The organism is Streptomyces sp. NPDC028314 (assembly GCF_055565795.1).
Window position 1 is genome coordinate 1 of record NZ_JBVHTP010000017.1, and the last position, 112,895, is coordinate 112,895.

Consider the following 112,895-nt stretch of genomic DNA (forward strand, 5'->3'; position numbering starts at 1 on the left):
AAGGTCGGCGTCCTCGCCCTCGCACCCGAAGAAGGCCTCGGCGTCCGCGACCACGAGATGCGCGCCACGCACCTCGACGCCATCAACCGATTCCGAAGCCCGCGGCCGGAGCGGACGACCGCCGAACACGACCAGGACAGCAGGAGGGGTGAGTGCGCATGACGGAGAATCCGTCCGTGGTGGGCGTCGTCGGGCTGGGAGCGATCGGGGAACCCCTGCTCCGGCTGCTGCGCGACCGCGGCTACGAAGTCATCGGCGTGGACAGCGATCCCGACGTACTGGCCCGCGTGAACCGGCGGCTGAAGACCGCCGAGGCGGCCGCCGGGGGCGGCCCGCACTGGGTGCTGACCGGCGATCTCACCGCAGTGCACGGGGCGGACGTGGTCTTCGAGGCGCTGCCGGAGGACCTCGCGCTCAAGAGCGGGGTGCTGCGCTCGGTCGACGCGCTCTGCGGTGCCTCCACGGTCCTCGTCAGCACCACCGCCTCGCTCCCCCTCCCCCGCCTCGCCGCCGCGTCCGGGCGGCCCGCGCGCACCCTGGGGCTGCGGTGCCTGAAGCCGCCGGCGGCCGGGGTCGGCGTCGAGCCGGTGCGTACCGCGATGAGCTGCGGTTCCGCGGCCGCCGTTCTGGACGGGCTGGTCGCCTCGCTGGGGCTCACGTCCGGAGCCATCGGCGCGCGGGCGGGCAGCGACGCGGGGGCGCTGGTGTACGCCTACCTCAACCGGGCCGTCGCCATGATCGAGGACGGCTACGCCGCCCGGGAGGACATCGACACGGCCATGCGCCTGGGCTGCGGACTGCCGCTCGGGCCGCTCCAACTGCTCGACGTGCTGGGCCTGGACACCGTCCACGCGGCGCTCTGCGCCTGGTACGCGAGCACCGGGGACGAGGCGTTCCGTCCGGCCCCGCTGCTCGCCGCGATGGTGCGCACCGGGACCGTGGGCCGCAAGAGCGGCCAGGGGTTCTACGCGTACGGGGACACGGGCGCGCCGGCCGGCCCGGCCGAGCGCACCACCGGGGTGGCACCGGTCGGCACGCCGGCCGGGGTCGCACTGGTCGGGGTCGTGGGTTCGGGGACGATGGCCCGCGGCATCGCCGAGGTCACCGCGACGGCGGGTGTGCGCACGGTCCTGGTCGCCCGCAGCCGCGCCAAGGCGGACGCGGCGCTGGAGGCGGTTTCCGCCTCGCTGACCCGCGCCGTGCGCCGGGGCAGGATCACGCCCGACGTCAAGGCCAGGGCGCTGGGGCTGCTCTCCGGCGCCGAGAGCCTCTCGGAGCTGGGCGACAGCGACCTGGTGATCGAGGCGACGGCGGAGGATCTCGGCCTGAAGCGGGCGGTGTTCGAACAGCTCGGCTCGGCGTGCGGGCCCGGCGCGCTGCTCGCGACCACGACCTCCAGCCTCTCCGTCGCCGCCTGCGCCGAGGCGTCGGGGCGGCCCGGGCAGGTGCTGGGGCTGCACTTCTTCAACCCGGCGCCGGCGATGCGGCTGGTCGAGCTGTCCCGTACGGCGACGACCGGCGAGGAAGCCGTGGCGCTGGCCCGGGACTTCTGTGCGCTGCTCGGCAAGACCGCCGTCGAGTGCGGGGACCGGGCGGGGTTCATCGTGAACCACCTGCTCTTCCCCTACCTGGGCGACGCCGTGCGGCTGCTGGACCGCCATGACGTCGGTATCGCGGAGACGGACGCGGCCGTACAGCACGGCTTCGGCCATCCGATGGGCCCGTTCACCCTGCTGGACGGCATCGGCCTGGACGTCTCGCTGGCCATCATGCGGCGCCTGCACGCCGAGTTCGGCGGTCGGCGGTTCGCACCGCCGCCGCTGCTCGTGGAGCTGGTCCGCCGGGGCTTCCTGGGCCGCAAGAGCGGCCAGGGCTTCAACTGCTGGCCGTGAAACGCCCCTTGGGCATCCCCGCCCTGTGCGGGTATCCCCGCCTCCGCCCGCGGACCGGACCGGACCGGTGCGCGGGCGGAGGGCGGGATCCTCTAACAGCGGGTCGATTCCTGGCCCAGGGCCGAGGGGAGGTCCGACCTGCCGCGCACCCCGAGCTTCTGGTAGGTCCGGGTCAGGTGCTGTTCGACCGTGCTCATCGTCACGAACAGCTCTTCCGCGATCTGCCGGTTGGTGCAGCCCCGAGACGCCAGCGCGGCGACCCGCTGCTCGGCCCTGCTGAGCTTGTCCGCCAGCTGGTCGCCGAACCGCTCCAGGGTCTGGGTCCGGGCTGCTCCGTCCGGGACCGGCTCGGTGATCCGCTCGTTCGACAGCCGGCTCCGCTGGGTCGGCACACCGAAGTCGCCGCCGCGCTGGAGCAGTTGCCTCGCGTGCTCCAGCGGGTGCCCGCTCCCGGCCGGCCGCGCCGGCTGCTCGACGAGGAGCTCCCGGGCCCTGGCCGGTTCACCGAGCGCGACCAGCGCCTCCGCCGCGTGGACCTGCCAGGGCAGCGACCCGGAGATCTCCAGGTCCCACGCGGCGATCAGGTCCCGACAGGCGTAGAAGTCGCCGAGCGCCGCGTGGTAGCGGCCCCCCGCGAGGTGGTAGCGGCCCCGCGCCTGGAGGTGGTGCAGCCCCGGTACCGTCTGGAACATCGCCTCCGGCACCGGTACCCGCAGGCACTCCGTCGCGGCCTCCTGGTCCCCCTGGCCGGTGCACGCCAGCACCTTCGCCGCCAGCGGCACCCCGATGGCGATGCCCCACGCCTCCGGGGTGATCAGGCTCAGGGCCTCGTCGGCACGCCGCCTGGCGGTGTCGAAGTTGCCGAGTCCGGCCTCTACCCAGGCTCCGGCGGCCGCGAGGATCGCCCGTACGACGGGTGTGCGCCGCTCGGCGTCGCGGAACAGCAGGTCGCACCACTCGGCCGCCTTGTCGAGCCGGGCCGCGTGGACCAGTGAGGTGAGGGCTGCGCCCATGGCGGCCACCGGGGCGTTCTGCGAGAGCATGCCCTGCAGCAGCCGTTCGGCCTTCTCCACCACGTCCCCCGGCGGCCCCTCGCCCCGCAGGGCGCACAGCAGCCTCGCCCCGTCCGACAACGGATCCACCAGTGCGGCCCGCCCCAGGGGTGCCCGCCCGGCCGGTGCGCCGCCGCGGCCGTGGCGCGCGCCGAGTGCGGGATACGTGTGGGCGAACCAGCTGCGCATGGTCTCCAGCAGCGTCCGGGACTCGGCCGCGAGCCGGTTCTCGCGGGCGTCGGCGTCGAGGTCCGTGAACACCTCGTCGGCCTCCTCGGGCCGGCCGTGCCAGAGCAGGTGCGCGATGAGCCGCATGCTGTGCCGGGGCTCCAGGCTGCCGCCGCGGTGGTCGGCCAGCAGCCGGTCCAGGTGCCGGCGGACCATGGCGGGGTCCACCTCCCATTCCGCCTGGGCGAGATCGGAACGGACACAGGCCCGTTGACGTTCGTCCTTGCAAAGGTCGTGAGCGGCCCGCAGGCAGGTCAGTGCCCAGGCGGCATCGTTGTCACGCAGGGCCCCGTCGGCCGTGTGCAGCAGTTCCGGAACGGCCCAGCTGTCGTCCAGCGGCCCGCCCGCGACCAGGTGGCCGGCCAGCACGGCGGGCGCGGCCCCGTCCCGGTACAGCAGCCGCGCGGCCCGGCGGTGCAGTCCTTCCCGGTACTCGGGCGGCATGTGCTCCAGGACCGTGGTCCGGGCCGCCTCGCTGGTGAACCTGCCGTGGGCGGTCAGCCCGAGGGTGTCAAGTACCCCTACCGTCGCCCGGGCGCTGCCGCCCGGCAGGTTCAGGAGCTGTTCGACGAGCCCGTGGGTGGCCGCGTCGCCGAGCAGGGCGAGCCCGCAGGCCGTGGCCCGTACGGATTCGCTGAGCTGGTCGAGCAGGTAGCGGATCGTCAGCTGGAAGGCCCGGCCCGCGTGCGGGACCTGGTCCCCGGCCCCCGCGGCCGTCCGGTCCGTCAGCAGGGCGCGCAGGAGCAGCGGATTGCCGCCCGACGCGCGCTGCCAGGCGCGCAGGGTGTCCGCGTCGGCATCGGGAGCCACCCGGCGGGTGACCTCGGCGGCGACGAGGTCCGTGGAGAGCGGGGTCAGATGGATCAGCGCGGACTGGAGGTTGCGTACGAACTCCGACGTCAGGGCGGAGGCGGAATGCAGGACTTCGGCCCGTTCGCCGAGGACCACCAGGATGCGCGACAGGCCGACCTGGCGCACTCCGTAGAGCAGGCACTGGAGGGAGGCGGGGTCGAGCTCATGGGTGTCGTCGACGGTGATGACCATGGGGCCGCGGCCGGAGAGCCGGCGCAGCAGCCGGTGGATGCCGTCGATCACCGCGATCTGGCGGGATTGCGGCAGGCAGGAGGGGTCCCAGCGGCCCGCCGAGAACCGGCGGGCCTGCTCCAGCAGTGCGGACAGTTCGTGGGCCTCGTGCGGCGTCAGATCGGCGGCGACGAACAGGTGGCCGATCGCGCTCATGGGGACGTCGCGCTCCGCCCGGGAGGCGGTGGCCCCGAGAACGGTCGCGCCGGCCGCCTCCGAGTGCGCCTGAATGCGGTGGATCAGTGAGGTCTTGCCCATGCCCGGGGCGCCGATGATGAGTGCGGCCCGCCCGTTGCCGTCACACGCTTGAGAGAACAGGTCCTTCAGGACCTGTTCCGCGCCCTCTCGCTCAACTAGCTCCATACAGTTCCCCCGTGTCTTTCCGAACCTCGAAAGAGTGTTTCAACCTACCTGTCACGGCTGCAAATGAGCGGGGTGACAGGCCGGTTTCCGCCGGAGCACGACCATGCCAAAAGACCCTGCGAACGGCCCCGGCCCGCCGTCCGCCGGGGCGGACGGCGGGGTCCGGAGGGACTCTCCCGGCCCGGCGACCTGCGCTCCCGCGCCGCCTCGGCCTCACTACGGGACCCAGGATCGGCGGGCGTCCGGGGCTCGATCGAACGCCGCAGGTCAGAGCTGACCGTTGATCAGCATCTGGCCACAGCATGACTGAAACCCGCCCCTTCCCACCTCCGCGCAGCGGACTCGGGCGACGAGCACCCGGTCGGCAGGTCGCCCCCGGCTCCAGGTCGGCCCTGCGGAGCCGGAGCGGGCGCAAGCGTCACGCCCGCCAGTCGCAAACACTTCGGAGACCGCCCGCCGGGGGCGTCGACGCCGAACGGGTCCGCAATCCCGCGGCGGCCGGCCATGGAGCAAGGATCGGTGCGATTGCGAAGAGAGCGCTCTGCGGACCGGGCGCGGGGCTCGTCGGAAAGGCCGCCGGGGCGACCCGGCCCCGACCACCAGCGGCATCGACTTTCGGCCGAGTTTGCCGCTCCCCCGGCGTACAGGGCCGCGCCGGATGCGCCCCCGGGCGCTGCGGGCGGCCCGGGAAGATCCGGGCCGCACCGCAGGTTGGGTGAACCGTGAACGAATTTTCGGCGCGGGACGCGGCAGAGGTGGACGTGGTGGTCGTCGGCGCCGGACAGGCGGGCCTGTCCGGCGCCTATCACCTGGCGAGGGCGGGGATCGGCCATGTGGTGCTGGACCACGCCCCCCGCCCGGGCGGAGCCTGGCAGTTCCGCTGGCCCTCGCTGACCTACGGCAAGGTGCACGGCATGCACGCGCTGCCCGGCATGGAGCTCACCGGCGCCGACCCGCTGCGACCCTCGTCCGAGGTGATCGGGGAGTACTTCGCGGCGTACGAGGACCGCTTCGGCCTGCGCGTGCGCCGCCCCGTGGACGTCACGGCGGTACGCGAGGGGACGGGTGGCCGGCTGCTGGTGGAGTCCTCCTCCGGCACCTGGTCGGCGCGGGCCCTGATCAACGCCACCGGCACCTGGGACAGGCCGTTCTGGCCCCGGTATCCGGGCCAGGAGACCTTCCGCGGCCGGCAGCTGCACACCGCGAACTATCCCGGCCCGCAGGAGTTCGCCGGAGCCCGGGTCGTGGTCGTGGGCGGCGGCACCTCGGCGGTACAGCACCTGCTGGAGATCTCCGAGGTGGCGGCGGAGACCACGTGGGTCACCCGTCGCCCCCCGGTGTTCCGCGAGAGCGACTTCGGCGAGGCCGCGGGCCGGGCTGCGGTGGCCCTGGTCGAGGAGCGGGTACGCCGGGGCCTGCCCCCGCAGAGCGTGGTCAGCGTGACCGGGCTGGCCCTGACCGAGGCCGTGCGCGCGGGGCTGGACTCGGGGGTGCTGGAGCGCCGGGTGATGTTCGACCGGATCACCCCGACCGGGGTCGCCTGGGGCGACGGCCGGCTGATGGACGCCGACGTGATCCTGTGGGCCACCGGATTCCGGGCCGCCGTCGACCACCTGGCCCCGCTCCGCCTGCGCGAGCCGGGCGGCGGGATCCGGGTCGAGGGGACCAGGGCGGTCCGGGACGACCGGGTCCACCTGGTCGGCTACGGCCCGTCGGCCTCGACCATCGGGGCCAACCGGGCCGGTGGCGCGGCGGTCCGGGAGATCCGCCGCCTGCTGGCCCGCGAACCCGCGCGGACGGGCGCGCTCTGACCGTGCCCGGAACCCCGCTCCGGGCACGGCGGGGCAGTGGTTTCAGCGGCCGGGCGGGCCCGCCTGCGCGGTCCCGGCGGGCGGCCGGGCGTCGGCGCGGTACCTGTTGAACTCCGCGACGTGTTTCTTGTGCTCCTCGTACGTCGCCGAGAAGCGGGTGTCCCCCGGTTTGACGGTGACGAAGAACAGCCAGTCGCCCGGGGTCGGCGCAACCGCCGCCGCCATGGCCTCGAGCCCGGGGCTGTCGATGGGTGTGGGCGGCAGGCCCTGGCGTTCGTAGGAGTTGAAGGGGCTGTCGATCCTCGTCTCGCTCAGCTTCGTGTCCACCGTGCTGCGGTTCAGCGCGTAGTTGATGGTGGAGTCCATCTGGAGCGGCATCGACTTCGCCAGCCGGTTGTGCACCACCCGCGCGACCTTGCCCATGTCGCCGCGGCTGTCGGCCTCCGCCTGGATGATGCTCGCGAGCGTGGCCGTCTGGTACGGGGTCATCCCGTGGGCCTTGGCGCCGTCCGCCACCGCCGTGGTGGCCAGTTTCAGGTTCGCCGTCCGCACCATGTACGCCAGCACCGAGGCCGGGGTGGACTTGGAGGTCACCGGGTACGTCGCCGGGAAAAGGTAGCCCTCCGGGTTGCCCTTCGCCTCCGGCGGCAGGGCCAGTCCGGCCGTGGCGACCGCCGACTTCGTGGATCCCGCGGCGAGTTTCAGCTCGCGGTCCACGGCGGCGTAGACCTGTGGGGCCCGCCAGCCTTCGGGGATTACCAGCGGACGGGGCTTCTCGGGCGCCTCCTCGCCGGGCAGCAGCGGCATCAGGACCGCGGTCCCGAGCCCGAGGCCGAGGAGCGTGCCGAGGAAGAGCGCCAGTCGGCCCCGGCGGGTGAGCCGGTGGCGGCGCTGTGGCGGCCGGTACTCATCGCGCATACCGGCACGCTAACCCGCAGAGCGTGAGATTCCCGGCATCTCACCCAGGAGCGGTCATACGATCACACGTTTACCGGTGTCGGCACGGCGTCCCCGGCCGCCCCGGCCGTCGCCTTCCCGTTCAGCGTCTTCCCGTCCAGGGCCTTCCCGTCCAGCGCCTTCTCCGGAAGCACCGCCGCGTCCCGGTCCCGGCGGACCAGGGCCGCGTACCGCCCGTCGGCCGCCAGCAGTTCCTCGTGCGTACCGCGCTCGGCTATCCGCCCGGCGTCCAGCACGACGATCTGGTCGGCGTCGCGGACGGTGGAGAGGCGGTGCGCGATGGTGATGGTGGTGCGGCCCGCGGAGAGGTTGTCGATGGCCTGCTGCACGGCATGCTCCGTTCGGGTGTCGAGAGCGCTGGTGGCCTCGTCGAGGATCAGCACCGGCGGGTCGCGCAGGATGGTCCGGGCGATGGCCAGGCGCTGCTTCTCTCCGCCCGAGAAGCGGTAGCCCCGCTCGCCGACCAGGGTGTCGTACCCGTCGGGCAGGGACGCGATGTGGTCGTGGATCTGGGCCGCGCGGGCCGCCTCGGCGATCTCCTCGTCGGTGGCGTCGGGCTTGGCGAAGCGCAGGTTGTCGGCGACCGAGGCGTGGAAGAGGTAGGTCTCCTGGGAGACCACGCCGATGGACCGGGCCAGCGAGTCGAAGTCCAGGTCGCGTACGTCCACCCCGTCGAGGGCGACCCGCCCGCCCGTCACGTCGTAGAGCCGGGGCACCAGGTAGCTCAGGGTGCTCTTGCCGGATCCGGTGGGTCCGACCACGGCGAGGGAGCCGCCGGCCGGGACGGTGATGTCGATGCCCGTCAGCGTGGGGCCGTTCTTGGCCTCGTACGCGAAGTGCACGTCCTCCAGCCGGACCTCTCCCCTGGCCCGTTCCAGCCGCACGGCGTCCTCGCGCTCGGTGATGTCCACCGGCAGGTCGAGGTACTCGAAGATGCGGGCGAACAGTGCGAGCGAGGTCTGGATCTGCACACCGGTCGACAGCAGGCTCACGGCGGGCCGGAACAGGCCCTGCTGGAGGGTGACGAAGGCGACGAGGGTGCCGACGGAGAGCGAGGGGGCGCCGGTCTGCAGGGCGATGCCCGCGGCCCAGTAGATGAGCGCGGGCATGGCGGCCATGACGATGCCGATGGTGGACATCCGCCAGCGCCCGGCCATGCTGGAGCGCACTTCGAGCCCGACGAGCTTCTCGGACTCCTCGGAGAAGGACCGGGTGAGGGAGTCGGCCCGGCCCATGGTCCGGCCGAGCAGGATGCCGCTCACCGACAGGGACTCGGTGACGGTCGCGGCCATGGCAGCCATCTGCTTCTGCCGCTGCGTGGTGATCTTCTTGCGCTCACGGCCCACGCGCCGGCTGATCCACACGAAGACGGGGAGCAGCAGGAGCGAGACGAGGGTGAGGCGCCAGTCCAGCGCGAGCATGGCCACGACCGAGGCGATCACGGCCGTCAGGTTGGAGACGAGCGAGGTCGCCGTGGAGGTCACGGTGGCCTGCATGCCGCCGATGTCGTTGGCTATGCGGGACTGGACCTCTCCGGTGCGGGTCCGGGTGAAGAAGGCCAGCGGCATCCGCTGGAGCTGGGCGTAGACGGCGGTGCGCAGGTCGTGCATGACGCGCTGGCCGACGGTGGTGGATATCAGGGTCTGGAGCACGCCGAAGACGCTCGTGACGACGGCGGTGAGGATCATGCCGAGCGCGAGCAGGCTGAGCAGCCCGGTCCGGCCCTGGGGTATCGCGACGTCCAGGATCTCCTTCAGCAGGAACGGCGAGGCGACGCCGACCAGCGAGGAGGCGCCGACGAGCGCGCCGACGACGGCGAGGCGGCCGCGGTAGGGACGGAAGAGGCCGACGATGCGGCGCAGCTCGCGGGGCTGGTCCGCCGGGGCCGGGCGGCTGGGGTCGAGGGATTCTTTCGCCGGGGTCCACTCGGGTTCTTTGGGGCGCATGGGCCTCCTTCTGATGAGACTCGCATGAGCTTAGCTCATTGTTACCTATACTCACAATGAATTTGGTCCTGATACTCTTCCCGTCATGAGGACCGCCGTCATGAGGACCGCAGCATGAGCACCGCTTCCGAGACCGACAGCACCGACGGGGTCCTGGCCGAGCAGCTGCTCCGCCTGACCCGCCGGCTGCACCGCATCCAGAAGCGCCATCTCGAACCCCTCGGGATCACTCCCGCCCAGTCAAGGCTGCTGCGGCTGGTCTCGCATTACGACGGCGCCCAGCCGCCCCGGATGGCGGATCTCGCCGCCCGCCTGGAGGTGGTCCCCCGCGCCGTGACCACGCTGGTCGACGGGCTGGAGGCGGCCGACTGCGTACGCCGCGCCCCCGACCCCGCGAACCGGCGGGTCATCCGGATCGAGCTGACCGACACCGGCCGCGCCACGCTGCGCCGGCTGCGCAACGCGCGGACCGACGCGGCAGAGGAGATCCTGGCTCCACTGACCGCCGAACAGCGCACGGTGCTCGGCGGCCTGCTGAACGCTCTGACGGACGCCCCGGCGGAGCGCGTCTGCTGAGATCGCCGCCGAGCCGAGGGGTCGCACATGCCGCTGCTGGAACCGGAGCCGGGCGCCCTGCGGCCGCGCGGCATGAGCGGCCCCTCGCCCGACCGCGTGCCCGACCGGCAGGCCTCCGGGACCCCGGAGCGGCTGCGCGCCGACCTCTCGGAGCTGCTGGGCGCCGAGAAGGTGCTGTGGAAGGTCTCCGACCTGGTCCGCTACGCCTCCGACGCCTCCCCGTACCGGTTCGTCCCGCAGGTCGTGGTGGTCGCCGAGGACATCGACGACATCTCCGCGGTGCTCTCGTACGCGCACGGCAGGCAGCGCGAGGTGGTCTTCCGCGCCGCCGGGACCTCGCTCAACGGCCAGGCGCAGGGTGAGGACATCCTGGTCGACGTACGCCGCCACTGGTCCGGGGTCGAGGTGCTGGACGGCGGCCTCCGGGCCCGGATCCAGCCCGGCACCACCGTGGTGCGGGCCAATGCCGCGCTGGCCCGCCACGGCCGGGTCCTCGGCCCCGACCCGGCCAGTGCCATCGCCTGCACCCTGGGCGGGGTGGTGGCGAACAACGCCTCCGGCATGACCGCCGGGACCACCAGGAACTCGTACCGCACACTGTCCTCCCTCACCCTCGTCCTGCCGACGGGCACCGTCGTGGACACCGCCGACCCGCTGGCCGACGAGGAGCTGGCGCGCGCCGAACCCGCCCTGTGCCACGGGCTGATGGAGATCAAGAAGGAGATCGAGGCCGATCCCGCCCTGGTCGCCCGGATCCGCGCCAAGTACGAGATCAAGAACACCACCGGCTACCGGCTCGACGCGTACCTCGACGGCAACACCCCCGTGGAGATCCTGCGCGGGCTGGCGGTGGGCTCCGAAGGCACCCTCGGGTTCATCTCCGAGGTCGTCTTCGACACCCTGCCGCTGGAACGGGAACTCACCACCGCCCTGCTGTTCTTCCCCTCCCTGCCCGCAGCGGCGGCGGCCGTGCCGCTCTTCAACGAAGCCGGCGCGATCGCCGTCGAGGTGATGGACGGCAACACCCTGCGCGCCTCGGTCAGCGTGGCCGGCGTGCCCGCCGACTGGGCGGGGCTGCCGAAGGACACCACCGCGCTGCTGGTGGAGTTCCGGGCCGCGGACCAGGCGGGCCGGGCCGAGTGCGAGCGGCGCGCGGCCGAGGTCCTCGCCCGGCTGGAGCTGGTGGCGCCGGCGGCCTCGGTGACCAACGCCTTCACCAGCGACCCGAAGACCGTCTCCGGCTACTGGACGGCCCGCAAGGCGTTCGTCACCGCCGTCGGCGGAGCCCGCGCCCCCGGCACCACGCTGATCACCGAGGACTTCGCGGTGCCGCCCTCCCGGCTGGCCGAGGCGTGCGAAGCGCTCCTGGAACTCCAGGCGGAGCACGGGTTCGACGCGGCCGTGGCCGGTCACGCCGCCCACGGCAACCTGCACTTCCTGCTCGCCTTCGACGCCGCCGATCCGGCCGACGTACAGCGGTACGCGGCCTTCATGGACGCGTTCTGCCGGCTCACCGTGGAGCGCTTCGACGGCTCGCTCAAGGCCGAGCACTCCACCGGCCGCAACATCGCCCCCTTCCTGGAACTGGAATGGGGGCCCAGGGCCACCGAACTGATGTGGCGCACCAAGCGGGTCATCGACCCCGACGGCGTCCTGGCCCCCCGGATCCTGCTCGACCGCGACCCGCGCGGGCACCTGCGCGGCCTCAAGACGATTCCGCGGGTGGAGGCGGTCGCCGATCCCTGCATCGAGTGCGGGTTCTGCGAACCGACCTGCCCCAGCGGGGACCTGACGACCACTCCGCGGCAACGGATCGTGCTGCGCCGCGAGATGATGCGCCAGCAGCCCGGCTCCCCGGTGCTCGAAGGGCTGCTGGAGGCCTACGGCTACGACGCCGTGGACACCTGCGCGGGCGACTCCACCTGCAAGCTCGCCTGTCCCGTCGGCATCGACACGGGCGCCCTGATGAGGGACTTCCGCCACCGCCGGCACGGCCCGCGCGAGGAACGCGCCGCCGAGCTGGCCGCGCGGCGGTTCCGCAGCGTCGAGGCGGCCGCCCGGCTCGCCGTGGCCGCCGCCGACAAAATCGGCGACCGGGTCGGAGACCGGCTCCTGCACGCGGTGACGGGGGCCGCCCGCAAGGCCGTGAGTCCGGAGCTGGTGCCGCAGTGGCTGCCGCAGATCCCCGGTGCCGCGGCCCGGCGGCTGCCCGTGACCCGGCGGGTGGGAGCCTCGGCGGTGTACTACCCGGCTTGCGTCAACCGCATCTTCGGCGGCCCGGAGGGCGAGCCCGGGCCGTCCCTGCCGGAGGCCGTGGTCGCCGTGTCCGAGCGGGCCGGGAAGCCGGTGTGGATCCCGGGCGATGTGAGGGGGACCTGCTGCGCGACGATCTGGCACTCCAAGGGCTACGACGCCGGGAACCGGGTGATGGCCAACCGGATCGTGGAGTCCGCCTGGGGCTGGACGGCCGGCGGGCGGCTGCCACTGGTGGTCGACGCGTCGTCCTGCACCCTGGGCATCGCCCACGAGGTGGTCCCGTACCTCACGGACGACAACCGGGCGCTGCACGCGCAGCTGCGCGTCGTGGACTCCGTGGTCTGGGCGGCGGAGGAGCTGCTGGATCACTTGGAGATCCGGCGCACGGTCGGCTCGGCGGTGCTCCACCCCACCTGCTCGATGCGGCACCTGGGCGACGAGGCGCAGCTCTTGGCGGTGGCGGGGGCCTGCGCCGAGGAGGTGGTGGTCCCGGACGACGCGGGCTGCTGCGGCTTCGCGGGCGACCGCGGGATGCTGCACCCGGAGCTGACCGCCGCGGCTACCGCCCGCGAGGCCGCGGAGGTGACGGCGCGGTCCTTCGACGCGTACCTGTCCGCGAACCGGATGTGCGAGGTGGGCATGGAACGGGCCACCGGCCGCGGCTACCGTTCGGCCCTGCTCGAACTGGAGCGCGCCACCCGCCCCTGAGCCCCGCCGGTGAGCTGCGCGTACGTGGTCCGGCGCGGCGGCGGAGCGCACCGCGGCGAGCCCGTGCGCACGGAAAAACCGATTGCCCCGGACTGGTCCGGAAGACCAACCTTGTGTGGTTGTGAACCACTCGACCAGTCATGGGGCGTCATGCAGATCAGCGATCTTCCGTATCCGGACCCAGGGGTACCCGACGCTCGCTCCGGCCCTCGGTTCCTCGTGTGGCTGGGCCGCAATCAGCTCGGCGGACAGGCCAAAAGCCTGTGCTGGGGACTGTTGCACCACATCGGTATCGCCGGACTGCCCTTCGCGGTGGGCTTCGGCGTCGAGGCGGTCGTGGACCGCGACGGCGGTCGGCTGGTGCTCGTCGGCGCCCTGATCGCGCTGCTCGGCATCGCCATCTCCGTCGGCGACGCCATGCTGCACCGGACGGCCGTCACCAACTGGATCACCGCTGCCGCCCGCGTGCAGCAGCTGCTCGCCCGCAAGACCGCCGACCTGGGGTCCGCCCTGACCCGGCGGGTCGCGGCCGGAGAGGTCGTCGCGGTGTCCACCGGCGACGTCGAGAAGATCGGCTGGTTCGTGGAGGCGGTCTCGCGCTTCCTCGCGGCGGCCGTGGCCATCGTGCTGGTCTGCGTCGGCCTGGTGCTGTACGCGCCGGCCCTGGGCGTGGTCGTGGCCGTCGGGATGCCGCTGCTGGCCCTCGCCTCGCTGCCGTTGCTCCCCCGCGCCACCCGGCGCGCGGACTTCCAGCGCGAGAAGGCGGGCCGGGCCACCGAGCTCGCCTCCGACACCGTGGCGGGCCTGCGGGTACTGCGCGGCATCGGCGGTGAGGAACTGTTCCTCGGCCGCTACCGCGCGGCCTCCCAGGAGGTGCGCGAGGCCGCCGTGCGCAGTGCCCGGATGTGGGCGCTGATCTCGGCGATCCAGGTGTTCCTGCCGGGCCTGCTGATGATCACCGTGGTCTGGTACGGCTCCTCGCTCGTCCTGGACGGCCGGCTCGCGGTCGGCGAACTCGTCGCCGTCTTCAGCGCGGTGTCCCTGCTGCTCTACCCCCTGCGGTCCGTGGAGGAGATCGCGATGGCGTACTCGTTCTCGCGGCCCTCCGCGAAGCGGGCCGCCCGGGTGCTGACGCTGACGCGGACCGACGCCGGTGCGCCGGCGCAGGAAGCCGCGCAGCGAGCGGAGGCCGCCGTGGTCCCGCAAGCCCCGGCTCCGGGCGGGGAGCTGTACGACCCCGAGACCGGACTGCTGGTCCCGGCGGGGCAGTTCACCGCCGTGGTGTGCGGGGACCCGGACCTGGCGGGGCGGCTCGCGGAGCGGCTCGGGGGCCACCCGACGGACGCCGCCGACACCGCTGCCGGCGGGGCCTCCGTGCTGCTGGGCGGGGTCGCGCTGGACGAACTCGCGCTGGACACCGCCCGCACGCTGGTCCTCGTACAGGACAAGGATCCGGTGCTGCTGTCCGGGACGCTGCGCGAGCTGTTCGACGTACCGGCGTCCGGAGCGGTGACGCCCGCGGCGGCGCTGGACGCCGCCCAGTGCGCCGACGTCCTCGACGCGCTGCTCCAGTCGGCGCCCGACGGGGTCGAGGACCCCATGGACGCCCGGATCACCGAGCGCGGCCGGTCGCTGTCCGGCGGCCAGCGCCAGCGGCTCGCGCTGGCCCGGTCCCTGGTCACCGACCCTGAGGTGCTGGTGCTGGACGAGCCGACCTCGGCGGTCGACTCGCACACCGAGGCGCGGATCGCGGACGGCATCGCGGCTCTGCGCGCGGGGCGCACCACGGTGGTGCTGGCCTCGTCGCCGCTGCTGCTGGACCGCGCCGACCGGGTCGTCCTCGTCCACGAGGGCGCGGCCCTGCCGGCCGGTACGCACCGTGAGCTGCTGCGCGGCGACGCGCGCTACCGGGCGGTCGTCACCCGCGAGACCGAAGAGGAACAGCGGCTCGCCCGCATCGAACTGGCACGACTCGAAGAAGAACTCACAGAGATCGAGGAATCCGCATGATCGGCGTGGCGCCCCCGGACTACGATCCGGCGGCCCCCGAATCGGCCGCGACGCTGCCCGTGGGCACGTCGGCGACCGTGCGGGGATATGTGCGCGGTCTGCTCCGGCGCCACCGGCGGGCCTTCGCTGTGCTGGTGACGGTCAACGCGGTCGCGGTGATCGCCTCCATGGTCGGCCCGTACCTGCTGGGGCGGGTCGTGGACGATCTTGCGGCGGGGGCCCGCGAACTCCACCTGGGCACGGTGGCGCTGCTGTTCGCGGGAGCGCTCGTCGTGCAGACCTGCTTCGTCCGCCTCGTCCGGCTGCGCGGGGCGATGCTCGGCGAGGAGATGCTGGCCGATCTGCGCGAGGACTTCCTGGTGCGCTCGGTCGGCCTGCCGCCGGGCGTACTGGAGCGGGCGGGTACCGGTGACCTGCTGTCGCGGATCACCACCGACATCGACCGGCTCGGCAACGCGATGCGCGAGGCCGTGCCGCAGCTCGCCATCGGCGTGGTGTGGGCGGGGCTGCTGTTCGGGGCGCTGGCCGTCACCGCGCCGCCGCTGGCCCTGGCCGCGCTGGTGGCGCTGCCGGTCCTGGTGGCCGGCTGCCGCTGGTACTTCCGGCGGGCGCCCTCGGCGTACCGCTCGGAGTCGGCGGGGTACGCGGCGGTCGCGGCGGCTCTGACCGAGACGGTGGACGCGGGCCGCACCATCGAGGCACACCGCCTCGGGGAGCGCCGGATCGCCATGTCGGAGCGCCGGATCAAGGAGTGGACGGCGTGGGAGCGGTACACGCTGTTCCTGCGGACCGTCCTCTTCCCCGTCATCAACGTCACCTACGTGACGATCCTCGGCTCCGTGCTGATGATCGGCGGCTACTGCGTGCTCCGGGGCTGGATGTCGGTGGGGCAGCTGACCACGGGCGCACTGCTCGCACAGATGATGGTCGACCCGATCGGTCTGATCCTGCGCTGGTACGACGAGCTCCAGGTCGCGCAGGTGTCGCTGGCCCGGCTGGTGGGCGTGCGGGAGATCGAGCCCGACACGGGTGACGCCGCGGTGTCCCCGGCGGGGCGGGCGGTGCGCGCGGACGAGGTGCACTTCGGCTACCGGGAGGGCGTGGACGTCCTGCACCGGGTGTCGATGGCGGTCCCGCCCGGCACCCGGATGGCGCTGGTCGGCCCCTCGGGCGCGGGCAAGTCCACCCTGGGCCGGCTGCTGGCGGGCATCTACGCACCGCGGACCGGGGAGATCACCCTGGGCGGTGCGCAGCTGTCGCGGATGCCGGCGGAGCGGGTGCGCGAGCACGTGGCGCTGGTCAACCAGGAGCACCACGTGTTCGTGGGTTCGCTGCGGGACAACCTGCGCCTGGCCCGGACGGGCGCGCAGGACGCCGAACTGTGGGCTGCGCTGGGCGCGGTGGACGCGGACGGCTGGGCGCGGGCCCTGGAGTCGGGGCTGGACACCGAGGTCGGCTCCGGCGCCGCCGCGCTGACCCCGGCGCAGGCGCAGCAGATCGCGCTGGCCCGGCTGGTGCTGGCGGACCCGCACACGCTGGTGCTGGACGAGGCCACGTCGCTGCTGGATCCGCGCGCCGCCCGGCATCTGGAGCGTTCGCTGGCCCGCGTGCTGGACGGCCGGACGGTCATCGCGATCGCCCACCGGCTGCACACCGCGCACGACGCGGACGTGATCGCGGTGGTCGAGGGCGGCCGGATCAGCGAACTCGGCTCGCACGACGAGCTGGTCGCGGCCGACGGCGCGTACGCCGCGCTGTGGCGTTCCTGGCACGGGTGACCCCTGCGCCGTGGCTCCGCACCGGGGCCACGGCGGATGCCGGTTTCCGTACCGCCCGGCCTCGGGCGGTACGGAAACCGGCGGTGGCTTCGGGACGGGTCACGCCTTGCGGAGCCGGCCGATGATGCCGTTGAGGTCGTCGATCATCATGTAGTCGCGGACGAAGTGGCCGCCGGGCTCCTCGTGCCATTCGTGCGGGATGCCGGCCCGGTCGAGGGCGCCGCGGAACTCCCGCTGGCCGGCGAGTACGTGGGTCTCGTTGAAACCGTCGAACGGGTTGGTCGGGTCGGGGCTGGTGCCGGCGACGAGGAAGACCCGCTTGTTGCGGTAGCTCTCGATGCGCTCGATCGGGTTGTCGGCGGTGACCCGGGCCTGGTCCCACAGCGGCGCGCCGTAGACCGTGCCGCCGCCCAGGTCGGCGACCGCGGAGGACACGTTGGCCCAGTGCACGACCGCGCCGTTGTCGCGGCGCAGGCTCGCCGGTCCGGAGTGGGCGCTCACCGAGGCGAAGTGGCCCCAGTACTTGGCCGCGTACTTGAGGGCGCCGAAACCGCCCATCGAGAACCCGGCGACGGCGCGGCCGTCGTACTCGGCGAAGGTGCGGAAGTTCGCCTCGATCCACGGGAGCAGCTGCCCGATGTGGAAGTTCTCCCAGTTCCGGGGGCCGACGAAGGTGTTGACCGGGTTGGAGTACCAGCCCGCGTGTCCGCCGTCGGGCATTACGACGATGATCGGCTTGCCGGCGGTCCAGGCGCGGATGCCCAGCCGGTCGAAGGTGATGAAGTCCTGGTCGGTGCCGCCGCCGTGGAAGAGGTAGAGGACGGGGTAGGTGCGTCCGCTCCAGTGGTAGTCGTCGGGGAGCAGGACGTTGACTCCGGGGTTCCAGCCGATCTGGTCGGTCTCGAACCGGTAGTACCACATGCGGGAGTCGGTCTCGTTGCGGTCCTTGATGCGCAGCCCGAAGCCGTCTTCGGCAGCGCTGGCCGCCGAGGCCGTGCCGAGGACGCCGGCGCCCCCGAGGGCCATCGCCGCGGAGAGTCCGCCGACGGACTTCAGGACGTTCCTGCGGGTGGGGCGGTGCTCGCTCACGTTGAACTCCTGGTCGGGAAGTGGGGAGTGGGGGTCGGGTCAGTTGGTGGTGGTCCAGGTCCCCCTGGCCGGGTTCCAGTGGATGGTGGCGTTCTGGAAGCGCTGGGCCTTGCCGCCCGCCTCGTCCTCCTCGTCGGAGACCGGGTAGCCGAACACGCCCTCGTGGCCGCCGGCGTGGAACGCGTCGTAGATCGCCCCGTGGAGCACGTGCGTCCCGGTCTGCGGCGACCACAGGAACAGCCCGCGCTCGAAGTACTGGTAGCGGCCGCGGGTCCCGTTCGGCGCCTTGGAGGCGTCGGCCTCGTCCATCGTCGGGAAGCCCCAGCGCCGCTCGGCGTCGGTCCCCCAGAACTTGTTCAGGATCTCGCCGTGGATCGCGTAGGCCTCGTCCGGGCGCCAGATGATGATCCCGTTCTGGAACCCCTGGAAGCGCCCGCCCAGGGAGGAGTCGCGCTCGCCCGCGACCGGCCAGCCCAGCGCGCCGCCCGGGCCGCCCAGGCTGTCGTACTTCGCCGCGATCCGGCCGTACGGCATCAGGTCGTCCAGCCGGTGGTAGCGGCGGGGCGAGAAGCCCCGGAGCCCGTCGCCCCACACCCGCTCCTCCGCCACGTGCCCAAAGTCGTACTCCTCTCGGACCACCGGTTGTGTGTGGGCTCCGTCGGCCCACCGGACGAACAGGGCCACGTGGTCGGTACCGCCCGAGTCGCGCAGCAGCGCGTCACCGGGCTGCAGGTCGGCGGCCGGTATCTCGGCGGTGACGTCCCACAGGCCCCAGGTGGTCAGGGAGGTGCCCAGGTGCCAGGCCATCGACACGAAGCCCGAGCAGTCCGGGCGGTAGCAACCGAACTGGTTGTCGTGGCAGCCGCTCTGGCTGTAGGGCACCTGCTCGGCGATCCACGACCACGCCCGGTCCATCACCTCGCCCCGCCCGATCGAACCGTCCGGTTCCGACGCGCTCGCGGTCGGCGCCGCGGAGAACGTGATCGCGACGGCCGCCAGTACGGGCGTCAGCGCCCCGATCACCCTGCGAAGGATCAGCGATCTCATGGCTGTCTCCCGGTCAGTTGGTGGTGGTCCAGGTGCCCCTGGCGGGGTTCCAGTGGATCGTGGCGTTCTGGAAGCGCTGCGCCTTGCCGCCCGCCTCGTCCTCCTCGTCGGAGACCGGGTAGCCGAACTTCCGTTCGTTCCCGCCGGCGTTGAACGCGTCGTAGATCGCCCCGTGGACCGGGTGCGCGCCGGTCTGCGGCGACCACAGGAAGAGCCCGCGCTCGAAGAACTGGTAACGCCCCCGGGTCCCGTTCGGCGCCTGTCCCGCTTCGGCCTCGTCCATCGTCGGGAAGCCCCAGCGCCGCTCCGCGTCCGTCGCCCAGAACTTGTCCCGGATCTCGCCGTAGACCGCGTAGGCCACGTCCGGGTGCCAGATGACGATCCCGTTCTGGAACAGCTGGAAGCGCCCGCCCAGCGAGGCGGCCTCCTCGGCACGGACCGGCCACCCCAGGGCGCCGCCCGGGCCACCCAGGCTGTCGTACTTGGCCCCGATCGTGCCGAACGGCTGGAAGGCCTCGTCCCGTTGGGCTCGGGCGACGCCCTCCGCCTGGTCGTACCTCTCCGGGTAGGCGGAGCGCTGCACGGCCTGGGCGAGCTGCCCGGGGGTGCTGCCCTCCATGCCGGGCTCCATCTGCAGGGCCACCTCGAAGAACTTCCCCGCCGCGTAGTCCACGTCGAGGATCTGCTCGGGGCTGCCCCAGCCCTGCGAGGGCCGCTGCTGGAAGACGCCGAGCGAGTCCCGGTCCCCGCAGTCCAGGTTGTTCATCCGGGACTCGACCCAGCCCGTCTCGAAGCCGGCGAGCATCACCTTGTCGGACACGTTCATCCGCTGGCCGACCTCGTAGACCTTGCGGGTCACCGAGATGTCGCGGTCCGGCGGGATGGCGCAGTACGCCTCGGCCGGCGCGGCGTGTCCCAGGGGACCGGGCACGTCGGCCGGCCCCTGCGCCGACGCCGGGACGGCCAGGGCGGATACGGCCGACAGGGCCGACAGGGCCGTCGTGGCGAGCAGGATCACCGCTCTGGATCTCACGCGTCGTGCGGCTGTGCCACGCACGTTGCTGCTCCTTCGCTTCGGAAGTCACCTTGCGGTGGGCGGACTTGAGGGAAGGGGTCAGTTCCAGCTCTGGAACTTGGTGTCGTTGCACGCCCAGGTGCGAAAGCCCAGGTCGCTGTCGTCGATGCAGCGTCCGGTGGCCTGGTTCTGGAAGCGGACCGTGCCGTCGTTCCAGACCTTGACCCACCAGCTCTGCTCCGGGCCGGAGCCGCAGTTCACCGTGCGGAAGCCGTTGTCGGTGTCCTCGATGCAGCGGCCCGTGTTCAGGTTCCTCAGCTGGCGCGTTCCGTCGCCCCAGGCGTGCACGGTCCACAGCTGCGGATTGCTGCCGTTGCAGCTCCAGGTACGGAACCCGTTGGCCGTGTCGTCCATGCACCGGCCCGTGGCCTGGTTCCGGAAGCTCTGGATGGCGTCGTTCGCACCCGCGGGAGCCGCGAGGGCGCTGGACACCGGGGTGAGGGAGGCAAGGGCAACGGCCCCGCCGATCAGGAGAGTTCGAGTTCGCATGCTGCGCATGAGCGCTGTTCCCTTCCGCTGCGTCGCGGTCTGGCGGACCGACAGCCCGCAAGCTAGCGGCGGGGACGCACGGCAAGGCATCCGGAACGATCCGGAGTGACAGCGGTCGGCGCCCCGGGCAGGCTGGTTCCGCCCGCCGCCGGCCGAAGCGGGGAGACAGCCGGCGGCGGGGTCACGTGGATGTACGGAAAGGGGCGTACGGGCGGGGCGTGCGGACGGGCTCGGGGATGGGCGCGGGGATGGGCTCGGGGATGGGCCTGGGGACGGGGCCTACTCGCACTCGGCAAGCTCGGGGCGGTCCTTCGTACGTACGGCGGGCAGCCAGGCGGTGGCGTGCGCGGAGTCCTTCGGGAGGCGGACGCGGAACCACACGGTGGACACGGTGTCCGACTCGTCCATGACGGCCGGCCCCTGGGACAGCCGGCAGTCGACGGCCAGGACGTCGCCGTGCCACGCCCGGGTCGGTACGACGTTCTCGGCCGTGTAGGGCTTACGCGGGTCGATCGCCATGCCGAGGCTGCACTCCGGATGCCGGTCCGTACGCAGCCGGCAGCCCTGCTCGGCGTTGAACACCCGGATCCGGCCGGCGCCGCCCTCCGGCAGCGCGGACGCGGCGTCGAGAGCGGCGTACGGCCCGCTCGCCGTGGCCGCCCCGCAGACCAGGAGGGCCATGAGCGCGGCGCGTACCCCGCGCAGGCGGCGCGTGGCCGGACGGGCGGTTCGCGCCGGGCCGGCCTGCGGCTCCGCGGTGGGCTCCGGCTCCGCGCCGTGCTCCGGCTCCGCGCCCGGCCGGGCGGCGATGCGCGCGAGCAGGCTCTCGGCGGTGTGCACGGCGCGCTCGGTGTGGGTCGGGGCCAGACAGTCGGCGGCCAGTGCGCGCCAGAACGGCGGTACCGCGCCGTCCAGGCGCAACTGCGCCCGGCCGGCGGCGTACTCCTGCACCGCGGCGCCGCGCGCCATCGGCGTGGCCCCGGGGAACGGCGAGGCGCCGGACGCGAACACCTCGTGGATCATGATGCCCAGGGCCCAGATGTCGGCGCTGGGCCGGACCTGCACCCCGAGCTCGCCCAGCGGGGCCTTCCAGCGCTCGGGAGGAAGGTAGTCGAAGGTGCCCATCGGGGGCGCGTACCCGTGGGTGCCGTGGGTGCCGGTCAGTTCCGTGGCGAGCCCGAAGTCCGAGAGCCTGACCGAACCGTCCGGCATGAGCAGGACGTTGTCGGGCTTGAGGTCGCCGTGCACCCAGCCGGTGCGGTGCAGATGTGCCAGGCCCTCGCAGACCTCGGCCGACAGGCGGGCGCCTTCGGCCCGGCTCACCCCCTCTTCGAGCAGATGGCGCAGACTGCACCGGGCCCGCTCCATCACCAGCACGATCGCCCCGTCCAGGAACGGGTGGTCCGGTTCGCTGAGCACGAAGGAGTCCAGCAGGCGGATCAGCCTCGGATGGCCGGCGCGGAGGCCGAGTTCGACCTCGCGCCGGGCGGTTTCCGCGACCTTGCGGGCCTGGCGGGGTGCGAGCCCCGCGGTCGGCAGGAACTTGAGCGCGACCTCACCCCGGACGGCCCCGCCCGGGAGGTCCGGGTCGTCGGCGGCCCGCCCCGCGTAGACCGTGGCCCAGCCTCCGGCCCCGATCGGTTCGGTGACCTCCCAGCCGCCGACGCGGTAGCCGGGCGGGAGCAGTTCCGTACGGTCACTTCCCGATGTGTCGGCCGGGCCGCGCACCTTCCCCTCCTCCGATCCGCAGTAGGTCCCGGGGCGGCAGCAACGCGAGGTGCTCTTCCCGTACGAGCCCGAACCTCAGCACGAGCCCGACGAGCGCCTCCCGTTTGCCGTTGCGGCGCGCACCCCTGCCGGGTTCCTGCTCGGCCGGGTCCCTGATCCGCATCTTCTCCTCGGCGAGGTAGTCGATGTGGGAGCTGACCGCCCGGGCGGTCAGCCGGCCGCAGGAGGGGTGGCCCCTGAGCCGGTCGACGATCTGGGGAGTGGTCGGGACGGCGACCGGGGACTCGTCGCGCAGCCGCGGTTCGCAGAGCGCCACCAGCACCAGGAAGTACGTGGCCGTCTCGTCGAGGGAGTACGCCGTGACGGTGTGCCTGCCCCACTGGCCGTCCATGCCGTCCGGGTCCAGGTAGACGTGGTCGGGCGCGAACACCTGGAAGGAGAGGGTGGTGTCGCGGCGGGTGGGCAGCACGACCCGGGAGAACTCGAAGGGGATCGGCGCTCCCGCCCGGCGCGGCGGAACCCTCAGGTACTCCCCCGCTCCTTCCGGGTTCTCGACCAGATAGCTCTGGGTCATGCTGTGGTTGCTGAGCTGCCAGTGGTCGTCGGTCACCCGGATCTCGCCCGCCAGCCGGGAGATCGCGGCGTCGTCGAGACGGAGTTCGACCGGGGTCGTCGCGGAGCCCCGGCCGAAGCGCGCCGACTCTCCCGGGCCGAGCCGCAGGGTCACCGCGTCACCGGAGGGCTCCCCGCCGGCGCCGCCGCTCCCCCGCGGCAGATGGATCACTATCCCGCTCACTGTCCCTCCCCGGCCCCTCGCGTCGGCGCACGTCCACGCGCACGGGAACCTACCGACTCCCCGCCGCCCGGGATCGGCTCCGTCGCCTATCGGCCATCCGCCGATGACAAAACGGCGCGAACTGCACCGCTCCCCACCCGAATCCCGCCACTGACCAGCAGTTTTCAGTTTCCGATCAAGGTCACGGAGCCGGGTTCGGCGCGGGTTCGTAGGCCTGCTTCGACGCGCAGGTCCACACGACGGGGTGCATCACGTCCTTGGCGTCGACGGCGAAGCCGCCGACGCGGTCGTCGTCGGAGACGGTGAAGGCTCCGCTGTGGCCGGTCGCGGCGAGGCGGGGCAGGGCCAGTGTGGGGCCCGCGCCCTTCCAGAGGGTGGCCTGGTACGGCGGTGCGGTCTCCGGCGGGAAGGGGCCGACCATCGTGGAGTCGGAGGCGGTGCCGACGCTGACCCCGGTGGTCGGGCTGACGTCCTCGAACGAGCCCCGGGTGCGGTCCCCGAGGTTCGGCGCGGATCCCATCTCCGTGTAGGGGGGCGCCCAGGTGACACCGTTCGAGGTGATCAGGTGCGAGTACTCGTAGGTGCCGGAGATCCGGCCCTTCTCGTCGATGTCGCCGGGCCGGTAGCTGCTGTAGGTGTCGCCCGGATAGAACGGCTGGAGTTCCTGCGCGGGAGCCGCCGGGGCGGCCGGCCACACCAGGCCGGTCTCGTACCAGTACTCGCCGTCGGCCACTCCGGTGCCGCGCCCGACGATCCTGCCGTCGTTGTTGATGCCGGTGACGTCGGCGAGCCCGGTGATCTGCGGGGGCAGCGCCAGCTCGCGGCGGACGGCGGTGCCCACCCATTCCACGCCGACCACGTGCCAGGCGTCGTCGCGCCGGTAGCCGACGATGTGGCCCTTGTCGTTGATGTCGCTCGCCTGCTCGCCGCCGGGCAGCACGCTGACGGCCCGCGCGCCGGGTACGTACCGGAAGGCGGCCTGGGGCTTGCCGGGTCCGGTGAGGCGGCCGACCATCACGCCGAAGCGGTTGACCGCTTCCACCCCGCCCTCCGTGTACCCGGCGGGCAGCGGAACCCGGTGGACGGACTTGCCGAGCCAGTAGACGGGCCGGTTGTGGGAGCGGCCGACGGAGAGGCCGAGCGGGCCCAGGTCCTTGACCTCCGTCGTGGCCGCCCAGGGGTAGGGGGCTTCGCCCGGGCCCGGCAGCGACTCCAGCACCTGGAGGGCCGGCGCGCACCGCTTGGCCGCGTCGGCCGCGTCGGCCGCGTCCGCGGGAGCCGCCTGGGCCGGCAGGCTCACCGCCAGTGCGGCGAGCACGGCGGCGGCGACCAGCGCCGACCGGGTACGCGTTCTGGTCCCGTTCATCCCAACCCCCTGCTTCGGCCCCGTCGGCTCACATGATGTCCGTACGGGCACGCGCTGAACAGAGCGCCTCGGCACCCCCAGAGGCACCCCTAGATGAAGTCCAGGGCCGCGGCGCCGCCCACTCCGCCCAGCAGCATGAACACGGGCATGAGCACCTTGAGCTCCACCCAGCTGCCGGCCCGGAAGCGCATCATCTTCGGCGGGCCGATCGGGTACCAGCGCTTCCCGGCGATCGGGAGCGGCCACAGGATCGGGCAGCCGGAGACGGTCAGTGCGTCGCCGATGTCGTGGACCAGGGCGCCGAGCAGGATAGGCAGGCCGAGCCAGAGGTACTCCTGGCCGGGATCGGTGAAGAGCCAGCCCGCGCCGTTGCCCGGCTGGTCGAGCACACCGGCGAGGATCCAGGCGCTCGTGGCGCCCAGGAGCCAGACGAGGATGTCGCTGGACATCCGGGCCGCCCGCCACAGCAGGCCTTCGACGGCCAGCACCAGGTGGACGAAGAGCAGCGCGAGCACCCCCCAGCGGTCGGCGGTCACCGCGATCACGGAGGAGCCGCCGCCGATCAGGACGGCCCAGAGCCAGGTGTGGGTCAGGGTGCGGTGGCCCCCGCTGCGGCGGGCGTCGCGGGGGGCCCGGGTGGCCTTGTAGACGGCGTAGGAGATCTTGTCGACCACCTCGCACAGGCCCCGGGAGAGCGGGCCGAAGGCGCGCGAGATCGTCGCCGACTTGTGGTCCAGGTCGGGGGCCAGGGCCGCGCCGGCACAGATGAGCGCCCCGACGACGAGAACGGGCCACGGCATCGGGTGTCCGGCCGCCGCGGCTGCGGCGCCCACCCCCAGCCAGGCCGCCGCGCCGGACAGTGAGTGCGCCGGACCCATCATGGTCGTTCCCGCCCCGGTTCTGTGGTGATCGGGCCCCGTCGACGGTTTCGTTCGGGCCTCGTCGACGGCACAGCGTACCCTCGATGATCTTCATTCCTTCCGCCGGTTCTCTCATCCGGCGGGAAGCCAGGCAAGATGGGGGGTGTGACCCTCATTGATCAGCTCCCGCCGAACGCCGACCCCGATGCCCTCTTCGAGGCTTTCTCCTCGTGGGCGGAGGACCAGGGCATCACCCTGTACCCGGCGCAGGAGGAGGCACTGATCGAGGTCGTCTCCGGCGCGAACGTGATCCTCTCCACGCCGACCGGCTCCGGCAAGAGCCTGGTCGCGGCGGGCGCGCACTTCACCGCGCTGGCCCAGGACAAGGTCACCTTCTACACCGCTCCCATCAAGGCGCTGGTGTCGGAGAAGTTCTTCGACCTGTGCAAGCTCTTCGGCACCGAGAACGTCGGCATGCTGACCGGTGACGCCTCCGTGAACGCGGACGCCCCGGTGATCTGCTGCACCGCCGAGGTGCTGGCCTCCATCGCCCTGCGCGACGGCAAGCACGCCGATATCGGCCAGGTCGTGATGGACGAGTTCCATTTCTATGCCGAGCCGGACCGCGGGTGGGCCTGGCAGATCCCGCTGCTGGAGCTGCCGCAGGCGCAGTTCGTCCTGATGTCGGCGACCCTCGGCGACATGAAGCGGTTCGAGGAGGACCTGACCCGGCGCACCGGCCGCCCCACCTCGGTGGTCCGCTCCGCGACCCGGCCCGTCCCGCTGTCGTACGAGTACGTGACCACCCCGATCACCGACACCATCACCGAGCTGCTGGAGACCCGGCAGGCCCCGGTGTACATCGTGCACTTCACGCAGGCCCAGGCGGTCGAGCGGGCGCAGTCGCTGATGAGCATCAACATGTGCACCCGCGAGGAGAAGGACAAGATCGCGGAGCTGATCGGCAACTTCCGCTTCACCACGAAGTTCGGCCAGAACCTCTCCCGCTACGTCCGCCACGGCATCGGCGTCCACCACGCGGGCATGCTGCCCAAGTACCGGCGGCTGGTCGAGAAGCTGGCCCAGGCCGGCCTGCTGAAGGTCATCTGCGGTACCGACACCCTCGGCGTGGGCGTCAACGTCCCGATCCGCACGGTGCTGTTCACCGCGCTCACCAAGTACGACGGCAACCGGGTCCGGACGCTGCGCGCCCGCGAGTTCCACCAGATCGCCGGCCGTGCCGGACGGGCCGGCTTCGACACGGCGGGCTATGTCGTCGCGCAGGCGCCCGAGCACGTCATCGAGAACGAGAAGGCCCTGGCGAAGGCGGGCGACGACCCGAAGAAGCGCCGCAAGGTGGTCCGCAAGAAGGCCCCCGAGGGCTTCGTGGCCTGGTCGGACACCACCTTCGAGAAGCTGATCGGCGCCGACCCGGAAGCGCTGACCTCGCGCTTCAAGGTCACCAACATCATGCTGCTCTCGGTCATCGCCCGGCCCGGCGACGCGTTCAAGGCGATGCGCCACCTGCTGGAGGACAACCACGAGCCGCGCAAGGCGCAGCTGCGGCACATCCGCCGGGCCATCGCGATCTACCGCTCGCTGCTGGACGGCGGGGTCGTGGAGAAGCTCGACACCCCGGACGCGGAGGGCCGCACCATCCGTCTGACCGTCGACCTCCAGCAGGACTTCGCGCTGAACCAGCCGCTGTCGACCTTCGCGCTGGCCTCCTTCGACCTGCTGGATCCGGAGTCCCCCTCCTACGCGCTCGACATGGTCTCGGTCGTCGAGTCCACGCTGGACGACCCGCGCCAGATCCTGGCCGCCCAGCAGAACAAGGAACGCGGCATGGCCGTGGGCGCGATGAAGGCCGACGGGATCGAGTACGAGGAGCGGATGGAGCGGCTCCAGGACATCACCTACCCCAAGCCCCTCGAAGAGCTCCTCCTGCACGCCTACGACGTGTACAGCAAGAGCCACCCGTGGGTGCGCGACCACCCCGTCTCCCCGAAGTCGATCATCCGCGACATGTACGAGCGGGCGATGACCTTCACGGAGTTCACCTCCTTCTACGAGCTGGCCCGCACCGAGGGCATCGTGCTGCGCTACCTGGCGAGCGCGTACAAGGCGCTGGACCACACCATCCCGGACGACCTCAAGTCCGAGGACCTCCAGGACCTCATCGCCTGGCTGGGCGAGCTGGTCCGCCAGGTGGACTCCAGCCTGCTCGACGAGTGGGAGCAGCTGGCGAACCCGGAGGTGGAGACGGCGGAACAGGCCCAGGAGAAGGCCGACCAGGTCAAGCCGGTCACCGCGAACGCCCGCGCCTTCCGCGTCCTGGTCCGCAACGCCATGTTCCGCCGGGTCGAGCTGGCGGCCCTGGACCACGTCAACGTGCTCGGCGAGCTCGACGGGGAGTCCGGCTGGGACGCCGACGCCTGGGGCGAGGCCCTGGACGCCTACTGGGACGAGTACGACGACCTGGGCACCGGCCCCGACGCGCGCGGCCCGAAGCTGCTCCAGATCGAGGAGGACGCGGCGCACGGCCTGTGGCGCGTCCGCCAGACCTTCGCCGACCCCAACGGCGATCATGGCTGGGGCATCAGCGGCGAGGTCGACCTCGCCGCGTCCGACGAGGAGGGCCGGGCGGTCATCCGGGTCACCTCGGTCGGCGAGCTCGGTCAGCTCTGACCCTGTCCCAGACCCGGTCCGGGGGGACCCCCGGCCACCAGCCGCCGGCGCCGCCGGACCCGCCGGACCACAGAGTGGAGAACCTCTGATGACGAACCCCGCCGAGAGACTCGTCGATCTGCTCGACCTGGAGCAGATCGAGGTCAACATCTTCCGGGGCGCGAGCCCGCAGGAATCCCTCCAGCGCGTCTTCGGCGGGCAGGTCGCCGGGCAGGCGCTGGTGGCCGCGGGCCGCACCACCGAGAGCGACCGCCCGGTCCACTCGCTCCACGCGTACTTCCTGCGCCCGGGCATCCCCGGGGTGCCGATCGTGTACCAGGTGGAACGGGTGCGCGACGGGCGTTCCTTCACCACGCGCCGCGTCACCGCGGTCCAGCAGGGCAAGACCATCTTCAACCTGACCGCCTCCTTCCATCACCCGGAGGAGGGCAGCATCGAGCACCAGCTGCCCCCTCGCCTCGACTTCCCTCACCCGGACTCGCTCCCGAAGGTCGCGGACGAGATCCGCGAGCACCTGGGCGCCCTGCCCGAGGCACTGGAGCGGATGGCCCGCCGCCAGCCCTTCGACATCCGGTACGTGGACCGGCTCCGCTGGACTCCCGAGGAGCTCAAGGACGCCGACCCGCGCAGCGCGGTGTGGATGCGGGCGGTCGGCCCGCTGGGCGACGACCCGCTCGTGCACACCTGCGCACTGACCTACGCCAGTGACATGACCCTCCTCGACGCCGTGCGCATCCCCGTGGAGCCGCTGTGGGGCATGCGCGGGTTCGACATGGCCTCGCTGGACCACGCCATGTGGTTCCACCGGCCGTTCCGGGCCGACGAGTGGTTCCTGTACGACCAGGAGTCCCCCATCGCCCACGGGGGCCGGGGCCTGGCCCGTGGCCGGATCTACGACCTGGAGGGCAGGCTGCTGGTCTCCGTGGTCCAGGAAGGCCTCTTCCGCCCGTACGCCGACAAGGCCTCCAAACCCTCCGTGTCACCCCAGTAGCCCGACCCGTTCCAGAAGAGCTGAGCGCATCCATGCCCACCCAGGCCCTCCCCTGCCCCTGCGGGCTGCCCGCCGCCTACCCGGAGTGCTGCGGCCGCTTCCACTCCGGTGCGCGGCAGGCGCCCACCGCCGAGCTGCTGATGCGCTCCCGCTTCAGTGCCTTCGCGGTCGGCGACACCGCCTACCTGCTTCGTTCCTGGCACCCCTCGACCCGCCCGGGCCGGCTCGAACTGGATCCCGGGCAGCGCTGGGAGCGCCTGGAGATCCTCGCCACGGAGCGCGGCGGCATGTTCGACACGGAGGGCTCGGTGGAGTTCCGGGCGCACTACCGCGAGGGCCGGCACGCCGGGTCGCTGCACGAGCACAGCGACTTCTCCCGCGAGGGCGGGGCCTGGGTCTACGTCGGCCCCCTCTCCCCGGTCGACTTCGACTGACCTCGGGCCCCGGTCAGGGCGAAGTCCAGACTCGTGCGGTACCAGTCGATCTCATCGGGCGACTCCGCCCGCAGCAGCCGCTCGGCCACGGCGGCAGCCGCCGGGATCTGCGGGTGCCCGAACGGCGGGGGCGGGGCGAGGGCCGCCAGGACGATGCGCTCCGCCGGATCGGGCACGGCCTCCCGCACCCCCTCCTCCGGGAGGACGGAGGCGATCACGGCCGCCCGCTCCCATGGGTCGGCGGTTTGTCTCAGCAGCAGCCCCACATGCCGCTCCCGCCAGGTACGCGGGCGCAGATCCGCCTTGGCCGCCATCAGCTCCCGGTCCTCCGGGGGCGCGGCCCCGCTCAGCATCCCCGCCTCCCGGGCCGCGAACTCCCGTAGCTCGGCGGCCAGGTAGAGCCATACGACGGCCCGGTAGCGGTTGATCCGGTAGCCGACCGGGGTGACACGCCCGCAGCGCGCGAGCCGGGTGAACCGGCTCGGCCCCACTCCGAGCACCTCGGCCCCGGCATCCGCTCCGGCCACGGTCTCGATCCGCTGGAGCAGCGCTTCCGGGAAGCCCTCGGCGGCCCGCACCCGCTCCAGCTCGGCCCGGGTGAAACGCGCGGCCCCGCCCGGCGCCCGGGGTCCCGCGCGCACCAGCCCCAACTGCACGGCCCGGGCCAACTCGCCCCGCCGCAGCCCTAATTCCCCCGCGGCCCGCAGACCACCGACCGACGGCTCCGGCGGCTCGGCTTCCCGTACGTCCGCCCGCACCCCGACCCGTACACCCCCCGGCACCCCGACCCGCACCCCGACCCGCACCCCGGCCCGCACGTCCAATACGGCGCAGGCCTGCGCATCAACCTTCATCACGGTCCTCCTCCACGAGTGGCGATCACTCTGTGTAAAGACCGTAACCGAGCGCAATGACACCGCGCGAGGCCTGTGGACAACTCCGGATCCGCCCCGCCGCGGCCGGCGGCGGCGCCCGGCCCAGGCCCGGTCGGCGCCCGGGCTATGCCAGGGCTACGCCCTCACCCCCCGGTGATCCGCCGTTCCGCGACCCCCAGGTGCTCGCCGACCCGGTTCACCATCAGCGTCATCTCGTACGCGACCTGCACGATGTCCGCCTCGGCGGCACTCAGCGCGCACAGGCAACTTCCCGAGCCCGCCGCCACGACGAACAGGAACCCCTCGTCGTACTCGACCATCGTCTGCCGCACCTCACCGGCCCGGAAGTGCCGCCCGGAGCCCTTGGCCAGGCTCTGCAAACCGGCGGCCACCGCCGCTAGATGCTCCGCGTCCTCCCGGGCCAGCCCGGCGCTCGCCCCCGTCACCAGCCCGTCGTTCGACAGCACCACCGCGTGCCGGACCTGCTGAACCCTGCGCGTCAGGTCGTCGAGCAGCCAGTCGAGCTGCTTGTCCAGTGCCATTTCCGTCCCTCCCCGTCGACGCGTCCGACGTGGCCGCGTCCCACCCCGCTCGGTCGTGCCGCAAGCCTTCCCCACCAGCTGCTTTCCGGCAAGGAGGATGGCCCCATGACGAAGAAGATGACTCAAGAGGAATGGCGGGCGTTCGTCTCGCATTCCACCCGCACCGGAAAGCTCTCCACCGTCCGCGCGGACGGAAGCCCGCACATCGCTCCCATCTGGTTCGTTCTCGACGGTGACTCGTTCGTGTTCAACACGGGCCGGGACACCGTCAAGGGACGGAATCTGGCCCGCGACGGCCGGGTCGCCCTCTGCGTGGACGACGAACGGCCTCCGTTCTCGTACGTCGTCCTCCAAGGCCGGGCCGAGATCATCGAGTTCGCCGGGAACGAGCACGAGCTGGTCGCCTGGGCGACGCGCATCGGTGCCCGCTACATGGGCGAGGAGCAGGCCGAGGCCTTCGGCCGCCGCAACGGCGTGGACGGCGAACTCCTCGTCCGGGTCCCCATCGACAAGGTGATCTCGGTGGCGGGCGTCACGGACTGACTACCCGCGACCCCCGTCACCCCTCACCCCGAACCCGTCTGCGGTCCGACCGAGTCGAGCAGCCGGGCGGTGTGCACCCGCCCGGCGTACTCGACCAGCCTGATCAGCACTTCCTTCCCCGAGTCCCGGTCCCTGGCATCGCACAGCACCACCGGTGTCCCCTGGTCCAGGTCCAGCGCCCGCGCCACCTCGTTCGCCCCGTAACGCCGGGCTTCCGAGAAGCAGTTGACCGCCACCACGAAGGGGATCCGCCGGTGCTCGAAGTAGTCCACCGCCGGAAAGCAGTCCTCCAGCCGCCGCGTGTCGGCGAGCACCACCGCCCCCAGCGCACCCTGGGACAGCTCGTCCCAGAGGAACCAGAACCGGTCCTGCCCCGGCGTCCCGAACAGATACAGGGACAGCCCGGACCGGATGGTGATCCGCCCGAAGTCCATGGCCACGGTCGTCGTGGTCTTCTGGTCGACCCCACCCGTGTCGTCGACGAGTTCGCCCGCCTGGCTGAGCAGTTCTTCCGTCCGCAGCGGCCGGATCTCGCTGACCGCGCCCACCAGCGTGGTCTTGCCGACCCCGAAGCCCCCCGCCACGAGGATCTTCAGCGCGAGCGCCGCCAGCTCCTCCTCCTCGTTCTCGCCTTCCGGAGCGGACCCGCCGGGCCCGTTGTCGTGCAGTCCCATCACAGCGCTCGCAATCCTTCGATGACTTCACGCAGAATCCGCTCGTCCGGCAGCTGGGCGGGCGGTACCGGGCGGCTCACCTTGACGTGCCCGGCCTCCAGCAGGTCGCCCAGCAGTACCCGCACCACGCCCACCGGCAGGTCCGCGTCGGCCGCGAGTTCCGCCACCGACTGGGTCTCGTCGCGGCACAGGCCCAGCAGCGACCGGTGTTCGGGCCCCAGCAGGGACTCGGCCGCCGCGTCGGCGCCTGCCGGGTCCACCACGACCAGCGCGATCAGGTCGAACCGGACCCCGTGCGGCCCCGGCTTCGTGCGTCCGCCGGTCATCGCGTACGGGCGGACGAGCGGCCCCGCCTCGGCGTCGTACCACTGGCCGTTCATGATCCGGACCGCCGCCCTCAGCCCGCGGCCGGCGGGCGCCCGGCGAACCGCGGCGGTGTGTAGAGGTGCTCGCCAACCCGCTTCACCAGCCGGGCCATCTCGTAGGCGATCAGGCCGATGTCGGCGCTGGCGGAGCTGAGCACGGCCAGGCAGGAGCCGTCCCCGGCGGCAGCCACGAAGAGGAACCCTTCGTCCATCTCCACCATCGTCTGGCGCACGCCCCCGGCGTGGAAGTGCCGGCCCGCGCCCTTGGCCAGGCTGTGGAAGCCCGATGCCACGGCGGCCAGGTGCTCGGCGTCCTCCCGGCTGAGCTGGCTGGAAGAGCCCACGGCCAGGCCGTCGTTGGACAGGACCACCACGTGCCGGACCTCGCGGACCCGCACCACCAGGTCGTCCAGCAGCCAGTCCAGCTCGCCGGACCTGCGGACTCCGTCAAGATCGGTTCTCTGGTGCTCGATCATCACACTTCTCCTTCGCTGCCTGCGTGGGGGGAGTTCTCCTGGGCGCCTCTGGCCCAGCCGGCCCGGTAGGCCGCCATCCGGTCCCTGGCCTGTTCGGGGCTGCGGCCCGGCGGGTCCTCGGGCGGGCGCACACCGGTCGGGGCCTTGGGGGCGGGGGCCTCGCGCAGCTGCGGGACCAGGCTGGCCTGGCGCACCCGGCGCGGCAGTTCGGTCACCGAGGCGGCCGCCGCCGCGGGGGCCTGCGTACGGGTGACCGTGCCGCCGGGGCCGCGCGGCCGGAGCGGCGCGACCGGGGCGGAGTGCGGCGGCTCCGCCGGTTCGGGGGCCCGATCCGCGGCGGCGATGCCGGGCGCGGGCTCCCGTACGGGGTCCGGCCGGGCCGGCGTCGTGGCCTGCTCCCGCGCCCCGGCGGCCGGCGCGCCCTCCCGTACGGCGCTCACGGCGGCGGACCGCGGGGCCGGCTCCGGCCCGCTCCCCTCGGCCGGGGCAGGAGCGGCCGACGGGCCGGCCGGGATCGCCCCCTGGAGGAGAGAGTTCGGCAGCAGCACCACCGCGGTGGTGCCCCCGTACGGCGAGGTGCGCAGGTGCACCCGCACCCCGTGGCGGGCCGAGAGGCGGCTGACCACGAAGAGGCCGAGGCGGTCGCTGTCGAAGAGGTCGAGGGCCTCGGACTGCTCGATGCGGCGGTTGGCCTCGTGCAGGGCTTCGCGGCCCATGCCGAGTCCGCGGTCCTCGACCTCCAGGACGTATCCGGCACCGACGGGCTCGCCGCTGACCCGGACCTTGGTGTGCGGTGGGGAGAACTGGGCGGCGTTCTCGATGAGTTCGGCCAGCAGGTGGGTGAGGTCGGCCACCGCCCCGCCGACGACGGCGGCCTCCGCGAGCTGGCGGACCTCGACGCGCGGGTAGTCCTCGATCTCGGAGACGGCGGCGCGTACGACGGTCGTCAGCGGTACCGGCATGCGCCAGGCGCGGCCCGGCGCGGCTCCCGACAGGATGATCAGGCTTTCCGCGTGCCGGCGCATCCGGGTGGTGAGGTGGTCGAGGCGGAACAGGTCGCCCAGTTCGTTCGGGTCGTCGGAGCGCCGTTCCATCGAGTCGAGCAGGGTCAGCTGCTTGTGCACCAGGACCTGGCTGCGGCGGGCGAGGTTGACGAACACGCCGCTCACCCCGCTGGCGAGTTCGGCGCGCTCGACGGCGGCGCTGAGGGCGGCCCGGTGCACGGTGGACAGTGCCTCACCCACCTGGGTGATCTCGTCGTCGGCGGACGGCCCGGCCGGGGCCTCGGCCTCCACGTCGATGTCCTGCCCGGCCCGCAGCCTGTCCATGGCCTGCGGGAGCTTGCGCCGGGCGATCTCCAGGGCGGTGTTGCGCAGCGCGACCAGCTCCACGACCAGGGCGCGGCCGATGCGTACGGAGATGACGAGGGAGGCGGCGACGGCGGCCAGCCCGAGCAGCACGGCGGCGCCGGCCCCGCTCAGGGCCCCTTGGGTGAGCGGGTCGGCGCGGTCGGCGGCTTCGGCGTGCGCGGCGGCCTCGATGTCCCGCATCGAACCGCTGACGCTGCCGTACGCGGCGTCCCACCCGGCGGCCTTGCCGAGACCGGCACCCGTCGCGGACCCGCCCGCCGCGGACCCGCCCGCCCCAGAGCCACCCGACGCAGCGCCACCCGGAGCCGCCGCACCCGCGCCGCTGGCCAGCGCCCTGTCCTCGGCGGCGGTGAGTTCGGCGTACGCGGCGCTCTTGGACACCGACTCCCAGGCTCCCCGCCCCGCGGGCGGCAGGTCCCGGGCCGCGGCAGCGGTCAGCGCGCGCCGGGTCTCGACGGCGCCGGTCAGACGGCGCATCGCGTCGGCGTTGCGCGGCCCCGGCACGGCGAGCAGCGCGTCCTCCCGGGACAGCAGCTCCCCGGCCCGGCCGAACTCCAGCAGGACCCGGGCGTCCGGCCCGAGTTCGGCGTCCCGGCCGCCGGACAGGGAGCCGGCGACGGCGAGGGCGGAGTCGACGACGCGGGTGTAGGTCTCGTACGCGGCGTCGGGTGTGGCCCGCCGGCCGGTGATGTCCTTGCGCGCGGAGTCGAGCCCCTCGGCGGCGGCCACGAAGTCGCCGAGCCGGACCACCACGTCGGAGCGGTAGTCGCCGGAGTCCGCGACGGTGTTCCGGTCGCCGAGCCGTAGCCGCCGCACGGCGGCTACGGTGCGCTCGGCCTGCTGTTCCAAGGCCGCGCCCTGCTCGGCGGCGGTGGGGTCGGCCAGGAAGCGCACGGCGGCGCGGCGTTCCGCCTGGAGCTCGGTGACGGCGGCGGAGACGGGGGTGCGTATCTCACGGTCGACGCGCTGGACGCGGCTGAGCCGGGCGATGTCCTGGGCGGTGCTCACCGTCGCGAAGGCCCACAGGGCGAGCAGCGAGACCACCGGCACCATCAGCAGAGAGACGATCTTGGCGCGGACGGTCCTGGGGCGCAGCCGGATCCTGGGCCCGGCCCCGGCGGTCACCGGGGCGGCGGGGCGTGGGGGCTCTCCCGCTGCGGGTTCCTCGGCGGGCGGCCCGGCATGCGCCCGGCGGCCGCGTGCCGGGGGCGCGGGCAGTCGCGGCGCCGCCGCTTCCGGTTTTCTGCGGGGTGTGCGCATGGGCTCCTCGTTCCGGGCGTTACGGGCGTAGGGGGGGTGAAGGGTGGATGAAGGGGCCGGGGGCTGCCACTGCCGGGCGGGGGCTGCCACAGCCGGGCGGCGGGGGCTCCGGTCGCCGGCCTCCGGGGGGCCGGAGCCCGGCGGCGTACGCGCGCACGCCGCCGGGCGGCTCAGTGCGCCGGCGCGGCGCCGCCCTCCCCCAGGTTCCGGGCGGACGCCGAGGCGGCCCGCTCGTCGGCGGTCGGGGACAGCGCCACGAACGCGGAGGTGATGAACAGGTAGGAGCCGAGCCCGACGGCGAGCGGGAAGATGAACTGCATGGCGGTGACGCCGCTCAGCGCCGTGTCCGAGGGGGTGACGCGGACGGCGACGGCCATCATCCCGGTGTAGTGCATGCTGCTGACGGCGGCGCCCATCACGAGCGAGGCGACGGCCACGGCCGCCGGCGACTTGATGTTGAGCGCGGCCCACAGCGCGGCGGTGGCGGCGACGACCGCGATGGCGACGGAGAGCCCGACGGTGAGGGGCTTGTACGAGACCTCGCCGTGCAGCCGCAGGGCCGCCATCCCGAGGTAGTGCATGCTCGCGACGCCGAGGCCGGTGGTCAGTCCGCCGAGGACGAGGGAGCGGCCGCGGTCCTTGCCGTAGCCGACGGCGAAGACCCCGGCGCCGACGACGAGCATGGCGACGAGCAGGCTGAGGATCGTCAGCGGGACGTTGTAGTGGATCTCGGTGCCGGTGACGTCGAAGCCGAGCATCGCGACGAAGTGCATCGTCCAGATGCCGGTGCCGATGGCGGAGGCGGCCGTGAGGAGCCAGTTGCGGCGTGCGGATCCGGTCGCGGCGAGCGCGCGGACGGTGCAGCGCAGCCCGAGGGCGGCGCCGATCGATGCCATCACGTATGACAGCGCGGGTGTCAGCCAGCCATAGGCGGCGTGGTCCAGGTGTCCCATGGCCAACGGACGCTAGTCCGGGTGAGGGCGCGAACAAGGGGCGCATTTCGAAAGCCGCTGGAACTGCTGGAATATGACAGAGATACGTTCACGTTCGATCACCCCACGTGCCACCTTGCGCACGCACCGCACGGGCGGGCCCGTGGGGGATCATGGGCGCATGAGCGAAGACCACACACACGTGCAGGAGTTCTTCGGTGCGCGCGCCGCCGACTGGGACCGCAAGTTCCCGGCGGACGGACCCGCCTTCGCGACCGCCGTGGCCGAGTTCGGGCTGCGGCCCGGGGACCGGGTCCTCGACGCCGGCTGCGGCACCGGCCGCGCCCTGCCCGCGCTGCGGGCGGCCGTCGGGCCGTCCGGAACGGTGCTCGGCGTCGACCTCACCCCCCGGATGCTCGCCGCCGCGCGCGAGGCCGGCCGGGACGCCGAGGGCCTGCTGCTGCTCGCGGACGTGGCCCGGCTGCCGCTGCGCGACGCCGCGCTGGACGCGGTGTTCGCGGCGGGGCTGATCGCGCACCTGCCCGACCCGGAGTCGAACCTGCGCGAGCTCGCCCGCGTGGTCCGCCCCGGCGGCTCCCTCGCGCTCTTCCACCCGATCGGGCGAGCCGCCCTCGCCGCGCGCCACGGCCGCGAGCTGACCCCGGACGACCTGCGGGCCGAGCACAACATCGGCCCGCTGCTGTCCGCTTCGGGCTGGGACATGACCTCGTACGCCGACGAGGACCACCGCTACCTGGTACTCGCCGAGCGCCGCCCCTGACCGCCTTCCTTTCGTACGTCGGCCCGCGCGCCGGGGCCCCGGAGCACTCGGGGGCTACGCGGGCGGCTGGGCCTCGGCTCCGGCGGGCCGGCGTGGATGCGGCACGGGGCAGCCGCCCAGACCGGGCACCGGGAAGGTGCCGAGCTCCCCCACGTCGTAGCCGTCCGGATAGCCCTTGACCTCCGGGTTCTGGCGGGCGTAGTGCGGGGTCCCGCGCGGCGGCAACAGCCGCACCGCCCGGCCGCGCAGCCGCAGTGCCCCCTGGACCAGCCGGCGCACCCCGGGCCGCGGGGTCCCGTACCGGAAGGCCCTCAGCAGCGGTTCGTCGAGCAGCGCGATGCCGGCGCCGCGCACGGCGGGGGCCAGCGGCGCCGGGTACCAGGAGGCCATCAGGTCGAGGGTGGCGTCGGCCACCTTGCGCCCGCCCTCGTCCCAGCCGAAATGCGCCTCTTCGTAGGCGTTCAGGGTGGCCTCGAACTCCTCGAAGGAGCCCGGGATGTCCGTGATGCCCATGTGACGGCCGAGGGTGGCGTAGTAGTTCGCGGCGGCCCGGCGCTCGTGGTGGGTCATCGGGCGCCAGCCGTAAGCGTCCAGCCAGCGCGCCGGAATCACCACGAACGTGCACAGGACGTAGCGCATGTCCTCGTTCGAGATGTCGTAGCTGCGGTGCATCTGGTTGACGCGGCGGATCGCGGTGCGCGCGGTGTCGCTGTCGAAGCCGTGCTCCACGACCGCGTCGAGCAGCAGCGCGGTGTCGTCGTAGCGCTTCTGCGCGCGGTCGGTGAACTCGGCGGTCTCGGCGAGCAGGCGGCCGATGGAGGGGACCGCATAGGTCCGGAAGAGCGCGAGTTCCAGGGCGCGGGTGAAGTCCCAGGGAAACTCGTAGGTGGCGGTGAGCCGGTAGATGGCGAGGAAATCCTTGTCGGGATCGAGCCGGAGGATCTCCCTCAGCCGGTCGTAACGCTGCACCGGGGTCCCTTTCTGTGGCGGGTGCCCAACTCTACGTGCAGGTAGCGGGCTTGGAAATCGACGCCCGCGGGCCCTCGACGGACGAGTTACCCGCTGGTTAAGGTGCGCCGACGACAGAGCGACCGGAACGGGAGGAGGCCACGTGTCCGAAGAGGATGACGGGGGCTCGCTGTACGTGCTCACCGCCGTACTGCTGACCCCCACGCAGTTCCCGGGCGTCCTGGGCGACGACTTCCCGGAGGCCTGCGCCCTGCTGGGCGTGGAGCCGGTCCCGGACGGGTACGGGCTGGTGCTGGGGCAGGACGAGGAGGGGGCGCGCTGGACGGTCGTCGTGGACGACGTCTCGCTCGTGGCCGCCGCCATCGCCTCCTGGGACTGCGGCATGGAGTACGACCTGTCCCCCGACGAGCGGACGATCGTGGTGTCGCTGGCGGGCTGGCCGCTGGAGCTGACGGTGTCCACCTCGGGCATCCCGGAGCCCCACGACCCCGAGCAGGGCGCGGACGGCACCGGACGGGTCCCGCTGGCGCCTCCGTCGGCCGACGCCTGGGGGCCGGTGCAGCGGCGGATGGGCGCCGATCAGATCGCCCGGGAGTGGACGGACTGGGCGGAGCGCGTCGCCACGGACGGCGGGGCGGCGGCCGCCGCGCACCCCGGCCTGGCGCGGGCGCTCGCGGAAGCGGTGGGCTACACCGAGAAGCCGCCGCCGCCCGGCCGCGTGCGGTCCTCCTTCGCCGCCGAGGGCGCACGGACGCTCCGGGCCGACGGACCGGGCTGGTCGCTGGTCGGCCGCACCGACGGCGCGGCCTTCGTCCTGCTGGACGACGAGCCGGGCGAGGTCCTCGCGGTCCCGCGCGGCGGGGATCCGGACCGGCCCGAACTGCCTGTACTGCCGGAACTGCTGGCGGCGCTGGACCGCGTCGCGGTACGGCCGGCCTGAACACACGAGGGAGTGTGCCGAAGTGGTTGCCGCGGTGGAATCGGAGCCGGTGGGCGTGGTCGTGGGCGGTCGCGCGGAGGTGGCGGACGACGACTGGGGGCGCGAGACGGCGGTGATCCGGCTGGACGCCGCGCGGTTCGGCCCGGAGGCCCTCTACGGGCTGGCGGACTTCTCGCACCTGGAGGTGGTCTACCACTTCGACCGGGTGCCGGTGGAGCAGATCGAGACCGGCGCACGGCGCCCCCGGGGCAACCCGGACTGGCCGCTGGTCGGCATCTTCGCCCAGCGCGGCAAGAACCGGCCGAACCGGATCGGCGTCTCGCGCTGCCGGATCCTGGGCGTGGACGGGCTGGACGTGCGGGTGGAGGGCCTGGACGCGGTGGACGGCACCCCGGTGCTCGACCTCAAGCCGTACCTGGCGGAGTTCGGCCCGCGCGGGGAGCAGCACCAGCCGCGATGGGCGACGGCCCTGATGCGGGACTACTACTGAGCCGACGCCGTGGCCGGGCCGACCCACGGCGCGGGAGCGACGGGAGCTGGCGAGCCCGGGCAGCGGCGGTCGCCCCGGGTCAGACCCTGTCGAGCGCGGTGTGCGGGAGCGGCGGGAGGCTGCTGCTGACCGCCGCCACCTGTGCGGTGTCCATGGAAATCCCCCTGTACCACTGCCGCCGTCAGCGGCCGATCTGCTTTCTGGACGCACCCCGCAGCCGACGCCGCTGGGACGGGTCCAGCATGAAGTACGCGATGGTCGGCACTCCGATCAGGACCAGGAGTCCCGCCCAGAACCCGACCGTGGCGAACAGCACGATGGCCGCCACCACTCCGGCAACCGCGACCTTTCCGCCTGTGGACATCTGCGGACACCTCCTCCTGCGTCGGCCACTACCCCCTTCAACGCGCCGCCCCGGCCACTCGTTCCCCGCCGCTCCCCCGGCCGGGTCCGGTCGCGGGCGTGGCCGACGTACCGCTTGTCGGGCCGCCCGGCCGGTACGACGATGGGGGCGCTCCGGGTACCGCGGCACCACGGGAGGGTGACATGGGCGATCCGTCGGTGGCGCTGCCGGGCGGGGCCGATCCCGCCGAGCGCACGCGCGTACTGCGCCGGGCCCATGACGCCTTCACCCGGGACGGGCGGGTCGAGGCCCCGGTCCGGGCGGTGATCGCGAGGTCCTGGCGGCGGTGCGCCCGGGCGCGGCTCAGCCCGGAGTGCGCGCCGCGGGTGGAGCTGCCGGAGGCCGAGCTGCGGTCCTACCGGGAGCAGCATCCGCTGGCCCGGGTGCTGCCGGTGTTCCGGGACCTCGTGGGGGCCTTCGCGGCGCACGGGGCGCACCTGCTGGCGGTGTGCGACGCGCGGGGCAGCCTGCTCTGGGTGGAGGGCGAACCGGCCACCCTGCGGCGGGCCGAGCGGCTCGGCTTCGTGCCGGGCACGCGCTGGGCGGAGACGGCCATGGGGACCAACGCGCCCGGCACGGCGGTCGCGGTCGGCAAACCCGTCCAGGTCTTCGGAGCGGAGCACTTCAGCCGCCGCGTGCACCCGTGGACCTGCGCAGCCGCCCCCGTCCGCGATCCGCGCACCGGGCAGCTGCTCGGCGCGGTGGACATCACCGGCGGCGACGGGCTGGCCCACCCGCATTCGCTGGCCTTCGTCCAGGCCGTCGCCCGGGCGGCCGAGGCCCGGCTGTCCCTGATGGGCCCGCACCCGCCGCCCGCCGCCGGCGGCCCCGACACCGGCCCGGACACCCTCACCGCGCTCGGCCGCGACGAGGCGCTGCTGGTGAGCGGCGGCCGGGAGATCCCGCTCGGCAGGCGGCACAGCGAGATCATGGCGCTGCTCGCACACCACCCGGAGGGGCTTTCGGGCGAGGAGCTGGCGATCGCCCTGTACGAGGACGAGACGGTGTCCGCGGTGACCCTGCGCGCGGAGATCTCCCGGCTGCGCGGGCTGCTGGGGGCGGGAGGGCTGCTGTCGCGCCCCTACCGGACGGCCGCCCCGCTGGAGGCCGATTTCACCGCCGTGACCCGGCATCTGGCGGCTGGGGCGGTCTCGGCCGCCCTGACCCGGTACCCGGGCCCGCTGCTGCCCGCCTCCACGGCGCCCGGGGTGGCCCGGCTGCGCCGGCGGATCGAGGACCAGGCCCGGGCCGCGGTGATCGCCCGGGCGGACGCGGGGCTGCTCAGCGACTGGGTGTGCAGCCCGTGGGGTGCGGACGACCCGGCGGTGTGGCGGGCGCTGGCCGACGCCCTGCCTGCGGAGGGTCGGCCCGCCGCGCTGGCCCGCGTACGCTCCCTCGACCGCGAACTGGCCGCGCGGTAGGCGCGGGGCGGCCGCGCACCGCGTACGGACCACCTCGACGGGGCGTCTCAGACGGGGCTCTCCTCCCGGACGAGCCCGGCCACGTGATCGGTGATCATGTCGAGGATCTCGGCCGCGGCCCGGTCGTTGCCGAGGACGAGGTAGTTCAGGGTCACACCGTCCGTCATGGCCGCCAGATAACGGGCCAGGACGGGGTCGGGAACGCTCAGCTCGAAGGCCGTCGTCCGGCGGAGCTGTTCGATGAGCCCGCGGTAGGTCTCGGAGTAGAGCTCGTACTGGCGCCGCGCGAGGTGCTCGAACCCGGGCTGGCGCAGGGCGTACTGGGTGAGTTCGTACGTGAGCATGTGCTCCCCGGGGCTGGCCGCCACGTGGTCCCAGTAGGCCTGGAAGCCGGCCCGGACGGTCTCCCGGAGGGTGGCCCTGGGCCGGATCGCCTCCTTCACGACCGAGACGCAGTGGTCGGTGATGGTCTCGATGACGGACTCCAGCAGCGCCTGCTTGGAGTCGAAGCAGTAGTGGAAGACGCTCAGCGACACGCCCGCCTCGGCGGCGATCGACCGGGTGGTCGTCCTGGAGACGCCGTCGCGGGTCATCGCGCGGATCGCCGCCTCGGTCAGCTGCCGCCGCCGGTCGGCCAAGGGCATCCGGGCCATGGGTGCGCTCCCTTCGTTCCTCCGCGCCCCGGCGGAGCGCGGAAGGCCGGGGCGGCCGGATCGGGAACCCGACCCGGCCGCCCCGGCCGCCGGACCTCGCCGGTGAGGTCCGTCAGCTGCTGTAGACGCCCACTTCGTGGAGGGAGTAACCCCACTGGGTGCCGCGTCCCTGCCCGTGGATGCGCACGTAACGGGCCGTGACCCCGGTGAACCGGGCCGTGTCCAGCCCGCCGTCACCCGTGGAAGTGGACCACGCCGTCTGCCAGTTCGTACCGTCCGTGGACACCTCGATGCGGTACGCCCTGCCGTACGCGCGCTCCCAGTCGAGGGTGACGCGCCGGACCAGGCCCGCGGACCCCAGGTCGAGCTGGAGCCACTGGTCGTCCTTCCAGTCGCTGGCCCAGCGGGTGCCCCGGTTGCCGTCCACGGCCCGGTCGGGGGCGTAGCTGGTGAAGGGGTTCCACTCGGAGGCGCTGGCCGAGGCGGACGCTCCCGAGGCGAGGTTCACTCCCGCCTTGTGCCGCTCGGAGGCGCCCCAGGTGCGCAGGTAGGACTCGGCGCCGCGGAAGAGGTCGTCCACGACCCCCTGCCCGCCGACGTTGCGGATGTCCTCGATCCAGTCCGGGACCATGCCGTAGTGCGAGGCACCGTCCGTGTTGAGGTCCCAGGTGCGTTGGCCCGTGGTCTGCTTGTCGATGACGGAGCCGCCGTCGGTGCTGCGGAACGGGTAGCGCACCGGGTTGGGGGTGTCGGCGCCGCGCGGGCCGGGCCAGCCGCCGACGCCGTTCATGTCGGTGCCGTAGCCGTAGCCCACGCCGTACTTGTCGCGCAGCGCGTCGGTGCGCTTCGCCTCGGCGCTGAATCCCTCGGCGCCGCCCATGTACTGGGCGACGAACCCGCCGAGCTTGTAGAGCCGCTCGGTCCAGTCGAGGTCCATCCAGCTGTGCGAGGAGATCACGCCGGGGTACGACTCGGTCTCCAGGATGTCGAAGGCCCGGCCGGCGGCCTTGACGCTCATGTGGTCGACCTCGAGCATCATCTTGCGTTTCATCATGCCGCGCACCGCGTACTCGCCGAGGTCCGTGAGACCGCGGGTGTTGCACTGCGCCCCGGCGGCGTAGGCGGGAACGGTCACGCCCGCCGGAAGCTGCTTCTCCGCCGCGGCGGCGGGTGCGAGGCCGATGGGGTTGTCGTGCTGCGGGCCGGCGCACTCCTCGGTCTTCCAGAAGGTGCCGGTCGACAGGAACTGGCCGACGTTGATCGCCGTTCCCAGGGCGCCCTGGTCGAAGCGGACCCCGCAGAGGGCGTTGTCGAACTTGTGGCAGAGGAACATGCTGCGCACGCCGAGCTTGTGCAGCTCGTCGAGGCCCCGGTCGATGTCCTCCTTGCTGCACTGGGAGATGTCCAGGATCTGCTTGCAGCCGAAGGGCTCGGACGTCTCGACGCCCAGGACGACGGCGAGCTTGCCCTGCTGGACGACCTCGCGGGCCTGGGCGGAGTCGGTGACGATCCGGAACCAGCCCTTTCCGGGTCCGCCGTACATCTTGTCGATGAAGGCCTGCATGTCGTAGGTCTTCTGCGCTTCCAGGCGGATCGCGGTCATCTCGTCGCAGCCGCGGTCCTTGAAGAAGTAGACCGAGCAGATCACGCCGTTGGTGACGAGGTCGTTGACGAGGACCCGCTGGCCGCCGCGCCAGGCACGCTCGACCCAGGCGTAGTAGTTCTGCTGGTGGGTCAGCGAGTCGTGGGCGGGCCAGTCCTTGAAGGTGGGCCAGCCGTTCGGGTCGTGCTTGCCGTCGCCGCCCTTGGTGATGAAGTCGAAGATGGCGAGCGTGCCGTCGGGATAGTGCTCGGGGCAGTCCTTGAGCGCGTCCGCGACCCCGAGCTCGGAGAAGGGTTTGCCGCAGATGAGCCGTCCGCCGAAGCCCTCGTTCGACATCAGGTGGTCGTGCGCGTCGACGAAGCCCCGTACGTTGCCCTGGGCGTCGGTCCCCTTGAAGGGCTCACCGGTGACGTTGATCTCGGAGTCGGGCGCGGGGCGCGCGGTGGGGTTCCACCAGCCGGAATCGGCCGCGGCGCCCGGGGTGGGGCCGAGTGCCATGGCCAGCATGGCGAGGAGCAGTGACAGAACCGCGATCGGTTTGCGTCTGCTGTGCAGGGGTCGAGTCATGGCCACCACTCACGTCCACGGTCGGTCGGCGGAGGGCGCGGTCGAGGACGCGGACGGCCGGGGCATGACCCGATCGCCGATTGTCATGTCCCGCGCAATCAATGCCTCGAGAATCGCGACTGCGGCAACCGGAGTCAAGAGTCCGGGACAGATGACCTGATGGATCGTCACGCAGACTCGTCCCCCGGCGTCGGCGGCAACATGCCGCGTTCGGCGTAATCGAGGGTTCGGGCCCGGCCTCCTCCTCACGCTGTGACGGTCGGTCACGGTCGAGTCAGGAGGCCCGTGTGGACAGGTCCCGTCGATGGGTGGCGCCGCGGACGGCGCCCGGGGTCGGGCGGTGAGGCACGGCCGCCCGGACGGGCCCCTGGAGGTCGCCACGGACCAGGACGGCTTCCGGCAGGCCGCGCCGCCGGCGTGGATGCGGTGGTTGCCGTTCGTCTACGTGGCCTTCGTCCTCCTCCTGGAGGTCACCCTCCAGGAGGAATGGGCGGTGAGCTTCTTCCTCATCGCCCTGCCCCCCATCGCCGCCTACGCCTTCGGCCCGGTCGTCGTGGCCGCGCTCACCGTGCTCGCGATCCTCCTGGAGGTTGTCCTCGCCGCGATCTCCCACCACCTGGGGGAGAACCACCACGTCACCGCCGACATCGCCACGCTGGTCGTCGGCGTCCTCTCGACCGCGCTCGCCGCGCACCGCAGCCGCCAGGAACGCCACCTCGTCCACGCCAACTCGGTCGCCGAGGCCCTCATGCGGGCCCTGCTGCGCCCGGTGCCGCACCAGGTCGGACACGTGCTGGCGGCCAGCCTGTACCGGCCGAGCGAGGCCGGGACCATGGTGGGCGGCGACCTCTTCGACATCCGCGCCACCCATGCCGGGGAGCGCGCCATCATCGGCGACGTACGCGGCAAGGGGCTCCAGGCGGTCCGTACGGTCGCGGCGATCCTCGGAAGCTTCCGCGAAGCCGCGTACGAGGCGCAGGACCTGACCGCCCTCGCCGCCAGGCTGGAGCGGCGGCTGACCCGGGAGGCCGAGGAGATCCCGGACGAGGAACTGTTCGCGACGGCCCTGCTCATCGAGTACGACAGCCTGGCGCACCGGGTGACGTTGGCCAACCACGGGCACGTCGAGCCGGTGCTGATCTCCCGCGGCGAGGTGCGCATGCTGGAGGGCCCGCCGGCGCTGGCCCCCCTCGCCCGCGTCGGCGCGTTTGCGGGGCATCAGCCGTGTTCGCCCAGCACGATCTTCCACACTCGGGTCGCGACCTGGAGGTTGAGCCGGTCCTCGACGTTCGCGAGGTCGTTGCCGCTGATGTCGCGGATGCGCTGGAGCCGGTAGCGCAGCGTGCTGCGGTGGATCGCGAGGGATTCGGCGGTCTCGTCGTAGTTGCCGCCGCAGTCGAAGTACTGGGACAGGGTCTCCACCATCGCCGTGTGGTGCCGGGAGTCGTAGTCGATCAGCCGCCCGAGCCACTCGTGGACGAACGTCTCCAGTTCCCGGTAATCGTTGCCGGGTCCCAGGATGCGGTAGAGGCCCAGCTCGTCGAAGAACGTCGTGCCGTAGTGCTCGCGGGAGTGGCGGCGCACTTCCAGGGCGCGCTGCGCCTCCTCGTAGCGGTGGGGGATGTCGTCCAGGGAGTCGCAAGGGGAGCTCACCCCGATGGTCCCGGACCGTGTCCCGGTCTCCCGCGCGAGCGCCTCGTACAGCGCGCGGGCGTGCGGCCTCTCGTCGGCGACCAGGACCACGTGGTCGGAACGCCGGGTCAGCAGCGAGTGCATGCCCACGGCAGAGGCCGCCCGGCCCACGGTCTGTGCGAAGGAACCGTCCGCGGTCCGGTTCGACCACTGCACCGCGACGACGTAGTGGCGGCGGTGCAGGTCGTGTCCGACTGCCTCGGACCGGGCGTAGGCGCTCGCCTCGTCCGTCCCTGCCAGGAGGTCGTCGGCCAGCTCGCGGTGCAGCCTCGACTCCACTTCGGCCAGACTGCGCAGGTGCGCCAGCTCCGGGGCGAGCGACGCGGCGGCGTCCTCCAGCGCGCGCAGGGTGTGCTCGTCGGCCTCGCGGCGGACGTCGACCAGGGCCAGCACGCCCAGGATCTCGCCGTGCGGGCGGACCAGGGTGATCAGCCGGTCCTTCACCCGCACCGGCCCGCCCTGACGGGCGACGGCGTACAGCATTTCGTCCTGGCGCACGGGGTCCGGCTCGGGATAGGGGTCGGGGCGATCGGGACCGGTCCAGGACCTCAGCCGACCGAAGCGGTCCTCGGCCAGCGCGGGGAGTCCGGTGAGCCCGTGCAATGCGCGGGTGAGGGCTTCCTCGCCGCCGCCCGAGGCGGCGACGTCGGCCATGAGCGCGTGAACGGCCCGCTGGTACCCCAGCTCGGCCACGACGGAGATCAGCCGACCCTGGAGGGCTGTCCGCTCCTCCCTCAGCCGGTGCAGCTCCAGCGCGTCCTCGCGTTGGCGGCGGTGAGCGAAGGCGACCGACAGCGCAGCGGCGGTGTGCCGGACGAGCGTGGCGAGCAGGGAGCGCTCGGCCTCGGTGGGCCGGGAGCGGGACGTCACCACGAGGTAGCCGTGGAGTCCTTCAAGCCCGCGTAGCCCCACGGCCCGGCCCCAGGGCCGGCCGGGCACGGTCACAGGGCCGTCCTCCCCGGCCAGCTCCCGCACCCTCCGGTCCATGGCCAAGGCATGGACCTGCCCGTTCCTCGGGCCTGGGACCAGGTCGCCGTCGACCTCGAGGTATCCGGCCTCGGCGCTGTATGGCCCCGCGGCGGCTATGTGGTCCATGGCCAGGCTCAGGATCTCGCCTTCGTCCAGGGTGTCGAACAGGGCGCTGGACAGCACCATCAGTTCGTGCGGGACACGGTCGGCCGGGGTTGGAGCGGGTGGGCGGGGCCCTCGCCGCGCGGCCGTGGGGTGCCGCCCGCTGCCGCGGGGTGGGAGGGACCCGAGAGACCCTCTCCGCGCGGCCATGGGGCGCCGACCGCCGCTGCCCCGCGGAAGGCTGCTCTCCCGGTCGCAGCGGCGGCGGTACAGGTGGTGCGCCCGGCTGCTGGCCATGGGATCACTCCGTTCTCTTCGAGCCTACAGGCGAGCGGTGGTGCCTGCTCGGGCCGGCTCATACGAGATGTCCGGATTCTTCCCCTCGTACTCGTGGGGCGACCGGACCCGTGCGCTTCTGACTCGCCAGGCGCAGGCGTGGAGCCACTCGGCCCGCCACCCTGGGAAATGTTCGAAACCGTCCGCGCGCACCGGCGGGAAGGGCCGGGCGGTGACCGAGCAGCTCCGCAGGCCGGTTGCCTCGTACAAGACGTACCGGGAAGCCGCACGCGCCGTTGGCCACCCATCCCGTCGTCTCCGCCCTGCTCCTCGTCCTGTACGGGCTGATCTTCGAACGAGGCCGCAGGGCTGATCGGCGGGCTGCAGACCACGGGCGGAGGTCCCGCCCGTACCTGAACGAACGTGATCCGGACAGTCGGCGCAGGCGCCGTACCGGGAGGAGTTCCTCATGGCCAAGGCAGTGGGCATCGACCTGGGCACCACCAACTCGGTGATCGCCGTGTGGGAGGGCGGAGAGCCGTCCGTCGTGCCCAACAGCGAGGGCAACCGCACGACACCGTCCGTGGTGGCCTTCACCGACACCGGGGAACGTCTGGTGGGCCAGCTGGCCCGGCGCCAGGCGATCCTCAATCCCAAGGGCACCATCTACTCGGCCAAGCGGTTCATCGGCCGGCATTTCGACGAGATCTCCGACGAGGCCAGGGCGGTGGCGTACGACGTCGTCGAGGGCGACGGCGGGGCGGCCCGCTTCAAGGTGCGCGACAAGCTGTACGCACCTGAGGAGATCAGCGCGCAGGTGCTGCGCAAACTCGCCGACGACGCCTCCAAGCAGCTCGGGGAGCGGGTCACGGAGGCGGTCATCACGGTGCCCGCTTACTTCAACGACGCCCAGCGCACCGCCACCAAGGACGCCGGACGGATCGCGGGACTGGAAGTGCTGCGGATCATCAACGAGCCGACGGCGGCCGCCCTCGCGTACGGCGTGGACAAGAAGGAGCACGAGACCGTCCTCGTCTTCGACCTGGGCGGCGGCACCTTCGACGTGAGCATCCTCGACGTCGGCGACGGCGTGGTGGAGGTGCGCTCCACCGCCGGCGACAGCCACCTGGGCGGCGACGACTTCGACCGGCGCCTGGTGGATCACCTCGCGGACGACTTCCAGAAGGAGAACGGCATCGACCTGCGCAAGGACGCGCAGGCGCTGCAACGATTGTTCGAGGCGGCGGAGAAGGCCAAGACCGAGCTGAGTTCGGTGACGCAGACGCAGGTCAGCCTGCCGTTCATCACCGCCGACGCCTCCGGGCCCAAGCACCTGACCGACTCGATCATGCGGTCCACGTTCGAGCAGATCACCGGCGACCTGGTGGAGCGCTGTCTGGGGCCGGTCGAGCAGGCCATCGCCGACGCCAAGGTCGGCGAGAGCGACATCGACGAGGTCATCCTCGTCGGCGGATCCACCCGCATCCCAGCTGTCCAGGCCCTGGTCCGCCGGCTGACCGGCGGCAAGGAACCCAATATGAGCGTCAACCCCGATGAGGTCGTGGCCCTGGGTGCCGCGATCCAGGCAGGGGTGCTCAAGGGCGAGGTCAAGGACGTCCTGCTGCTCGACGTCACCCCCTTGTCGCTGGGCGTGGAGACACGCGGCGGAGTGATGACGAAGATCATCGAGCGAAACACCACCATTCCGGTGCGCCGCAGCGAGACCTTCTCCACCGCCGAGGACAACCAGCCGGCCGTCGACGTGGTGGTCCTCCAGGGCGAACGCGAGCGGGCCGCCGACAACCGGGTGCTGGGCCGGTTCCAGCTCACCGACATCCGGCCGGCGCCGCGGGGCGAAGCACAGATCGAGGTCACCTTCGACATCGACGCCAACGGCATCCTCGACGTCAAGGCCCGTGACCGGGACACCGGCAAGGAACAGGGCATCACCATCAGCGAGAGCTCCAATCTGGACCGCAGTGAGGTCGAACGCATGGTCCAGGAGGCCGAGAGCAACCAGGGCCAGGACAAGGCACTCCGCGAGGCCGTCGACGCCCGCAACGAACTCGACGCCATCGCGTACCAGGTCGAGAAGCGTCTCGCCGAACTGGGCGACGCAGCGCCCGCGCACGAGAAGGCACGCGGCGAGATGCTCGTGTCCGACGCCCGGGCGGCGGTCCAGGAAGAGGCGGGCGTGGAGCGCGTGCGGCCCCTGACCTCCGAACTCCAGCAGGTGCTCGCCGGGCTGGCGGCCCATCAGGGCGCCGCCGCTACGGGCGGAGGTCCCGGCCAGGACGCCGCCACCGGCGGTCCCACGAGCGGCAGTGGCGGTGACGATGATGTCATCGACGCCGAGTTCGACAAGGGCTGAGGCGCGCCATGCCCACCTACCCCCAGGAACCCGACCGGGCCGCGTCGGAGCCGGTCGAACCGGTCCCGGAAGGCGCCGGACGCCCTCCGCGCGGGGATCTGCCCCAACCGGGCCCGCCCCGGCCCGGAGCGGCGAACGGCGAACCGGGACCCGATGCCGCCGGCCCCGCGCCTGCCGAGGACGAGTACACGACCGCGATCCAGGAACTGGAGGACCGTTGGCGGCGCGCACTCGCCGACCTCGACAACCTTCGCAAGCGTCACGCCAGGGAACTGGAGCGCGAACGGGCGGTGGAGCGGGGCCGCACGGCGGCCGCCTTCCTGCCCGTCCTCGACAACCTCGAACTCGCCCTGACCCACGCGGGCGCCGATCCGGGCGCGATCGTGGAGGGCATCCGGGCCGTACGCGACCAAGCGGTGAACGTCCTCGAACTGCTCGGCTACCCGCGGCACGCGGAGACCGGGGTCCCCTTCGACCCGGCCAGGCACGAGGTGGTCGGCGTCGTCCAGGACCCCGACGCCCCACCGGGCACGGTCGTCGAGGTACTGCGCCCCGGCTACGGGGACGGCGAGCGGCAGCTCAGGCCCGCCGCCGTAACCGTCGCGAAGCGGGAGTGACCGGTCATGGCGCGGGACTACTACGAGGTGCTCGGCGTGTCGCGGTCCGCGAGCCAGGACGAGATCCAGCAGGCATACCGCAAACTCGCCCGCAGGCACCACCCCGACGTCAACAAGGACCCTGGGGCGGAAGAGCGTTTCAAGGACCTCAACGAGGCATACAGCGTCCTGTCCGATCCCAAGGCCCGGGCCCGCTACGACCGCTTCGGCGAGGATTTCCGCAAGATCCCGGAGGACTTCGACGAACGGGTCGCGGCCGGAGCGGGCGGCGGCTTCCGCGGTCGCACGACCGCAGGCGGCGGCGGTCCTCGTGTCCGGTACGCCGGCTTCGGCGACGACTTCGGAGCGGAGGGCATCGACATCGAGGACCTGTTCGGCTCCATGTTCGGAGCCGGCGCCGCCCGAGGGGGCGTCCCCGGAGCGGACCAGGAGGCCGAACTGGCGCTCACCGTCGAGGAGGCGTACCGAGGCGGCCGTCGTACCGTCACGCTCGCAGGTCCCACCGGGCAGCCGCGGCGGTACGAGTTCGACGTTCCGCCGGGCGTCACCGACGGGCAGCGCATCCGGCTGGCGGGCGAGGGCGGCCGGGGCAGTGGTGACGCGGCCGCGGGCGACCTGTACCTGCGCGTGCGCATCCAGCCCCACCCCCGGTTCCGGCTGGACGGCCGCGACGTGCACGTCCAGGTCCCGGTGGCCCCCTGGGAGGCGGCCCTGGGTGCGACCGTGCCGGTGCCCACCCCCGGCGGCGGCACGGCCAAGGTCACGGTGCCCGCGGGCTCGTCCAGCGGCCGACGGCTGCGGCTGCGCGGCGAGGGCATGCCGAACCCGCGCGGCGCGAACGGCGACCTGTACGCCGAACTCCGCATCGTGGTGCCACCCACCCTCGGCGACCGTGAGCGCGAACTGTTCGAGGAGCTCGCCGCCGCCTCCTCGTACGACCCCAGGAGGACGTGATGAACGATCCACCCGCGGGAGCGGCAGGCATCGGCCGGGGCGGCGTGGGCAGCCGTCCGGTACGAACGGGCGCCGACCTCACCGCCTCGACGGCCGTCCGGTACGCGCTCGTGCCCGCCCCCAGGCTCTCCCTCGACGCCGTGGCCCGTCGCTCGGGCCTCCACCCCGATCTGATCCGCCGGTTCGTCGCCCTCGGCCTGATCGACGCCGAACGCGACGCCGCGGGGCACCTGGTGTTCGACCCCACGGCCCCGGCGGTCCTCGCCCGCATCCAGCGGCTGCGCACCGGACTCTGCCTCAACTACGCATCCATCGGCCTGGTGCTCGACCTGCTCGACCGCATCAGCCTGCTAGAAGCCGCCCTGCGCGGCCGCGGCACGAGGAGTGAAACACCCCCATGGACATGAACCGTCTCACCCAGAAGTCCCAGGAAGCCCTCCAGGAGGCCCAGACCGCGGCCGGCCGCATGGGGCACACCGAGGTCGACGGAGAACACCTGCTGCTCGCACTCCTCGATCAGGAGGACGGTCTGATCCCGCGGTTGCTGGAGCAGGCGGGCAAGGAGCCCAAGGAACTGCGCGCGGCCGTGCGCGAGGAACTCTCCCGCCGCCCCAAGGTCACCGGTCCCGGCGCGGCACCCGGCCAGGTCTTCGTCACCCAGCGCCTCGCCCGCCTGCTCGACGCCGCCGAACGGGAGGCCAAACGCCTCAAGGACGAGTACGTGTCCGTGGAACACCTCCTGCTCGCCCTGGCCGAGGAGAGCTCTTCGACCGCCGCCGGGCGACTGCTCAAACAGGCCGGCATCACCAGGGACTCGTTCCTGAGCGCGCTCACCCAGGTCCGCGGCAACCAGCGCGTCACCTCCGCCAACCCCGAAGTGGCCTACGAGGCTCTGGAGAAGTACGGCCGCGACCTCGTCCTCGAGGCTCGGTCCGGGCGGCTGGACCCGGTCATCGGCCGTGACGCGGAGATCCGCCGCGTCACCCAGATCCTCAGCCGCAAGACCAAGAACAACCCCGTCCTCATCGGCGACCCCGGCGTCGGCAAGACCGCCATCGTCGAGGGCCTGGCCCAGCGCATCGTCCGCGGCGATGTCCCCGAGGGCCTGCGCGAGAGGACGGTGTTCGCCCTGGACATGGGCTCCCTGGTAGCCGGCGCCAAGTACCGCGGCGAGTTCGAGGAACGCCTCAAGGCCGTGCTGTCCGAGGTGAAGGCCGCCGAAGGGCGCATCCTGCTCTTCGTCGACGAACTCCACACCGTCGTCGGCGCAGGCGCCGCCGAAGGAGCCATGGACGCCGGCAACATGCTCAAGCCGATGCTGGCCCGCGGCGAACTCCACATGATCGGCGCCACCACCCTCGACGAGTACCGCAAGCACATCGAGAAGGACGCCGCCCTCGAACGCCGCTTCCAGCAGGTCCTGGTCGAGGAGCCCAGCGTGGAGGACACCATCTCCATCCTGCGCGGACTGCGCGAACGCCTCGAGGTCTTTCACGGCGTGAAGATCCAGGACACCGCGCTGGTCTCCGCGGCCACCCTCAGCCACCGTTACATCACCGATCGATTCCTGCCCGACAAGGCCATCGACCTCGTCGACGAGGCGTGCGCCAGGCTGCGTACCGAGATCGACTCGATGCCCGCCGAACTCGACGAGATCACCCGCCGCGTCACGCGGCTGGAGATCGAGGATGCCGCCCTGTCCAAGGAGACCGACCCCGCCAGCCAAACGCGCCTGGAGGAGCTGCGCAGGGAACTGGCCGACCTGCGCGGCGAGGCCGACGCCAAACACGCCCAGTGGGAGGCCGAACGGCAGGCGATCCGCCGCGTGCAGGAACTGCGCCAGGAACTGGAACAGGTCCGCCACGAGGCCGAGGAGGCCGAACGCGCCTACGACCTCAACCGCGCCGCCGAACTGCGCTACGGCCGCCTTCAGGACCTGGAGCGCCGACTCGCCGCGGAGGAGGAGCAACTGGCCGCCAAACAAGGTCAGAACCGGCTGCTGCGCGAGGTCGTCACCGAGGAGGAGATCGCCGAGATCGTCGCCGCCTGGACCGGCGTCCCCGTCGCCCGCCTCCAGGAGGGCGAACGCGAGAAGCTGCTACGACTCGACGAGATCCTGCGCGAGCGCGTCATCGGCCAGGACGAGGCCGTCAAGCTCGTCACCGACGCCATCATCCGCGCCCGCTCCGGCATCCGCGACCCTCGCCGCCCCATCGGCTCGTTCATCTTCCTCGGCCCCACCGGCGTCGGGAAGACCGAGCTGGCCAAGACCCTCGCCCGGACCCTGTTCGACTCCGAGGAGAACATGGTCCGCCTCGACATGAGCGAGTACCAGGAGCGGCACACCGTCAGCCGGCTCATGGGCGCACCGCCCGGATACGTCGGCTACGAGGAGGGCGGCCAGCTCACCGAGGCCGTGCGCCGCAAGCCGTACTCGGTCGTCCTGTTCGACGAGATCGAGAAGGCGCACACCGATGTCTTCAACACGCTGCTGCAGATCCTCGATGACGGCCGCATCACCGACTCCCAGGGCCGCACCGTCGACTTCCGCAACACCGTGATCATCATGACGTCCAACATCGGCTCCGAGCACCTCCTCGACGGCGCCACCGCCGAGGGAGAGATCAAGCCCGACGCCCGCGCCCTGGTGATGGGCGAGCTGCGCGGGCACTTCCGCCCGGAGTTCCTCAACCGCGTCGACGACATCGTGCTGTTCAAGCCGCTCGGTGAGCGGCAGATCGAGCGGATCGTGGAGCTGCAGTTCGACGAGCTGCGGCAGCGGCTCGCCGAACGCCGCATCACCGTCGAACTCACCGACGTCGCACGGGAGGTGATCGCCCACCAGGGCTACGACCCGGTGTACGGGGCCCGGCCGCTGCGGCGTTACATCTCCCACGAGGTCGAGACGCTGGTCGGGCGCGCGCTGCTGCGCGGCGACGTCCAGGACGGCGCGACGGTGCGCGTCGACGCCGAGCACGGAGAGCTGGTGGTCACCTACGACCAGCCCGAGGGGGGCCGGGAAGCGAGGGCGGCGTGAACACCACCCGGACGACGACGGTGACCTGCCCGAACTGCGGGCGCGGCAACCGGATTCCCGTGGCCGCCGAGGGACGGCCCCGATGCGGCCACTGCAAGCAGCCCCTGCCCTGGGTCGTCGACGCGGGCGACGACGACTTCGCCGAGGTCGCCGACAACGCCACGGTGCCCGTCGTCGTCGACCTCTGGGCCACCTGGTGCGGCCCCTGCCGCATGATCAGCCCAGCCCTCGAACAGGTCGCCGGGGACCTCGCCGGACGGATCAAGCTCGTCAAGGTCGACGTCGACCAGAGCCCACGGCTCAGTCGGCGGTTCGAGGTCCAGGCGGTGCCGACCCTGCTCGTCCTGGACCGGGGCGAGACGGTCGCCCGGCAGGCCGGCGCGGCACCCGCGCACGTCCTGCGCTCGTGGGTCGAGCAGGCGATGGCGGGCCGGCAGACCACTGCCGGAGGGTGAACGACGGTGATGAGGAAGACCATCGCCTGCCGCGGCCGATCAGGCCCATTCACGGAAGGAAAACCCTCATGGTCACGATGCCCGACCCGCACCTGGCGATGGTGCGCCCAGTGACGCCGCGTACCCCGGAGGGCTGCGAGGAGTGCCTCAGGGAGCAGTCCCCGTGGCTGCACCTGCGCCTCTGTCTCACCTGTGGGCACGTCGGCTGCTGCGACTCCTCCCCCCTCAAGCACGCCAGACGGCATGCGGGGAGCGTCGGTCACCCCGTTGTGCAGTCCTTCGAGCCGGGAGAGGACTGGCGCTGGTGCTACGTTCACGAGGTCCTGGTCTGATGAGCACGGCCGAGCACAGGAATGGTACGGTCCGCGAGACACCTGACCGGTACGGGGCGTTCCCCCGCCTCACCCCGGAGCAGCTCGAGGACCTGACCGCGCACGGTGAGCGCCGCAGGACCGCCGAGGGCGAGGTGCTGTACCGGGAGGGCGAGCCGTTCCGGGAGTTCCTCGCGATCCTCAGCGGGACCGTCGAGATCCTCCACGACCAGGGCGGCCCCGACGAGCGGACGGTGGCGGTCCACGGACCCGGCAGGTTCCTCGGGGAGCTCGGGCTGCTGGAAGGCCAGGCGGCGTTCAACACCGCCGTGGTGCGCGAGGCGGGCGAGATCCTGGCCGTACCGGTGGAGCGGCAACGCGCCCTGGTCGGCAGCGACCCCGTCCTCGGCGACCTGATCCTCCGCGCCTACCTGGGCCGCAGGTACCTGCTCATCGGTCTCGGCGCCGGCTTCAGGATCCTGGGGTCGTGCTACTCGCGGGACACGCTGCGGCTGCGCGAGTTCGCCGCCCGCAACCGGCTGCCCCACCGCTGGGTGGATCTGGAGAGGGACAAGGAGGCTGAGGCGCTGCTGCGCCGGTTCGCCATCCGTCCCGAGGAGACGCCGGTGGTCCTCTGGAAGGGCGAGCGGCTCCTGCGCAATCCGAGCAACGTCGAACTCGCCCGGCTCATCGGGCTGCCCGCCCCCTCGCCCGGGAACGAACGGTGCGACGTCATGGTGGTCGGTGCGGGCCCCGCAGGACTCGCCGCCGCCGTGTACGGCGCCTCCGACGGCCTCACCACGGTCACCGTCGACGCCGTGGCCACCGGAGGCCAGGCCGGGACCTCGTCCCGCATCGAGAACTACCTCGGCTTCCCGTCCGGCATCTCCGGGGGCGAACTCATCGAACGCGCGGTGCTCCAGGCCCACAAGTTCGGCGCCCGCCTCATGGTGCCGGCGGAGGTCAGCGCGCTCACCCCGCAGGACGATGAGTACGTCGTCACCTTCACGGACGGTTCCCGGGCCCGGGCCGGCGCCGTGGTGCTCGCCTCGGGCGTGTGGTACCGCAGGCTCGAAGTGCCCGGCATCGACCGCCTGGAAGGCATCAGCGTCTACTACGCGGCGACGGTCCACGAGGCCAGCCTCTGCCGGGCGGACCCGGTCGCCGTGGTCGGCGGCGGGAACTCCGCCGGGCAAGCGGCGCTGTTCCTCGCCGACCACGCGTCCAGGGTCCACCTCCTCGTCCGGGGCAGCGACCTCAACGCGGACATGTCGCGCTATCTGGTGGACCAGGTGGAACAGCACCCCAAGATCGAGGTGTCGCTCCACACCGAAGTCCAGGGCGTCGCTGGGGAGGAGCAGCTGGAGTTGCTGGTGGTGGAGGACAACGCAAGCAACGAGCGCCGTGAGCTGCAGGCCGCGGCGCTGTTCGTGTTCATCGGGGCCCGGCCGCGCACGGAATGGCTGGGGGGCGTGCTGGCCCTGGACGAGAGGGGCTTCGTCCTCACCGGCGCCGACGCCCGGGCGGTGGCCGACGCGAACCGGTGGGCCTCGCTGGGCCGCGATCCGATGCTGCTGGAGACCACCCTGCCCGGAGTCTTCGCCGCCGGCGACGTCAGAAGCGGCTCGGTGAAACGGGTGGCCTCGGCGACGGGTGAAGGCGCCATGGCGATCCGTCTCGTGCACGAGCACCGGGAAAGGAGGGGAATCCTGGTCACCGCCGACTCCGAGGGACGTCGGCCGGTAGCGGGCGGGTCCGCGTCCTCGCGCTGACCCTGCCGCTGACGGACCCCACAGGTGGCCCCACCCGTAAGAACAGCGTGTCACCGCGGCTTCGCCTTCACCCCGGGGCATCCTGTGAACCCCTGCAACAGCGGAGGGCAGCCGAGGAGGATGGTCCGGTCGTGCGGGTGTCGTCGCAGGGCGTTACGGTCGTGGCTCTCCTGGCGGATCCGGACGTGCCCACGGACATCGCGCAGCGCATCGCCCGGATACTCCCTGATCGGCTCGCCGAAAAGGCGGGCCAGGGGCGCCGGTTCGACGTCAAGGTGGTCAGTGAGCCCTTCACCTCGGGGACCGAGGACCCGCCCACCTTGATGCGCCGGATCATGGACCGCGGAAGTGCGGAGGACTGGGACATCGTGGTGGCCCTCACCGACCTTCCGCTGCACTCACACGGGCGCAAGATCGTTGTGGATCTGAGCCACGAACACGGCTTGGCGCTGCTGTCCCTTCCTTCCCTGGGGGGCTTGCGGCTGCAGACGAGGGCGCGGCGGGCCGTGGAAGAGGCCGTGCTCGGCTTGACGGGTCCGCAGGCCACCGGGGCTGAGGGGCTTCCGGGCAGTCAGCCGCTTCTGGGCCCTTTCGCCGGTCGTCTCGCGCCTATCCATCCGGGCCCGGTGGGTGAGGAGGAGACCGCCGATCTTCGATACGTCGTCAGCGGGCCGCGCGGCTACCTGCGGGTGCTCGTCGGTATGGTCCGCGCCAACCGGCCCTGGCGGTTGGTATCGGGCCTGTCGAAAGCCCTGGCGGCCGCACTCGCCACAGGAGCCATCGCCACCCTGGACTCCACCACCTGGAGCCTCTCCGGGGCCCTGAGCGCGCCACGCCTCGTGATCGCCATGGTGGGGTCCGTCGGGCTCATGATCGGCTGGCTGATCGTGGACGGGGAGCTGTGGCATCGATCGACAGAGGGCTCGCCGGAGGCGAGGCAGAGGGCGCGGCTCTACAACACCTCGACGGTCCTCACCGTGGGTATCGGGGCGCTCGTCTGCTACGTGGGTCTGATGGTCATCAACTTGGTGTGGGCGCTGTTCATCCTCAACGACCGAGTGTTCGCTTCCATGACAGGAACCCCGCTGCACGCCACGGAGTACTTGACGTTGTCCTGGTTCGTCGCGTCGGTCGCCACGGTGGCCGGCGCGCTGGGATCAGGCTTGGAGAGCGACGAGGCGATCCGCGCAGCCGCCTACTCCACGCGCGAAAAGGAACGTCGCCACATGCTCCAAGGCGACCACGGTGACCAGCTGGTGACCTGAGCCGCTCCCGCGGGACACGAGGACTGCGGCCTCATGCTCAACGGACTCCGCGGCGTGGCCGACGCGACCCGGCAGGGGGTCCGGCTAGGCTCCTGGCCGTGACGTGGCTGCGGGCCCTCCGGGAAGTCGTGCGATCCGGGCTCACGATCGAGGAGGCGCGACTGGAGCCCCTGCTCGCGCTGCGCACTGCTGCTGGGGTGGCGATCGTCATCGGGCCGGCGCTGTGGCTGGCCTCCCCGGCGTACGCCGCGTCCGCCGCTCTCGGTGCCTACTCCGCGGGTGCAGCCACTTTCCAGCGCACCTGGCGTCCCCGCAAAGTGATCGCGCTCGGCGCGGGCGCCGGTCTGGCGCTCAGCACCTTCGTAGGCTATCTGGCGGCGGGGCGACTCGCGACGTTCCTCCCCCTGCTGGCCGTATGGGCCTTTGCCGCAGGGATGGCGTGGGCCGTCGGATCGACCGCCGGGATCGTCGCAGCGACGACGGTCGGCAGCATGCTGGTGACCGTCACCCTGCCCACGAGCGTCGGGCGGGCTCTGGAGCACGCCGGGATCATCGCGCTCGGGGGCGTGGCGCAGGCCGTGCTGATCCTGCTGTTCCCGATCCGTCGTTGGGGGGCGCATCGCGACGCGCTCGCCGACGCCCTGGCCGCCGTGGCGGACTACGCCCGCCGGCTGCGGCACGACCCGACCGCCCCCTTCGACCCGGAACCGTTGATGACGGCCCGGGACGCGGCCGCCGTGACGCCATCACAGGCCCGCACCCGTCCCCCCGTCCTGCACGGCCCCCGGGGACTCGCCGAGCGCATTCGGCCCGTCGTCGCCGCACTCGCCGACCCGGACGTCGGCGCCCCGGCGGAGGGACCCGGGCGGGACCGCGCGCGGGAGCTGCTCGACGCGGCCGCCGACGTCCTGGATGCGGCCGCCCGTGCGATCCGCCGCGGCATTCCCGCCGAGGTGTCGCCCGCAAGCACGGCCGCCCTGCGCGTCGACGAGGAGCACGAGGTGCTGGAGGGCCCCGCGCGGCAGGCCGCCGAGCGGCTCGTGGAACTGCTCGCCGAGGCGTTGGAGATCGCCGGGAGCGGCGGCGCGCGCGGGAGGACGCCCACGCCGCCCGGCCCCGCGGACGCCCAGTTCCTGGTACGGCCGACCATGTTCCGGCTGGTCCCGGTCGTAGTCCGGGCGGTCCGCCGTGAGCTCCGCCGGGACTCGCCCGTGTTCCGGCACGCCGTCCGCCTGGCGGCGGTGGCCACGCTCGGCTATCTGATCGCCGCCCGGCTACCGGTGGGCCACGGCTACTGGGCGCCCATCACCTCGGTGATGGTGATGCGGCCGGACTTCCACCGGACGTACGCGCGGGCGGTGGCCCGTCTCGCCGGGACCCTGGCGGGGGTCGCGCTCGCCACCGGGATGGTGCGGGCCCTGGGCCCGGACGCCGAGGTGTTCGGCCTGCTGGCGGTGGTCTCGGCGGGACTGTCGTTCACTCTGAACCGCACCGGCTACGCCTACTCCCAGTGCTTCACTGCCGCATACGTCGTCTTCCTGCTCGGCATGGGCGGCCAGGCATGGGAGCAGACGGTCCCGGAGCGGGTGGTGCTCACCCTGCTCGGCGGGGCCCTGGCCATGCTGGCGTACGTGGTGTTCCCCGCATGGGAGACACCCCGGCTGCCGGGCCGGCTCGCGGACTGGCTCGCCGCCGACGGCCGTTACGCGGCCGCGGTGCTCCGCAGCTACGCCGAACCGACCCGGGAACATCACGCCGACATGCGCAGGGCACTGCTGGCGAGCAGGGAAGCACGTGCCGCCTGGCAGGAGACGTACGACCGGGCAAGGCAGGAACCGGTCCGCCCCAGGGGCCTGACGTCGCGCGAGGCGGAGGAAGCGCAGGAGGCGCTCAAGGGGTTCGGCCGGGCGGCGATGCTCATGGAGAGCCACGTCCCGCGGGCCGACAGCCGTCTCGTCCCCGAGGCGGAGCGGTTCGCCGAGGCACTGGAGGCGGACACCGCGCAGGCGGCGGTCGACGTGCGCGAGCACAGGAATCCGGACTGGGGGCGCGTGGAGGAGGCGCTCCACGCGTGGGAGGGCGCCGCCGCCGGGGACGGGAGCCCGGTGGTGCGGCGCGGGGCGGAACTGCAGAAGCAAGCCTTGGAGGACCTCGCGACGGCCGTGAGCCGTACACCCCTGGAACGGGACGTCGGCTCCGCTCGCGAGCAGCAACGGGTGCGGGCGGCCGCGGCGGGCGGAAGGTGACGGATCAGGACCCGCCCACCGGGGTGGGTGACGGCTCCGGCGGCGGGGCGACGCCATGGGCGCCGACCTTGCCTGGCCCGGTGCTGGGTGACGCCGACTGTCTCGCCGCTCGTATGGCGCTGAGGTTCCGAACGAATGTCGCGGACGTTCAAGTGCGGGGCGTGTCGGTCTTCCTAGGATTCGACGGCAGAAGGGAAACCGGGGCTGTTCCCGGACTGAAACCCGGTGGTCGGACAGTGCTGCCGTGGGAAGCGGAGACATGATGGGCCAGAGTCCTTATGACCATGTCGTTGTGGGAGCGGGGACAGCGGGGTGCGTGATTGCCTCCCGGCTCTCGGAACGCCCCGGCGTGCGGGTGCTGTTGCTGGAGGCGGGGGCCCGGGACGCGACCGAGGCGATGGCATCGTCTTGGGGGTTCCTGGGGTTCGACCCGTCATCCCTATGGCTGGGCACCTCGACCGTGCAGGCCGGTACGGGCAGGGCCGCTGACGTGCTGCGCGGTAAGGCGCTCGGCGGATCGTCGAGCATCAACGGCCTCTACCACCTGCGGGGGCACCGCTCGGGTTACGACGAATGGCCCCGACTCGGCGCCCCGGGCTGGGGTTTCGACGATCTGCTGCCCCATTTCCGCCGTAGCGAGAACACTCGCAGTCGTGATGCCTCCGTGCGGGGCACGGACGGACCGGTCGTGGTCGCCCCGGTTCCGGAACCCCATCCCCTGGCCACGGCGGGCGTCGACGCCGCGGTGCAGGCTGGGTTCACACGCGCCGATGACATCGGCGGCGGGCTGGAGACCGGGTTCGGGTGGAGTGACATGAATCTGCCCGGCGGCGGCCGCCAGAGCGCGGCCGACGCCTACATCCGTCCGTTCCTCGACCGGCCGAACCTGGACGTCGTCACGGACGCGACCGTGCACCGGCTGCGCATCACCGCGGACCGCTGCACCGGCGTCGAGTACACCGTGGGTGGCGAGCACCTGTCCGTCGAGAGCGCCGAGGTCATATTGACCGCGGGGGCCATCGGCTCCGCGCACCTCCTGATGCTGTCAGGGATCGGCCCGGCACGACACCTTGGCGAACACGGCATCGGCGTCGTCGCCGACCTGCCGGGAGTGGGATCCCATCTGCAGGACCATCCGATGGCGGCCGTGGTGTACGAGGCCAGCCGGCCCGTACCGTTCGTTCCTGCCAACCCGCCGGCCGAAATGATGGGCCTGCTGTACAGCGGTCCCGCCGCGGCCCGGCCGGACCTTCAGGTCTACATCGTCGCCGCACCGCTCCCGTCGGCATGGGGCCAGCCGCCGGCCAACGGCTACTCCATCGCTTTCTCCGCGATGGCTCCGCACAGCAGCGGCGCCGTGCGCCTGGCGGACGCCAATCCCGCTAGCGCTCCCGTCGTCGACCCCGGCTACCTGAGCGACGACCGTGACCTGGAGGTCATGCGCAGGGGCCTGGCAGTGGCACGCCGCATCGGGGAGGCCGACGCGTTCGCCGACTGGCGCAAGCAGGAAGCGGTGCCGGGCTCCGGGACGAGCGGCGAATCCGTGGAAGATTTCATCCGCAAGGCTACCGGCCCCTACTTCCACTTCACCGGCACCTGCCGCATGGGAACCGACGCCGATGCCGTCGTCGACCCCGCAAACCTTCGCGTACACGGGATCGCCGGACTGCGGGTCGCCGATGCCTCGGTGATGCCGTCCATCCCCTCGGCCAACACCAACGCGACCGTCTATGCCATCGCAGAACGGGCTGCCGAACTGCTCGACTGAGCCTTCTTCCGCGCCCACGGCGCTTTCACCACGCGCTTCATCCCCTCGTCGTGCGCCGAATGCGACCCAGACTCCGGCTCTCCGCGGGGGCGGTGACGTGCAAGCGCGCGGCCGCCCCGGCCACACTGCCCTCCAAAGCGCGAGAAGCAACGCGCAGTTCGGCCCCGACCGGCCTCGTCACCCCTCCTCAGACAGGAGCACCACCATGTCCGAAACGCTTCAGACCACTGACGTCGTCACCTCCGACGCCGAACTGCTCGACCGCACCGCGATCGCCGTGCGCGCCGCCGGTGCGGCGCTGCGCGAGCGCTTCGGCGATGTGGTCCGCTACGAGACCCGCGAGGAGCTGATGCACGCGCTCGCCGCCAACGACAGCACGGCCCTCGACATCCTCCGCCCTCGTCTCACGACCCTGCGCCCGGAGGCCGGTTGGGTGGAGGACGAGCTGGACGGCGGGGCGCTGCCGCCCGGCGAGTGGTGGGTCGTGGACCCGGCCGAAGGCAACGTCAACCACCTGCACGCGCTGCCGGAGTGGGCGGTGACCGCCACCCTCGTACGGGAGAACCAGCCCGTACTCACCGTGGTCCACCTGCCGTTGACCGGCGAGACCTACACCGCGCTCACCGGCGCCGGCGCCCACCTCGACGGCCGGCCGCTGCACGTCTCCGGCACCGCGGACCTCGGCCTGAGCATCGTGGCCACCAGCCAGGCCCGGCCGGACGAGGACGAGAAGGTCGTGCGGCGCGTCGGCTCCTCGATCACCACGATGCTCTTCAACGCGCTCGTCGTCCGCACCGCCGTGCCCGCGACCCTGCACCTGACGAACGTGGCCGCCGGCCGGATCGACGCCTTCTGGCAGTTCGCCGGCGCCCGAGCGGACCTGCTGCCCGGCGCGCTGCTCGTCACCGAGGCCGGCGGACAGATCTCCGACGCCGAGGGCCGCCCCTGGACCCCGCAGAGCGAGAGCTTCCTGGCTGCCGCGCCCGGCGTCCGCGCCGAGGCCGTCGCCACGCTCTCCCGCTGATCCCGCACCCCGCACCCCGCACCCCGCACCCACGCAAGGACCACATCACCATGACCACGATCGCAGTTCTCGGAAACGGCCGCGTTGGCGGCAACCTGGCCACGGCCCTCACCCGGGCAGGGCACGAGGTGACCGTCGCGGACCGCGCGCCGGGCGCCGCCGCCACCGCTGCCCGGACAGCCCGGATCGTCATCAACGCCACCCCGGGCGCCGGCTCCCTGGAACGTCTCGCCGCCCTGCGCGAAGAGCTGCACGACAAGATCCTCATCGACGTCTCCAACGCCACCGCCGACGGACCGGACGGACTTCCCGCCGACCTCATCTATCCCGGCTCAAGCCTCGCCGAGCAACTTCAGGCAGCGCTTCCCGAAACGCACGTCGTCAAGACGCTCAACACCATGCTCTTCCCGGTGATGACCGCGCCGGCCACGCTCACCCAGACGCCGACCGCCTTCCTCTCCGGCGAGGACCCGCAGGCCAAGCAGACCGTCCGTGAACTGCTCGTCGACCTCGGCTGGCAGAAGGACTGGGTCACCGATCTCGGCGGGATCCAGACCGCCCGCGCCACGGAGGCCGCGATACTGTTCGTCCCGCACGTCATCCGGTCCACCGGATTCACCCCCTTCGCGCTCTCGATCGCCCGCTGATCGTCGAGCCGCGCAAGTTGCCGAACCAGGCGAACCGACCACCGCGGCGCGTACTCGGGCGATCAGCTCATCTCGCCGAATCGGAAGCATCAGCACTGCCTCTCGATCCCTTCAACGTGAGCCGTCTATAGGAAGATTGGCACGGTGTCCCCATGAGTCATGGCGGCGTCCTGCGGAACACGATCACCACAGGATGGCGTTGAAGTAATGAATACGAGAGGATCGGAGAGGGATGCAAGGCACTGGAGCGGAGGTCGACGGCGCGCGCGGGGTGTTCGCCGTGGACTCGACCGCCCCGGGCTCCGCACCGCGGGGACTCGACGTTTTCCGGCGCGGGTGGGAGACGCAGGTCGGCGACGACGTCTTCCAACTGCCGGCCTTCAGTCCCGACACGATCGGTGACTTCCGGGTCAAGGGCAACGTGGCCAAGGTGCACGGCGCGGCGATCGCCGACCTTCACGCCGCGTCGGCAACCCGGACCGCAAACGTCCCGGGCGGCGATCAGGATCTGGTCGCCATGTACGTCGTGCGGCGCGGCGCATGGACTCTGGGCGGCCCGCCCGGTTACGGCGACCAGACCGTGTCGGCCGGGCAGTTCCTCGTACGGCACCTCGGGCGCCTGACGGCCTTCGAGACGACGGCGCACCTCACGGCGAAATTCCTCGTACTGCCCCCCGGCGAGCTGAAACCACTGCTCGGGACCCGGGCCATCACAGGGCCGGCGGACTCGGCCGAGATGCGCTTGCTGACGGCTCTTACAGACATGATTCACACCACCGTGGCCGACCTCGGACCGGCCGGTGTGGCAGCTGCCCAAGGTACCCTGATCGAGCTGACCAAGGCGGTGGCGAAGGGCCGGTTCGACGACGTGGAACCCCGGTTGGCTCCCGCGCTCACCCAGGCAGCCAAGGATCTCGCGGACCGTCGGCTCGCGGATCCCGAACTTTCTCCGGCGATGCTTGCGCGTGAACTCAACGTCTCCGTCCGTACACTGCACCGGGCATTCGCCGCGGTGGGTGAGCAGGTGGCCACCTACATCCGCCACCGGCGGCTGCATGAGGCCCGGCTCGCCCTTGTCTCGCCGTCAGGGCGCCTGAGCATTTCGGAACTTGCCGCACACTGGCAGTTCGCGGACGGCAGTCACTTCACCCGAGCCTTCAAGAAGCACTACGGCCAGACTCCCACCGAGTACGCCCGCTCGACCGGAGCAGCCTCGCCCGCGCCGAACCGGCACCCGCCGGGCCGGCACGGCGGCGCTCGCCGGGTCGGGCCCGCGGGTGCGGGCGAGGCCGGGTGAGAGGGGAAAACGGTGGGGCCGGCGCCGAGGCGGACGGCCGCCCCGGTCACGGCGGAGCTAGGACGCCTTCGGCCACGTGAACCTTCCCGCCCAGTGGGCCCAGGCCACGAGGACCATGAAGACGGCTGCCAGCCCGCCCAGCACCATGACGGTGGAGGGCGAGGAACGGTCGAGGACGGCTCCTCCGACCAGGGCCCCGATGGAGATGGTGGCCTGGAAGGAGGCGGTGAAGAGGACGGAGGACGCCTCGGGGGAGTCGGGGGCGGCCTTCGAGAACCACGTCTGGGAGCAGACCGGGACGGCGCCGTAGGCGACACCCCAAACGACGAGCAGCGCCACCGCGCCGGCGTCCGACTGCCCCAGGACGGGCAGGAGCAGGGTCGCGGCCGCGATCAGGGCCGCCGCCGTGGCGAAGGTGGACCGCGGATGGCGTCCCACCGTGGATCCGCCGAGGAAGTTTCCGGCGATGCCGGCCGCACCGTAGATGAGCAGGTAGATCGTGATGAGACCCGAACTGACGTGGGTCACCTGCTCCAGGAAGGGGGTGACGTACGTGTACGTGCCGAAGTGGGCGAGCACGACGGCGAAGGTCATGACCAGGGCGAAGCGGGTGTTGACGCTTTGGAGCATGCCGCCGAGGACATCGAGGCGCGTCGCCTGGTCGGAAGGGAGGGGCGGGACGACTACGAGGAGCAACACGAGGACGGCCAGTGTGAAGCCGCCCATCACGAGGAATGCCGTCCGCCAGCCCGCGATGTCGCCGATGAACGTGCCCAGCGGTACTCCGAGTACGGAGCCGAGCGGTACGGCGGAGAAGATCACCGAGGTCGCTCGGCCCACGGACTTCGCGGGAACCAGTTGACCGGCGAGTCCGGCCCCGATGGACCAGAAGCCGCCGATGGTGACGCCCACCATGACGCGGGAGATCAGGACCAGCCAGTAGCTCGACGCGGCGGCGGCAAGGAGGTTGGCCAACGACAGCAGAAGGATGAACACGCCCAGCATGACCCGCCGGTCGATACGTCCTGTGGCCACCGTGACCACAGGGGCCGAGACCGCGGCGAGGAATCCTGGCATGGTCATCATGAGACCGGCCATTCCGTCCGAAATGGTGAAACTCGATCCGATCGACGTGAGAAGGCCGATCGGAAGAATTTCGGTCGTGACGATGGAGAAGATTCCCAGCATTACCGAAATGACGGCCAGCCAGGAGATGAAAGGCGAGCGGTCCGGCGATGCGGGGGATTGGACAGACGGAGTGGTTGCTGTGGACATGAATCCCGTCCCGAGTTGGTCATCACATGGAGAGTGTTGACCTCTAGTCCAGCAGGAACGGGCACCGTCTTCCGGCAGCTTCCCGACGTCAACAACCGACCCCATGAGAAGAGGTCGGAGGGGGACTTGTATTGCTTCGACCTGATCATGCGACGGGAACAGCTGGAACGGTACGCCGAGGAAGGGAAAGTCGAAGCGGCAGCCGGCGCCCTATTCGGAGCGCTGGCTGCCGTACGCCGGGGTGCCGCTGGCGTCCTTGAGCATCCGGGCCAGGTGGAGCTGGTTCCACGTCATGAAGGGGACAGACCTCGGGCAGCTCGACCATCGACTTGAGGCAGCCTGTTGCTGACCGAGAGTGACTCCGGTGTCGGGCTGCCTGGAGCGTAACGGCGCCTCCAGGCAGCCGGCTTGAGGCTCTAGAAGAAGCCGAGACGCTTCGGTGAGTACGAGACCAGGAGGTTCTTCGTCTGCTGGTAGTGCTCCAGCATCATCTTGTGGGTTTCGCGGCCGATGCCCGACTGCTTGTAGCCGCCGAAGGCCGCGTGGGCGGGGTAGGCGTGGTAGCAGTTCGTCCAGACGCGGCCGGCCTGGATGGCGCGGCCCGCGCGGTAGGCCGTGTTGATGTCGCGGGTCCAGACGCCCGCGCCCAGGCCGTAGGCCGTGTCGTTGGCGATGCGGACGGCGTCGTCGAAGTCCTGGAAGGAGGTCACGGAGACCACCGGGCCGAAGATCTCCTCCTGGAAGATCCGCATCCGGTTGTCGCCCTCGAAGATGGTCGGCTCGACGTAGAAGCCGCCCGCCAGGTCGCCGCCGTGCTCGATGCGCCGGCCGCCGGTCAGGACCTTCGCGCCCTCCTGCTGGCCGATCTCCACGTACGACAGGACCTTCTTGAGCTGCTCCTCGGAGGCCTGGGCGCCGATCATCGTCCCGGTGTCCAACGGGTGGCCCGGCACGATCAGTTCCGTGCGGGCGACGGCCGCGTCGAGGAAGTCGCCGTAGCGGCCGCGCTCGATCAGGGCGCGCGAGGGGCTGGTGCACACCTCGCCCTGGTTGAGGGCGAACATCGTGAACCCCTCCAGGGCCTTGTCCCGCAGGTCGTCGTCGGTCGACCAGATGTCGTCGAAGAAGAGGTTCGGGCTCTTGCCGCCGAGTTCGAGGGTGACCGGCTTGAGGTGTTCCGCCGCGTACTGCATGATCAGCCGCCCCGTGCTGGTCTCCCCGGTGAAGGCGATCTTCGCCACGCGCGGGCTGGACGCCAGCGGCTTGCCGGCCTCCTCACCGAAGCCGTTGACGATGTTGACCACCCCCGGCGGCAGCAGGTCCGCCACCAGGCTCAGCCAGTAGTGCACCGAGGCCGGGGTCTGCTCGGCGGGCTTGAGCACCACCGCGTTCCCGGCGGCCAGCGCCGGCGCCAGCTTCCACACCGCCATCAGGATCGGGAAGTTCCACGGGATGATCTGGCCGACCACGCCCAGCGGCTCGTGGAAGTGGTAGGCCACCGTGTCGTCGTCGAGCTGGCTGAGCGCCCCCTCCTGGGCCCGCAGCGCGCCCGCGAAGTAGCGGAACTGGTCGATGGCCAGCGGCAGGTCGGCGGCGAGGGTCTCCCGTACCGGCTTGCCGTTCTCCCAGGTCTCCGCGACCGCGAGGGCCTCCAGGTTCCGCTCCATGCGGTCCGCGATGCGCAGCAGGACCGCGGACCGCTCGGTGACGGAGGTGCGCCCCCAGGCCGGGGCGGCGGCGTGCGCCGCGTCCAGCGCGCGCTCGACGTCCTCGGCGGTGCCGCGGGCGATCTCCGTGAAGGGCTCTCCGGTCACCGGGGAGGGGTTGGCGAAGTACTGGCCGCGGACCGGAGGGGTGTACTCCCCGCCGATGTAGTGGTCGTAGCGGGACGCGTACGACATCAGCGCGCCTTCGGTTCCGGGCGCAGCGAATCGGGCCATGGAGTCCTCCCCTTGCCGGGTGCCGGCCGCCGTCGGCCGGCACTCGGGAAGGAGGCTAGGAGCGGGCAGGTTGCGGATACGTTGCACGCCCCCGCTGCCCGGCGGGCCGTACGGGGATCAGCCCGCGAGCCCGCGTGCGTCCAGCGGCAGCCCCCACAGGCTCCGCCGGTGCACGGCTTCCAGGTCGGCCTGGAGCGGGCTCGGCGGTACCGCGAGGACCGGGCAGGCGGCGTGCGCCAGGCAGTAACGGGCCACCGAGGGCCGCAGTGCGCGGAGCAGGGGTGTGCGGGTGCCCGTGCCGACCACGAGGAGGTCGCCGCCGTCGCGGACCGTGTCGACCAGGGCGGCGCCGGGGGTGCCCCGGACGGTCAGCCCGGCCACGGTCACCCCGGCCCGGGCCGTCCCGAAGGCGGTGTCCAGGACCTCCCGGAGCCGCTCGACGGCCGCTTCCCGGCACCGGTCGAGCAGCGAGGAGTCGCAGAGGCCGCGGCTGCCGAGTCCGCCTCCGGGCGGTTGCCAGGCCAGTACGACCCACAACTCGGCTGCCCGGGCGCGCGCTTCGGCCGCCGCCCGGTGCAGGGCCGCCAGGCTGCCGAGGGAGCCGCTCGCGCCCACGACGACGCGCCGGCCCACGGCTGTCGGCCGGGCCCGGTCAGAGGCCGACATCGCGGCTGCGGAAGTCGTCGAGCGACTCACGACGTACGAGGAGCCGGGCGTAGCCGCCCGCCACGGCGACCACCGGCGGGCGGCCCACCATGTTGTAGCCGGAGGCCATCGACAGGTGGTAGGCGCCGGCCACCGGTACGGCGAGCAGGTCGCCCGGGTGGACGTCGCCGGGGAGCTCGACCCCGGCGGCGATCACGTCGCCCGCCTCGCAGTGCCGGCCCACGACGGTGGCCTCGCCGGGTGCGGCGGACGAACGGCGGCCGATCAGCCGGGGTGCGTAGCGCACCCCGTACAGCGCGGGCCTGGGGTTGTCGCTCATGCCCCCGTCGACGGCGACGAAGACGTGCTCGCCGCCGCGCTTGACGGCGAGCACCCGGTAGAGGGCGATGCCGGCGGGCCCGACGACGGCCCGGCCCGGTTCGATGAGCAGCCGGGGCACGGGGAGCCCGGCGGCGGCGCAGCCCGAGGCCAGTTCCGTACGGATCCTGGCGGCCAGCGCGGTGATGTCGAGGGCCGCTTCGCCGGGGCGGTAGGCGATGCCGTGGCCGCCGCCCATGTCGAGCTCGGACAGCACGACGCCGTGGGAGTCGCGGATCCGCGCGAGCAGCCCGACCATGCGGCGGACCGCGGCGAGGTACGGCTTGATGGTGGTGATCTGCGAGCCCAGGTGGCAGTGCAGGCCGGTGAGGCGCAGCTGCGGCTGGGTGAGGATCCGGGCGATGGCGTGCTGGGCGGAGCCGTCGTTGAGGGAGAGCCCGAACTTCTGCCCGTCGCTCCCCGTGCGGATCTTCTCGTGGCCGCCCGCGGAGATGCCGGGCGTGACGCGCACCATCACGCGCTGGCTGCCGCCGGGTCCGACGGCGGCGGCCAGCCTGGCGATCTCCGACGGGCTGTCGATGACGATGCGGCCCACGCCGAGGCGCAGGGCGGCCTCGATGTCCTGCGGGGACTTGGCGTTGCCGTGCAGGGCGATCTTCTCCGGCGGGAACCCGGCGGTGACGGCCAGTTCCAGTTCGCCCGCCGAGCAGACGTCGAGGCCCAGGCCCTCCTCGGCCACCCAGCGCACCATCGCGCGGGAGAGGAACGCCTTGGCGGCGTAGAGGACTTCGGCTTCGGGGAAGGCGTGCCGGTAGGTGCGGCAGCGGTCGCGGACCTCCCCTTCGTCCAGGACGTAGGCGGGGGTGCCGAAGCGTTCCGCGATCTCGGTGAGGGGGACGCCCGCGACGGCGAGGCCGCCGTCGGCGATCCGGGTGGTGGAGGCCGGCCAGACGGACAGGTCTTCCGGGGCGGCAGAGGAGGTGCCGGGCTGGTACTGCATCGTGGTCATGGGTGTGCGGGTCCCTTCGCGGCTCTCAGACGGTCCACAGCGCGCGGGCCAGGGCCACGTCCGGCTCCCGGAGCGCGGCCCGGCCCGGCTCCCGGGGCACCGGGGACGTGCGCCGGGTGTCCGGCCGGTCGCTCCCCGGTGCGGTACGGGGGATGCAGAGCTGGGGGTCGACGGTGACGGTGGTGACGCCCAGCGGCGCGGTGAGGGCCCGCAGCGCGGTCTCGGCGAGCCGGATCCAGGGCTGGTCGGGGCCCAGGGTGGCGGTCAGCCGGCCCGGGGTGGTGAAGCCGACGGCGGTCCGGTCGCCGAGGGGAGTGCGGAACATGCGGGCGGTGCACCCCGCGGGCCCCGGCCGAACGGGGACGAACAGCGGTCCGGCCGGGGTGCGTTCGGAAGGCTCGGGGTCTTCGCCGCACATGAGCTCTGCCATGGGATTCCTCCTGGAGGACCCTCGGAAGGGACGGGAGGCCCCGGCGCGGGGAGGCGGTCCGGGGCATGCCTCGACGCTATGCCCGGGTCGCGGCACTCCGAGTCCTCATGACGCAACGCATACGGGAACCGGGCCATCGCTGACGCCGCCCATACGCACCGTGCCGCGCCGCCCCGGTCCGGGGGCGGCGCGGCATGCGTCGGTTCACCGGCGGGAGCCCGTGCACGAGCGGCTCACGAGCGGCTCACGGCCGGGTCACCGCCGCTCACGACCGCTCACGACCGCTCACGACCGCTCACCGGCACTGACCGGACCGCGGCCCGGTCACGGTGTTGCCGCTCTGGTGCGGCGCAGGGTCGTTGCCCTGGCAGCCCAGCGGGCCGTTGACCCTGTTCGCGGACAGTTCCACCCCCGCGGTGTTGCCGTCCAGGGTCACGGGCCCCGTGAAGGTGTTGCCGGCGCAGGAGGCCCCGTTCCCGAGGTCCTGCTCGGAGCCGATCAGTACGAGGCCGCTGCTGTGCCGGACGGCCACGGGGCCGGTCAGCTTCGACCGGCAGACGGCGATCGCGCGCGCCCCGTCGGAGGCGACGGGGCCGGTGATCGCGCCGCCCAGTACGGCCAGGGCTCCGCCGGGCCGCACCGTGACCGGGCCGACCTGGCTGCCGCCGGGGCCGATGCAGAGCGACTGGCCGTCGGGCACGGTCAGCGGGGCGAGGCGGGCGCCGGTGACGCAGGGCCCGCTGAACCCGACCGTGACACCGGCCGGGCCGGCCGTCGCGCCGGGCACGTAGGCCGGGTCCCCGCTGTAGGCGGCCGTGACGGCGTGCGCTCCCGGCTGGAGCGAGCCGGTGCTGAAGCGGGCCTGGCCCCCGCTCAGCGGCACCGTCGCGAGCGGCTTCGCGCCGTCCGAGAAGGTGACCGTGCCGGTCGGGGTGCCCGCGGCCGCGCCCGCCGGACCGGCGACCGTGGCGGTGAGGGTGACGGCGTGGCCGAACAGCGGGGTCGCCGTATCGCCGCGAGGGCGGTGGTGGTGCCGTAGCGGAACGAGACCACCGCCCTGCCGCCGCCCTTGTTGACGCCGGGCAGCAGCGAGGCTCCGGTCGCCGACGGCGCCGCGAAGCTGCTGCCCCCGCCGCCGCCCGCACCGTAGAGGTTGTCCGGGTTGCCGCCGCCGGAGCCGCCGCCGCCACCGAAGTAGCCGCCGCCTCCCCCGCCGCCGCCGTTGCCGCCGCGGGCGCCGTTGCCCCCGGTGCCGCCGCTGCCCGGGTTGGGCAGGCCGGTGTTCTGGTCGATGTCGCTCGCGTTGCCTCCGGGGGCGCCGAGCGGGGAGGTGCGGACGCCGGTTCCGGGCGCGGTCTGGGTTCCGCCCGTGCCGCCGATCCCGGATCCCTCCGGGCCGCCGCCGTGGCCGCCGGCCTCGCCGACCGGGCCGCCGCCGTCACCGCCGCGCAGCAGGGGGCCGCCGTTGCCCGCGCCTCCGCCGCCGCCCGCCACCAGGACCCGGTCGGCCGGGCCGAAGGCGCCGACGCGCACGTCCGAGCCGCCACCGCCGGATCCGCCGCCGCCGTGGGCGCCGCCGCCGCCGGAGCCGTGGCCGTAGCCTCCGGGCCGGGCGTACTCGCCGTGCCGGGACGTTCCGGGGATGCCGGCGGCGCCCAGGGTGATCTGGAGGCTCTGGCCGGGGGTGACGGCCAGGGTCGCGCGGGTTTCGCCGCCGAGTCCGCCGCGTGCTCCGGTGTTCGGGGGGTTGGGGCTGACGTAGCCGGCCGCGCTGCCGCCCTCCGCGCCGAACAGGTCGACGGCGACCTCGGTCACCCCGTCGGGGACGGTGAAGAGGTCGGTGCCCGCCGCCGCGTACGTGCAGGACGGCGGGGCGGCGCTGAACACGCCGCCGGTGCCGCACGGGCCGGGCGCGGCCGCGGTGTCGGCCGTGGCGCTCAGGGGCGCCACCAGGGCGGCCAGCAGCCCGGAGGCGCCGGCCACCACGGCGGCCCTGGACCTGAATCGGGACCGGGTGGGTCCGGACGGCCGTGGCCCCGGCAGCCCGGGTCCGGTCAGGGTGAAGCGGTTGCTCGATCCGTGGTTCATCGCTCTCAGACCCCGTCGTCGGCGCACAGCACCCAGGCGTCGGTGTAGGTGTTGGGCGAACTGCCGCCCCCGGTGTGGGCGTCGGCCGTCCAGTAGGCGGCCGTGGTGGCGCCGTCACCGACCGGGGTACCGCCGGAGTTGCTGGGGAAGCTGCCGTTGAGGTGGTCGCCGGGCGATCCCGGGCCGGTGAAGTCGGTGGTCGTGACGCTGCCACCGCTGACCGCGGCGCCGCCGCTGATCAGCTTGCCGTCGCCGCCGCCGCAGCCGACGGTGGCCGTCTGGCCGGCGGTCGCGGCGGTCGGGCCGCTGACCTCGGAGTGGCGGACCTTGACCGTGGTGCCGCTGATGTTGATGCCGTTCCCGCTGCAGATCGCGTAGGCGTAGGTGGTGTTGCCGGTGCCGCCGCCACCGCCGTTCCAGCCGACCGCGCTCCAGGAGTCGGGGTTGGACTCGCCGTCGGCCGCGGCCTTCCGGCCGAAGTCGTGCCCGGCGTTGTTGAAGGTGGGGAAGCTGGCGATCGGCTTCAGGCTGCCGACATCGGCAGGGGTGATCCTGGCTCCGCCGCCGAGCAGGCGGGTGTTGGCCGGGCAGGTGGCCGTGACCAGGCCCACCGTCGAGGCGGTGGTGGGTCCGGCGGTCTTGTTCATGACCACCTGGGTGTGGTTGATCAGACTGCTGGTGAAGCACACCGCGTAAGGGGTGGAGGAGAAGGAGGCGTTGACCGCGCCGCCGCTGCCGCCGATGCCGAGCCAGTGCGTCACGTCGGTGCCGACGGCCCCGGTCGATCCGAGGTACTCGGTGGATCCGTCCGGGCTCGGCGACGTGCCGTTCACCTTGTTGCCGTTGGAGGACGTGCCGGTGCCGATGGCCTGGTCGATCCCGCCGCCCGAGACGAGACCGCTCGCGCAGTCGGCGTGGGTCGAGATCTCCGCGAAGGTCGCGGCGGGTCCGGCGGTGGCGCCCGGCGTCTTCACCGTCACGCTCACGGAGTTGGCGAAGGCGGTCGACGGTATCGCCAGGGCCAGGGCGGCGCCGATGACGAGTGCCTTACCGGTGACCCGGTGGAGCAGAAGCCCCGATTTCATGGAATCTCCCTTGTGGGATTCGCGGCAGGAAAACGCAGCAGGGCGCCGTGTGCGGGGGTGCCGTGCGTACGGAAGCGCCGTGCGCAGAAGGGTGCGGCCGAAGGGTGCGGGGCCGGCTTTCCGCCGGCTCCGGGGGAGCGCCCCGGGGTGGTGGGACCAGATGCGGAACAGTCGATTCACCGCCCGCACCCTGCATTGCGCATGCGGACTCTAACAGGATCCATACACCGCATCTACGGGGTAATTCAGTACGTGCGGGTAGCAGATGCCGACTCCGCGAAGGTTTCGCTGCCCACCGATATGCGGCCGACAGATGTGACGGAAGTCTGACGGGCCGCCCCCGCACCTGGTGCCCGGCGGACGGCGGTGGTCGAATCGGCGCATGAGCACAGAACGGGCGGACCGGGGACCGGCGGGCGCAGGACCACCGGGGCCGCAAGGACCGCAAGCCCCGCGCGGGCCGCGAGCGGAGGTGCACGGGCAACGGGACCCCGACCTCCTCGGCGTCCCGGTCGGACGGCGCCTCGTGCTGGGGATGCTCGGGCTCGGCGCGGCCGGGCTGGCCGCCGCCCCCCACCTCCAGCGCGGCCTGGAAAGCGCGCTCGGCGCCGCCGCCGGCAAGGATCCGACCGGGCTGACCGGGCTGCTGCCCAACGGCGGTGGGTTCCGGTACTACTCGGTCACCTCGTCCGTGCCCGAACGCGCCCCCGGGGACTACCGGCTGACCGTCGACGGCCTGGTCGAGCGACCGGCCACGTACGACCTCGAAACGCTCCGGCGGCTCCCGCAGACCCGGGTGGTGCGCGATGTCCAGTGCGTCACCGGCTGGCGGGTCCCCGGCACGCCCTTCGAGGGTGTTCCGCTGTCGCGGCTGCTCGACGCCGCCGGGGTGCGGCCGGAGGCGCGGGCCATCCGGTTCAGCTGCTTCGACGGTGCGTACACCGAGAGCCTGACGCTCCCGCAGGCCCGCCGGGACGACGTCATGGTGGCCCTGCGGATGCGGGACCAGCCGCTGAGCCATTCCCACGGCGGACCGGTACGGCTGTACGTAGCCCCCATGTACTTCTACAAGTCGGCGAAGTGGCTCTCGGGCATCACCCTCACCCGCGAGGTGGAACCGGGTTACTGGGAACGCCTCGGATACGACGTGGACGCCTGGGTCGGCACCTCGAACGGACGCGACGATGCCCCTACGGTCTGAACCGGGCGAACTCGCGGGACCCTCCGGAGCAACCGGCCGGGTCAGGCGCTTCGGCCGCTCCCAGCGCTGGGTGCACCGGGGCACCGCCGCGCTGATGGGCGTCTGCGTGGGGTCGGCCGGCTGCCTCTACCTGCCGCCGCTGGCGGAACTCGTCGGGCGCCGGCACCTCGTCGTCACCGTCCACGAGTGGTCCGGCCTGCTGCTCGTCGCCCCGTTCCTGCTCGGCCTGGCCTCCCGGGCCTTCCGCGCCGATCTGGGCCGCCTCAACCGGTTCAGGCCGCACGACAGGGTCTGGCTGCGCTCCGCGCTGCGCCGGGGCCGTGAGGGGCCGAGACCCGCCGGGAAGTTCAACGCCGGGCAGAAGGTGTACGCCGGCTGGGTGGCCGGGGCGGTCCTGGTGATGCTCGGCACCGGGCTGCTGATGTGGCTGACCGGTCTCGGGCCGCTCGCCTGGCGGACCGGCGCCACCTTCGTCCACGACTGGCTCGCCCTGGCCCTCGGCATCGTCCTCGCCGGGCACATCGGGAAGGCCCTGGGCGATCCGGAGGCCCGGCGCGGCCTGCGCACGGGCTCGGTGGAGCGGGCCTGGGCCGAGCGCGAACACCCGCTGTGGAGGCAGGACGGCTGACGGCTGACGGGCGGGGGCGGGGCCCGGCCGCCTGCGGGCTCCCGCCCCCGCGCGTGCGTGCGGCGGGGCGGGCCCCTGTCCGGGCACCCGCCCCGCCGCCCGCAGACCCCGCCGTCCGGGTCAGCCGCCGTCGCGGACCGCGACGATGCCGTTGAACACGCCGACGTACGCCGTGCCGTCGGGGCCGAGGGTGATCGGAGCCCAGTTGTTGTCGTACAGCGGGCCGGTGCCGGTCAGCTGCCGCCAGCGGCGCTCACCTGTGCGGAAGTCCACCGCCGTGAGGTACCAGGCGTCGATGCCCCAGGAGTTGGGCTCCTTCTCGTAGAAGTAGAGCAGCCCGTTCGCGGTGGACAGCTTCGGCACGGTCGAGGGCGAGCGGATTCCGCTCTCCCACACCGTGTCGCAGCCGCTGCCGTCGGCCCGGACGTCGATGCGGCTGACACCGCCGACGACGGACTTGCCGAACAGCAGGGTGGTGGGGTTCTCGTAGCCGTAGTTGTTCTCGACGACGATGCTGTTGCCCCAGGTGATCAGGGAGTTGTCGGTGGTCGAGGCGCCGGGGCCGAACACCGGGACCTTGCACACGAGCCGCTGGTCGGCGGGTACGTCCACGCCGCGCTTGTAGACGAGGACGTTCATCCGGTCGTCGGAGTTGTCGGTGATGGCCACGTATCCGTTGCCGAAGAGGTCGGGGGTGGTGCCCGAACCCTGGTTCACGGAGCCGGGCTTGGTGCCGGTCCCCCGGTCGTACGTCTGGCGCCACTGCACCATGGGGGTGCCGTCGGCGCCGGCGCGGAAGCTGTACAGGGCGTGGTCGGTGACGATGGAGACCCCGTCCTGCGCGACCGAGAAGGAGTTCTGGATCTCCTCGCCGTCGAGCCGGACGGAGCGGATCTGCGAGGTCGCCGGGTCCACGGTGCCGACGCGGCCCTGGCGGGTCACCCACCAGATGCGGCCGTTCCAGTCGGGCATGACGGAGGTGACGGGGTCGCAGGTGCCGCTGGGCCACAGGTTGGTCCAGCTGACGCAGTCGTGCGGGACCTGGCCGGTGAGGTCCCAGTCGTTGTCGACCGTGAACTTCCAGCTGCCGTCGGGGTTCTGCGAATGGGCCAGGCGCAGGATGTGCTGGCGGGAATCGGCCAGCACCGCCCGGTCCTGGTTGTCCAGGTAGAAGTAGGCCCCGCCGGAGGTGTCCTTGAAGATCTTCGCGAAGTCGAGCGAGGTGATCGCCTCGACCGTCGAAGAGCGCTGCGGGAGCTGGTGTTCCGCGAGCGTGGCGAGCGTGCGCGGGTCGAGGAGCTTGACCTTGAAGCCGGAGAAGGTGCCGCACACGGTGACGAGCCGGCCGCCCGTGTCGAAGGTGGCGGTGGCGCATTCGCCGCCCAGCGCGGCGATCTTCTCGCTGGTGACCTGCGGGTTCCTGCCGAGCGGCCCGGACCAGGGCGAGGTGGCGCTGCCGGCCGCGTCGGAGTGCATGCCGCTGCGGCCGTTGGGCGCGAGGTACGGGTGCTGCGGCGGGGCTTCGCCGGGCAGCGGGACGGCGGCGGCGGGGGCGCCGTCGTAGTGGCTGACCAGGCGGTGGCCGGGGGCCTTGGGTATCCCCTCGGCCTGCGCCGGGGAGATCCCGTACATCGCCACGAATGCGGCGAGGGCCGGGACCACAGCGCAGTGCAGCGCTCTTCGGAACATCCGGACTTCCTCCGTTGTCTTCGGTCTTGTTGACATTGCGTCTGACATCGCGCCGCCGCCAGACGCTAGGTCGCGCCGTCCGAAGAGTCCATGGAAGTGCCCGATGATTCACGAAGGCGCAACAGTCGATCATCGAGCCCCGCCCGTTCCTCCTGGTCAGCGGCCCACCCTTGGGCTTTCCGCTGATGGCATCCGGCGTCCGTGGTCCGGAAAGCACATTGCGTACAGGGGTGTCGACGGTTTGGATTGCCAAGATCAAGACGGCGGGGGAAGCGAATGACATCCATGCTCGAAGGCTGCACACCCTGGCCCGAGGAGTTCGTGGACCGCTACTGGGCGGCCGGACACTGGCAGGGCCACACGCTGGACAACCTGTTGCGCGACCGGGCCCAGCAGTACGGACCGCGGACCGCGCTCGTGCACGGCGACACCCGCATCACGTACGCGAACCTGAACCGGCGCGTGGACCGCATGGCCGCCGGATTCCGGCTGCGCGGCCTGCGGCCGAGGCAGCGGGTGGTCGTCCAGCTGCCGAACGTCCCCGAGTTCGTCGCCACCGTGTTCGCGCTGATGCGCGCCGGTGTGGTCCCCGTGCTCTGCCCGGTCTCGCACCGCGCGACCGAGGTGTCCCACCTCGTACGGGTCACCCAGGCCGTCGGCTACGTCGGTCCCTCGACGTACCAGGGCTTCGACCACACGGCGATGGCCGCGGACATCGCGGCCGCAGGACCCTTCCTGCGGCGGGTGTTCCCCTTCGAGACACCGGGCACCTCGTCCCCGTACGGCGGCTTCACGACCGACCCGTCGGGCTGCCACTACTTCCCGCTGGGCTCCATCGACTCCCCGCCCGACCGGGCGCTCGCGCAGAGCGCCGGCCAGGTGGCGTTCTTCCTGCTCTCCGGCGGTGGGGCCACGGCGCCCCGGCTCGTCCCGCGCACCCACAACGACTACGCCTACCAGGCGCGGGCCGCCGCCGAGCTGGTGTCGCTCACCGAGAACGACGTGTATCTGGCCGCGCTGCCCGCCGCGTCCCACTTCGCCTTCGGCAGCCCCGGCATCGTCGGCACCCTCTCCGTCGGCGGCACCGTCGTCCTGGCCGAGGACCCGGAACCCGCCGAATGCCTCCGGGTCATCGAACGGGAACGGGTCACCATCACGTCGGTGCTACCCGCCGTCGCCCGGCTCTGGCTCGACGCGCTTCCCACCGTCCGGGCCGACTTGAGCAGCCTGCGCCTCGTGCAGAGCGGTGGCGCGCCCCCGCACCGGACGACCGGCGAACGGATGGCCGCCGCATGGGGCTGTCGCGTGCAACAGGTCTTCGGCAGGGCCGAGGGGCTGCTCACCCTCACCCGGCCCGCCGATCCGGACGAGACCGCGCTCACCACCCACGGCCGGCCCCTCTCCCCCGACGATGAGATCCGCATCGTCGACGTCGACGGCGAGGACGTGCCCGACGGGGAGCCCGGTGAACTCCTCGTCCGCGGTCCCTACACCCCGCGGGGCTATTACCGGGCGCCCGACCTCAACGCGCGCTCCTTCACCCCCGACGGCTACTTCCGCACCGGCGACCTCGCGCGGCGCACCCCGGACGGCGACCTGGTGGTGACCGGCCGCATCGAGGACGCTCCTAGGGATTGAAGGCGGACACGACGCCCGCGGTGGCCTCCAAGCCGTCGTGGATGGCCGTGGCGACGCTGCTGCTCGCGAGGTAGAAGCCGAGCAGGACGCAGACGAGGGCGTGGGAGAACTTGAGCCCGCCTCCGCGCAGGAAGATCCACGCGAGGACGAGGAGCAGGACGATCACGGAGAGGGAAATCACCATAGAAACCTCCTTACGCGCGGCCATGGTGGCGCAGCGGAGGGTCCCTTCGGGCGAAACACGTGTCCGCCGTACGGGTGTTGACCGTCCGTGACCGCCGGTCAGTCCTTGACGATCTCGTCCCAGCGGGCCGTACGGTCGCACCAGCGGCCGAGCAGTACCGGATCGTGACCCACCGCGAGGAGCCCCGCCCCGGTCTCGGCGCGGTACTCCTCGACCACTGCGACCAGGGCGGCCGTCGTCGAGGCGTCCAGCATCCCGGTCATCTCGTCGCAAACCAGCCAGCGCGGCCGCAGCACCAGGGCCCGGGCCAGGCAGGCGCGTTGGAGCTGCCCGTCGCTCACCTCGTGGGGGCGCCGGGCGAGCAGATCCGCGCCGAGCCCGACACGTTCCGTCAACTCCCCGACGACCGATGCCACTTCCGTACGTCGGCCCGTTGCGCGGAGCGGTTCTGCGACGAGGTCGCGCAGCCTGAGGCGGGGGTCGGCCGACAGACGGGGCTGCTGGAAGACGACCCCGACTTCGATGCGCAGGGAGCGCGGGGCCCGATGCCGGAAGCCGGTCGCGGTGCGGCCGCCGAGGACCACGGTCCCCCGGTCGGGCCGGTGCAGCAGGGCGGCCACCCTGGCCAGCGTGGACTTGCCGCAGCCGCTGGGGCCGAGCAGCCCGAGGGCCTCTCCGGGTGCCAGCGTGAGGTGCGCGTCCCGCACGACGGGAGCGCGGCGGTCGTACCCGGCGGTGATGCCCTTCAGCTCAAGCATGGTGGCAGGCCACCCCTTCGGTGAGCGGCGGGCGCTGCGCCCGGCAGTCCGCGTCGGCCAGTGCGCAGCGCTCGGCGAAGGCGCAGCCCGGCGGCAGCGCGCCGAGCTCGGGCGGGGCGCCGGGCACGGGGGTGAAGGCACGCTCCGGGAGGGCGTCGAGGAGCCCGCGGGCGTAGGGGTGCCGGGGCCCGGCCGCGCCGAAGAACGCTTCGGCGGGGGCGGTTTCGACGATCCGCCCGGCGTACATCACGGCGACCGTGTCGGCGATCCGCTCGGCGGCGGCGAGGTCGTGGGTGATCATCAGCAGGGCCCGGCCGGCCTCCCGGGTGTGGGCCCGCAGCTCGTCGACGGTGCGGTGGACGAGGTCCCGGTCGAGGCCGGTGGTCGGCTCGTCGGCGAGCAGCAGCGGGGCGTCCGCGACGAGGGCGAGGGCGGTGGCGGCGCGCTGGGCGAGGCCGCCGGAGAGTTCGTGGGGGTGGCGGTCGAGGTGGGAGGCGGGGAACGCCGCCCGGGCGGCCGCCGTTTCGGCCGCTTCGCGCAGTCGCGCCTTCCGCGCCCGGTGCCCGGCCGGGGGCATCGTGGCGGGCCCGTCGGCGCCGCGACCGCGTGCGGTGAGCTCGCGGACCGTTTCCTCCAGGTGGGACCGGATGGTGCGGACCGGGGTGAGGTGTGCGGCGGGGCTCTGGGGGACGAGGCCGACGCGGCGGCCCCGGACGGTCCGGGCGAGCGTGGCCTCGTCGGTGGCCAGCAGATCGAGGCCGTCGGCGAGACGGGCCGACCCGGCGGTCTCGGCGTTGCCGGGGAGGAGGCCGAGGAGGGCGGAGGCGAGGACGGACTTGCCGCAGCCGCTCTCGCCGACGAGGACGAGGCATTCGCCGGGGGCGAGGGTGAAGGTGGCGTCGGTGACGGCCTCGACGTACCGGTCGCCGCGCATGCGGAAGCGCACGGACAGCCGGTCCACCCTGAGGACGGCCCCACCGAAAGCCTCCGGGGGCCTCGGCGCGAGCTCGCGGGAGCCAAGGGCATCACCGGCGGCAAGGCCATCGCGGGAGGCACGGCCACCGCGGTCGGCATGGGCACCGCGGGAGGCAAGGCCGTCACCGGCGGCAAGGGCATCGCGGGAGGCAAGGCCGTCACCGGCGGCGGCCCGGGGGTCCACGGTCACAGCGTCAGCTCCGAGCGGCGCCGGGGGTTCAGGCGGTCGCGCCAGGCGCCGGCGAGGCCGGCGATGGCCAGCGTCGGGACGATCAGCAGCAGCCCCGGGAAGAGGGTGGGCCACCAGTCGCCGGCCAGCAGCGAGCCCCGGGCGGTCTGCACGAGGTTGCCCAGGCTGGCCTGGTGGGAGGGCAGGCCGAGGCCGAGGAAGGACAGCGCGGACTCGTGCCACATCGCGTGCGGGATCATCAGTACGGCGGCGAGCCCGGCCTGGGGCAGCACACCCGGGACGAGGTGGCGGACGGCGACCCGCCACCGGGAGGCGCCGCCCGAGATCGCCGCGTCCACGAACGGCCGGGACCGCAGGGACAGGACCTCCGCACGGACGATCCGGGCGGTCGACAGCCAGTGGGTCAGCGCCACCGACACCACGACCGGCCACACCCCCGGGCGGAACATGGCCACGATGAAGATGCCCAGCAAAAGGTGCGGGATGGAGGACAGGGCGTCCACCGCCCGCATCACGAGCCGGTCGGTCCACCCGCCGAGCGCCCCCGCCGCCGCGCCGACCGCGGTCCCGATCACGGTGGCGACCAGGGCGGCGACCAGGCCGACCAGCAGCGAGACCCGCAGCCCGTAGACGCAGCGCAGCAGCAGGTCGCGGCCGACGTCGTCGGTGCCGAAGGGGTGTTCCCAGGAGGGCGGCAGGAGCTTTGCCGACAAGTCGACCGCCTGCTGGTCGAGTTGCGCGAGCGGCGGTACCAGCAGTACCGCCAGGGCGATCAGGGCGACGGTTCCCGCCGAGATCCGGACGCGGACGCCGCGCGTCGAGCGGCGGCCGGGCCGGCCGCGGGAACGCCAGGAGAGCTCAGCCATCGAAGCCCACCCTCGGGTCCGCGAGCCCGTACAGCAGGTCGGACAGCAGGTTCCCGGCGAGCACCGCCGCCGTGGCCAGCACGGTGAGGGCTGCGAGCAGCGGGAAGTCCACCGAGGTGGCGGCCGATACGGTGGCCGCGGCGATGCCGGGCCAGCTGAAGACGGTCTCCACCAGCAGCGCGCCGGTGATCAGCTCGGGCACCCGCGATCCGATCAGCGTCAGCATCGGGAGCATCCCGGAGCGCAGCGCGTGGCCGACCAGGACCCGCCGCTCGGCCACGCCCCGCGCACGGGCCCCTCGTACGGGGTCCTCCTCCAGCGCGTCGGCCACGCCCTGGCGTGCGTACAGGAAGAACCACGGCAGCTGCGAGATCCCGAGCACCAGTGCGGGCAGCACCAGATGGGCGGCGACCTGGCCGAAGGTGACCGAGTCGCCGGCCGCGTCCGTCAGCCCGCCGGAGGGCAGTACGCCGAGCCGCACGGAGAAGAACCAGATGGCCAGCAGCCCGAGCCAGAAGGCCGGGGCCGCCTCCAGGGTGTAGGCGAGCGCGGACACGATCCGGTCGAGGGGGCCGCCCTGCCGCCGGGCGGCGAGCACCCCGAGCGCCGTGCCCAGCAGCACCGCCAGCGCGAAGGCGCTGGAGGCGAGCAGCGCCGACCAGCCCACGCGCTCGGCGATCACGTCGGCGACCGGCTGCCGCATGACGGAGGAGGTGCCGAGGTCGCCGGTGAGCCCCGAGGTGAGCCACTCCCACCAGCGGGCCGTCAGGGGCTGGTCCACGCCGAGGTTGGCCCGCAGCTGGTCGAGTCCGGCCTGCGAGGCGGTGAGCCCGGCCGTGCCGGCGTACGCCTTGACGGGGTCGAAGGGGGACAGCGCGGCGACGGCGAAGACCCCGAAGGTGACGGCGAGCAGGACGGGGGCGGCGAACAGCGTCCGGCGCCCGGCCATGCGCGCCATCGGCCCCCAGGGGAGGCGGACGGAGCGGGAGGTCACTTGGTGGGGCTCACTTCTGCTTCGGCTTCCAGTTCTCGACGTTCCACCAGGGTCCGGAGCCGAGGCCGTGGTCGTGCGGCTCGACCTGGGTGGAGAGCCCGTCCCACTTGTCGTTCACCACGTACAGGTGGTCGATGTGGGTGAGGAAGACGTAGCCGGGGTTCTTCACCAGTTCGCGCTGCACGGTGTCGTACGCGGTCCTGCGCGCGGCCGGGTCGCCGCTCCGGCGCCCGTCCACCAGCGCCTGGTCGACGGTCTTGTTGTCGTACCGGGCCATGTTGTTGAAGCCGTCGCCCGCGAGCGAGGAGGTCAGCAGCAGGTACTGGTCGAAGTCGGGGTCGGCCGGGGAGCCGCCGCCCGCGAGGACGGCGTCGGTCTTCATCCGCGGCTCGATGACCTCCCAGGTGCCGGCTTCGGTCCTGACCTCGATGCCGGCCTTCTTGGCGTCGGAGGCGAAGGCGAGTGCGTGGTCCTGGCGGATCTTGTCGCCGGAGGTGTACCAGAGCGGGAAGGAGGCGCGGACCCCGTCCTTGGCGCGGATGCCGTCGTCGCCGGCCTTCCAGCCGGCGTCGTCGAGGATCTTCTTCGCCCGGTCGAGGTCGTGGTTGCGTTCCGTACCGGCGGTGAACCAGGGGCTGTCGGTGGGGACCGGGCCGTAGGCGGGCTTGCCCGCGCCCTCCAGGAGCTTGTCGACCATGGTCTTCCGGTCGACGGCGATGTCCAGAGCCTGCCGGACGGCCGTGTCGCCGGTGACCTTGTGGTGCGTCGGGAGGGTCACGTTGCGGTAGTCGAAGGTCCTGGCGGCGTAGGTCGTGCGCCCCTTCTCCCCGCCGAGGCCCTTCGCGAGGTTCGGCGGCAGGATCGCCGCGTCGAGCTCGCCGGAGCGCAGCCGGGTGGCGCGCACGTCGTCGTCCTTGATGACCGCCATGGTGAACTTCTTCACCGCCGGCTCGCCGCCCCAGTAGGCCGGGTTGGCCTTGAAGCTGAGCTTCTCGCCCCTGGACCAGCCGGTGAGGACGTACGGGCCGGTGCCGACGGGCCTGGTGGTGAAGTCGCCGCTGTTGACGTCCTGCCTGCCCGCGAGGTGTTCGGGGGCGATCGGCAGTACGGTCCGCTCGGCGAAGGGTGCGTAGGGGTACTTCAGCTTGAACACGACGGCGCCGTCGCCCTGCGCCTCGACGCCGTCGATCGCGTCGAGCTCGGTCTTGGAGGCGTTGTTCGTCTTGGCGTCGAGGATCGTCCGGTAGGTGAAGACCACGTCCTTGGCGCCGAAGGGCTGCCCGTCGCTGAACTTCACGCCCTGGCGGAGCCGGTAGGTGTAGGTGAGGCCGTCCGGGGAGACCTCCGGCAGGGCCTCGGCGAGTGCGGGCCGCAGCTTCATGTCCGCGTCGTGCGTGAGCAGTCCGTCGAAGATCTTGGAGTTGCCGTCCTTGCCGTAGCCGAGGAGCGGGCTGAGGGTCTCCGGCTCGGTCGCGATGCCGACGACGGCGGAGTCCGCGCCCGCGGATCCCGCCGGGCCGCCGGAGGGGTTGGAGCAGGCCGCCACGCCCGTGATGAGTGCGGCGGCCAGCGTCGCGCCGGCCACTCCCCGTGCTGTCCGGGCCGTCATGCTGTGCACATCCCTGTATTGCCGGTTTTCGTACTGCTTAAGATCAGCTCTTATTGCAAAGAGATCGCAATAATGCCAGACAGGACGAGAAGAGACGAAACCGGTCAGTTCGACGACCCCCGCCGCGGCCGGACCCCGCGCGGGCCACCGGGGTCTTGCCCGGCCACCGCAGCCCGTGCCATATATGTCTAGACCTTTACGAGCGAGCGGCGGAAGGCACCTCCCTTGCGACACCCCGCACGATCCTCGCGGCACCCGGGACGAGGCACCGCCCCCGCGCTCCCCCTCCGCCCGGCCCTCACCGCGCTCGCGGCCCTCGCCGCCCTCACGGCCTGCGCCCCGGGCGCCGACACCGATCCCCCGCACGCCCCGGCCGGCCTCACCGCCCAGGCGGGCAGCGCCACCTCCGTGCACGTCATGTGGCAAGTCGCCGCGGATTCCGACGGGGTGACCGGGTATCAGGTGTTCCAGGCCGGCCACCTGGTCCGCGACCTCCCGGCCGAGAAGACGATGGTGGACATCACCGGTCTGGCTCCGCAGACCTCCTACGCCTTCACGGTCCGGGCCAAGGACGCCGCCGGGAACCGCTCCCCCCTCAGCGCGCCCGCGCAGGTGACCACCCCCGCCGCCAAGGCCGAGGACCGCGGCGCCCCGTCCGCCCCGGCCACCGTCACGGGCCGCGCGGACGGAGCCCGGGCCGCCCGGCTGAACTGGACCGCGGCCACGGACGACACGGGCGTCACGGCGTACGACGTCTACCAGGGCGGCGTCCGGATCCACACGGCCGGCCCCGGCGAGAGCGGCACCACCCTGAGCGGGCTCCAGCCGGACACCCGCTACACCTTCACCGTCCGGGCCCGGGACGGCGCCGACAACTCCTCCCCCGACAGCCCGGCCGTGGAGCTCACCACGGCTCCCGACCCGGGCCAGGGGCCGGACACCGCACCGGCGGGGTTCACCGCGACCGCCTCCCCCGGCGCCGTCGACCTCTCCTGGACCGCCCCGGCGACCGGCCGGCGGACCGGTGAGTACCAGCTCTACGTCAACGGACAGCCGGTCACCGTCATCCAGTTCGGCGCCGGCGCCTCCGTCCCGTCCGGCGCCGGGCGCGTCGAGCACCGGGTCGCGGTCACCGAGCCCGCCGGTACGGTGTGGGCGGTGAAACTGCGCGCACGGCTGCCCGACGGCAACTGGGGAGCCTTCACCCCGGAGCTCCGCGTCGTTCTCGCGGGCTGAGACCGCACCCCCGCCACGGACGGGATCCGGCGGCGATCTGACCGAACGGCACTGCCGGATAAGGAGATCGCGCACAATACTTCCGTGTTCGGTGAGTACTCGGTCAACAACAATCAGCCAGATCCCGCAGGCAGCGGTCCTGGGCCAGACTCCGGTGCCGTGCCCGGAAACCTCCCGCCGGAATCGGCGGGCTTCGTCGGTCGGGGACGTGAACTGCTCGACCTCGAAGGCCTGTTGAGGGTCCGAAGGCTGATCACCCTGACCGGGGTGGGGGGCGTCGGCAAGACCCGCCTGGCGCTGCGGGCCGCCGCCGCGGCCGGCCGGGACCGGCCCGACGGGGTCTGGTGGGTGGAACTCTCGCCGCTGCGCGACCCCGGTCTGCTCAGCGCGACCGTGGCCCATGCCGTCGGGCTCGCGGACCACTCCGCACGCGCCCTCGACGAGGAGCTGTGCGCGTGGATGGCCGACAAGAACCTCCTGCTGGTCCTGGACACCTGCGAGCACCTGATCCCGGAATGCCGCCACCTGGTGGGTGAACTCCTCCAGTCCGCACCCGGGCTGACGGTGCTGACCACCTCGCGCGAGCCGCTCGGCAGTCCCGGCGAGCAGCTCGTCGAGGTCCGTCCACTGCCCTTCGAAGGGCCCGACAGCGACGCGCTCCTCCTCTTCCGCCAGCGGGCCGTCGCGGCGACCCCGCTGGCCGCCGCCGCCTTCGAGGACCCGGAACGGACGGCCGTCGCGGCCGAGGTGTGCCGCCGCCTGGACGGGATCCCGCTCGCCCTGGAACTGGCCGGTGCCCGGCTGCGGTTGTGGACCCTGGAGCAGATGGCGCAGCGGCTTGGCGCGCGGTTCGACGTACTGGCCGACACCAGCGCGGCGCGGCTCCCCCGGCACCAGACCATGCGCACCGCGATCGGCTGGAGCCACGAGCTGTGCGAGCCGGTGGAACGCCTGCTCTGGGCCCGGCTGTCGGTGTTCACCGGGGACTTCGACGTGGCCGCCGCGCGGGCGGTCTGCTCGGGCGGCCCGCTCCCCGCGTCGCGGGTGGAACGGGTGCTGGCGGGTCTGGTGGCCAAGTCCGTGGTCCGGCGCACCGAGGAGCGCGGGGCGGGGGCCCGCTACCGGATGCTGGACACGATCCGCGAGTACGGGCACGACTGGCTGGCGGAGCTGGACGAGGTCCGCACGGTCGCCGACCGGCACGCGCACTGGTACCTGGCGCTCGCCCAGGCCGCCGACCGGGGGTGGATGAGCCCGGGCCAGGTGGACTGGTACCGCAGGATGACCGCCGAGCACGCGCAGCTGCGTACGGCCTTGGAGCAGCTGCTGGATTCCGATCCGACGGCGGCGCAGGAGATGGCCGGGGCGCTCTGGTTCTTCTGGTTCGCGTGCGGGCACGTCCACGAGGGCCGGGCGTTCCTGGAGCGGTCCCTGCACGCGGGTCCGCACACGGGCGCCGCGTACACGCAGGCGCTGTGGGCACTGGGCCTGACGGCGCTGCTCCAGGGCGACCTGGACGCGGCCCGCAAGCTCGGCGAGGAGTGCACCCGCGCGGCGGACCGGCTGGCGGACCCGGAGCGGGAACTGCGCGCCGCCTATCTGCACGCGGTGGCGGTGATGATGCCGGGCGACTCCGCCCAGGCGCTCGGGCTGGCCGGCCCCCGGGCCCGGGCCGGCCACGGCGGCCGTGCGAGCGGGGCCGGGTGGCTGCTGTGCCGGCTGGCGACCGGCTTCGCCCTGTGCGACCTCGAACGCTTCGAGGAGGCCGCCGAGGAGGCGCGGGGTCTGCGCGAGGCGTGCACGGAGCTGGGCGAGCGCTGGCTGCGGGCGTACGCGGACTACATCCTGGCCATGGCGGCGCTGGGCCTGGGGCACCACGGTGAGGCGGCCCGGCACGTCAGGGCCATGCTGTCCGGCAAGCGCCTGCTGGGCGACCGTTTCGGCATCGCGCTCGGCCTGGACCTGCTCGCGGCGGCGGTGGCGGCCCTGGGCGACGGGGAACTGGCGGCGCGGCTGCTGGGCACCGGGCACGCCTGGTGGCGCACGGTGGGGCGGCCGCAGATGGGCGGCTCACCCGCGCTGACGGCCCTGCGCGACGAGGGCGAGCGGCAGGCCCGCGCGGCGATCGGCGACGCGGCCTACGAGACGGCCTTCCAGGGCGGCGCGGCGGCGGCCACCGGCTGACCGGCAGCCGGCGGACGCCCGGCACGACGAAGACTCGCCGCCGCGGGCCGGCGTTCCATCGGCTCCCGTCAGTACGGGAGGGGTCTGCCCGACGGTGTGCGCAGGTCCAGGTCTCGGGGTGCGGGCTTGGGGACGGGCTTGCGGATCAGCTGCTGGCGCATGCTGCCTCCTCGGCTCAGACCAGGGCCGGGCGGCGGGGTTCCACCGTGCGGCCGTCGGGGAGCAGTTCACCTGTGTCGTCGAAGACCACCGCGCCGTTGCAGAGCAGGCTCCAGCCCTGTTCGGGGTGGAAGGCCACCGTGCGGGCGGCGTCGTGATCGGCGCTGTCGGCGGTCGGGCAGGGGGGCTGGTGGGAGCACAAGGCGCACCTCCTCGCAGTGTGGGGCGGGAGGGCCGGTGGTCACCCGGTCGAATCCGCGATCCACGGTGGCGGTGAGTATTACTGATCGCCACCCCTGGACGGAACCCATATTCGTGGTCCAGTTCAGGGTGTGTATGCCCGATTACCATGCGCTCATGCCCGCTATCCGGATCGTTCACCGCACGACCCTCCAGCCGGCCGAGGCCTGGCTGCGGCTGACGGACTGGGAGCGCCACGGCGCACAGGTCCCCTTCACGCGGACGATCATCGAGACGCCGCCGCCGACGCACGTCGGGACGCTGTTCACGGCGCGCACGGGCGTGGGCAGGCTCACATGGGACGACCCGATGGAAGTCACCGTCTGGAAGCCCCCCGCGGAGGGCGCCGCGGGGCTGGTGCGCCTGGTGAAGCACGGCCGGGCCGTACGGGGCTGGGCGGAGATCGAGATCCGGGCCCTGGCGCCGTCCGGGACGGAGGTGCACTGGCGCGAGGAGCTGAGCCTGGGGGGCATCGGCCGCCTGCTCGACCCGCTCGTCCCGGTGGCGGGGCGCTTCCTCTTCGGGCGGGCCCTGCGCCGGTTGTTGGGGGCATGACGAATCCGGCTAGGGTGCCTTGATCACCGCTCCCGGTGACCGATCCGACTCGTTCGAGGGGACCTTCCGTGGCCACTCCGCCACCGGCGCAGCAGGGCACCGGCCCGCAGCACCAGAACAACCCGTACGCGCAGCAGCAGCCGCAGCCCGGCCACGGCAACCCGTACGCGCAGCCGCAGGCTCAGCCTCAGCCGGGGCACGGCAACCCGTACGCGCAGCCCCAGCCCGGCCAGGGCGGCGGCCCGTACGCGCAGCCGCAGCAGCCCGGCCAGGGCAATCCGTACGCCGCGACGGGCGTGCCCCAGCAGGGCGCTCCGTACGCCGCCCCGCAGCCCGTGCACCAGGGCGGCTACGGCTGCCGCCTGTGCGGGGCCCAGCCGGCCGCGCCCGGGACCGTCCGCGGCCACCAGGGCCTGCTCCTGATGATGCGGTTCCTGAGCACGGACGGGCCGTTCTGCCGCGACTGCGGTACGGCCGTCGTGCGGGACATGTCCGCGAAGACGCTGTGGCAGGGCTGGTGGGGTCCGATGTCGATGCTCATCACGCCGTTCACGGTGCTGCTGAACCTCGTCCCCTGGTCCGCCTTCCGGAAGCTCGCGGCCCCCTCGGGCGGGTTCCGGCCCCCGCTCGACCCGGGCAAGCCGCTGTACCAGCGGCCGCCGGCACTGATCATCGGCATCCCGATGGTGCTGGGCTTCCTGTCGCTCGCGGCGCTCTTCGTGATCGGCGTGGCGACGAGCTGACCCGGCCGTGCGACAGCGGTGCCCCCGCGGGAGGAAAGCCCGCGGGGGCACCGTCGCGTCCGGGAGCCGGCGCGCGCTAGCGGATCGGCATCCCCGAGAGGGTGCGGGCGATCACCAGCCGCTGGATCTCGCTCGTGCCCTCGAAGATGGTGTAGATGGCGCTGTCGCGGTGCATGCGCTCCACCGGGTACTCGCGGGTGAACCCGTTGCCGCCGAGGATCTGCACCGCCTGCGCGGTGACCTTCTTGGCCACCTCGCTCGCGAACAGCTTCGACATCGAGCCCTCCGCCGAGGTGAAGGGCTTGCCGGCGACCGCCATCCAGGAGGCCCGCCACACCAGCAGCCGGGCCGCGTCGATCTGGGTCCGCATGTCGGCGAGCTGGAAGGCCACGCCCTGGTTGTCGATGATCGGGCGGCCGAACTGGGTACGGGTCCTGGCGTAGTCCAGGGCCACCTCGTAGGCGGCGCGCGCGGTGCCGACGGCCATCGCGCCCACGGCCGGGCGGGAGGCCTCGAAGGTGGCCATGGCGGCGTTCTTCACCCTCTCGCCGCCCCCGGCGCGGGCCCGCTCGCGGGCCCGCGCGAGCCGCTCGTCCAGCTTCTCCTTGCCGCCGAGCAGGCAGGAGCCGGGGATCCGGCAGTCCTCCAGCACCACCTCGGCGGTGTGCGAGGCGCGGATGCCGTGCTTCTTGAACTTCTGGCCCTGGGAGAGGCCCGGGGTGTTCGGCGGCACGATGAAGGAGGCGTGCCCCTTGGTCCCGAGGTCGGGGTCCACCACGGCGACGACGATGTGGACGTTGGCGATGCCGCCGTTGGTCGCCCAGGTCTTGGTGCCGTTGAGCACCCATTCGTCCTTGGCCTCGTCGTAGACGGCGCGGGTGCGCATGGCCCCGACGTCCGAGCCGGCGTCGGGCTCGGAGGAGCAGAACGCCGCGACCTTCACGTCGTTCTGGTCCCCGTACATCTGCGGGATCCAGGTGCCGATCTGCTCCTCGGTGCCGTTGGCGACGACGCCGATGGCGGCCAGCCCGGTGCCGACGATCGACAGGGCGATGCCCGCGTCACCCCAGAAGAGCTCCTCCATGGCCATCGGGATGCCGAGGCCGGTCGGGTCGAAGAACTGCTGCGCGTAGAAGTCCAGGGAGTAGATGCCGACCTTCGCGGCCTCCTGGATGACGGGCCACGGAGTCTCTTCGCGCTCGTCCCATTCCGCGGCCGCGGGCCGGATCACGTCGGCGGCGAAGCCGTGGATCCAGTCGCGCACCTGCTTCTGGTCCTCGTTGAGCTCCATGGTGAACTCCGCCATGTCCCCTCCAGCTGTCTCATGCACGTGCAGTTACCAGTAGGCAGTTACCAGCGGTAACTAGATCAATGAACACAGTCTGTTACCGCCCGGTAAGCACTGTCAAGCGCGGCGGGGACCGGCCGCGGGGACGCCGCCGATTCGATGACCGGGGTGCGCGGGGTGTTACGTTGCGTGTGCGTCACGCACATCGCAAGGGCGGGGAGAGAAACACGTCATGGAGACCACTCAGCAGGCCGGGGAACCGGGAGCGGCCGAGCGCCGGCGACGGGAACTGCTCGAAGCCGCCGACCGGGTGGTGCTCAGGGACGGCCCGAAGGCCTCCATGAACGCCATCGCGGCCGAGGCGGGCATCACCAAGCCCATCCTCTACCGGCACTTCGGCGACAAGGCGGGCCTCTACCAGGCGCTCGCCGTCCGGCACACCGACGGGCTGCTCGACTCGCTGAGGGCCGCGCTCGACGCCCCGGCCGAGCGCCGCAGCCGCGTCGAGGCCACCCTGGACACCTACCTCGCCGCCATCGAGGCGCGTCCGCAGGTCTACCGCTTCCTGATGCATCCGGCCGAGGACTCGCACGCCGCCGAGCGCGGCTTCGACGTCGGCCTGCACTCGGCCCCGCTGCTGCGCCGCCTCGGCGAGGAGCTGGCCCAGGTCATCGGCGAGCGCGTCGACCTCGGCCCCGGCGGCGACCGGCTCGCCCGGATCTGGGGCCACGGCATCGTCGGCATGATGCACGCCGCCGGCGACTGGTGGCTCGGCGAACGCCCCTGTGACCGCGCGGAGTTGGTGGCCGGCCTCACCGACCTGCTGTGGGGCCGGCTGGCCACGGCCGGCAACCGCGAGGACGGCCCCGGCTTCTGAAGCCGGGGCCGCGGGTACGCCGGGCGCGGGGAGCTCCGGGGTTACGCCCCGGACCGCTCCAGCCGTACGAGCCCCTGGGCGCCCCACTGCGTCTTGCGGACGGCCCGCAGCAGCTTCCGGCCCCGCCAACCGGTGACCCGGTCCGCGTAGACCGTGCCGTCGAGGTGGTCGCACTCGTGCTGGAGGCAGCGCGCGAAGAACCCGGTCCCCTCGATCCGCACGGGCGAGCCGTCGGAGGTGACGCCCTCGACGACCGCACGGTCGAAGCGGACCGTGCCGGCCTCCAGGCCGGGCAGCGAGAGGCATCCCTCGGGGCCGCGGTACTCGTCGCCGTCGGCCGTCACCAGGCGGGGGTTGACGATGTGCCCGACGTGGCGGACGTCCTCGTCGTCGGGGCAGTCGTAGACGAACACGCGCTGCCCGACGCCGACCTGGTTCGCGGCCAGGCCGACGCCCTGGGCGGCGTACATCGTCGCGAACATGTCCTCGATCAGCCGGTCGAGGGGCGGACCGAATGCGGTGACCTCCGCGCAGGCGGAGTGGAGCACCGGATCACCCAGCAGGCTCATGGTGCGGACGAGTCCGGTGGTACCGGGGATGGGGCGCTGTCGCATGGCCGTAAGGGTACGACGGGCGAATATATGAGGGATCCGCGGCGCCCCTGGGGCGCCGCGGTCAAGGCTCCGGCCGGTACTGGATAGGCTGGGGCCGACCGACGCAAGGAGGACAAGGGACGATGGCAGGCAACACGGAGCCGCTTTCGCCGCGGGCCAAGCTGGCCGTGACGGCGGGCAAGGCCGCGGCGGCGGTGTCGCGGGCCGCGGGACGCGGAAGCGGATCGGTGATCGGTGGCAAGGTCGCACTCAGGCTCGACCCCGATCTCCTCGGCGCGCTGGCGCAGCATCTCGATGTCGTCCTCGTCTCCGCGACGAACGGCAAGACCACGACGACCCGGCTGATCGCGGAGGCCCTGCGGGCCAGCGGGCCGGTCGTCTCCAACGCCCTCGGGGCGAACATGCCGGCCGGCATCACTTCGGCGCTGGCCGGCGGCTCGGACGCCAAGTACGGCGTCATCGAGGTCGACGAGAAGTACCTGGCCGGAGTGGCCCGGGACGTCACCCCCAAGGTGATCGCCCTGCTGAACCTCTCCCGTGACCAGCTGGACCGCGCCGCCGAGACCCGCATGCTCGCGGAGAAGTGGCGCGAGGGGCTCCAGGGCTCCAAGGCGGTCATCGTCGCGAACTGCGACGACCCGCTGATCGTGTGGTCGGCCTCGTCCTCGCAGAACGTCGTGTGGGTCGCGGCCGGCCAGGAGTGGAAGGACGACGCCTGGTCGTGCCCCTCCTGCGGTGGCGTCATGCAGCGTCCGGGCGACGACTGGTTCTGCGGCGAGTGCGGTTTCCGCCGCCCCACCCCGAGCTGGGTGCTCTCCGGCGACCACGTGCTGGACCCGCACGGCAGCGCCTGGCCGATCCACCTCCAGCTGCCCGGCCGCGCCAACAAGGCGAACGCCGCCACCTCGGCCGCCGTGGCCGCCGTGTTCGGCGTCCCGCCGCAGGTCGCGCTGGAGCGGATGTACCAGGTGCAGGCCGTCGCCGGCCGCTACGACGTGGTCAGCTTCATGGGCCGCGAGCTGCGGCTGCTGCTCGCCAAGAACCCGGCGGGCTGGCTCGAAACGTTTTCGCTGATCGACCCGCCGCCGACCCCGGTGATCCTGTCGGTGAACGCGCGCGGCGCCGACGGCACCGACACCTCGTGGCTGTGGGACGTGGACTACCCGCGCCTGGCCGGCCACCCGATCTTCGTGATCGGCGACCGCAAGCTGGACCTGGCGGTCCGCCTGGAGGTCGCGGGCCTGGACTTCCGTGTCTGCGAGACCCTCGACGAGGCCGTGCAGCTGGCGCCGCCCGGACAGATCGAGCTGATCGCCAACTACACCGCCTTCCAGGACGTGCGCCGCCGCGTCGGCAACTAGTACCCACAGAGGACAAGAGCATGAGCGACAACAGCCTGCGTCTGGTCTGGGTCTACCCCGACCTGCTCAGCACCTACGGAGACCAGGGCAACGCCCTCGTCGTGGAGCGCCGGGCGCGCCAGCGCGGCCTGGACGTGCAGCGCGTGGACGTGCGCAGCGACCAGCCGATCCCCACCTCGGGCGACATCTACCTCATCGGCGGCGGTGAGGACCGGCCGCAGCGGCTGGCCGCGGAGCGCCTGCTGCGCGACGGCGGTCTGGAGCGGGCCGTCTCGAACGGGGCGATCGTCTTCTCGGTCTGCGCCGGGTACCAGATCCTCGGCCAGGAGTTCGTCAACGACATGGGCGAGCGCCAGCAGGGCCTCGGCCTGCTGGACGTGGTCACCGTGCGCGGCGAGGGCGAGCGGTGCGTCGGCGACGTCCTCGCGGACATCGACCCGCGCCTGGGCCTGCCCCCGCTGACGGGCTTCGAGAACCACCAGGGCGTCACGCACCTCGGGCCGACCGCCAGGCCCTTCGCCCGCACCCGGCTCGGCCGCGGCAACGGCACCGGGGACGGCACCGAGGGCGCGTACAACGACACGGTCTTCGGCACCTACATGCACGGCCCCGTGATGGCCCGCAACCCGCAGATCGCGGACCTGCTGCTGAAGCTGGCCCTCGACGTGAACGCGCTGCCGGCCATAGACGACCGCTGGTACGAGGCGCTGCGCGACGAGCGGATCGCGGCGGCCACGCAGCCCGCTTAACCCACAGGTCATGTGGCCGTCGGCCCGGATTCCCCCGAGGGATCCGGGCCGACGTGTGTTCGTACGACGAGTATGACCAGCATGTGGAGGATGGTTCAGTCCACCGGGGATCCGCTTGTAGGGTGACGGGTAGTTCCAACCGGACGACGTGGTCCGGTCGTCGGCCCACGTTGCAAAGGTTCTTCCTGCCATGCGCATTGGTGTGCTCACTTCCGGAGGCGACTGCCCCGGCCTCAATGCCGTCATCCGCTCCGTCGTGCACCGCGCCGTCGTCGACCACGGCGACGAGGTGATCGGCTTCCACGACGGCTGGCGGGGTCTGCTGGAGTGCGACTACCGCAAGCTCGACCTGGACGCCGTGAACGGCATCCTGGCGCGCGGTGGCACCATCCTCGGCTCTTCCCGGGTCCAGCCCGCGCATCTGCGCGACGGCGTGGAGCGGGCCCGCGGCCACGTCGAGGACCTCGGCCTGGACGCCATCATCCCCATCGGCGGCGAGGGCACCCTGAAGGCCGCGAACCTGCTCTCCCAGGGCGGCCTGCCGATCGTCGGCGTCCCGAAGACCATCGACAACGACATCGCGTCCACCGACGTCACCTTCGGCTTCGACACGGCCGTCGGGGTGGCCACGGAGGCCCTGGACCGGCTGAAGACCACCGCCGAGTCCCACCAGCGGGTGATGGTCGTCGAGGTCATGGGCCGGCACACGGGCTGGATCGCCCTGCACTCCGGCATGGCGGCCGGCGCGCACGCGATCGTCGTCCCGGAGCGTCCCTTCGACATCGACGAGCTGACCGCGATCGTCGGCGAGCGCTTCTCGGCGGGCAAGCGGTTCGCGATCGTCGTGGTCGCCGAGGGCGCCAAGCCGGCCGCGGGAAGCTCGATGGCCCTGGAGGAGGGCGGCACCGACATGTACGGTCACGAGCGGTTCGCCGGCATCGGCAACCGGCTCGCGGTCGAGCTGGAGGACCGCCTCGGCAAGGAGGCCCGTCCGGTGATCCTGGGCCACGTCCAGCGCGGCGGCACGCCCACCGCGTACGACCGGGTGCTCGCCACCCGCTTCGGCTGGCACGCGGTGGAGGCCGCGCACCGGCGCGAGTTCGGCATGCTGACCGCCCTGCGCGGCACCGACATCGTGATGGTGCCGCTCGCGGACGCCGTGCAGACCCTCAAGACGGTGCCGACCGAGCGCTACGAAGAGGCCCAGAACGTTCTGTGATGTTTCCCCCCGTTCCGACACCGCCCCCGGACGCTTCGGCGCCCGGGGGCGGCACTACTGTGGTGGGGCACCACGGGTCGAGGGAGTGAACAGATGGATCACAGCGGGCACGGCATGGACATGGACATGGACCTGCCGCCCTTCACTCTCGGACGGGGGCTGGAGTTCTCCTTCGACGGGTTCTTCCTCATCGGCTCCCTGCTGGGACTCGCCCTGTACGGATGGGGCGTCCTGAGGCTGCGCCGGCGCGGTGACGCGTGGCCGCTGGGCCGGACGGTCGCCTTCGCCGTCGGCGTGCTGACGGTCGTCCTGGTGATGTGCACCAAGCTGAACGACTACGGCATGGTCATGTTCAGCGTGCACATGGTCCAGCACATGGTGATCAGCATGATCACCCCGATCCTGCTGCTGCTGGGCGCCCCGATGACGCTGGCCCTGCGGGCGCTTCCGCCCGCCCCGCGCGGCCACAAGGGGCCCCGCGAGCTGCTGCTCATGCTGCTGCACAGCCGGTACATGAAGGTGATCACGCACCCGGCCTTCACGATTCCGATGTTCATCGCCAGCCTCTACGGCCTGTACTTCACCCCGCTCTTCGACTTCCTCATGGAATCGAAGACCGGGCACATCGCGATGATGGTGCACTTCCTGGCGGTCGGCGTCATCTTCTTCTGGCCGATCATGGGCGTGGACCCGGGCCCGCAGCGCCCCGGCTACGTGATGCGGATGCTGGAGCTCTTCGCCGGCATGCCCTTCCACGCCTTCTTCGGCATCGCCCTGATGATGGCGAGCGAGCCGATGATCAAGACGTACGCGCACCCGTCGGCCTCCCTGGGCATCGACGCCCTGCTCGACCAGCAGTGGGGCGGCGGCATCGCCTGGGCCTTCAGCGAGATCCCCTCGGTGCTGGTGCTGATCGCCCTCATCTACCAGTGGTACCACTCGGAGCAGCGGGCCGCGAAGCGCTCGGACCGGGCGGCGGACCGCAACGGTGACCAGGAGCTGGAGGCCTACAACTCCTATCTCGCCTCACTCCAAGCGCGTGGCCAGTAGCGGAGCACCGCCTTCTGGAGCCACCATGGGGCATGACCGGATCCGTTAAGACGATGGCCGTCATGACCTTCGCCGCCCTGGTGGCGATCGCCACGTACTCCGTGGCGATCGGCAGCAACGGCTGGCTGTGGTTCGCCTGGGTGGTGCTGGGTCTGCTGACCGCCGGAATGGCCGCTTCGCGCAGCACCTGAGCCCGGTGCGGCTCCCCCGGCGCCCTCCCTCCCCGCCCGTGCCCGGCCCCCGCCACGGACGCCGCCCCACGCGGTGCCCCGGGGACCTGCGGGCCGCTGTCCGGCGCCCTCCCCCGCTTTTCGGCCGGTTCCCGTCGGTCCCCGGATGAACCTCCGGCCGTGCCATCCGTTCTATCTGGCAGCGCAAGTCCATGCGTGCGCCGTGCCCATCCGGCACGGGTTGCGCCACACTGACCTGACTGCCAGGTGAAGGGAACTGCCCCGGTGTTCTACCACTTGCTCAAGCACGTGTTGCTCGGTCCACTGCTGCGGCTGCTGTTCAGGCCGCGGATCGAGGGTCTCGAGAACATCCCGCAGGAAGGCGCCGCGATCGTCGCGGGCAACCATCTGTCCTTCTCCGACCATTTCCTGATGCCCGCGATCCTGAAGCGGCGGATCACCTTCCTGGCGAAGGCCGAGTACTTCACCGGCCCCGGGGTCAAGGGGCGGCTGACCGCCGCCTTCTTCCGCAGCGCCGGGCAGATCCCGGTGGACCGCTCGGGCAAGGAGGCCGGCAAGGCGGCCCTGCGCGAGGGGCTAGCGGTACTGGCCAAGGGCGAGCTGCTCGGCATCTACCCGGAGGGCACCCGCTCGCACGACGGACGGCTGTACAAGGGCAAGGTCGGTGTGGCGTCGATGGCGCTCACCGCCGGGGTGCCGGTGGTGCCCTGCGCGATGGTCGGCACCTTCGAGATCCAGCCGCCCGGGCAGAAGATCCCGAAGATCCGGCGGGTCACGATCCGCTTCGGCCGTCCGCTGGACTTCTCGCGGTACGCGGGGATGGAGTCCGAGCGGGCCGTGCTGCGGGCCGTCACCGACGAGATCATGTACGCGGTACTCGGCCTGTCCGGGCAGGAGTACGTCGACCGCTACGCCGCCGAGGTCAAGGCCGAGGAGGAGCAGGCACGGAAGAAGGCCCGGCGCAGGACGCGCTAGGCCTTCTCCCGGTGCCTGTGTCCTTCGCCCGCACGCGTGCGTGCGGACGGGTTTCGTACGGAGGTTCCGCTTGCGGCCCTAGCGAACGGCCGGGAGCTCCTCACGCGCCGGGAGGTCCGCACCCGGGGCCTGGGCGAGCGACTTCGCGGCGGCCGGAGCGGGCGCGACGGGCGTGGCGTGCGGGGCGCACTTCACGTCCTTGGCGTCGACCTTGCCGGTGAGCAGGTAGGTGTCCACACGGGTGTTGATGCAGGGGTTCACCAGGCTGGTGACACCGTGCGAGCCCGCGTTCTGCTCGGTGATCAGGCGCGAGCCGGCCAGGCGGCGGTGCAGCGAGACCGCGCCCTCGTACGGCGTGGCCGCGTCGCGCTCGGACTGGACGATCAGGACCGGCGGCAGGCCGCGCTTGGCGCCGACCTCGATCGGGGTGCTCTGCTTGGACTTCCAGGTCGCGCAGGGGAGGTTCATCCACGCGTTGGACCAGGTCAGGAACGGGTACTTCTGGTGCAGCTTGGTGTTGTCCCGGTCCCACTTGGCCCAGCTGGTGGGCCACTTGGCGTCGGCGCACTCGACGGCGGTGTAGACGGCGTTGCCGTTCTCCGACGCGATGTTGCCCTGGATGTCGGTCATGTCCGGGGCGATCGCGTCGACCAGCGCCTGGGTGTCACCGGCGAGGTACTTGCTCCAGGTCTGGGCGACGGGCACCCAGGAGGTGTCGTAGTACGGGGCGCCCTGGAAGAAGCCGATGAGCTCGGCCGGGCCGACGACCCCGCCGATCGGGTTCGCCTTGGCGGTGGCGCGCAGCTCCTGGTACTTCGCCTCGACCTTGGCGCGGGTGTCGCCGATGTGGAAGACGGAGTCGTTCTTGGCGACCCAGTCCTGCCAGTCGTTCCAGCGGGTCTGGAAGGCCACGTCCTGGCCCAGGTTGGCCTCGTACCAGATGTTGTCCTGGTCCGGGTCGACCACGCTGTCGACGATCATGCGGCGCACGTGGGTCGGGAACAGGGTCGCGTAGACCCCGCCGAGGTAGGTGCCGTAGGAGACGCCGAGGTAGTTGAGCTTCTGCTCGCCGAGGGCGGCCCGGATGACGTCCAGGTCGCGCGCGGTGTTCGTCGTGGTCATGTGCGGCAGCATCTCGCCGCTGCGCTCCTTGCAGCCGTCCGCGTACTCGGCGGCGAGCTTGCGCTGGGCGCGCTTGTCGGCCTCGTTGGACGGGACCGGGTCGGCCTTGGGGGCCTTGACGAACTCCTGGGGGTCGATGCAGGAGATCGGCGCGGAGTGGCCGACACCGCGGGGGTCGAAGCCCACGAAGTCGTACGCCTTGGAGGTGTTGGTCCACAGCGGGCTCTTGGTGGTGACGCGGCGCGGGAAGCGCATGCCGGAACCGCCGGGGCCGCCGGGGTTGTAGACGAGCGCGCCCTGGCGCTCCTCCTTGGTGCCGGTGCTGCCGATCCGGTCGACCGCGAGCTCGATGGTCTTGCCGAAGGGCTTGGTGTAGTCGAGCGGGACCTTGACCCAGCCGCACTGGATCGGCTTCTCGAAGCCCCAGTCGGCAGGACAGTCCTTCCACTCGATCCCGGTACGGGCCGCGCGGGCGGCGGCGATCTGGACGCCGATCGCCTCGGCGGACCCGTTGTCGCGGCCGGCCGTGGCCGCCGAGGCGGACGGCGCCAGCAGCAGGCTCGCCGCCAGCGTGCCGGTGATCAAAGTGGCGGCGCTCCCCAGCGCCGCGGTGCGTATCACGTGGTTGTTCCCCCTGCGTATGTGCCGCCGTGGGCGGCCGGGTTCGGTCGGGTTCGGTCGTCGGCGTGCAGGGGGATCCTTGCGCCTGACCCGCACCGGACAACAGTGCGCGGTCCGGTTCTTTGCCAACCCGATAACCGGAAAGGTGTGTACCGCTGAGCGGTGTCCGGTTCGCCCCGGCTCTTCCTTCCTCTCACCAGCCGTAAGCCCGGCAGGCCCCGTCGAGCAGTTCGCGCAACCGGAGCGCGTCCGGGGCCAGGGCCGTCACCAGCACGGCCGGACCGCGGAGCGGGGTGACCGCGGCGAACTCACCGAGTACGGCGGCCTCGGGCGGAGCCTGCGCGAAGTCCGGGTCCACGACGAGCAGCTGACCGAGCGCCCGGTGGCCCGCGACCCCCGCCGGACCGTCCCAGCCGCCCGGGGCTCCCGGCCCGCAGGCCAGCTCCTGGTCCAGCAGCGGGCGGCCGCCCCGGGTGACGGTGAGCCGGCTGCACAGCAGGCCGGGCGCCTCCCCGGTACGGCCCAGCACCTGTTCCTCGCGCAGCAGGAGGCGGGCGGTGGGGGCCAGTTCGGCGCGGGTGGTGATCCGCAGATCGCTGCCGCGCACGGAGACCAGCGGCTCCGGCAGCCACCGCACCCGCGCCTCCTCGGCCAGCTCCAGCCGTACGTCGTACCGTGCGGGTTCCCCGTCCCGGCCGGGCAGTGCCAAGGTGGCCGCCGCCGAGCGGAGCCCGAGCCGGGCCCCCGGGCCGGCGCTCGCCTCGATCCTGAGCCGGTCCCCGCCGAGCGGCGCGCTCATCGCGCCGACCAGCATGACCCCGGCCTCGGCGCCCTCGCCCCGGACGCGGCGCAGCGCGAGGGGCCCTTCGCCGGCCAGGAGGGGCAGGGCGGTACCGCCGCGCCCGTCGGCGACGGCTCCGATCCGGGCGGTGGCGCGCAGGCCGGCCGCGGGGACGACCGGTGCGGTGGTCACCGTACGACCCAGGCGGCGATCCGCTCGCGCACCCAGTCGGCCACCGGCGCGACGCCCTCGGGGCCGCGCAGGGACTGGAAGGCGACGGGGAGTTCGCCCCGCTGCTCGGCGGCGTCGCGTGCCATCCGGTCCAGGTCGGAGCCGACGTACGGGGCGAGGTCGGTCTTGTTGACGATGAGCAGGTCGGCGGTGGTGACGCCGGGGCCGCCCTTGCGGGGGATGTCGTCCCCGCCGGCCACGTCGATGACGAAGATCTGGGCGTCGACGAGGCCCCGGGAGAAGGTGGCGGTGAGGTTGTCGCCGCCGGACTCGACGAGGATCAGGTCGAGCGGGGCGCTCTGCCGGAAGGCCTCCTCCAGTTCCTCCACGGCCTCCAGGTTGGCGGAGATGTCGTCGCGGATGGCGGTGTGCGGGCAGGCGCCGGTCTCCACGGCGGCGATCCGCTCGGGCGGCAGGACGGCCTCGCGCAGCAGGAACTCGGCGTCCTCGCGGGTGTAGATGTCGTTGGTGACGACGGCCATGGACAGTTCGGCGCGCAGCGCGCGGCAGAGTGCCGCGACGGTGGCGGTCTTACCGGAGCCGACGGGGCCGCCGAGTCCGACGCGCAGGGCCCGGCGCGTTCCGTCGGCGCGGAGGGGGGCGGCGCTGTGGGTGTGGCGGTGCGGATAGGTCACGCCCGGATCGAGGTGCATGGGGGCTCCTGGAGGTGGTGAGGTGGTGAGGTCGGGAGGACTCGGGGGCAGCTCGGGGGTTGCTCATGGCTGCTCAGGGCTGCTCAGGAGGCGAAGAGCCGTACCGGCCAGTCGGCATGGGCCTGCGCCGAGATGTCCAGCAGCGGCGAGGAGGCCGCGGGCAGCGCGTGGACCCCCTCCTCGCGGGCGAGCAGTGCGGCGCCCGCGGCCCGGGCGGACACCGCGTCGAGCTCGGGTGCGAGCCGGGCCAGTACCCAGCTCGCCTCGAAGGGGTCCAGGCCCAGCAGCCGCACCGTCGCGGTGGCGGGGCCGCTGACGCTCTCGTACGCCGCCACGTGCGCGGCGTCCAGGGGCCCGAGCCCGGCCGCCCGGGCCGTGACGCCGAGCACCACGGGCTGGTGGGCCCCGCGCGGGAACGCGTCGGCCAGGGCGTCCAGTTCGGCGGCGGGCCAGGTGGCCCGGGCGGCCCGCAGCAGCTGCCGGCCGAGCCGGCGCGCGGCGGTGCGCAGCGCGGGCGAGGGCGTGCGGGCGTCGGCCGCGTCGTCGAGCTCCGCCGGGTCGAGCCCGAGGGCGGCGGCCGCGGCGAGTCCGGCGGCGACGAGGCCGGCGGTGTGGAGCCGGCCCCGGCAGAAGTCGGCGAGGCTGTCGGCGTCGTGGATCCGGCCCGCCTTGCAGGCGGCCTCCGCCCCGCCGGAGTGGGCGTGACCCCCGGCAGGGAAGCGGCCGTCCGCGAGGACGAGCAGTGCGGCGAGGCTCATCAGAAGAGGAAGTATCTCTGGGCCATGGGCAGTTCCACGGCGGGTGCCGGCTCCACCACGTCCCCGTCGATGGTGACGGTGAACGTGTCGGCGTCCACCTCGACCCGGGGCATGGCGTCGTTGTTGCGCATGTCCGCCTTGCCCACCTTGCGGGTGCTCTCGATGGCCACGAACTGCTTGCCCAGTCCGAGCCGCTCGGGCAGTGCGTCGTCGAGCGCGGCCTGTGCCGTGAAGTTCAGCGAGTTCAGCGCGGGGGCGCGCCCGTGGCTGCCGAACATCGGGCGGGGCAGCACCGGCTGCGGGGTCGGGATGGAGGCGTTGGCGTCGCCCATCTGCGCGTAGGCGATCTGGCCGCCCTTGATGACGAGCTCGGGCTTGACGCCGAAGAACGCGGGGTTCCACAGCACCAGGTCGGCGAGCTTGCCGGTCTCGACCGAGCCGATCTCGCGGGCGAGGCCCTGGGCCACGGCCGGGTTGATCGTGTACTTGGCGACGTAGCGGCGGGCCCGGTGGTTGTCCGCGGGTCCGTCACCGGGCAGGAAGCCGCGCCGCTTCTTCATCACGTGGGCGGTCTGCCAGGTGCGCAGCACGACCTCTCCGACGCGGCCCATGGCCTGGGAGTCGGAGGAGATGATGGAGATGGCCCCGAGGTCGTGCAGTACGTCCTCGGCGGCGATGGTGGAGGGTCTGATCCGGGATTCCGCGAAGGCGAGGTCCTCGGGGACGGCCGGGTTGAGGTGGTGACAGACCATCAGCATGTCGAGGTGCTCCTCGACGGTGTTGACGGTGTGCGGCCGGGTGGGGTTGGTGGAGCTGGGCAGGATGTTGGGCTCGGAGACCACGGTGATGATGTCGGGTGCGTGCCCGCCGCCCGCGCCCTCGGTGTGGTACGAGTGGATGGTCCGGCCGTCGATCGCGGCGAGGGTGTCCGCGACGAACCCGGCCTCGTTCAGGGTGTCGGTGTGGATGGCGACCTGGGCGCCGGTCTCCTCGCAGACGCTCAGGCAGGCGTCGATGACGGCGGGGGTGGCCCCCCAGTCCTCGTGGATCTTGAAGCCGAGGGCTCCGCCGCGCAGTTGGGAGTACATGCCCTCGCGGGACATGGTGTTGCCCTTGCCGAGCAGGCCGATGTTGACGGGGTAGGCCTCCAGCGCCGCGAACATCCGGGCCAGGTGCCAGGGTCCGGGGGTGACGGTGGTGGCCTTCGAGCCTTCGGCGGGTCCGGTTCCGCCGCCGACCAGGGTGGTGATGCCGGAGGCGAGGGCCTCGTCGATGACGGTCGGGGAGATGAAGTGCACGTGCGCGTCGATGGCGCCGGCGGTGACGATCTTCCCGTTGCCCGCGATGATCTCTGTCTCGGGGCCGATGACGAGGGCGGGGTCCACCCCGTCCATGGTGTCGGGGTTGCCGGCCTTGCCGATGCCGCAGATGCGGCCGTCGCGGATGGCGATGTCGGCCTTGACGATGCCCCAGTGGTCGAGGACGACGACACCGGTGATCACCGTGTCGGGGGCGCCCTCGGCCCGGGTGGTGCGGGCCTGCCCCATGGACTCGCGGATGACCTTGCCGCCGCCGAACACGGCCTCGTCGCCGGAGCGTCCGGGCCCCCCGCTCAGGTCCTGCTCGATCTCCACGAAGAGGTCGGTGTCGGCGAGCCGGATGCGGTCCCCTGCCGTCGGCCCGAAGAGGTCGGCGTACACCTGGCGCGATACCTCAGCCATCGAGCGGCCCTCCGGTCTCCCCGCGCAGTCCCGGTACGGTGCGCAGTCCGCCCAGCGGTACGAGTTCCACCGCGACCGGGATGCCCGGCTCGAAGCGGACTGCGGTACCGGCGGCGATGTTGAGCCGGAGCCCGCGGGCGGCGGTGCGGTCGAAGTCGAGGCCGGGGTTGGCCTCGGCGAAGTGGTAGTGCGAGCCGACCTGGACGGGCCGGTCGGCGGCGTTGAGCACGGTGAGACGGGTGACGGGGCGGCCTTCGTTGAGGCGCACCGGACCGTCCCCGAAGCGGATTTCGCCGGGGATCATGTGCGTACTCCCCTTCAGACGATCGGATCGTGGACGGTGACGAGCTTCGTGCCGTCCGGGAAGGTCGCCTCGACCTGAACGTCGTGGATCATCTCGGGGATCCCCTCCATCACCTCTTCGCGGCCGAGGACGGCGCGGCCGGAGGCCATCAGTTCGGCCACCGTCCGCCCGTCACGGGCCCCTTCGAGGATGTGCGAGGTGATCAGGGCCAGCGCCTCGGGGTGATTGAGGCGCACCCCGCGCGCCTTGCGCTTCTCGGCCACATCGGCCGCCACGTGGATGAGCAGTCTCTCCTGCTCATGCGGTGTCAATTGCACACGTATCACCAAGCTTCCGGGACAAGATCAACATCGCGCCGGGGGCGACAGTAGTCGCCTTCAACGCTTTGTTGACCTGCGCATATCCGTGCCAAGCATGTCTTGCCCAACGCAGAGAGAGGCTTTCCGTCCCGATCACCGCCGCTTTGCCGGTCCGTGGGTGATCATTGGGGAAAGGACCACGGACGCCAACACTAGGGCCCGTAGTTTTCCGCCGAGTTAACCCACGTTTCGAGCAGGCACCCGGTTCAACTCCGGGACGGCCTCTGCCCGGTTCCGTATACGGAAACCATCCCCCGTCCGCGGCCGGGGGACCTCCGGAGGAGATCCATGTTTCTCAACCCTGTCCGTCACATCACCTTCGACGCCCTCGACCCCTACAAGGTCGCGGAGTTCTGGTCGGCCGTGACCGGTTACCCGATCCACCCGGACGACGTGGAGGGGGACGACGAGGTCCTGCTGGAACCGGGCCAGCCCGGGGTGCCGGGACTGCTGTTCATCCGGGTCCCGGACGCCAAGTCCGTCAAGAACCGCGTCCACCTGGACATCCAGCCGCCCGTCGGCACGCGCGACGAGACGGTCGAGCGGCTGATCGGCCTCGGTGCGCGGATCGTGGACGACCGGCGGGCCGAGGACGGGGTCATGGGCTGGGTGGTGCTCGCCGACCCGGAGGGCAACGAGTTGTGCGTCGAGCGCAGCGCGGCCGAACGCGACCTGGTCTGAGCCGAAGGGGCCGACGCCGAAGGGCCCGCCGCGCGCGTCCACCGGACGACGAAGGACCGCGCGGGCGCGGGCGCCGGCCGGCGTCAACAGCCGGTGGGGCTGGCGGCGGAGGCCACCACGGTCCAGGGCAGCGCGATCCACACGGTCTTGCCGCCGTCCTCGGTCGGTGCGACGGAGAGCCGTCCGCCCGCCTCGGCGGCCAGCCAGCGGATGATGACCATCCCCCGGCCGTTGTCCTGCTGGACGGCGGCCGGGAGCCGCCGCGGCCAGCGCGGGTGGCTGTCGGTCACCCCGACGCGCAGCCATTCGCCGCGCTCCAGCCGGACGTCGACGGTGAAGGTGGGCGACTGGCCGAAAGTGTGCTGTACAGAATTGGTCGCGAGTTCCGAGACGATCAGCCGGACGGTGTCGGCGGTCTCGGATTCCTCGGGCAGTCCCCATTCGCCGAGCACCTCGGCGACGTACCGGCGGGCAGTGGCGACCGAGGCCGGGTCGCTCGGCAGAGTTACGGATGCTTCCTGGTGATCTGCCATGGCGACGTCCCTTTCCCACCGGAGCGGAACCGCCCCGGATCTACGCTGAGCGCAAGAGTGCCACCCATCGTGCCGCCGTTTCTGCCGTTCCCCCAAGATATGCATATATCTGTCGCTCAATGCGGTGAACTCTGCTACGGAAGAGCGTATTTGGACGACAAACTGGTGCGAGCTGTGCCGGTGGAAGGAGAGCGGGTATGCAGCACGGTCCCGCGGTGCGCCGACGCAAGCTCGGCGAGGAACTGCGAGCGCTCCGCGACCGGTCCGGGCTCACCAGCGGTGAGGCGGCCCGGATCGTCGGGTGGCATCAGTCGAAAATCAGCCGCATCGAGACGGGCCGCAGTGGCGTGAAGACGGCGGACATCAGGCTGCTGCTCGACGCCTACGGCGATGTGGTGAGCGCCCAGCAGCGGGCGCTCCTGGAGGCCCTGGGCGCCTCGGCGGCCGGCCCCGGCCCGGGCGGGGACACCGTGCGCGGCCGCCAGTGGTGGCACGACTACCGGGGGCTGCTGCCGCAGGAGTACCGGGACTTCATCAGCCTGGAGGCCGGCGCCCGGGCGGCCCGGACCGTCGAACTCTCGGTGGTGCCGGGCCTGTTGCAGACCCCCGGTTACGCGCGTGCCGTGACCAGGGCAGCGCTGGGCGGGCTGCCGGAACCGAAGGTGGACGCGCTGGTCGACGTACGGCTGGCACGGCAGTCGGTGCTGCGGACGGACCCGCCGCTGCAGCTGAGCGCCGTACTGGACGAGGCCGTACTGCGGCGGCAGATCGGGGGGCCGGGGGTGATGGAGGAGCAGCTGCGGCATCTGGTGGAGGTGTCACGGCTGCCCCAAGTGCGCCTGCAGGTGCTGCCGTTCAGCGTGGGGGGCCATCTCGGCCTCACCGGACCGTTCGTAATTTTCTCATTTCCGAACATCGCCGATCTGGATGTGGTGGTCCTCGACCATTTGACGAGTAGCCTCTATCTGGAGCGGAAGGAAGACCTCGAGGCGTACAGCGCCGCGTTCCGCACCATCCAGGCGCACGCCCTCCCGCCCCAGGACTCGTCGGATCTCATCAGCTCTATCGCTGACGACGCGTAAGGAGGCACCCCCGTGTCCGCAACCCCCTTATCCACCAGCGGACTTCTGATCAGCGCGCGGTGGCGGCGGAGCAGCCGCAGCACCGGAATGAACAACTGCGTGGAAGCCGCCGTCCTCGGCGACGGTCTGCTCGCCGTCCGCGACTCCAAGCGGACGGACGGCCCGGCGGTGCTCTTCACCGGGCCGGCCTGGGACGGCTTCCTCGCTTCCGTACGGACACAGGTGCTCGCGTGACACGCCTGCCGTCCTAGCGGTCCGTGGCTCCGGCGGGTGCGGTACGCAGGATCACCGCGACGGCCCGGTCGATCTCGTCCCCCGTGAGATCCGCCCGGGCGGTCAGCCGCAGCCGGGAGATGCCGTCCGGCACGGACGGCGGCCGGAAGCACCCCACGGACAGTCCTGCCTCGCGGCAGTCGGCGGCCCAGCGCAGTGCCGCCGAAGCCGACGGGGCCCGTACCGACACCACGGCCGCGTCCGGCCGGGCCGCGGTCAGGCCGGACGCGGTGAGCCGCCCGTACAGCGCGGCTGCCACCTCGCGGGCCCGGTCCGCGCGTTCCGGCTCCCGCTGGAGCAGGCGCAGGCTCGCGAGGGCGGCGCCGGCGGCGGCCGGGGCCAGCCCGGTGTCGAAGATGAAGGTCCGGGCCGTGTTGATCAGGTGCCGGATCACCTTGGCCGGCCCGAGCACGGCGCCGCCCTGGCTGCCCAGGGACTTCGAGAGGGTCATCGTGGCGACCACCCCCGGCGCGCCCGCGAGCCCCACGGCGTGCAGTGCGCCACGGCCGCCCTCACCGAGGACGCCCAGCCCGTGGGCGTCGTCCACGACCAGCGCGGCACCCTCGGCGCGGCAGGCGGCCGCGTACTCCACGAGCGGAGCGGCGTCCCCGTCCACGGAGAAGACCGAATCGCTGACCAGCAGGGCGCGGCCCTCGTGCCCTGCGAGGGCCTTGCGCGCGATGTCCGGGTCGCCGTGCGGGGTGACGGCGATCTCCGCGCGGGAGAGCCGGCAGCCGTCGACGATCGACGCGTGGTTCCCGGCGTCGGAGACGACCAGGGTGCCCCGGCCGCTCAGCGCGGTGACCGCGGCCAGATTGGCGGCATAGCCGGACGAAAGCACCAATGCCGCCTCGAACCCGCAGAAGGCCGCCAGCTCCTGCTCGAGCTGGGCATGAAGCTCGGTCGTACCCGTCACAAGACGGGATCCAGTGGCGCCCGCGCCCCAGCGCTCGGCCGCCTCCCGGGCACCGCGGATGGTCTCGGGGTGCCGGGAGAGTCCGAGGTAGTCGTTGCTGGCGAGGTCCAGGAGCGGCGAGTCGGACGGCCGGGGCCGCAGCGTGCGCACCAGTCCTGCCTGCTCACGTGCCTGCTCCTCGCCATCGATCCAGGCGAAGACGTCCTCGGGTTCCGGAGTGTGCTCGGGCATCGGCGATCCTCGCGTTTTGTCGGCTGTCGACAGATCTGCTCGACCCTAGCTGCCGCCACTTGAGGGGCAGATGTGGCGATCCACACACTCCGTTCCGGCCATGTTGTCCGATCTCTCCTTGGCCGGGAGTGCCCGTGTGGTCCAGGATCGGCTTCATGGACCTGCTGAACACCCTGGTGGACAAGGGGCTGCGGCGCGAGCTGCCGACCCGCGAAGAAGCACTCGCCGTGCTGGCGACCTCTGACGACGATCTGCTCGACGTGGTGGCCGCGGCCGGCAAGGTACGCCGCCAGTGGTTCGGCCGCAGAGTGAAGCTCAATTACCTGGTCAACCTGAAATCGGGGCTCTGCCCGGAGGACTGCTCGTACTGTTCCCAGCGCCTCGGCTCGACGGCGGAGATCCTGAAGTACACGTGGCTGAAGCCGGAGGAGGCCTCCCAGGCCGCCGCGGCGGGCGTCGCGGGCGGTGCCAAGCGGGTCTGCCTGGTGGCGAGCGGCCGCGGTCCGACGGACCGTGACGTCGACCGGGTCGGCAAGACGATCGAGGCCATCAAGGAGCAGAACGAGGGCATCGAGGTCTGCGCCTGCCTGGGTCTGCTCTCGGACGGCCAGGCGGAGCGTCTGAGGGACGCGGGGGCGGATGCCTACAACCACAACCTCAACACCTCCGAGGCCACGTACGGGCAGATCACCAAGACCCACACGTACGCGGACCGCGTCGACACCGTGCAGAAGGCGCACGGCGCCGGTCTCTCCGCCTGCTCGGGTCTGATCGCGGGCATGGGCGAGACCGACGAGGACCTGGTCGACGTCGTCTTCTCGCTGCGCGAGCTGGACGCGGACTCGGTGCCGGTCAACTTCCTGATCCCCTTCGAGGGCACCCCGCTGGCCAAGGAGTGGAACCTCACCCCCCAGCGCTGCCTGCGGATCCTGGCGATGGCGCGGTTCGTCTGCCCCGACGTCGAGGTCCGGCTGGCCGGCGGGCGCGAGGTCCACCTGCGCTCGATGCAGCCGCTGGCCCTGCAGATCGTCAACTCGATCTTCCTCGGCGACTACCTCACCAGTGAGGGCCAGGCCGGTCAGGCCGACCTCGACATGATCGCGGACGCCGGTTTCGAGGTGGAGGGCGCCGGTACGCAGACCCTTCCCGCGCACCGCTCCGACGCGGCGGCCGAGCCCGTCGCGGCCGGGGGCTGCGGCTCGCACGGCGGCGGGGCCCCGGTCTGCGGTTCTTCGGCCGGCGCGGGCTCCGCGCAGGAGGCCGGTTGCGGTTCGGCGTGCGGCGGCTGCGCCGGGCACGCGGAGCCGGCGGCCGTCGCCGCGGCCGCTCGTCCGGAGGCCGCCCCGGCGCAGGCCGAGGCCGGCGAGGTCCGCCCGGAGCTGGTGGCGGTACGCCGACGCGGCGCGGGGACGGATGTCGCCCCCAATGCCTGATCAGCACCACCCGCACGACGTGCTGCCGGCCGCCGACCTGGTCGCGCTGGACCGGCAGCACGTCTGGCACCCGTACAGCCCCATGCCGGGGCGGCAGGACCCGCTGGTCGTCGCCTCGGCCTCGGGAATCCGGCTGAAGCTCGCCGCCCCCTCCCAGGGGCAGGAGGAGCTGGTCGACGGCATGTCCTCCTGGTGGTCGGCCATCCACGGCTACAACCACCCGGTGCTGAACGAGGCCGCGACCGCCCAGCTCGGCCGGATGTCGCACGTCATGTTCGGCGGCCTCACCCATGAGCCCGCCGTCCGGCTGGCGGCCAGGCTCGTCGAGATCACCCCGGCCGGCCTGGAGCACGTCTTCCTCGCCGACTCGGGATCGGTCGCCGTCGAGGTCGCCGTGAAGATGTGTCTCCAGTACTGGCGTTCCGTGGGCCGCCCCGGCAAGACCCGGCTGCTCACCTGGCGCGGCGGCTACCACGGGGACACCTGGCAGCCGATGGCCGTCTGCGACCCCGAGGGCGGCATGCACGAGCTGTGGTCGGGGGTGCTCCCGCGCCAGGTGTTCGCGGACGCCCCGCCCGTCGGCTTCGACGCACCCGTGGACCCCTCGTACGTGGCCCACCTGCGCTCCCTGATCTCGGCCCACGCGGACGAGCTGGCGGCCGTGATCGTGGAGCCCGTGGTCCAGGGCGCGGGCGGCATGCAGTTCCACAACCCGGCGTACCTGCGGGTGCTGCGGGAGCTGTGCGACGAGTACGGCGTCCTTCTCGTCCTGGACGAGATCGCCACGGGCTTCGGCCGCACGGGCGCGTTGTTCGCGGCGGAACACGCGCAGATCACCCCGGACGTGATGTGCCTGGGCAAGGCCCTGACCGGCGGCTACCTCACCCTCTCCGCGACGCTGTGCACGGAGCGGGTGGCCGACGGGATCTCGCAGGGTGAGGTGCCGGTGCTGGCCCACGGGCCGACCTTCATGGGCAACCCCCTGGCCACGGCGGTGGCGACGGCCTCGATCGACCTGCTGCTGGGTCAGGACTGGCAGCGGGAGATCAAGCGCCTGGAGGCCGGGCTGGTGGAAGGCCTGGCCCCGGCCGCGGCCCTCCCCGGGGTCCGGGACGTACGAGTCTTGGGCGCGATCGGCGTCGTCCAGCTCGACCATCCCGTGGACATCGCCGCCGCCACCCGGGCGGCGGTCCGGGAAGGGGTCTGGCTGCGGCCGTTCCGCGACCTGATCTACACGATGCCCCCGTTCGTCACGGGCGACGCCGACGTGGCCCGCATCTGCCGTGCGGTGTGCGCGGCGGCCCAGGAGGGCTGACATGACGATTCTGATGATCTCCGGCACCGGAACGGAGATCGGCAAGACGGTGACCACCGCGGCCATCGCCACGGCCGCGGTGGCCGCCGGCCGGTCGGTGGCGGTGCTCAAGCCCGCCCAGACGGGTGTCGGCCCGGACGAACCGGGTGACGCGGCGGAAGTCGTCCGGCTGGCCGGCCCCTCCGTATCGGCCGAGGAACTGGCCCGCTACCCGGAGCCCTTGGCCCCGGACACCGCGGCGCGCCGCGCGGGCCTGCCGCCGGTCTCCCCCGCCGCCGTCGCCGAGGCCGCGCGGCGCCTGGCCCGCACGCACGACCTGGTCCTGGTCGAGGGCGCCGGCGGCCTGCTGGTCCGCTTCGACGAGGAGGGCAACACCCTGGCCGACGCGGCCCGGCTCCTCGACGCCCCCGTGCTGATCGTCGCCCCGGCGGGACTCGGCACGCTGAACTCCACCACCCTCACCGCGGAGGCCCTCCGCGCCCGGTCGCTGACCCCGCTGGGCGTGGTCGTCGGCAGCTGGCCCGCCGACCCGGACCTGGCGTCGCGCTGCAACCTGGCCGACCTCCCGAAGTCGGCGCGGCTCCCGCTCCTGGGCGCCGTCCCGGAGGCCTCGGGCGCCCTGGCACCGGCCACCTTCCGTACGGCGGCCCCCAGTTGGCTGGCCCCGCCGCTCCACGGCACCTGGTCCCAGCCGGCGTTCCTCGACACCTGGCGCCCCTGACCCGACGCCCGCCCCGGCCGACCCACCCACGGCCGGGGCGAGCCGGTCCACCGGCCCGCACATCCTTCAGCCGCAGCAGCCCGAGCCCGCCCGAGCAGCCCGGGGCCGCTCCGATCACGGCGCTCACCGGCAGCGGCAGCCCCCGCCGGCACGATCCTGCGCGCGCCGGCCGCACCCGGCCCGCGCCGGCGCCTGAAGTGCACGGCCCTGGTGCAACCCCTCAGTGCCCGCCCTTCGGCTCCTGGCAGCCGCCCTCCGCGTACGGACCGTGCCCCTTCACCGTGGCGCCCCCGCCCACCAGCGACCCCGTCACACAAGGCCCGGCCTCCGGAATCCACAGGGCGAACCCGAGCGCGCCCCCGCTCCGGTACACCTCCCCGCCGGCAACGGGGTAGCCGAGCCCCTTCAGTACCCCGCCCAACTCCGCCTCGGTCTGCGGCAGGGCCTTCCCGGCCAGCGCCGCCTTGATCCGCGCGGCATGCGCATCGGCCCGGCAGGTGCTCTCGGGGGTCAGCCCGGCCTGCGCCTTGTAGCCGTGGTTCTCCGCGTACTTCCGCGCCTCGGGGTCGGTCGGCAGCTCGGCCGGAGTCCCGGCATCAGGGCCGGCCCCGGCGCCCGGACTGGCCGACGCCGCTCCCGCCTTGCCCGCGCACCGCGAGGCCACCTCCGGGAAGAGCCGGTCGTGCCGGGCCACCGGGGACTCCGCCGGGGCGGGCGAACCGGCGGCCGAACCGGCGGCGGCGGGCGAACCGCTCACGGCGCTCCCCGCCTTGGTCGTGCCACAGGCCGTCAGCGCCAGCAGCCCCGCCGCAAGCAGCACAACACCGGTCGGGATGGTACGGGACGTCACGGCTTCTCCAGTTTCGTTCAGCGGCAGCCCCCAACACCCAGGGCAAACAACCCGATTATCACCCCGCACCCCACACCCGGACCCTCTGCCGCCGCCCACGGCAACCGGCCCCCGAGGTGTCGGCCCGCACCGGGGAGCCGCCGCCCCCGCGCGGTTTCGCGGCACCCCAGGGCGGGGAACAGCCCCGCAGGGCACCCGCACCAGCCACCACCCACCCCCGGAGGCCCGCCATGCCCAAACCACCCCCCGACACCGTCCACCACCCCCACTTCGCCCGCTTCTACGCCCGGTTCAGCACGGCCGCCGAGACCCGCGCCGGCATCGGCCCGCTGCGGGACGAACTGCTGCACGGCGTGTCCGGCCGCGTCATCGAGATCGGCGCGGGCAACGGTCTGAACTTCGCGCACTACCCGCGCGCGGTCTCCGAGGTCGTCGC

The 112,895-nt window shown here is 72.5% G+C and carries 100 protein-coding genes and 2 pseudogenes (1 of these 102 running past the window's edge); 51 read left to right on the plus strand and 51 right to left on the minus strand.

The window, feature by feature from the left end; all coding sequences use genetic code 11:
- The first annotated feature begins 158 nt into the window (after window positions 1-158).
- Complete coding sequence (locus ACZ4TG_RS31700) at window positions 159-1,892, plus strand: 3-hydroxyacyl-CoA dehydrogenase family protein (RefSeq protein WP_468169454.1); 1,734 nt, start codon at window positions 159-161, stop codon at window positions 1,890-1,892.
- A gap of 92 nt (window positions 1,893-1,984) precedes the next feature.
- Here the strand turns inward: ACZ4TG_RS31700 and ACZ4TG_RS31705 are convergent, their stop codons facing one another.
- Window positions 1,985-4,618 (minus strand): helix-turn-helix transcriptional regulator, encoded by a 2,634-nt coding sequence (locus ACZ4TG_RS31705; protein WP_468169457.1) that lies wholly within the window; start codon window positions 4,616-4,618, stop codon window positions 1,985-1,987.
- 722 nt (window positions 4,619-5,340) lie between these two features.
- On the opposite strand from ACZ4TG_RS31705, the gene ACZ4TG_RS31710 reads away from it, so the two are divergent.
- Window positions 5,341-6,429 (plus strand): NAD(P)-binding domain-containing protein, encoded by a 1,089-nt coding sequence (locus ACZ4TG_RS31710; protein ID WP_468169459.1) that lies wholly within the window; start codon window positions 5,341-5,343, stop codon window positions 6,427-6,429.
- A gap of 42 nt (window positions 6,430-6,471) precedes the next feature.
- Here the strand turns inward: ACZ4TG_RS31710 and mltG are convergent, their stop codons facing one another.
- Both mltG and ACZ4TG_RS31720 read right to left on the minus strand, forming a co-directional pair.
- Complete coding sequence (gene mltG / locus ACZ4TG_RS31715) at window positions 6,472-7,347, minus strand: endolytic transglycosylase MltG (protein ID WP_468169462.1); 876 nt, start codon at window positions 7,345-7,347, stop codon at window positions 6,472-6,474.
- 62 nt (window positions 7,348-7,409) lie between these two features.
- Window positions 7,410-9,332, minus strand: coding sequence for an ABC transporter ATP-binding protein (locus ACZ4TG_RS31720; RefSeq protein ID WP_468169465.1), 1,923 nt, complete (start codon window positions 9,330-9,332; stop codon window positions 7,410-7,412).
- 114 nt (window positions 9,333-9,446) lie between these two features.
- Here ACZ4TG_RS31720 and ACZ4TG_RS31725 point away from each other — a divergent pair, with 114 nt between their 5' ends.
- From ACZ4TG_RS31725 to ACZ4TG_RS31740, 4 genes are all read left to right on the plus strand, one after another.
- Window positions 9,447-9,908 carry a MarR family winged helix-turn-helix transcriptional regulator gene (locus ACZ4TG_RS31725; RefSeq protein WP_468169468.1) on the plus strand — a complete coding sequence of 154 codons (462 nt, stop codon included), beginning with the start codon at window positions 9,447-9,449 and terminating at the stop codon, window positions 9,906-9,908.
- A 27-nt stretch (window positions 9,909-9,935) separates the two neighbouring features.
- Window positions 9,936-12,872, plus strand: a complete 2,937-nt coding sequence (locus ACZ4TG_RS31730; protein ID WP_468169471.1) for an FAD-binding and (Fe-S)-binding domain-containing protein — start codon at window positions 9,936-9,938, stop codon at window positions 12,870-12,872.
- Between the two features lie 150 nt (window positions 12,873-13,022).
- Window positions 13,023-14,882: an ABC transporter transmembrane domain-containing protein gene (locus ACZ4TG_RS31735; protein WP_468169474.1), complete on the plus strand. Its 1,860-nt coding sequence runs from the start codon at window positions 13,023-13,025 to the stop codon at window positions 14,880-14,882.
- A complete protein-coding gene (locus ACZ4TG_RS31740) occupies window positions 14,879-16,660 on the plus strand; it encodes an ABC transporter ATP-binding protein (RefSeq protein WP_468169477.1) in 1,782 nt (593 codons plus the stop codon). The genes ACZ4TG_RS31735 and ACZ4TG_RS31740 overlap by 4 nt, the downstream gene beginning before the upstream one ends.
- 99 nt (window positions 16,661-16,759) lie before the next feature.
- On the opposite strand, the gene ACZ4TG_RS31745 is transcribed toward ACZ4TG_RS31740, so the two are convergent.
- The 8 genes from ACZ4TG_RS31745 to ACZ4TG_RS31780 form a co-directional block, all read right to left on the minus strand.
- Window positions 16,760-17,749, minus strand: a complete 990-nt coding sequence (locus ACZ4TG_RS31745; protein WP_468169480.1) for an alpha/beta hydrolase-fold protein — start codon at window positions 17,747-17,749, stop codon at window positions 16,760-16,762.
- A gap of 39 nt (window positions 17,750-17,788) precedes the next feature.
- Window positions 17,789-18,796 (minus strand): hypothetical protein, encoded by a 1,008-nt coding sequence (locus tag ACZ4TG_RS31750; RefSeq protein ID WP_468169483.1) that lies wholly within the window; start codon window positions 18,794-18,796, stop codon window positions 17,789-17,791.
- Window positions 18,797-18,809: 13 nt separating this feature from the next.
- Window positions 18,810-19,829, minus strand: coding sequence for an LGFP repeat-containing protein (locus ACZ4TG_RS31755; RefSeq protein WP_468169486.1), 1,020 nt, complete (start codon window positions 19,827-19,829; stop codon window positions 18,810-18,812).
- A gap of 81 nt (window positions 19,830-19,910) precedes the next feature.
- Window positions 19,911-20,360: an RICIN domain-containing protein gene (locus tag ACZ4TG_RS31760; protein ID WP_468169489.1), complete on the minus strand. Its 450-nt coding sequence runs from the start codon at window positions 20,358-20,360 to the stop codon at window positions 19,911-19,913.
- Window positions 20,361-20,639: 279 nt separating this feature from the next.
- A complete protein-coding gene (locus ACZ4TG_RS31765) occupies window positions 20,640-22,088 on the minus strand; it encodes a serine/threonine-protein kinase (RefSeq protein WP_468169492.1) in 1,449 nt (482 codons plus the stop codon).
- Window positions 22,057-22,884 carry a serine/threonine protein kinase gene (locus ACZ4TG_RS31770; protein WP_468169495.1) on the minus strand — a complete coding sequence of 276 codons (828 nt, stop codon included), beginning with the start codon at window positions 22,882-22,884 and terminating at the stop codon, window positions 22,057-22,059. Before ACZ4TG_RS31770 ends, ACZ4TG_RS31765 begins: the two co-directional genes overlap by 32 nt.
- A 181-nt stretch (window positions 22,885-23,065) precedes the next feature.
- Window positions 23,066-24,250 (minus strand): hypothetical protein, encoded by a 1,185-nt coding sequence (locus ACZ4TG_RS31775; RefSeq protein WP_468169498.1) that lies wholly within the window; start codon window positions 24,248-24,250, stop codon window positions 23,066-23,068.
- A gap of 89 nt (window positions 24,251-24,339) precedes the next feature.
- A complete protein-coding gene (locus ACZ4TG_RS31780; RefSeq protein WP_468169501.1) occupies window positions 24,340-25,131 on the minus strand; it encodes a metal-dependent hydrolase in 792 nt (263 codons plus the stop codon).
- Window positions 25,132-25,275: 144 nt separating this feature from the next.
- On the opposite strand from ACZ4TG_RS31780, the gene ACZ4TG_RS31785 reads away from it, so the two are divergent.
- From ACZ4TG_RS31785 to ACZ4TG_RS31795, 3 genes are all read left to right on the plus strand, one after another.
- Entirely contained in the window at window positions 25,276-27,798 is a 2,523-nt protein-coding gene (locus tag ACZ4TG_RS31785) for a DEAD/DEAH box helicase (RefSeq protein WP_468169504.1), read from the plus strand.
- An 88-nt stretch (window positions 27,799-27,886) separates the two neighbouring features.
- Entirely contained in the window at window positions 27,887-28,789 is a 903-nt protein-coding gene (locus ACZ4TG_RS31790) for an acyl-CoA thioesterase (RefSeq protein WP_468169507.1), read from the plus strand.
- Window positions 28,790-28,821: 32 nt separating this feature from the next.
- Window positions 28,822-29,223: a YchJ family protein gene (locus ACZ4TG_RS31795; protein WP_468169510.1), complete on the plus strand. Its 402-nt coding sequence runs from the start codon at window positions 28,822-28,824 to the stop codon at window positions 29,221-29,223.
- Here the strand turns inward: ACZ4TG_RS31795 and ACZ4TG_RS31800 are convergent.
- Both ACZ4TG_RS31800 and ACZ4TG_RS31805 read right to left on the minus strand, forming a co-directional pair.
- Complete coding sequence (locus tag ACZ4TG_RS31800; protein WP_468169513.1) at window positions 29,187-30,077, minus strand: DUF6397 family protein; 891 nt, start codon at window positions 30,075-30,077, stop codon at window positions 29,187-29,189. The two genes, ACZ4TG_RS31795 and ACZ4TG_RS31800, sit on opposite strands and share 37 nt — an antisense overlap.
- A 164-nt stretch (window positions 30,078-30,241) precedes the next feature.
- Window positions 30,242-30,640: a roadblock/LC7 domain-containing protein gene (locus ACZ4TG_RS31805; RefSeq protein ID WP_468169516.1), complete on the minus strand. Its 399-nt coding sequence runs from the start codon at window positions 30,638-30,640 to the stop codon at window positions 30,242-30,244.
- Window positions 30,641-30,745: 105 nt separating this feature from the next.
- Between ACZ4TG_RS31805 and ACZ4TG_RS31810 the strand changes: the two genes are divergently transcribed.
- Window positions 30,746-31,183, plus strand: a complete 438-nt coding sequence (locus ACZ4TG_RS31810) for a PPOX class F420-dependent oxidoreductase (RefSeq protein ID WP_468169518.1) — start codon at window positions 30,746-30,748, stop codon at window positions 31,181-31,183.
- Between the two features lie 23 nt (window positions 31,184-31,206).
- Here the strand turns inward: ACZ4TG_RS31810 and ACZ4TG_RS31815 are convergent, their stop codons facing one another.
- The 5 genes from ACZ4TG_RS31815 to ACZ4TG_RS31835 form a co-directional block, all read right to left on the minus strand.
- Window positions 31,207-31,857, minus strand: a complete 651-nt coding sequence (locus ACZ4TG_RS31815; protein ID WP_468169521.1) for a GTP-binding protein — start codon at window positions 31,855-31,857, stop codon at window positions 31,207-31,209.
- Window positions 31,857-32,237, minus strand: coding sequence for a DUF742 domain-containing protein (locus tag ACZ4TG_RS31820; RefSeq protein WP_468169524.1), 381 nt, complete (start codon window positions 32,235-32,237; stop codon window positions 31,857-31,859). The genes ACZ4TG_RS31815 and ACZ4TG_RS31820 overlap by 1 nt, the downstream gene beginning before the upstream one ends.
- A gap of 17 nt (window positions 32,238-32,254) precedes the next feature.
- Window positions 32,255-32,698: a roadblock/LC7 domain-containing protein gene (locus tag ACZ4TG_RS31825; RefSeq protein ID WP_468169527.1), complete on the minus strand. Its 444-nt coding sequence runs from the start codon at window positions 32,696-32,698 to the stop codon at window positions 32,255-32,257.
- The gene (locus ACZ4TG_RS31830; protein ID WP_468169530.1) at window positions 32,698-35,328 is read right to left on the minus strand and encodes a sensor histidine kinase; all 2,631 of its coding nucleotides are present in this window, start codon (window positions 35,326-35,328) and stop codon (window positions 32,698-32,700) included. Before ACZ4TG_RS31830 ends, ACZ4TG_RS31825 begins: the two co-directional genes overlap by 1 nt.
- Before the next feature lie 170 nt (window positions 35,329-35,498).
- Complete coding sequence (locus tag ACZ4TG_RS31835) at window positions 35,499-36,281, minus strand: MHYT domain-containing protein (protein WP_468169533.1); 783 nt, start codon at window positions 36,279-36,281, stop codon at window positions 35,499-35,501.
- 160 nt (window positions 36,282-36,441) lie between these two features.
- Between ACZ4TG_RS31835 and ACZ4TG_RS31840 the strand changes: the two genes are divergently transcribed.
- Entirely contained in the window at window positions 36,442-37,041 is a 600-nt protein-coding gene (locus ACZ4TG_RS31840; RefSeq protein ID WP_468169536.1) for a class I SAM-dependent methyltransferase, read from the plus strand.
- 54 nt (window positions 37,042-37,095) lie between these two features.
- Here the strand turns inward: ACZ4TG_RS31840 and ACZ4TG_RS31845 are convergent, their stop codons facing one another.
- A complete protein-coding gene (locus ACZ4TG_RS31845) occupies window positions 37,096-38,010 on the minus strand; it encodes an oxygenase MpaB family protein (RefSeq protein ID WP_468169538.1) in 915 nt (304 codons plus the stop codon).
- A gap of 142 nt (window positions 38,011-38,152) precedes the next feature.
- Here ACZ4TG_RS31845 and ACZ4TG_RS31850 point away from each other — a divergent pair, with 142 nt between their 5' ends.
- Together ACZ4TG_RS31850 and ACZ4TG_RS31855 are read left to right on the plus strand one after the other, a co-directional pair.
- Window positions 38,153-38,950: a hypothetical protein gene (locus ACZ4TG_RS31850; RefSeq protein ID WP_468169541.1), complete on the plus strand. Its 798-nt coding sequence runs from the start codon at window positions 38,153-38,155 to the stop codon at window positions 38,948-38,950.
- A 22-nt stretch (window positions 38,951-38,972) separates the two neighbouring features.
- On the plus strand, window positions 38,973-39,440 hold the full coding sequence (locus ACZ4TG_RS31855; RefSeq protein WP_468169544.1) for an SAM-dependent methyltransferase: 468 nt from the start codon (window positions 38,973-38,975) through the stop codon (window positions 39,438-39,440).
- A 181-nt stretch (window positions 39,441-39,621) separates the two neighbouring features.
- Here ACZ4TG_RS31855 and ACZ4TG_RS31860 read toward each other — a convergent pair whose 3' ends face one another.
- A complete protein-coding gene (locus ACZ4TG_RS31860) occupies window positions 39,622-39,804 on the minus strand; it encodes a hypothetical protein (RefSeq protein ID WP_468169547.1) in 183 nt (60 codons plus the stop codon).
- A gap of 182 nt (window positions 39,805-39,986) precedes the next feature.
- On the opposite strand from ACZ4TG_RS31860, the gene ACZ4TG_RS31865 reads away from it, so the two are divergent.
- Window positions 39,987-41,264, plus strand: a complete 1,278-nt coding sequence (locus ACZ4TG_RS31865) for a helix-turn-helix domain-containing protein (protein WP_468169550.1) — start codon at window positions 39,987-39,989, stop codon at window positions 41,262-41,264.
- A gap of 47 nt (window positions 41,265-41,311) precedes the next feature.
- On the opposite strand, the gene ACZ4TG_RS31870 is transcribed toward ACZ4TG_RS31865, so the two are convergent.
- Both ACZ4TG_RS31870 and ACZ4TG_RS31875 read right to left on the minus strand, forming a co-directional pair.
- Complete coding sequence (locus tag ACZ4TG_RS31870; protein WP_468169553.1) at window positions 41,312-41,917, minus strand: TetR/AcrR family transcriptional regulator; 606 nt, start codon at window positions 41,915-41,917, stop codon at window positions 41,312-41,314.
- Window positions 41,918-42,029: 112 nt separating this feature from the next.
- Entirely contained in the window at window positions 42,030-44,087 is a 2,058-nt protein-coding gene (locus tag ACZ4TG_RS31875; protein WP_468169556.1) for a galactose-binding domain-containing protein, read from the minus strand.
- A gap of 340 nt (window positions 44,088-44,427) precedes the next feature.
- Between ACZ4TG_RS31875 and ACZ4TG_RS31880 the strand changes: the two genes are divergently transcribed.
- Window positions 44,428-45,423 carry a PP2C family protein-serine/threonine phosphatase gene (locus ACZ4TG_RS31880; RefSeq protein ID WP_468169559.1) on the plus strand — a complete coding sequence of 332 codons (996 nt, stop codon included), beginning with the start codon at window positions 44,428-44,430 and terminating at the stop codon, window positions 45,421-45,423.
- On the opposite strand, the gene ACZ4TG_RS31885 is transcribed toward ACZ4TG_RS31880, so the two are convergent.
- On the minus strand, window positions 45,306-46,934 hold the full coding sequence (locus ACZ4TG_RS31885) for a PucR family transcriptional regulator (protein WP_468169562.1): 1,629 nt from the start codon (window positions 46,932-46,934) through the stop codon (window positions 45,306-45,308). The two genes, ACZ4TG_RS31880 and ACZ4TG_RS31885, sit on opposite strands and share 118 nt — an antisense overlap.
- Window positions 46,935-47,595: 661 nt before the next feature.
- Here ACZ4TG_RS31885 and dnaK point away from each other — a divergent pair.
- The 14 genes and pseudogenes from dnaK to ACZ4TG_RS31955 all read left to right on the plus strand — a co-directional run bounded on the left by dnaK (window position 47,596) and on the right by ACZ4TG_RS31955 (window position 64,890).
- Window positions 47,596-49,497, plus strand: a complete 1,902-nt coding sequence (gene dnaK, locus ACZ4TG_RS31890) for a molecular chaperone DnaK (RefSeq protein ID WP_468169565.1) — start codon at window positions 47,596-47,598, stop codon at window positions 49,495-49,497.
- Window positions 49,498-49,505: 8 nt separating this feature from the next.
- A complete protein-coding gene (locus ACZ4TG_RS31895) occupies window positions 49,506-50,114 on the plus strand; it encodes a nucleotide exchange factor GrpE (protein ID WP_468169568.1) in 609 nt (202 codons plus the stop codon).
- A 6-nt stretch (window positions 50,115-50,120) separates the two neighbouring features.
- Complete coding sequence (locus ACZ4TG_RS31900; RefSeq protein WP_468169571.1) at window positions 50,121-51,068, plus strand: DnaJ C-terminal domain-containing protein; 948 nt, start codon at window positions 50,121-50,123, stop codon at window positions 51,066-51,068.
- Window positions 51,068-51,475, plus strand: coding sequence for a chaperone modulator CbpM (locus ACZ4TG_RS31905; protein WP_468169574.1), 408 nt, complete (start codon window positions 51,068-51,070; stop codon window positions 51,473-51,475). The genes ACZ4TG_RS31900 and ACZ4TG_RS31905 overlap by 1 nt, the downstream gene beginning before the upstream one ends.
- Window positions 51,466-54,105, plus strand: a complete 2,640-nt coding sequence (gene clpB / locus ACZ4TG_RS31910) for an ATP-dependent chaperone ClpB (RefSeq protein WP_468169576.1) — start codon at window positions 51,466-51,468, stop codon at window positions 54,103-54,105. The genes ACZ4TG_RS31905 and clpB overlap by 10 nt, the downstream gene beginning before the upstream one ends.
- Complete coding sequence (trxA, locus tag ACZ4TG_RS31915; protein WP_468169579.1) at window positions 54,102-54,560, plus strand: thioredoxin; 459 nt, start codon at window positions 54,102-54,104, stop codon at window positions 54,558-54,560. The genes clpB and trxA overlap by 4 nt, the downstream gene beginning before the upstream one ends.
- 68 nt (window positions 54,561-54,628) lie before the next feature.
- Window positions 54,629-54,892 carry a UBP-type zinc finger domain-containing protein gene (locus ACZ4TG_RS31920; RefSeq protein ID WP_468169582.1) on the plus strand — a complete coding sequence of 88 codons (264 nt, stop codon included), beginning with the start codon at window positions 54,629-54,631 and terminating at the stop codon, window positions 54,890-54,892.
- Window positions 54,892-56,643 carry an FAD-dependent oxidoreductase gene (locus ACZ4TG_RS31925; RefSeq protein ID WP_468169585.1) on the plus strand — a complete coding sequence of 584 codons (1,752 nt, stop codon included), beginning with the start codon at window positions 54,892-54,894 and terminating at the stop codon, window positions 56,641-56,643. Before ACZ4TG_RS31920 ends, ACZ4TG_RS31925 begins: the two co-directional genes overlap by 1 nt.
- Before the next feature lie 131 nt (window positions 56,644-56,774).
- Window positions 56,775-57,908: a hypothetical protein gene (locus ACZ4TG_RS31930; RefSeq protein ID WP_468169587.1), complete on the plus strand. Its 1,134-nt coding sequence runs from the start codon at window positions 56,775-56,777 to the stop codon at window positions 57,906-57,908.
- Window positions 57,909-58,006: 98 nt separating this feature from the next.
- Window positions 58,007-60,185: pseudogene (locus tag ACZ4TG_RS31935) on the plus strand (FUSC family protein).
- Between the two features lie 231 nt (window positions 60,186-60,416).
- Complete coding sequence (locus tag ACZ4TG_RS31940; protein ID WP_468169930.1) at window positions 60,417-61,922, plus strand: GMC family oxidoreductase; 1,506 nt, start codon at window positions 60,417-60,419, stop codon at window positions 61,920-61,922.
- Window positions 61,923-62,127: 205 nt separating this feature from the next.
- The gene (locus tag ACZ4TG_RS31945; protein WP_468169590.1) at window positions 62,128-62,946 is read left to right on the plus strand and encodes an inositol monophosphatase family protein; all 819 of its coding nucleotides are present in this window, start codon (window positions 62,128-62,130) and stop codon (window positions 62,944-62,946) included.
- Between the two features lie 50 nt (window positions 62,947-62,996).
- Window positions 62,997-63,593 carry an NADPH-dependent F420 reductase gene (locus ACZ4TG_RS31950; RefSeq protein ID WP_468169593.1) on the plus strand — a complete coding sequence of 199 codons (597 nt, stop codon included), beginning with the start codon at window positions 62,997-62,999 and terminating at the stop codon, window positions 63,591-63,593.
- Window positions 63,594-63,873: 280 nt separating this feature from the next.
- Window positions 63,874-64,890: a helix-turn-helix domain-containing protein gene (locus ACZ4TG_RS31955; protein ID WP_468169596.1), complete on the plus strand. Its 1,017-nt coding sequence runs from the start codon at window positions 63,874-63,876 to the stop codon at window positions 64,888-64,890.
- Between the two features lie 57 nt (window positions 64,891-64,947).
- Here the strand turns inward: ACZ4TG_RS31955 and ACZ4TG_RS31960 are convergent, their stop codons facing one another.
- Window positions 64,948-66,078, minus strand: coding sequence for an MFS transporter (locus tag ACZ4TG_RS31960; protein WP_468169599.1), 1,131 nt, complete (start codon window positions 66,076-66,078; stop codon window positions 64,948-64,950).
- Here ACZ4TG_RS31960 and ACZ4TG_RS31965 point away from each other — a divergent pair.
- Window positions 65,966-66,205: a hypothetical protein gene (locus ACZ4TG_RS31965; protein WP_468169960.1), complete on the plus strand. Its 240-nt coding sequence runs from the start codon at window positions 65,966-65,968 to the stop codon at window positions 66,203-66,205. The genes ACZ4TG_RS31960 and ACZ4TG_RS31965 overlap by 113 nt on opposite strands.
- A gap of 376 nt (window positions 66,206-66,581) precedes the next feature.
- On the opposite strand, the gene exaC is transcribed toward ACZ4TG_RS31965, so the two are convergent.
- The 7 genes and pseudogenes from exaC to ACZ4TG_RS32000 all read right to left on the minus strand — a co-directional run bounded on the left by exaC (window position 66,582) and on the right by ACZ4TG_RS32000 (window position 73,701).
- Window positions 66,582-68,105 (minus strand): acetaldehyde dehydrogenase ExaC, encoded by a 1,524-nt coding sequence (gene exaC / locus ACZ4TG_RS31970; protein ID WP_468169602.1) that lies wholly within the window; start codon window positions 68,103-68,105, stop codon window positions 66,582-66,584.
- 117 nt (window positions 68,106-68,222) lie between these two features.
- A complete protein-coding gene (locus ACZ4TG_RS31975) occupies window positions 68,223-68,771 on the minus strand; it encodes a universal stress protein (RefSeq protein ID WP_468169605.1) in 549 nt (182 codons plus the stop codon).
- The gene (gene lysA / locus ACZ4TG_RS31980; RefSeq protein WP_468169933.1) at window positions 68,758-70,089 is read right to left on the minus strand and encodes a diaminopimelate decarboxylase; all 1,332 of its coding nucleotides are present in this window, start codon (window positions 70,087-70,089) and stop codon (window positions 68,758-68,760) included. Before lysA ends, ACZ4TG_RS31975 begins: the two co-directional genes overlap by 14 nt.
- A gap of 34 nt (window positions 70,090-70,123) precedes the next feature.
- Window positions 70,124-70,528, minus strand: coding sequence for an SAV_915 family protein (locus ACZ4TG_RS31985; RefSeq protein WP_468169608.1), 405 nt, complete (start codon window positions 70,526-70,528; stop codon window positions 70,124-70,126).
- 295 nt (window positions 70,529-70,823) lie between these two features.
- A complete protein-coding gene (locus ACZ4TG_RS31990) occupies window positions 70,824-71,525 on the minus strand; it encodes an Ig-like domain-containing protein (protein ID WP_468169936.1) in 702 nt (233 codons plus the stop codon).
- Between the two features lie 119 nt (window positions 71,526-71,644).
- A pseudogene (locus tag ACZ4TG_RS31995) lies at window positions 71,645-72,616 on the minus strand (glycine-rich protein); the annotation flags it as partial.
- Between the two features lie 5 nt (window positions 72,617-72,621).
- On the minus strand, window positions 72,622-73,701 hold the full coding sequence (locus ACZ4TG_RS32000) for a hypothetical protein (RefSeq protein WP_468169611.1): 1,080 nt from the start codon (window positions 73,699-73,701) through the stop codon (window positions 72,622-72,624).
- A gap of 382 nt (window positions 73,702-74,083) precedes the next feature.
- Between ACZ4TG_RS32000 and ACZ4TG_RS32005 the strand changes: the two genes are divergently transcribed.
- Together ACZ4TG_RS32005 and ACZ4TG_RS32010 are read left to right on the plus strand one after the other, a co-directional pair.
- Complete coding sequence (locus tag ACZ4TG_RS32005; RefSeq protein WP_468169613.1) at window positions 74,084-74,902, plus strand: molybdopterin-dependent oxidoreductase; 819 nt, start codon at window positions 74,084-74,086, stop codon at window positions 74,900-74,902.
- Complete coding sequence (locus ACZ4TG_RS32010) at window positions 74,886-75,530, plus strand: cytochrome b/b6 domain-containing protein (RefSeq protein WP_468169616.1); 645 nt, start codon at window positions 74,886-74,888, stop codon at window positions 75,528-75,530. The genes ACZ4TG_RS32005 and ACZ4TG_RS32010 overlap by 17 nt, the downstream gene beginning before the upstream one ends.
- Before the next feature lie 120 nt (window positions 75,531-75,650).
- Here the strand turns inward: ACZ4TG_RS32010 and ACZ4TG_RS32015 are convergent, their stop codons facing one another.
- Window positions 75,651-77,219: a hypothetical protein gene (locus tag ACZ4TG_RS32015; RefSeq protein ID WP_468169619.1), complete on the minus strand. Its 1,569-nt coding sequence runs from the start codon at window positions 77,217-77,219 to the stop codon at window positions 75,651-75,653.
- Window positions 77,220-77,495: 276 nt separating this feature from the next.
- Here ACZ4TG_RS32015 and ACZ4TG_RS32020 point away from each other — a divergent pair, with 276 nt between their 5' ends.
- Window positions 77,496-78,857 (plus strand): (2,3-dihydroxybenzoyl)adenylate synthase, encoded by a 1,362-nt coding sequence (locus ACZ4TG_RS32020; protein WP_468169621.1) that lies wholly within the window; start codon window positions 77,496-77,498, stop codon window positions 78,855-78,857.
- Here ACZ4TG_RS32020 and ACZ4TG_RS32025 read toward each other — a convergent pair.
- The 6 genes from ACZ4TG_RS32025 to ACZ4TG_RS32050 all read right to left on the minus strand — a co-directional run bounded on the left by ACZ4TG_RS32025 (window position 78,847) and on the right by ACZ4TG_RS32050 (window position 84,433).
- Window positions 78,847-79,041, minus strand: coding sequence for a hypothetical protein (locus ACZ4TG_RS32025; RefSeq protein WP_468169624.1), 195 nt, complete (start codon window positions 79,039-79,041; stop codon window positions 78,847-78,849). The genes ACZ4TG_RS32020 and ACZ4TG_RS32025 overlap by 11 nt on opposite strands.
- 98 nt (window positions 79,042-79,139) lie before the next feature.
- Window positions 79,140-79,799, minus strand: a complete 660-nt coding sequence (locus tag ACZ4TG_RS32030; RefSeq protein WP_468169627.1) for an ABC transporter ATP-binding protein — start codon at window positions 79,797-79,799, stop codon at window positions 79,140-79,142.
- A complete protein-coding gene (locus tag ACZ4TG_RS32035) occupies window positions 79,792-80,733 on the minus strand; it encodes an ABC transporter ATP-binding protein (RefSeq protein WP_468169939.1) in 942 nt (313 codons plus the stop codon). The genes ACZ4TG_RS32030 and ACZ4TG_RS32035 overlap by 8 nt, the downstream gene beginning before the upstream one ends.
- A 227-nt stretch (window positions 80,734-80,960) precedes the next feature.
- The gene (locus tag ACZ4TG_RS32040; protein WP_468169630.1) at window positions 80,961-81,830 is read right to left on the minus strand and encodes an ABC transporter permease; all 870 of its coding nucleotides are present in this window, start codon (window positions 81,828-81,830) and stop codon (window positions 80,961-80,963) included.
- Complete coding sequence (locus ACZ4TG_RS32045) at window positions 81,823-82,788, minus strand: ABC transporter permease (RefSeq protein WP_468169942.1); 966 nt, start codon at window positions 82,786-82,788, stop codon at window positions 81,823-81,825. Before ACZ4TG_RS32045 ends, ACZ4TG_RS32040 begins: the two co-directional genes overlap by 8 nt.
- Before the next feature lie 46 nt (window positions 82,789-82,834).
- Complete coding sequence (locus ACZ4TG_RS32050; protein ID WP_468169632.1) at window positions 82,835-84,433, minus strand: ABC transporter substrate-binding protein; 1,599 nt, start codon at window positions 84,431-84,433, stop codon at window positions 82,835-82,837.
- A gap of 225 nt (window positions 84,434-84,658) precedes the next feature.
- Here ACZ4TG_RS32050 and ACZ4TG_RS32055 point away from each other — a divergent pair, with 225 nt between their 5' ends.
- On the plus strand, window positions 84,659-85,669 hold the full coding sequence (locus ACZ4TG_RS32055; protein WP_468169635.1) for a fibronectin type III domain-containing protein: 1,011 nt from the start codon (window positions 84,659-84,661) through the stop codon (window positions 85,667-85,669).
- A gap of 159 nt (window positions 85,670-85,828) precedes the next feature.
- Entirely contained in the window at window positions 85,829-87,853 is a 2,025-nt protein-coding gene (locus tag ACZ4TG_RS32060; protein ID WP_468169638.1) for an ATP-binding protein, read from the plus strand.
- 175 nt (window positions 87,854-88,028) lie between these two features.
- Here ACZ4TG_RS32060 and ACZ4TG_RS32065 read toward each other — a convergent pair whose 3' ends face one another.
- The gene (locus tag ACZ4TG_RS32065; RefSeq protein ID WP_468169641.1) at window positions 88,029-88,214 is read right to left on the minus strand and encodes a DUF5999 family protein; all 186 of its coding nucleotides are present in this window, start codon (window positions 88,212-88,214) and stop codon (window positions 88,029-88,031) included.
- A 155-nt stretch (window positions 88,215-88,369) separates the two neighbouring features.
- On the opposite strand from ACZ4TG_RS32065, the gene ACZ4TG_RS32070 reads away from it, so the two are divergent.
- Window positions 88,370-88,807: an SRPBCC family protein gene (locus ACZ4TG_RS32070; RefSeq protein WP_468169644.1), complete on the plus strand. Its 438-nt coding sequence runs from the start codon at window positions 88,370-88,372 to the stop codon at window positions 88,805-88,807.
- A 68-nt stretch (window positions 88,808-88,875) separates the two neighbouring features.
- Window positions 88,876-89,550: an LppU/SCO3897 family protein gene (locus ACZ4TG_RS32075; protein ID WP_468169647.1), complete on the plus strand. Its 675-nt coding sequence runs from the start codon at window positions 88,876-88,878 to the stop codon at window positions 89,548-89,550.
- Between the two features lie 76 nt (window positions 89,551-89,626).
- Here ACZ4TG_RS32075 and ACZ4TG_RS32080 read toward each other — a convergent pair whose 3' ends face one another.
- Window positions 89,627-90,856, minus strand: coding sequence for an acyl-CoA dehydrogenase family protein (locus tag ACZ4TG_RS32080; RefSeq protein WP_468169650.1), 1,230 nt, complete (start codon window positions 90,854-90,856; stop codon window positions 89,627-89,629).
- Window positions 90,857-91,070: 214 nt separating this feature from the next.
- Here ACZ4TG_RS32080 and ACZ4TG_RS32085 point away from each other — a divergent pair, with 214 nt between their 5' ends.
- Entirely contained in the window at window positions 91,071-91,715 is a 645-nt protein-coding gene (locus tag ACZ4TG_RS32085) for a TetR/AcrR family transcriptional regulator (protein ID WP_468169653.1), read from the plus strand.
- 41 nt (window positions 91,716-91,756) lie between these two features.
- Here the strand turns inward: ACZ4TG_RS32085 and def are convergent, their stop codons facing one another.
- Window positions 91,757-92,329: a peptide deformylase gene (gene def, locus ACZ4TG_RS32090; protein ID WP_468169656.1), complete on the minus strand. Its 573-nt coding sequence runs from the start codon at window positions 92,327-92,329 to the stop codon at window positions 91,757-91,759.
- A 122-nt stretch (window positions 92,330-92,451) separates the two neighbouring features.
- On the opposite strand from def, the gene ACZ4TG_RS32095 reads away from it, so the two are divergent.
- The 6 genes from ACZ4TG_RS32095 (at window position 92,452) to ACZ4TG_RS32120 (ending at window position 97,874) form a co-directional block, all read left to right on the plus strand.
- Window positions 92,452-93,690 carry a MurT ligase domain-containing protein gene (locus tag ACZ4TG_RS32095; RefSeq protein WP_468169659.1) on the plus strand — a complete coding sequence of 413 codons (1,239 nt, stop codon included), beginning with the start codon at window positions 92,452-92,454 and terminating at the stop codon, window positions 93,688-93,690.
- 20 nt (window positions 93,691-93,710) lie between these two features.
- Entirely contained in the window at window positions 93,711-94,439 is a 729-nt protein-coding gene (locus tag ACZ4TG_RS32100) for a type 1 glutamine amidotransferase (RefSeq protein WP_468169662.1), read from the plus strand.
- A gap of 190 nt (window positions 94,440-94,629) precedes the next feature.
- Window positions 94,630-95,658 carry a 6-phosphofructokinase gene (locus tag ACZ4TG_RS32105; protein WP_468169665.1) on the plus strand — a complete coding sequence of 343 codons (1,029 nt, stop codon included), beginning with the start codon at window positions 94,630-94,632 and terminating at the stop codon, window positions 95,656-95,658.
- Between the two features lie 93 nt (window positions 95,659-95,751).
- Complete coding sequence (locus tag ACZ4TG_RS32110) at window positions 95,752-96,708, plus strand: cytochrome c oxidase assembly protein (RefSeq protein WP_468169668.1); 957 nt, start codon at window positions 95,752-95,754, stop codon at window positions 96,706-96,708.
- A 32-nt stretch (window positions 96,709-96,740) separates the two neighbouring features.
- Complete coding sequence (locus ACZ4TG_RS32115; RefSeq protein ID WP_468169670.1) at window positions 96,741-96,899, plus strand: hypothetical protein; 159 nt, start codon at window positions 96,741-96,743, stop codon at window positions 96,897-96,899.
- Window positions 96,900-97,163: 264 nt separating this feature from the next.
- A complete protein-coding gene (locus tag ACZ4TG_RS32120) occupies window positions 97,164-97,874 on the plus strand; it encodes a lysophospholipid acyltransferase family protein (RefSeq protein WP_468169672.1) in 711 nt (236 codons plus the stop codon).
- Window positions 97,875-97,952: 78 nt separating this feature from the next.
- On the opposite strand, the gene ACZ4TG_RS32125 is transcribed toward ACZ4TG_RS32120, so the two are convergent.
- The 7 genes from ACZ4TG_RS32125 to ACZ4TG_RS32155 all read right to left on the minus strand — a co-directional run bounded on the left by ACZ4TG_RS32125 (window position 97,953) and on the right by ACZ4TG_RS32155 (window position 104,382).
- On the minus strand, window positions 97,953-99,617 hold the full coding sequence (locus ACZ4TG_RS32125; protein ID WP_468169675.1) for an alpha/beta hydrolase: 1,665 nt from the start codon (window positions 99,615-99,617) through the stop codon (window positions 97,953-97,955).
- A gap of 193 nt (window positions 99,618-99,810) precedes the next feature.
- A complete protein-coding gene (locus tag ACZ4TG_RS32130) occupies window positions 99,811-100,590 on the minus strand; it encodes an urease accessory protein UreD (RefSeq protein ID WP_468169678.1) in 780 nt (259 codons plus the stop codon).
- Window positions 100,587-101,282 carry an urease accessory protein UreG gene (ureG, locus tag ACZ4TG_RS32135; protein ID WP_468169681.1) on the minus strand — a complete coding sequence of 232 codons (696 nt, stop codon included), beginning with the start codon at window positions 101,280-101,282 and terminating at the stop codon, window positions 100,587-100,589. Before ureG ends, ACZ4TG_RS32130 begins: the two co-directional genes overlap by 4 nt.
- An 83-nt stretch (window positions 101,283-101,365) precedes the next feature.
- On the minus strand, window positions 101,366-102,040 hold the full coding sequence (locus ACZ4TG_RS32140; protein ID WP_468169684.1) for an urease accessory protein UreF: 675 nt from the start codon (window positions 102,038-102,040) through the stop codon (window positions 101,366-101,368).
- Window positions 102,040-103,761 (minus strand): urease subunit alpha, encoded by a 1,722-nt coding sequence (locus ACZ4TG_RS32145; RefSeq protein WP_468169687.1) that lies wholly within the window; start codon window positions 103,759-103,761, stop codon window positions 102,040-102,042. The genes ACZ4TG_RS32140 and ACZ4TG_RS32145 overlap by 1 nt, the downstream gene beginning before the upstream one ends.
- Window positions 103,754-104,065 (minus strand): urease subunit beta, encoded by a 312-nt coding sequence (locus ACZ4TG_RS32150; protein WP_468169690.1) that lies wholly within the window; start codon window positions 104,063-104,065, stop codon window positions 103,754-103,756. Before ACZ4TG_RS32150 ends, ACZ4TG_RS32145 begins: the two co-directional genes overlap by 8 nt.
- A gap of 14 nt (window positions 104,066-104,079) precedes the next feature.
- Complete coding sequence (locus ACZ4TG_RS32155) at window positions 104,080-104,382, minus strand: urease subunit gamma (protein ID WP_468169693.1); 303 nt, start codon at window positions 104,380-104,382, stop codon at window positions 104,080-104,082.
- 330 nt (window positions 104,383-104,712) lie between these two features.
- Here ACZ4TG_RS32155 and ACZ4TG_RS32160 point away from each other — a divergent pair, with 330 nt between their 5' ends.
- Complete coding sequence (locus tag ACZ4TG_RS32160; RefSeq protein ID WP_468169696.1) at window positions 104,713-105,105, plus strand: VOC family protein; 393 nt, start codon at window positions 104,713-104,715, stop codon at window positions 105,103-105,105.
- A gap of 83 nt (window positions 105,106-105,188) precedes the next feature.
- Here the strand turns inward: ACZ4TG_RS32160 and ACZ4TG_RS32165 are convergent, their stop codons facing one another.
- Window positions 105,189-105,638, minus strand: coding sequence for an ATP-binding protein (locus ACZ4TG_RS32165; protein ID WP_468169699.1), 450 nt, complete (start codon window positions 105,636-105,638; stop codon window positions 105,189-105,191).
- A 197-nt stretch (window positions 105,639-105,835) separates the two neighbouring features.
- Here ACZ4TG_RS32165 and ACZ4TG_RS32170 point away from each other — a divergent pair, with 197 nt between their 5' ends.
- Window positions 105,836-106,720 (plus strand): helix-turn-helix domain-containing protein, encoded by an 885-nt coding sequence (locus tag ACZ4TG_RS32170; protein ID WP_468169701.1) that lies wholly within the window; start codon window positions 105,836-105,838, stop codon window positions 106,718-106,720.
- Between the two features lie 12 nt (window positions 106,721-106,732).
- The gene (locus ACZ4TG_RS32175) at window positions 106,733-106,954 is read left to right on the plus strand and encodes a DUF397 domain-containing protein (protein WP_468169704.1); all 222 of its coding nucleotides are present in this window, start codon (window positions 106,733-106,735) and stop codon (window positions 106,952-106,954) included.
- Between the two features lie 13 nt (window positions 106,955-106,967).
- Here the strand turns inward: ACZ4TG_RS32175 and ACZ4TG_RS32180 are convergent, their stop codons facing one another.
- Window positions 106,968-108,140 (minus strand): 8-amino-7-oxononanoate synthase, encoded by a 1,173-nt coding sequence (locus ACZ4TG_RS32180; protein ID WP_468169706.1) that lies wholly within the window; start codon window positions 108,138-108,140, stop codon window positions 106,968-106,970.
- Window positions 108,141-108,295: 155 nt separating this feature from the next.
- On the opposite strand from ACZ4TG_RS32180, the gene bioB reads away from it, so the two are divergent.
- The 3 genes from bioB to bioD are packed head-to-tail and all read left to right on the plus strand — an operon-like array spanning window position 108,296 to window position 111,609.
- The gene (gene bioB, locus ACZ4TG_RS32185; RefSeq protein WP_468169708.1) at window positions 108,296-109,573 is read left to right on the plus strand and encodes a biotin synthase BioB; all 1,278 of its coding nucleotides are present in this window, start codon (window positions 108,296-108,298) and stop codon (window positions 109,571-109,573) included.
- Window positions 109,566-110,888, plus strand: a complete 1,323-nt coding sequence (locus tag ACZ4TG_RS32190) for an adenosylmethionine--8-amino-7-oxononanoate transaminase (protein ID WP_468169711.1) — start codon at window positions 109,566-109,568, stop codon at window positions 110,886-110,888. Before bioB ends, ACZ4TG_RS32190 begins: the two co-directional genes overlap by 8 nt.
- Window position 110,889: 1 nt before the next feature.
- Window positions 110,890-111,609, plus strand: coding sequence for a dethiobiotin synthase (gene bioD, locus ACZ4TG_RS32195; protein ID WP_468169713.1), 720 nt, complete (start codon window positions 110,890-110,892; stop codon window positions 111,607-111,609).
- A 220-nt stretch (window positions 111,610-111,829) separates the two neighbouring features.
- Here the strand turns inward: bioD and ACZ4TG_RS32200 are convergent, their stop codons facing one another.
- A complete protein-coding gene (locus tag ACZ4TG_RS32200; RefSeq protein WP_468169716.1) occupies window positions 111,830-112,459 on the minus strand; it encodes a hypothetical protein in 630 nt (209 codons plus the stop codon).
- A gap of 230 nt (window positions 112,460-112,689) precedes the next feature.
- On the opposite strand from ACZ4TG_RS32200, the gene ACZ4TG_RS32205 reads away from it, so the two are divergent.
- Window positions 112,690-112,895 carry the beginning of a class I SAM-dependent methyltransferase gene (locus ACZ4TG_RS32205; protein ID WP_468169719.1) on the plus strand. Its footprint extends 451 nt past the window's final position, so 206 of the gene's 657 nt are visible here — the first part of the coding sequence; it begins with the start codon at window positions 112,690-112,692; its stop codon lies beyond the right edge, outside the window.

Coding starts and splice junctions, on each gene's coding strand:
- ACZ4TG_RS31750 (WP_468169483.1), bottom strand. CDS start 18,796: ATGAGATCGCTGATCCTTCGCAGGGTGATCGGGGCGCTGACGCCCGTA.
- ACZ4TG_RS31950 (WP_468169593.1), top strand. CDS start 62,997: ATGACCACGATCGCAGTTCTCGGAAACGGCCGCGTTGGCGGCAACCTG.
- ACZ4TG_RS32000 (WP_468169611.1), bottom strand. CDS start 73,701: ATGAAATCGGGGCTTCTGCTCCACCGGGTCACCGGTAAGGCACTCGTC.
- ACZ4TG_RS31905 (WP_468169574.1), top strand. CDS start 51,068: ATGAACGATCCACCCGCGGGAGCGGCAGGCATCGGCCGGGGCGGCGTG.
- ACZ4TG_RS32170 (WP_468169701.1), top strand. CDS start 105,836: ATGCAGCACGGTCCCGCGGTGCGCCGACGCAAGCTCGGCGAGGAACTG.
- ACZ4TG_RS31815 (WP_468169521.1), bottom strand. CDS start 31,857: ATGGGACTGCACGACAACGGGCCCGGCGGGTCCGCTCCGGAAGGCGAG.
- clpB (WP_468169576.1), top strand. CDS start 51,466: ATGGACATGAACCGTCTCACCCAGAAGTCCCAGGAAGCCCTCCAGGAG.
- ACZ4TG_RS32105 (WP_468169665.1), top strand. CDS start 94,630: ATGCGCATTGGTGTGCTCACTTCCGGAGGCGACTGCCCCGGCCTCAAT.
- ACZ4TG_RS31825 (WP_468169527.1), bottom strand. CDS start 32,698: ATGATCGAGCACCAGAGAACCGATCTTGACGGAGTCCGCAGGTCCGGC.
- bioB (WP_468169708.1), top strand. CDS start 108,296: ATGGACCTGCTGAACACCCTGGTGGACAAGGGGCTGCGGCGCGAGCTG.
- ACZ4TG_RS31945 (WP_468169590.1), top strand. CDS start 62,128: ATGTCCGAAACGCTTCAGACCACTGACGTCGTCACCTCCGACGCCGAA.
- ACZ4TG_RS31920 (WP_468169582.1), top strand. CDS start 54,629: ATGGTCACGATGCCCGACCCGCACCTGGCGATGGTGCGCCCAGTGACG.
- def (WP_468169656.1), bottom strand. CDS start 92,329: ATGCGACAGCGCCCCATCCCCGGTACCACCGGACTCGTCCGCACCATG.
- ureG (WP_468169681.1), bottom strand. CDS start 101,282: ATGCACCTCGATCCGGGCGTGACCTATCCGCACCGCCACACCCACAGC.
- ACZ4TG_RS32115 (WP_468169670.1), top strand. CDS start 96,741: ATGACCGGATCCGTTAAGACGATGGCCGTCATGACCTTCGCCGCCCTG.
- ACZ4TG_RS31885 (WP_468169562.1), bottom strand. CDS start 46,934: ATGGTGCTGTCCAGCGCCCTGTTCGACACCCTGGACGAAGGCGAGATC.
- ACZ4TG_RS32150 (WP_468169690.1), bottom strand. CDS start 104,065: ATGATCCCCGGCGAAATCCGCTTCGGGGACGGTCCGGTGCGCCTCAAC.
- ACZ4TG_RS31895 (WP_468169568.1), top strand. CDS start 49,506: ATGCCCACCTACCCCCAGGAACCCGACCGGGCCGCGTCGGAGCCGGTC.
- ACZ4TG_RS31805 (WP_468169516.1), bottom strand. CDS start 30,640: ATGGCACTGGACAAGCAGCTCGACTGGCTGCTCGACGACCTGACGCGC.
- ACZ4TG_RS31840 (WP_468169536.1), top strand. CDS start 36,442: ATGAGCGAAGACCACACACACGTGCAGGAGTTCTTCGGTGCGCGCGCC.
- ACZ4TG_RS32015 (WP_468169619.1), bottom strand. CDS start 77,219: ATGTTCCGAAGAGCGCTGCACTGCGCTGTGGTCCCGGCCCTCGCCGCA.
- ACZ4TG_RS32160 (WP_468169696.1), top strand. CDS start 104,713: ATGTTTCTCAACCCTGTCCGTCACATCACCTTCGACGCCCTCGACCCC.
- ACZ4TG_RS31720 (WP_468169465.1), bottom strand. CDS start 9,332: ATGCGCCCCAAAGAACCCGAGTGGACCCCGGCGAAAGAATCCCTCGAC.
- ACZ4TG_RS31790 (WP_468169507.1), top strand. CDS start 27,887: ATGACGAACCCCGCCGAGAGACTCGTCGATCTGCTCGACCTGGAGCAG.
- ACZ4TG_RS32050 (WP_468169632.1), bottom strand. CDS start 84,433: ATGACGGCCCGGACAGCACGGGGAGTGGCCGGCGCGACGCTGGCCGCC.
- ACZ4TG_RS32045 (WP_468169942.1), bottom strand. CDS start 82,788: ATGGCGCGCATGGCCGGGCGCCGGACGCTGTTCGCCGCCCCCGTCCTG.
- ACZ4TG_RS32025 (WP_468169624.1), bottom strand. CDS start 79,041: ATGGTGATTTCCCTCTCCGTGATCGTCCTGCTCCTCGTCCTCGCGTGG.
- ACZ4TG_RS32165 (WP_468169699.1), bottom strand. CDS start 105,638: ATGGCAGATCACCAGGAAGCATCCGTAACTCTGCCGAGCGACCCGGCC.
- ACZ4TG_RS32035 (WP_468169939.1), bottom strand. CDS start 80,733: ATGCGCGGCGACCGGTACGTCGAGGCCGTCACCGACGCCACCTTCACC.
- ACZ4TG_RS32140 (WP_468169684.1), bottom strand. CDS start 102,040: ATGAGCCTCGCCGCACTGCTCGTCCTCGCGGACGGCCGCTTCCCTGCC.
- ACZ4TG_RS31925 (WP_468169585.1), top strand. CDS start 54,892: ATGAGCACGGCCGAGCACAGGAATGGTACGGTCCGCGAGACACCTGAC.
- ACZ4TG_RS31965 (WP_468169960.1), top strand. CDS start 65,966: ATGGTCATCATGAGACCGGCCATTCCGTCCGAAATGGTGAAACTCGAT.
- ACZ4TG_RS31760 (WP_468169489.1), bottom strand. CDS start 20,360: ATGCGAACTCGAACTCTCCTGATCGGCGGGGCCGTTGCCCTTGCCTCC.
- ACZ4TG_RS32010 (WP_468169616.1), top strand. CDS start 74,886: ATGCCCCTACGGTCTGAACCGGGCGAACTCGCGGGACCCTCCGGAGCA.
- ACZ4TG_RS32020 (WP_468169621.1), top strand. CDS start 77,496: ATGACATCCATGCTCGAAGGCTGCACACCCTGGCCCGAGGAGTTCGTG.
- ACZ4TG_RS31700 (WP_468169454.1), top strand. CDS start 159: ATGACGGAGAATCCGTCCGTGGTGGGCGTCGTCGGGCTGGGAGCGATC.
- ACZ4TG_RS31900 (WP_468169571.1), top strand. CDS start 50,121: ATGGCGCGGGACTACTACGAGGTGCTCGGCGTGTCGCGGTCCGCGAGC.
- ACZ4TG_RS31775 (WP_468169498.1), bottom strand. CDS start 24,250: ATGAACGGGACCAGAACGCGTACCCGGTCGGCGCTGGTCGCCGCCGCC.
- ACZ4TG_RS32145 (WP_468169687.1), bottom strand. CDS start 103,761: ATGGCTGAGGTATCGCGCCAGGTGTACGCCGACCTCTTCGGGCCGACG.
- ACZ4TG_RS31835 (WP_468169533.1), bottom strand. CDS start 36,281: ATGGGACACCTGGACCACGCCGCCTATGGCTGGCTGACACCCGCGCTG.
- ACZ4TG_RS32070 (WP_468169644.1), top strand. CDS start 88,370: ATGCCCGCTATCCGGATCGTTCACCGCACGACCCTCCAGCCGGCCGAG.
- ACZ4TG_RS32085 (WP_468169653.1), top strand. CDS start 91,071: ATGGAGACCACTCAGCAGGCCGGGGAACCGGGAGCGGCCGAGCGCCGG.
- ACZ4TG_RS31875 (WP_468169556.1), bottom strand. CDS start 44,087: ATGACTCGACCCCTGCACAGCAGACGCAAACCGATCGCGGTTCTGTCA.
- ACZ4TG_RS32080 (WP_468169650.1), bottom strand. CDS start 90,856: ATGGCGGAGTTCACCATGGAGCTCAACGAGGACCAGAAGCAGGTGCGC.
- bioD (WP_468169713.1), top strand. CDS start 110,890: ATGACGATTCTGATGATCTCCGGCACCGGAACGGAGATCGGCAAGACG.
- ACZ4TG_RS31985 (WP_468169608.1), bottom strand. CDS start 70,528: ATGGCAGAGCTCATGTGCGGCGAAGACCCCGAGCCTTCCGAACGCACC.
- ACZ4TG_RS32030 (WP_468169627.1), bottom strand. CDS start 79,799: ATGCTTGAGCTGAAGGGCATCACCGCCGGGTACGACCGCCGCGCTCCC.
- mltG (WP_468169462.1), bottom strand. CDS start 7,347: ATGCGCGATGAGTACCGGCCGCCACAGCGCCGCCACCGGCTCACCCGC.
- ACZ4TG_RS31735 (WP_468169474.1), top strand. CDS start 13,023: ATGCAGATCAGCGATCTTCCGTATCCGGACCCAGGGGTACCCGACGCT.
- ACZ4TG_RS31780 (WP_468169501.1), bottom strand. CDS start 25,131: ATGATGGGTCCGGCGCACTCACTGTCCGGCGCGGCGGCCTGGCTGGGG.
- ACZ4TG_RS31800 (WP_468169513.1), bottom strand. CDS start 30,077: ATGAAGGTTGATGCGCAGGCCTGCGCCGTATTGGACGTGCGGGCCGGG.
- ACZ4TG_RS32005 (WP_468169613.1), top strand. CDS start 74,084: ATGAGCACAGAACGGGCGGACCGGGGACCGGCGGGCGCAGGACCACCG.
- ACZ4TG_RS31975 (WP_468169605.1), bottom strand. CDS start 68,771: ATGTCGGCCTCTGACCGGGCCCGGCCGACAGCCGTGGGCCGGCGCGTC.
- ACZ4TG_RS31795 (WP_468169510.1), top strand. CDS start 28,822: ATGCCCACCCAGGCCCTCCCCTGCCCCTGCGGGCTGCCCGCCGCCTAC.
- ACZ4TG_RS31725 (WP_468169468.1), top strand. CDS start 9,447: ATGAGCACCGCTTCCGAGACCGACAGCACCGACGGGGTCCTGGCCGAG.
- ACZ4TG_RS31865 (WP_468169550.1), top strand. CDS start 39,987: ATGGGCGATCCGTCGGTGGCGCTGCCGGGCGGGGCCGATCCCGCCGAG.
- ACZ4TG_RS31830 (WP_468169530.1), bottom strand. CDS start 35,328: ATGCGCACACCCCGCAGAAAACCGGAAGCGGCGGCGCCGCGACTGCCC.
- ACZ4TG_RS31940 (WP_468169930.1), top strand. CDS start 60,417: ATGGGCCAGAGTCCTTATGACCATGTCGTTGTGGGAGCGGGGACAGCG.
- ACZ4TG_RS31860 (WP_468169547.1), bottom strand. CDS start 39,804: ATGTCCACAGGCGGAAAGGTCGCGGTTGCCGGAGTGGTGGCGGCCATC.
- ACZ4TG_RS31810 (WP_468169518.1), top strand. CDS start 30,746: ATGACGAAGAAGATGACTCAAGAGGAATGGCGGGCGTTCGTCTCGCAT.
- ACZ4TG_RS31820 (WP_468169524.1), bottom strand. CDS start 32,237: ATGAACGGCCAGTGGTACGACGCCGAGGCGGGGCCGCTCGTCCGCCCG.
- ACZ4TG_RS31960 (WP_468169599.1), bottom strand. CDS start 66,078: ATGCTGGGAATCTTCTCCATCGTCACGACCGAAATTCTTCCGATCGGC.
- ACZ4TG_RS32095 (WP_468169659.1), top strand. CDS start 92,452: ATGGCAGGCAACACGGAGCCGCTTTCGCCGCGGGCCAAGCTGGCCGTG.
- ACZ4TG_RS31730 (WP_468169471.1), top strand. CDS start 9,936: ATGCCGCTGCTGGAACCGGAGCCGGGCGCCCTGCGGCCGCGCGGCATG.
- ACZ4TG_RS32100 (WP_468169662.1), top strand. CDS start 93,711: ATGAGCGACAACAGCCTGCGTCTGGTCTGGGTCTACCCCGACCTGCTC.
- ACZ4TG_RS31870 (WP_468169553.1), bottom strand. CDS start 41,917: ATGGCCCGGATGCCCTTGGCCGACCGGCGGCGGCAGCTGACCGAGGCG.
- lysA (WP_468169933.1), bottom strand. CDS start 70,089: ATGCAGTACCAGCCCGGCACCTCCTCTGCCGCCCCGGAAGACCTGTCC.
- ACZ4TG_RS32110 (WP_468169668.1), top strand. CDS start 95,752: ATGGATCACAGCGGGCACGGCATGGACATGGACATGGACCTGCCGCCC.
- dnaK (WP_468169565.1), top strand. CDS start 47,596: ATGGCCAAGGCAGTGGGCATCGACCTGGGCACCACCAACTCGGTGATC.
- ACZ4TG_RS32180 (WP_468169706.1), bottom strand. CDS start 108,140: ATGCCCGAGCACACTCCGGAACCCGAGGACGTCTTCGCCTGGATCGAT.
- ACZ4TG_RS31705 (WP_468169457.1), bottom strand. CDS start 4,618: ATGGAGCTAGTTGAGCGAGAGGGCGCGGAACAGGTCCTGAAGGACCTG.
- ACZ4TG_RS32190 (WP_468169711.1), top strand. CDS start 109,566: ATGCCTGATCAGCACCACCCGCACGACGTGCTGCCGGCCGCCGACCTG.
- ACZ4TG_RS32040 (WP_468169630.1), bottom strand. CDS start 81,830: ATGGCTGAGCTCTCCTGGCGTTCCCGCGGCCGGCCCGGCCGCCGCTCG.
- exaC (WP_468169602.1), bottom strand. CDS start 68,105: ATGGCCCGATTCGCTGCGCCCGGAACCGAAGGCGCGCTGATGTCGTAC.
- ACZ4TG_RS31740 (WP_468169477.1), top strand. CDS start 14,879: ATGATCGGCGTGGCGCCCCCGGACTACGATCCGGCGGCCCCCGAATCG.